The organism is Salibacterium aidingense DSM 18341 (assembly GCF_000429685.1).
In the GTDB taxonomy this organism is placed as follows: domain Bacteria; phylum Bacillota; class Bacilli; order Bacillales; family Marinococcaceae; genus Salibacterium; species Salibacterium aidingense.
The window spans coordinates 229,170-334,297 of sequence record NZ_AUCI01000003.1 but is presented as its reverse complement, the minus strand read 5'-3'; the positions used below and the strand labels follow the sequence as shown (position 1 = coordinate 334,297).

General features: G+C 44.8%; 106 protein-coding genes, 17 tRNA genes, 1 rRNA gene, 1 other RNA gene and 1 other annotated feature (1 of these 126 only partly in view). Of the genes, 98 read left to right on the top strand and 27 right to left on the bottom strand.

The genetic code is table 11. The features are described from left to right. Positions 1–234: 234 nt before the first annotated feature. The 17 genes from rrf (at position 235) to G475_RS0105890 (ending at position 2,174) form a co-directional block, all read left to right on the top strand. A 5S ribosomal RNA gene (rrf, locus tag G475_RS0105970) occupies positions 235–351 on the top strand. 68 nt (positions 352–419) lie between these two features. Beyond that, positions 420–494: transfer RNA gene (locus G475_RS0105965), tRNA-Asn, on the top strand. 6 nt (positions 495–500) lie between these two features. Next, positions 501–594: transfer RNA gene (locus G475_RS0105960), tRNA-Ser, on the top strand. Between the two features lie 21 nt (positions 595–615). Next, a tRNA-Glu gene (locus tag G475_RS0105955) sits at positions 616–690 on the top strand. A gap of 7 nt (positions 691–697) precedes the next feature. Then, a tRNA-Val gene (locus tag G475_RS0105950) sits at positions 698–773 on the top strand. A 14-nt stretch (positions 774–787) separates the two neighbouring features. Continuing rightward, positions 788–864: transfer RNA gene (locus G475_RS0105945), tRNA-Met, on the top strand. A 208-nt stretch (positions 865–1,072) separates the two neighbouring features. Then, positions 1,073–1,148 (top strand) — tRNA-Asp (locus G475_RS0105940). 80 nt (positions 1,149–1,228) lie between these two features. Further along, positions 1,229–1,304: transfer RNA gene (locus G475_RS0105935), tRNA-Phe, on the top strand. An 8-nt stretch (positions 1,305–1,312) separates the two neighbouring features. After that, a tRNA-Thr gene (locus tag G475_RS0105930) sits at positions 1,313–1,388 on the top strand. A gap of 30 nt (positions 1,389–1,418) precedes the next feature. Then, positions 1,419–1,504: transfer RNA gene (locus G475_RS0105925), tRNA-Tyr, on the top strand. A gap of 9 nt (positions 1,505–1,513) precedes the next feature. Then, positions 1,514–1,587 (top strand) — tRNA-Trp (locus G475_RS0105920). Positions 1,588–1,606: 19 nt separating this feature from the next. Next, positions 1,607–1,682 (top strand) — tRNA-His (locus G475_RS0105915). Positions 1,683–1,692: 10 nt separating this feature from the next. Further along, positions 1,693–1,767: transfer RNA gene (locus G475_RS0105910), tRNA-Gln, on the top strand. Positions 1,768–1,770: 3 nt separating this feature from the next. Then, a tRNA-Gly gene (locus tag G475_RS0105905) sits at positions 1,771–1,845 on the top strand. Between the two features lie 40 nt (positions 1,846–1,885). Continuing rightward, a tRNA-Cys gene (locus G475_RS0105900) sits at positions 1,886–1,960 on the top strand. A 17-nt stretch (positions 1,961–1,977) separates the two neighbouring features. Beyond that, a tRNA-Leu gene (locus G475_RS0105895) sits at positions 1,978–2,067 on the top strand. Positions 2,068–2,091: 24 nt separating this feature from the next. After that, positions 2,092–2,174: transfer RNA gene (locus G475_RS0105890), tRNA-Leu, on the top strand. Positions 2,175–2,270: 96 nt separating this feature from the next. Here the strand turns inward: G475_RS0105890 and G475_RS0105885 are convergent. Beyond that, positions 2,271–2,960, bottom strand: a complete 690-nt coding sequence (locus G475_RS0105885) for a B3/B4 domain-containing protein (protein WP_026700491.1) — start codon at positions 2,958–2,960, stop codon at positions 2,271–2,273. An 85-nt stretch (positions 2,961–3,045) separates the two neighbouring features. Here G475_RS0105885 and queG point away from each other — a divergent pair, with 85 nt between their 5' ends. The 6 genes from queG (at position 3,046) to G475_RS0105850 (ending at position 7,542) form a co-directional block, all read left to right on the top strand. Further along, a complete protein-coding gene (gene queG / locus G475_RS0105880) occupies positions 3,046–4,182 on the top strand; it encodes a tRNA epoxyqueuosine(34) reductase QueG (protein ID WP_026700490.1) in 1,137 nt (378 codons plus the stop codon). A 12-nt stretch (positions 4,183–4,194) separates the two neighbouring features. Continuing rightward, positions 4,195–4,728 (top strand): methylated-DNA--[protein]-cysteine S-methyltransferase, encoded by a 534-nt coding sequence (locus tag G475_RS0105875; protein WP_026700489.1) that lies wholly within the window; start codon positions 4,195–4,197, stop codon positions 4,726–4,728. Between the two features lie 114 nt (positions 4,729–4,842). After that, the gene (locus G475_RS0105870; protein WP_233275729.1) at positions 4,843–5,736 is read left to right on the top strand and encodes an amidase domain-containing protein; all 894 of its coding nucleotides are present in this window, start codon (positions 4,843–4,845) and stop codon (positions 5,734–5,736) included. Between the two features lie 67 nt (positions 5,737–5,803). After that, on the top strand, positions 5,804–6,277 hold the full coding sequence (gene trmL, locus G475_RS0105865; protein ID WP_026700487.1) for a tRNA (uridine(34)/cytosine(34)/5-carboxymethylaminomethyluridine(34)-2'-O)-methyltransferase TrmL: 474 nt from the start codon (positions 5,804–5,806) through the stop codon (positions 6,275–6,277). A 319-nt stretch (positions 6,278–6,596) separates the two neighbouring features. Continuing rightward, positions 6,597–6,902, top strand: a complete 306-nt coding sequence (locus tag G475_RS0105855) for an antibiotic biosynthesis monooxygenase family protein (protein ID WP_026700486.1) — start codon at positions 6,597–6,599, stop codon at positions 6,900–6,902. A gap of 82 nt (positions 6,903–6,984) precedes the next feature. After that, on the top strand, positions 6,985–7,542 hold the full coding sequence (locus G475_RS0105850; RefSeq protein WP_026700485.1) for a DUF5366 family protein: 558 nt from the start codon (positions 6,985–6,987) through the stop codon (positions 7,540–7,542). Positions 7,543–7,554: 12 nt separating this feature from the next. On the opposite strand, the gene G475_RS24360 is transcribed toward G475_RS0105850, so the two are convergent. Then, complete coding sequence (locus tag G475_RS24360; protein ID WP_035710310.1) at positions 7,555–9,438, bottom strand: transglycosylase domain-containing protein; 1,884 nt, start codon at positions 9,436–9,438, stop codon at positions 7,555–7,557. A gap of 223 nt (positions 9,439–9,661) precedes the next feature. Between G475_RS24360 and G475_RS0105835 the strand changes: the two genes are divergently transcribed. From G475_RS0105835 to G475_RS0105820, 4 genes are all read left to right on the top strand, one after another. Then, positions 9,662–11,557: a PrkA family serine protein kinase gene (locus G475_RS0105835; RefSeq protein WP_026700484.1), complete on the top strand. Its 1,896-nt coding sequence runs from the start codon at positions 9,662–9,664 to the stop codon at positions 11,555–11,557. Between the two features lie 123 nt (positions 11,558–11,680). Continuing rightward, positions 11,681–12,232 (top strand): signal peptidase I, encoded by a 552-nt coding sequence (gene lepB, locus G475_RS0105830; protein WP_026700483.1) that lies wholly within the window; start codon positions 11,681–11,683, stop codon positions 12,230–12,232. A gap of 386 nt (positions 12,233–12,618) precedes the next feature. After that, a complete protein-coding gene (yhbH, locus tag G475_RS0105825; RefSeq protein ID WP_026700482.1) occupies positions 12,619–13,785 on the top strand; it encodes a sporulation protein YhbH in 1,167 nt (388 codons plus the stop codon). 69 nt (positions 13,786–13,854) lie between these two features. Next, entirely contained in the window at positions 13,855–14,178 is a 324-nt protein-coding gene (locus G475_RS0105820) for a YbjQ family protein (protein WP_026700481.1), read from the top strand. Between the two features lie 135 nt (positions 14,179–14,313). On the opposite strand, the gene G475_RS0105815 is transcribed toward G475_RS0105820, so the two are convergent. Together G475_RS0105815 and msrA are read right to left on the bottom strand one after the other, a co-directional pair. Continuing rightward, positions 14,314–14,390, bottom strand: a tRNA-Pro gene (locus G475_RS0105815). A gap of 96 nt (positions 14,391–14,486) precedes the next feature. Next, the gene (gene msrA / locus G475_RS0105805) at positions 14,487–15,002 is read right to left on the bottom strand and encodes a peptide-methionine (S)-S-oxide reductase MsrA (RefSeq protein WP_026700480.1); all 516 of its coding nucleotides are present in this window, start codon (positions 15,000–15,002) and stop codon (positions 14,487–14,489) included. Positions 15,003–15,177: 175 nt separating this feature from the next. Here msrA and G475_RS0105800 point away from each other — a divergent pair, with 175 nt between their 5' ends. From G475_RS0105800 to G475_RS0105790, 3 genes are all read left to right on the top strand, one after another. After that, positions 15,178–15,717 (top strand): glycerol-3-phosphate responsive antiterminator, encoded by a 540-nt coding sequence (locus G475_RS0105800; protein ID WP_026700479.1) that lies wholly within the window; start codon positions 15,178–15,180, stop codon positions 15,715–15,717. Between the two features lie 104 nt (positions 15,718–15,821). Next, positions 15,822–17,558 carry a phospho-sugar mutase gene (locus tag G475_RS0105795; protein ID WP_026700478.1) on the top strand — a complete coding sequence of 579 codons (1,737 nt, stop codon included), beginning with the start codon at positions 15,822–15,824 and terminating at the stop codon, positions 17,556–17,558. Between the two features lie 101 nt (positions 17,559–17,659). After that, positions 17,660–18,487, top strand: coding sequence for an arylamine N-acetyltransferase (locus G475_RS0105790; RefSeq protein ID WP_026700477.1), 828 nt, complete (start codon positions 17,660–17,662; stop codon positions 18,485–18,487). A 77-nt stretch (positions 18,488–18,564) separates the two neighbouring features. Here G475_RS0105790 and G475_RS0105785 read toward each other — a convergent pair whose 3' ends face one another. Next, on the bottom strand, positions 18,565–18,837 hold the full coding sequence (locus G475_RS0105785; RefSeq protein WP_026700476.1) for an acylphosphatase: 273 nt from the start codon (positions 18,835–18,837) through the stop codon (positions 18,565–18,567). Positions 18,838–18,905: 68 nt separating this feature from the next. Next, complete coding sequence (locus G475_RS0105780) at positions 18,906–19,136, bottom strand: hypothetical protein (RefSeq protein WP_026700475.1); 231 nt, start codon at positions 19,134–19,136, stop codon at positions 18,906–18,908. Positions 19,137–19,291: 155 nt separating this feature from the next. On the opposite strand from G475_RS0105780, the gene G475_RS0105775 reads away from it, so the two are divergent. Next, the gene (locus G475_RS0105775) at positions 19,292–20,695 is read left to right on the top strand and encodes a SpoVR family protein (protein ID WP_026700474.1); all 1,404 of its coding nucleotides are present in this window, start codon (positions 19,292–19,294) and stop codon (positions 20,693–20,695) included. Between the two features lie 102 nt (positions 20,696–20,797). Here G475_RS0105775 and G475_RS0105770 read toward each other — a convergent pair whose 3' ends face one another. Then, on the bottom strand, positions 20,798–22,033 hold the full coding sequence (locus tag G475_RS0105770) for an aminopeptidase (protein ID WP_026700473.1): 1,236 nt from the start codon (positions 22,031–22,033) through the stop codon (positions 20,798–20,800). Positions 22,034–22,203: 170 nt separating this feature from the next. Then, positions 22,204–22,761 carry a LemA family protein gene (locus G475_RS24355; protein ID WP_035710306.1) on the bottom strand — a complete coding sequence of 186 codons (558 nt, stop codon included), beginning with the start codon at positions 22,759–22,761 and terminating at the stop codon, positions 22,204–22,206. A gap of 300 nt (positions 22,762–23,061) precedes the next feature. Between G475_RS24355 and G475_RS0105760 the strand changes: the two genes are divergently transcribed. Both G475_RS0105760 and G475_RS0105755 read left to right on the top strand, forming a co-directional pair. Continuing rightward, entirely contained in the window at positions 23,062–25,008 is a 1,947-nt protein-coding gene (locus tag G475_RS0105760; RefSeq protein ID WP_026700472.1) for an AMP-binding protein, read from the top strand. Positions 25,009–25,094: 86 nt separating this feature from the next. Further along, complete coding sequence (locus G475_RS0105755; RefSeq protein ID WP_026700471.1) at positions 25,095–25,304, top strand: alpha/beta-type small acid-soluble spore protein; 210 nt, start codon at positions 25,095–25,097, stop codon at positions 25,302–25,304. Positions 25,305–25,416: 112 nt separating this feature from the next. On the opposite strand, the gene G475_RS27525 is transcribed toward G475_RS0105755, so the two are convergent. Then, positions 25,417–25,572 carry a hypothetical protein gene (locus G475_RS27525; protein ID WP_169728508.1) on the bottom strand — a complete coding sequence of 52 codons (156 nt, stop codon included), beginning with the start codon at positions 25,570–25,572 and terminating at the stop codon, positions 25,417–25,419. Between the two features lie 76 nt (positions 25,573–25,648). Further along, on the bottom strand, positions 25,649–25,876 hold the full coding sequence (locus G475_RS0105745) for a DUF5342 family protein (RefSeq protein WP_026700470.1): 228 nt from the start codon (positions 25,874–25,876) through the stop codon (positions 25,649–25,651). A gap of 110 nt (positions 25,877–25,986) precedes the next feature. Between G475_RS0105745 and G475_RS0105740 the strand changes: the two genes are divergently transcribed. From G475_RS0105740 to G475_RS0105730, 3 genes are all read left to right on the top strand, one after another. Then, on the top strand, positions 25,987–27,120 hold the full coding sequence (locus G475_RS0105740; protein ID WP_026700469.1) for a DUF445 domain-containing protein: 1,134 nt from the start codon (positions 25,987–25,989) through the stop codon (positions 27,118–27,120). Between the two features lie 83 nt (positions 27,121–27,203). Next, positions 27,204–27,569: a YlbF family regulator gene (locus G475_RS0105735; protein WP_026700468.1), complete on the top strand. Its 366-nt coding sequence runs from the start codon at positions 27,204–27,206 to the stop codon at positions 27,567–27,569. 173 nt (positions 27,570–27,742) lie between these two features. After that, on the top strand, positions 27,743–28,582 hold the full coding sequence (locus G475_RS0105730; protein ID WP_026700467.1) for an HAD-IIB family hydrolase: 840 nt from the start codon (positions 27,743–27,745) through the stop codon (positions 28,580–28,582). Positions 28,583–29,155: 573 nt separating this feature from the next. Here the strand turns inward: G475_RS0105730 and G475_RS0105725 are convergent. Beyond that, complete coding sequence (locus tag G475_RS0105725) at positions 29,156–29,335, bottom strand: YhzD family protein (RefSeq protein ID WP_026700466.1); 180 nt, start codon at positions 29,333–29,335, stop codon at positions 29,156–29,158. Between the two features lie 133 nt (positions 29,336–29,468). Between G475_RS0105725 and G475_RS0105720 the strand changes: the two genes are divergently transcribed. The 10 genes from G475_RS0105720 to G475_RS24350 all read left to right on the top strand — a co-directional run bounded on the left by G475_RS0105720 (position 29,469) and on the right by G475_RS24350 (position 40,154). After that, complete coding sequence (locus tag G475_RS0105720; RefSeq protein ID WP_026700465.1) at positions 29,469–30,104, top strand: lytic transglycosylase domain-containing protein; 636 nt, start codon at positions 29,469–29,471, stop codon at positions 30,102–30,104. 25 nt (positions 30,105–30,129) lie between these two features. Then, on the top strand, positions 30,130–30,402 hold the full coding sequence (locus G475_RS0105715; RefSeq protein WP_026700464.1) for a hypothetical protein: 273 nt from the start codon (positions 30,130–30,132) through the stop codon (positions 30,400–30,402). Positions 30,403–30,438: 36 nt separating this feature from the next. Further along, entirely contained in the window at positions 30,439–31,191 is a 753-nt protein-coding gene (gene yidC, locus G475_RS0105710) for a membrane protein insertase YidC (RefSeq protein ID WP_051302214.1), read from the top strand. Between the two features lie 67 nt (positions 31,192–31,258). Then, positions 31,259–31,810: a polyadenylate binding domain-containing protein gene (locus G475_RS0105705; RefSeq protein ID WP_026700462.1), complete on the top strand. Its 552-nt coding sequence runs from the start codon at positions 31,259–31,261 to the stop codon at positions 31,808–31,810. Positions 31,811–31,926: 116 nt separating this feature from the next. After that, the gene (locus tag G475_RS0105700) at positions 31,927–33,162 is read left to right on the top strand and encodes a metallophosphoesterase family protein (protein ID WP_156911631.1); all 1,236 of its coding nucleotides are present in this window, start codon (positions 31,927–31,929) and stop codon (positions 33,160–33,162) included. Next, on the top strand, positions 33,152–36,016 hold the full coding sequence (locus G475_RS0105695) for an ATP-binding protein (protein WP_026700460.1): 2,865 nt from the start codon (positions 33,152–33,154) through the stop codon (positions 36,014–36,016). The genes G475_RS0105700 and G475_RS0105695 overlap by 11 nt, the downstream gene beginning before the upstream one ends. Before the next feature lie 135 nt (positions 36,017–36,151). Beyond that, positions 36,152–36,835, top strand: coding sequence for a response regulator transcription factor (locus G475_RS0105690; protein ID WP_026700459.1), 684 nt, complete (start codon positions 36,152–36,154; stop codon positions 36,833–36,835). Then, positions 36,832–38,175, top strand: a complete 1,344-nt coding sequence (locus G475_RS0105685) for a sensor histidine kinase (protein ID WP_026700458.1) — start codon at positions 36,832–36,834, stop codon at positions 38,173–38,175. Before G475_RS0105690 ends, G475_RS0105685 begins: the two co-directional genes overlap by 4 nt. Positions 38,176–38,235: 60 nt before the next feature. Beyond that, positions 38,236–38,502, top strand: a complete 267-nt coding sequence (locus G475_RS0105680) for a sporulation YhaL family protein (protein ID WP_233275728.1) — start codon at positions 38,236–38,238, stop codon at positions 38,500–38,502. 674 nt (positions 38,503–39,176) lie between these two features. Next, a complete protein-coding gene (locus G475_RS24350) occupies positions 39,177–40,154 on the top strand; it encodes a S8 family peptidase (protein ID WP_051302213.1) in 978 nt (325 codons plus the stop codon). A 112-nt stretch (positions 40,155–40,266) separates the two neighbouring features. Here G475_RS24350 and G475_RS0105670 read toward each other — a convergent pair whose 3' ends face one another. Further along, complete coding sequence (locus G475_RS0105670) at positions 40,267–41,148, bottom strand: foldase protein PrsA (RefSeq protein WP_026700456.1); 882 nt, start codon at positions 41,146–41,148, stop codon at positions 40,267–40,269. A 156-nt stretch (positions 41,149–41,304) separates the two neighbouring features. On the opposite strand from G475_RS0105670, the gene G475_RS24345 reads away from it, so the two are divergent. Beyond that, positions 41,305–41,388, top strand: coding sequence for a YjcZ family sporulation protein (locus tag G475_RS24345; protein ID WP_035710302.1), 84 nt, complete (start codon positions 41,305–41,307; stop codon positions 41,386–41,388). Positions 41,389–41,415: 27 nt separating this feature from the next. Beyond that, a complete protein-coding gene (locus tag G475_RS24340; RefSeq protein ID WP_035710301.1) occupies positions 41,416–41,502 on the top strand; it encodes a YjcZ family sporulation protein in 87 nt (28 codons plus the stop codon). Positions 41,503–41,793: 291 nt separating this feature from the next. Here the strand turns inward: G475_RS24340 and G475_RS0105655 are convergent, their stop codons facing one another. After that, positions 41,794–41,976: a hypothetical protein gene (locus G475_RS0105655; protein ID WP_380711264.1), complete on the bottom strand. Its 183-nt coding sequence runs from the start codon at positions 41,974–41,976 to the stop codon at positions 41,794–41,796. A 129-nt stretch (positions 41,977–42,105) separates the two neighbouring features. Between G475_RS0105655 and G475_RS0105650 the strand changes: the two genes are divergently transcribed. Further along, positions 42,106–42,678, top strand: a complete 573-nt coding sequence (locus G475_RS0105650; RefSeq protein WP_026700454.1) for a YpmS family protein — start codon at positions 42,106–42,108, stop codon at positions 42,676–42,678. A gap of 12 nt (positions 42,679–42,690) precedes the next feature. Here the strand turns inward: G475_RS0105650 and G475_RS0105645 are convergent, their stop codons facing one another. From G475_RS0105645 to G475_RS0105620, 5 genes are all read right to left on the bottom strand, one after another. Next, entirely contained in the window at positions 42,691–43,239 is a 549-nt protein-coding gene (locus G475_RS0105645) for a DUF3267 domain-containing protein (protein ID WP_026700453.1), read from the bottom strand. Between the two features lie 229 nt (positions 43,240–43,468). After that, the gene (locus G475_RS0105635) at positions 43,469–44,041 is read right to left on the bottom strand and encodes an HTH-type transcriptional regulator Hpr (RefSeq protein ID WP_026700452.1); all 573 of its coding nucleotides are present in this window, start codon (positions 44,039–44,041) and stop codon (positions 43,469–43,471) included. 83 nt (positions 44,042–44,124) lie between these two features. Continuing rightward, on the bottom strand, positions 44,125–44,481 hold the full coding sequence (locus tag G475_RS0105630) for a YtxH domain-containing protein (RefSeq protein ID WP_026700451.1): 357 nt from the start codon (positions 44,479–44,481) through the stop codon (positions 44,125–44,127). A gap of 181 nt (positions 44,482–44,662) precedes the next feature. Continuing rightward, complete coding sequence (gene serC / locus G475_RS0105625) at positions 44,663–45,748, bottom strand: 3-phosphoserine/phosphohydroxythreonine transaminase (RefSeq protein WP_026700450.1); 1,086 nt, start codon at positions 45,746–45,748, stop codon at positions 44,663–44,665. An 81-nt stretch (positions 45,749–45,829) separates the two neighbouring features. After that, positions 45,830–46,258, bottom strand: a complete 429-nt coding sequence (locus G475_RS0105620) for an HIT family protein (RefSeq protein ID WP_026700449.1) — start codon at positions 46,256–46,258, stop codon at positions 45,830–45,832. Positions 46,259–46,403: 145 nt separating this feature from the next. Between G475_RS0105620 and G475_RS24335 the strand changes: the two genes are divergently transcribed. Genes G475_RS24335 through G475_RS0105600 form a run of 4 tightly spaced genes read left to right on the top strand, consistent with a single transcriptional unit; the run spans position 46,404 to position 50,439 of the window. Further along, the gene (locus tag G475_RS24335) at positions 46,404–47,711 is read left to right on the top strand and encodes an AMP-binding protein (protein WP_051302211.1); all 1,308 of its coding nucleotides are present in this window, start codon (positions 46,404–46,406) and stop codon (positions 47,709–47,711) included. A gap of 12 nt (positions 47,712–47,723) precedes the next feature. Continuing rightward, positions 47,724–48,464 (top strand): ABC transporter ATP-binding protein, encoded by a 741-nt coding sequence (locus G475_RS0105610; RefSeq protein ID WP_026700448.1) that lies wholly within the window; start codon positions 47,724–47,726, stop codon positions 48,462–48,464. After that, positions 48,465–49,685, top strand: a complete 1,221-nt coding sequence (locus tag G475_RS0105605) for an ABC transporter permease (RefSeq protein ID WP_026700447.1) — start codon at positions 48,465–48,467, stop codon at positions 49,683–49,685. A 10-nt stretch (positions 49,686–49,695) separates the two neighbouring features. Further along, positions 49,696–50,439, top strand: a complete 744-nt coding sequence (locus tag G475_RS0105600) for an EcsC family protein (RefSeq protein WP_026700446.1) — start codon at positions 49,696–49,698, stop codon at positions 50,437–50,439. A 77-nt stretch (positions 50,440–50,516) separates the two neighbouring features. Here the strand turns inward: G475_RS0105600 and G475_RS0105595 are convergent, their stop codons facing one another. Further along, positions 50,517–51,689, bottom strand: coding sequence for an amidohydrolase (locus G475_RS0105595; RefSeq protein WP_026700445.1), 1,173 nt, complete (start codon positions 51,687–51,689; stop codon positions 50,517–50,519). A gap of 31 nt (positions 51,690–51,720) precedes the next feature. Continuing rightward, positions 51,721–52,437 (bottom strand): cytochrome c biogenesis CcdA family protein, encoded by a 717-nt coding sequence (locus G475_RS0105590; RefSeq protein ID WP_026700444.1) that lies wholly within the window; start codon positions 52,435–52,437, stop codon positions 51,721–51,723. Positions 52,438–52,649: 212 nt separating this feature from the next. Here G475_RS0105590 and liaF point away from each other — a divergent pair, with 212 nt between their 5' ends. The 7 genes from liaF (at position 52,650) to hemY (ending at position 61,199) form a co-directional block, all read left to right on the top strand. Continuing rightward, positions 52,650–53,522 (top strand): cell wall-active antibiotics response protein LiaF, encoded by an 873-nt coding sequence (gene liaF / locus G475_RS26285; protein WP_051302209.1) that lies wholly within the window; start codon positions 52,650–52,652, stop codon positions 53,520–53,522. After that, the gene (locus G475_RS0105575) at positions 53,522–54,583 is read left to right on the top strand and encodes a HAMP domain-containing sensor histidine kinase (RefSeq protein WP_084414010.1); all 1,062 of its coding nucleotides are present in this window, start codon (positions 53,522–53,524) and stop codon (positions 54,581–54,583) included. The genes liaF and G475_RS0105575 overlap by 1 nt, the downstream gene beginning before the upstream one ends. Continuing rightward, positions 54,576–55,205, top strand: a complete 630-nt coding sequence (locus tag G475_RS0105570; protein ID WP_026700442.1) for a response regulator — start codon at positions 54,576–54,578, stop codon at positions 55,203–55,205. The genes G475_RS0105575 and G475_RS0105570 overlap by 8 nt, the downstream gene beginning before the upstream one ends. A gap of 141 nt (positions 55,206–55,346) precedes the next feature. Beyond that, complete coding sequence (locus G475_RS0105565) at positions 55,347–57,503, top strand: transglycosylase domain-containing protein (protein ID WP_026700441.1); 2,157 nt, start codon at positions 55,347–55,349, stop codon at positions 57,501–57,503. A gap of 311 nt (positions 57,504–57,814) precedes the next feature. After that, positions 57,815–58,849, top strand: a complete 1,035-nt coding sequence (gene hemE / locus G475_RS0105560; RefSeq protein WP_026700440.1) for a uroporphyrinogen decarboxylase — start codon at positions 57,815–57,817, stop codon at positions 58,847–58,849. Positions 58,850–58,864: 15 nt separating this feature from the next. Next, entirely contained in the window at positions 58,865–59,803 is a 939-nt protein-coding gene (gene hemH, locus G475_RS0105555) for a ferrochelatase (RefSeq protein ID WP_026700439.1), read from the top strand. A gap of 10 nt (positions 59,804–59,813) precedes the next feature. Continuing rightward, positions 59,814–61,199, top strand: coding sequence for a protoporphyrinogen oxidase (gene hemY / locus G475_RS0105550; protein WP_026700438.1), 1,386 nt, complete (start codon positions 59,814–59,816; stop codon positions 61,197–61,199). A gap of 48 nt (positions 61,200–61,247) precedes the next feature. Here hemY and G475_RS0105545 read toward each other — a convergent pair whose 3' ends face one another. Beyond that, positions 61,248–61,511 carry a hypothetical protein gene (locus G475_RS0105545; RefSeq protein ID WP_026700437.1) on the bottom strand — a complete coding sequence of 88 codons (264 nt, stop codon included), beginning with the start codon at positions 61,509–61,511 and terminating at the stop codon, positions 61,248–61,250. Between the two features lie 179 nt (positions 61,512–61,690). Here G475_RS0105545 and G475_RS24325 point away from each other — a divergent pair, with 179 nt between their 5' ends. From G475_RS24325 to pheA, 4 genes are all read left to right on the top strand, one after another. Then, complete coding sequence (locus G475_RS24325) at positions 61,691–62,218, top strand: Spo0B C-terminal domain-containing protein (protein WP_051302206.1); 528 nt, start codon at positions 61,691–61,693, stop codon at positions 62,216–62,218. 13 nt (positions 62,219–62,231) lie between these two features. After that, positions 62,232–63,512: a GTPase ObgE gene (gene obgE / locus G475_RS0105535; RefSeq protein WP_026700436.1), complete on the top strand. Its 1,281-nt coding sequence runs from the start codon at positions 62,232–62,234 to the stop codon at positions 63,510–63,512. An 89-nt stretch (positions 63,513–63,601) separates the two neighbouring features. Beyond that, on the top strand, positions 63,602–64,054 hold the full coding sequence (locus tag G475_RS0105530) for an ACT domain-containing protein (RefSeq protein WP_026700435.1): 453 nt from the start codon (positions 63,602–63,604) through the stop codon (positions 64,052–64,054). A 34-nt stretch (positions 64,055–64,088) separates the two neighbouring features. Next, on the top strand, positions 64,089–64,976 hold the full coding sequence (pheA, locus tag G475_RS0105525) for a prephenate dehydratase (RefSeq protein WP_026700434.1): 888 nt from the start codon (positions 64,089–64,091) through the stop codon (positions 64,974–64,976). A gap of 49 nt (positions 64,977–65,025) precedes the next feature. Here the strand turns inward: pheA and G475_RS0105520 are convergent, their stop codons facing one another. Then, entirely contained in the window at positions 65,026–65,568 is a 543-nt protein-coding gene (locus G475_RS0105520; protein WP_026700433.1) for a transcription repressor NadR, read from the bottom strand. A 210-nt stretch (positions 65,569–65,778) separates the two neighbouring features. Between G475_RS0105520 and safA the strand changes: the two genes are divergently transcribed. The 10 genes from safA (at position 65,779) to yajC (ending at position 73,294) form a co-directional block, all read left to right on the top strand. Then, positions 65,779–66,726: a SafA/ExsA family spore coat assembly protein gene (safA, locus tag G475_RS26280; RefSeq protein WP_026700432.1), complete on the top strand. Its 948-nt coding sequence runs from the start codon at positions 65,779–65,781 to the stop codon at positions 66,724–66,726. 86 nt (positions 66,727–66,812) lie between these two features. Continuing rightward, positions 66,813–67,568 (top strand): YhcN/YlaJ family sporulation lipoprotein, encoded by a 756-nt coding sequence (locus tag G475_RS0105510; protein WP_026700431.1) that lies wholly within the window; start codon positions 66,813–66,815, stop codon positions 67,566–67,568. Between the two features lie 130 nt (positions 67,569–67,698). Beyond that, positions 67,699–68,451 (top strand): YebC/PmpR family DNA-binding transcriptional regulator, encoded by a 753-nt coding sequence (locus G475_RS0105500; RefSeq protein ID WP_026700430.1) that lies wholly within the window; start codon positions 67,699–67,701, stop codon positions 68,449–68,451. Positions 68,452–68,508: 57 nt separating this feature from the next. Further along, the gene (locus G475_RS0105495) at positions 68,509–68,811 is read left to right on the top strand and encodes a BofC N-terminal domain-containing protein (RefSeq protein WP_026700429.1); all 303 of its coding nucleotides are present in this window, start codon (positions 68,509–68,511) and stop codon (positions 68,809–68,811) included. 78 nt (positions 68,812–68,889) lie between these two features. After that, positions 68,890–69,495, top strand: a complete 606-nt coding sequence (gene ruvA / locus G475_RS0105490; protein ID WP_026700428.1) for a Holliday junction branch migration protein RuvA — start codon at positions 68,890–68,892, stop codon at positions 69,493–69,495. Between the two features lie 24 nt (positions 69,496–69,519). Further along, positions 69,520–70,524 (top strand): Holliday junction branch migration DNA helicase RuvB, encoded by a 1,005-nt coding sequence (ruvB, locus tag G475_RS0105485; RefSeq protein ID WP_026700427.1) that lies wholly within the window; start codon positions 69,520–69,522, stop codon positions 70,522–70,524. Then, entirely contained in the window at positions 70,517–70,735 is a 219-nt protein-coding gene (locus G475_RS0105480) for a DUF2905 domain-containing protein (protein ID WP_026700426.1), read from the top strand. Before ruvB ends, G475_RS0105480 begins: the two co-directional genes overlap by 8 nt. A gap of 66 nt (positions 70,736–70,801) precedes the next feature. Next, positions 70,802–71,851, top strand: a complete 1,050-nt coding sequence (gene queA, locus G475_RS0105475; protein WP_026700425.1) for a tRNA preQ1(34) S-adenosylmethionine ribosyltransferase-isomerase QueA — start codon at positions 70,802–70,804, stop codon at positions 71,849–71,851. Beyond that, positions 71,839–72,978 carry a tRNA guanosine(34) transglycosylase Tgt gene (gene tgt / locus G475_RS0105470; RefSeq protein ID WP_026700424.1) on the top strand — a complete coding sequence of 380 codons (1,140 nt, stop codon included), beginning with the start codon at positions 71,839–71,841 and terminating at the stop codon, positions 72,976–72,978. The genes queA and tgt overlap by 13 nt, the downstream gene beginning before the upstream one ends. Before the next feature lie 61 nt (positions 72,979–73,039). Further along, a complete protein-coding gene (gene yajC / locus G475_RS0105465; RefSeq protein ID WP_026700423.1) occupies positions 73,040–73,294 on the top strand; it encodes a preprotein translocase subunit YajC in 255 nt (84 codons plus the stop codon). Positions 73,295–73,725: 431 nt separating this feature from the next. Here the strand turns inward: yajC and G475_RS0105460 are convergent, their stop codons facing one another. After that, a complete protein-coding gene (locus tag G475_RS0105460) occupies positions 73,726–74,100 on the bottom strand; it encodes a TIGR04086 family membrane protein (protein WP_026700422.1) in 375 nt (124 codons plus the stop codon). A gap of 197 nt (positions 74,101–74,297) precedes the next feature. Here G475_RS0105460 and G475_RS0105455 point away from each other — a divergent pair, with 197 nt between their 5' ends. Then, positions 74,298–75,593: an ArsB/NhaD family transporter gene (locus tag G475_RS0105455; protein ID WP_026700421.1), complete on the top strand. Its 1,296-nt coding sequence runs from the start codon at positions 74,298–74,300 to the stop codon at positions 75,591–75,593. A 66-nt stretch (positions 75,594–75,659) separates the two neighbouring features. Continuing rightward, positions 75,660–76,310 carry a DUF421 domain-containing protein gene (locus tag G475_RS0105450; protein ID WP_026700420.1) on the top strand — a complete coding sequence of 217 codons (651 nt, stop codon included), beginning with the start codon at positions 75,660–75,662 and terminating at the stop codon, positions 76,308–76,310. On the opposite strand, the gene spoVB is transcribed toward G475_RS0105450, so the two are convergent. Next, a complete protein-coding gene (gene spoVB, locus G475_RS0105445; protein WP_026700419.1) occupies positions 76,307–77,848 on the bottom strand; it encodes a stage V sporulation protein B in 1,542 nt (513 codons plus the stop codon). The genes G475_RS0105450 and spoVB overlap by 4 nt on opposite strands. A 170-nt stretch (positions 77,849–78,018) precedes the next feature. On the opposite strand from spoVB, the gene G475_RS24315 reads away from it, so the two are divergent. The 11 genes from G475_RS24315 to aspS all read left to right on the top strand — a co-directional run bounded on the left by G475_RS24315 (position 78,019) and on the right by aspS (position 91,522). Next, positions 78,019–78,348 (top strand): post-transcriptional regulator, encoded by a 330-nt coding sequence (locus G475_RS24315; protein WP_051302205.1) that lies wholly within the window; start codon positions 78,019–78,021, stop codon positions 78,346–78,348. A 241-nt stretch (positions 78,349–78,589) separates the two neighbouring features. After that, entirely contained in the window at positions 78,590–79,891 is a 1,302-nt protein-coding gene (gene secD, locus G475_RS27520) for a protein translocase subunit SecD (protein WP_084414004.1), read from the top strand. Next, a complete protein-coding gene (secF, locus tag G475_RS27515) occupies positions 79,881–80,831 on the top strand; it encodes a protein translocase subunit SecF (RefSeq protein WP_084414003.1) in 951 nt (316 codons plus the stop codon). The genes secD and secF overlap by 11 nt, the downstream gene beginning before the upstream one ends. Before the next feature lie 123 nt (positions 80,832–80,954). Further along, positions 80,955–81,872 carry a cation diffusion facilitator family transporter gene (locus tag G475_RS0105430; RefSeq protein ID WP_026700418.1) on the top strand — a complete coding sequence of 306 codons (918 nt, stop codon included), beginning with the start codon at positions 80,955–80,957 and terminating at the stop codon, positions 81,870–81,872. Further along, entirely contained in the window at positions 81,869–82,201 is a 333-nt protein-coding gene (locus tag G475_RS24305; protein ID WP_051302203.1) for a LapA family protein, read from the top strand. Before G475_RS0105430 ends, G475_RS24305 begins: the two co-directional genes overlap by 4 nt. Positions 82,202–82,278: 77 nt before the next feature. After that, positions 82,279–84,654, top strand: coding sequence for a single-stranded-DNA-specific exonuclease RecJ (recJ, locus tag G475_RS24300; RefSeq protein WP_035710298.1), 2,376 nt, complete (start codon positions 82,279–82,281; stop codon positions 84,652–84,654). Then, positions 84,644–85,159 carry an adenine phosphoribosyltransferase gene (locus G475_RS0105415; RefSeq protein ID WP_026700417.1) on the top strand — a complete coding sequence of 172 codons (516 nt, stop codon included), beginning with the start codon at positions 84,644–84,646 and terminating at the stop codon, positions 85,157–85,159. Before recJ ends, G475_RS0105415 begins: the two co-directional genes overlap by 11 nt. Before the next feature lie 169 nt (positions 85,160–85,328). After that, a complete protein-coding gene (locus G475_RS0105410) occupies positions 85,329–87,509 on the top strand; it encodes a RelA/SpoT family protein (RefSeq protein WP_026700416.1) in 2,181 nt (726 codons plus the stop codon). A gap of 24 nt (positions 87,510–87,533) precedes the next feature. After that, positions 87,534–87,983, top strand: a complete 450-nt coding sequence (dtd, locus tag G475_RS0105405) for a D-aminoacyl-tRNA deacylase (RefSeq protein WP_026700415.1) — start codon at positions 87,534–87,536, stop codon at positions 87,981–87,983. Positions 87,984–88,046: 63 nt separating this feature from the next. Then, positions 88,047–88,277: a binding site (T-box leader), on the top strand. Positions 88,278–88,466: 189 nt separating this feature from the next. Further along, positions 88,467–89,750 (top strand): histidine--tRNA ligase, encoded by a 1,284-nt coding sequence (gene hisS, locus G475_RS0105395; protein WP_026700414.1) that lies wholly within the window; start codon positions 88,467–88,469, stop codon positions 89,748–89,750. Beyond that, the gene (aspS, locus tag G475_RS0105390) at positions 89,747–91,522 is read left to right on the top strand and encodes an aspartate--tRNA ligase (protein ID WP_026700413.1); all 1,776 of its coding nucleotides are present in this window, start codon (positions 89,747–89,749) and stop codon (positions 91,520–91,522) included. The genes hisS and aspS overlap by 4 nt, the downstream gene beginning before the upstream one ends. Positions 91,523–91,541: 19 nt before the next feature. Here aspS and G475_RS0105385 read toward each other — a convergent pair whose 3' ends face one another. Continuing rightward, complete coding sequence (locus G475_RS0105385) at positions 91,542–91,847, bottom strand: hypothetical protein (protein WP_156911630.1); 306 nt, start codon at positions 91,845–91,847, stop codon at positions 91,542–91,544. 186 nt (positions 91,848–92,033) lie between these two features. Between G475_RS0105385 and ssrS the strand changes: the two genes are divergently transcribed. Next, a non-coding RNA gene (ssrS, locus tag G475_RS26685) (6S RNA) lies at positions 92,034–92,215 on the top strand. Between the two features lie 153 nt (positions 92,216–92,368). Here ssrS and G475_RS0105380 read toward each other — a convergent pair. Continuing rightward, on the bottom strand, positions 92,369–92,956 hold the full coding sequence (locus G475_RS0105380) for an RsfA family transcriptional regulator (RefSeq protein ID WP_026700411.1): 588 nt from the start codon (positions 92,954–92,956) through the stop codon (positions 92,369–92,371). A 179-nt stretch (positions 92,957–93,135) separates the two neighbouring features. Here G475_RS0105380 and G475_RS0105375 point away from each other — a divergent pair, with 179 nt between their 5' ends. Continuing rightward, positions 93,136–95,295, top strand: coding sequence for an ATP-binding protein (locus G475_RS0105375; RefSeq protein WP_035710294.1), 2,160 nt, complete (start codon positions 93,136–93,138; stop codon positions 95,293–95,295). A gap of 31 nt (positions 95,296–95,326) precedes the next feature. Here the strand turns inward: G475_RS0105375 and G475_RS0105370 are convergent, their stop codons facing one another. Beyond that, positions 95,327–96,607 carry a replication-associated recombination protein A gene (locus G475_RS0105370; protein ID WP_026700409.1) on the bottom strand — a complete coding sequence of 427 codons (1,281 nt, stop codon included), beginning with the start codon at positions 96,605–96,607 and terminating at the stop codon, positions 95,327–95,329. A 403-nt stretch (positions 96,608–97,010) separates the two neighbouring features. On the opposite strand from G475_RS0105370, the gene G475_RS0105365 reads away from it, so the two are divergent. From G475_RS0105365 to murQ, 9 genes are all read left to right on the top strand, one after another. Next, positions 97,011–97,712, top strand: coding sequence for a YczE/YyaS/YitT family protein (locus G475_RS0105365; protein ID WP_026700408.1), 702 nt, complete (start codon positions 97,011–97,013; stop codon positions 97,710–97,712). Beyond that, on the top strand, positions 97,645–98,064 hold the full coding sequence (cymR, locus tag G475_RS0105360) for a cysteine metabolism transcriptional regulator CymR (protein ID WP_026700407.1): 420 nt from the start codon (positions 97,645–97,647) through the stop codon (positions 98,062–98,064). The genes G475_RS0105365 and cymR overlap by 68 nt, the downstream gene beginning before the upstream one ends. A gap of 26 nt (positions 98,065–98,090) precedes the next feature. Beyond that, complete coding sequence (locus G475_RS0105355) at positions 98,091–99,239, top strand: cysteine desulfurase family protein (RefSeq protein WP_026700406.1); 1,149 nt, start codon at positions 98,091–98,093, stop codon at positions 99,237–99,239. Positions 99,240–99,267: 28 nt separating this feature from the next. Beyond that, positions 99,268–100,389, top strand: coding sequence for a tRNA 2-thiouridine(34) synthase MnmA (gene mnmA, locus G475_RS0105350; RefSeq protein WP_035710289.1), 1,122 nt, complete (start codon positions 99,268–99,270; stop codon positions 100,387–100,389). Between the two features lie 46 nt (positions 100,390–100,435). Further along, complete coding sequence (locus tag G475_RS0105345) at positions 100,436–101,095, top strand: tetratricopeptide repeat protein (protein ID WP_026700404.1); 660 nt, start codon at positions 100,436–100,438, stop codon at positions 101,093–101,095. Between the two features lie 16 nt (positions 101,096–101,111). Continuing rightward, complete coding sequence (gene recD2 / locus G475_RS24295; protein ID WP_035710286.1) at positions 101,112–103,400, top strand: SF1B family DNA helicase RecD2; 2,289 nt, start codon at positions 101,112–101,114, stop codon at positions 103,398–103,400. A 95-nt stretch (positions 103,401–103,495) separates the two neighbouring features. Continuing rightward, positions 103,496–103,684, top strand: a complete 189-nt coding sequence (locus tag G475_RS0105335) for a hypothetical protein (RefSeq protein ID WP_026700403.1) — start codon at positions 103,496–103,498, stop codon at positions 103,682–103,684. A gap of 295 nt (positions 103,685–103,979) precedes the next feature. Then, a complete protein-coding gene (locus G475_RS26275) occupies positions 103,980–104,939 on the top strand; it encodes an N-acetylglucosamine kinase (protein WP_051302200.1) in 960 nt (319 codons plus the stop codon). An 11-nt stretch (positions 104,940–104,950) separates the two neighbouring features. After that, positions 104,951–105,128: the 5' portion of an N-acetylmuramic acid 6-phosphate etherase gene (gene murQ / locus G475_RS0105325; RefSeq protein WP_026700402.1), read on the top strand. Its footprint extends 734 nt past the window's final position; the window shows 178 of its 912 coding nt (coding positions 1–178); it begins with the start codon at positions 104,951–104,953; its stop codon lies off the right edge, out of view.

Genomic DNA, 105,128 nt, shown 5'->3' with positions numbered 1-105,128 from the left:
GGATAGGTCTGAGGTGGAAGCGTGGCAACACGTGGAGCTGACAGATACTAATCGGTCGAGGGCTTATCCAAACACCAAGGTGGTCTATGGCTGGATGCTTCGTTATGCAGTTTTGAGGGAATACCATTCCCGCTCTTTCAAGCAGCAGGATCGATGATCTTGCGATAAAAGGATCTTCTGTTCAAATCGCGAACGTCCTGTTCGCAACACAGAAGCCAGCCCGTCCAGGGCAAGTCTGGTGGTGATGGCGGAGAGGTTCCACCCGTTCCCATGCCGAACACGGAAGTTAAGCTCTCCAGCGCCGATGATAATGAAGGGGCAACCCTTTGTGAAAGTAGGACACTGCCAGGCTGGACATTTCATGTCTAACATGTTAAATTACCACAGTGTGATACTTACTCCGTACATTTTATTCATATTCCACAGTAGCTCAGTGGTAGAGCTATCGGCTGTTAACCGATCGGTCGCAGGTTCGAATCCTGCCTGTGGAGCCATGTTTTGGAGAGCTGTCCGAGTTGGCCGAAGGAGCACGATTGGAAATCGTGTAGGCGGTGTTGAGCCGTCTCGAGGGTTCGAATCCCTCGCTCTCCGCCATAATATTTACATAGTAAGAAAGGCCCGTTGGTCAAGTGGTTAAGACACCGCCCTTTCACGGCGGTAACACGGGTTCGAATCCCGTACGGGTCACCATACATACGGAGGATTAGCTCAGCCGGGAGAGCACCTGCCTTACAAGCAGGGGGTCGGCAGTTCGATCCTGTCATCCTCCACCATGAATATATCACACCGCGGGGTGGAGCAGTCTGGTAGCTCGTCGGGCTCATAACCCGGAGGCCGAAGGTTCGAATCCTTCCCCCGCAACCAATTATAATAAACATAAATTTCGGTAAAACAACAAAAAAGGGAGAACCTCCCGAAAATATTCCGCGCCTTTTTGGAAGAAGAAACAAGAAGGTTAAGGAAGCAAGAAGGTCAAGGAAACAAACGAGGAAGGAATGGAGCGTACATCAGTACGTGACATGACCGACCGAGAGCAGTTGACGAAGAGATTCGCAGCTTATTCTTTTCAAAAGGGCCTGTGGTGTAGCGGTTAACATGCCTGCCTGTCACGCAGGAGATCGCGGGTTCGATTCCCGTCAGGCCCGCCATTTTTATTTCCTTAAAGATATGTTATGATAACGACAATGTGATTCCAGGATCGATAAAAGAAATTTTTGATTATTAAAATGGCTCGATAGCTCAGTCGGTAGAGCAGTGGACTGAAAATCCTCGTGTCGGCGGTTCGATTCCGTCTCGAGCCACCATTTTTAGTGCCGGTCTAGCTCAATTGGCAGAGCAACTGACTTGTAATCAGTAGGTTGGGGGTTCAATTCCTCTGGCCGGCACCATTTTCAAAAATATAATGTGTTATATATTATGGAGGGGTAGCGAAGTTGGCCAAACGCGGCAGACTGTAAATCTGCTCCCTCTGGGTTCGGCGGTTCGAATCCGTCCCCCTCCACCATTGTGATACAGGGGTATAGTTCAAAGGCAGAACAGCGGTCTCCAAAACCGCCAATGTGGGTTCGATTCCTACTACCCCTGCCATTTTTGTCTTTGAAAAATGGCGATTGTGGCGAAGTGGTTAACGCACCGGATTGTGGCTCCGGCATTCGTGGGTTCGATCCCCATCAATCGCCCCATATGAATCGTTGGGCTATAGCCAAGCGGTAAGGCATCGGATTTTGATTCCGTGATGCGCTGGTTCGAATCCAGCTAGCCCAGCCACAAGCGGAAGTAGTTCAGTGGTAGAACACCACCTTGCCAAGGTGGGGGTCGCGGGTTCGAATCCCGTCTTCCGCTCCAGTTATCACTTTTCGTGCATGTGTTTCATAGGATAGCACATGGCGGCATAGCCAAGTGGTAAGGCACGGGTCTGCAAAACCCTTATCCCCCGGTTCGAATCCGGGTGCCGCCTCCACACATATATTTACCCTTGCCGGGGTGGTGGAATTGGCAGACACACAGGACTTAAAATCCTGCGGTTGGTAGACAACCGTGCCGGTTCAAGTCCGGCCCTCGGCACCACCAATATCTTGGTCCTTTTTGGATGGCGGTGTGGCGGAACTGGCAGACGCGCGCGACTCAAAATCGCGTTCTACGGAGTGTGGGTTCGAGTCCCACCACCGCTACCAAGATTACATAGCAGGGAGTACCAACCTTTCATGGAAATGAAGGGTTTTTTTATTGAAAAAAGCAGCCGCTGTGGAAGCACGGCTACCCGGAGCCCTTTAGATAATCACTTCTGGCTGTTTCCCATGCAGTAAGTAAAGAGAACTATCTCCGCTGTGCAGCTGCGTAAACATGTCTGCCGCTGCCTGAAGGAGCTGCTCCGTGTCTCGAAGAGGCAGAGACGGCTGTATATAAAATATTTGAAGAGCCTCCGTGGTGCCGGGGTCCGTTTTTGTACGTACCGAATCCACAATCGGGCTTCCGAATGCTCCCTTTTTATCAATAGATGTTAATTTGCCATTCATCTGATTGTTACGCCCGTTCAGCCCTTCAAACTGCTCCTCTTCTGTCCCCTGCGTTATTTTGATATAATCGTGTAAGGCATGCAAATTATAAATGCCAATCGGAATTTCATATTGAAGCGAGAAGAAATTATTTAAATCGGCGGCTGAATGAATAAATGGGAGATCGTATCCCTTGCTGATCCTTCGGAATAAGGCTTCGTGTGAAGGGGGATATCGTGCCGGATCCATGCCAAATGTTTTAAACGTTTGCCGCCATTCCGATACTCCAGGATAATCCAGAATGGTGCTTTCAGTTAGGTCATTTCGAATGGTTTCTTGAAAAAACTCGAGCCGCCCTTTCAGCATTTTTGGAGACTCGTCGATCACAATGTTTTGATATACCGCTATCCCCACTTTAAAATCAGAAATGGTATGTAATACTTGATTATCCAGGGATAAGATCACTACGTCTCACCTCATTTTTGAGTTGTTAGGGGCAGTGTACCATATCCCGTTTCCGGAATGGAAACTTTTAGAAAGGAGGGGTGTCATGACAGAGGCAGAGCTGAAAGAAAAGATTATTGCATACAGTAAGGAAATCGGCATCGATAAAATCGGCTTTGCTTCCACTGATCCTTTTCTTACATTAAAGGACCGCCTGATTCAACAGCAGCGCCTGCACTATCATTCGGGGTTTGAAGAACCGGATATAGAGAAGCGAGTAACACCCAAACGTCTCCTTCCTGAGGCTAAAACCATTATTGCGATTGCGCTGGCTTATCCTTCCCATATGCAGGACGAGCCAAAAAGTAAAAAAGGAGACAGGCGCGGTATGTTCTGCCGGGCTTCCTGGGGAGCAGACTATCACCATGTTCTGCGTGACCGTCTTCGCAAACTGGAAGCCTATATCGCAGAACTGGCTCCCGAAGCAAGGTGTCAATCGATGGTGGATACAGGGGAATTGTCAGACAGGGCGGTGGCCGAACGTGCCGGCATCGGCTGGAGCGGGAAGAACTGTGCGATTATTACACCTGAATTTGGTTCGTATGTGTATCTTGGGGAGATGATTACAACTCTTTCCCTGGAGCCTGATCAGGAAATTACAGATCAGTGCGGTACCTGCAACAAATGCGTCGATGCCTGCCCAACTGGTGCCCTCGTACAGGGGGGGCAGCTTGATTCAAATAAGTGTATCGCTTACCTTACTTTGACGAAAGGCTCCCTGCCGGAACGATTCCGTAAAAAAATCGGCAACCGTCTTTACGGCTGTGATACCTGTCAGACCGTCTGCCCTGAAAATAAAGGGATGGATCATCATCAGCATGAAGAGTTTGAACCGGATCCCGAAGTAGTAAAACCCCGGCTCCTTCCTCTTCTTACGTTGAGCAATAGAGAATTCAAAGAGAGATTCGGACGGATGGCAGGATCATGGCGGGGCAAAAAGCCGATTCAGCGTAATGCTGTGCTGGCGCTTGGGACTTACAAAGCCAAAGAGGGCGTGGAAACCTTGGATCATTTACTTAGGAAGGATCCCAGACCAGTCATCCGCGGTTCCGCTGCCTGGTCTTTAGGGCAGATCGCAACAGAAGAGGCCGTGGATGCGTTGCGGACAGCTGAAAAATCGGAGAAATCGGAAGAGGTTATGGAAGAAGTAAACCGTGCGTTGTACGATATAGCTGTAAAATAAGGAGAAGATCTTATGTCCCATCGTACCCCTTTGCAGTACCTGGAAATGGACAGTCCCCTTGGTCCGATCACAGGGGTGTCCACCCGGACAGGCTTATGTGCGCTTCATTATGGACAGGCTGAAAAAGTAAAGAAGCGATTAATTCCCTGGCTGAAACGGTATCATCTCCCAGACCAATTGGAGTATGACACGACGGATAGACATGGAACGATGCGCCAATTGAGAGAATACTTTTCTGGAAAGAGAAGGGAGTTTGATATTCCCCTTGATTTATACGGGACGCCATTTCAGCTGGCGGTGTGGCATGCGCTTGCCGTCATTCCCTATGGCGAAACGAGATCCTATAAAGAGATCGCTGAAGATATCCAAGCCCCCAAAGCCGTCCGGGCTGTAGGCTCCGCTAATAATAAAAATCCTGTATCCCTTATCATTCCGTGCCACCGTGTTATCGGCAGCGGCGGAAAGATGGTAGGTTACGGGGGAGGCCTTGATAAAAAAGAATATTTATTAAAAATGGAAGGGGCTCTTCCGGGTCTTTCTTCCTGACTATATGGCATCTGCTCCGGCTGATGCCATTATTTTGTATGGAGGGGAATGAGGAGGACTTGTATATAATAAGATACTATAACGAAAGAGTAGAGGCTGGGAGGGGGAAACGGGATGATTAGAAAATGGATGGAACCATTTCAAGACCATATGCAACACTGGGTCAACTTTCAGTTAAACAATACGAAGAAAAAACCAGAAAAAACGATTCCGCAGGAAACGGAAATGCTGCGGCGATTTAAGCAGTCTATTGAACGCAGGCAGGCAGAGGTCCTCAAGATTAAAATCATTTTTCAGCCATACCGTATCCACCGTTATGGAAGACAGGAGAACATATCCTATCAACTGCAGCTGGCAAGAGTTCTAAAAGTCAAAAACGCTTATCATATAGAAGAACAGGTGCTGTACCGGATGATGAAAACGCATGATGGTCATCTCATTATAGATAAGGCACTGCCGGAATCACCCCAGCCGGCACACCATATTTTTCAGCCGCTGGAGCAGGGCGGCCGTTCTTTTGCATATGATCGCAGGGAGGCTGTTCAATATGCCGAAACGTGGTGGAATGACTACAATCCGCAATACGAGACCTTCACCGATAATTGTACGAATTTTATCTCCCAGTGCCTGCGCGCTGGAAATGCGCCAATGCGGGGACAACCAGACCGGAGTCAGGGATGGTGGTACCAAAACCAAAATTGGAGTTACAGCTGGGCGGTCGCTCATTCTTTCCGCTGGTATTTAAGCAGTTCTACTGCCGGCCTGACAGCAAAAGAAGTGGAGGAAGCCACAGATTTGGCGCTTGGTGATGTAATCTGTTATGACTTTAACGGTGATGACAGATGGCAGCATAGTACGATTGTAACCAGTTTTGACGGAAATGGAGAACCTCTGGTTAACGCGCAGACCACAAACAGCCGGGCCCGTTATTGGACGTATGAAGATTCAACGGCCTGGACTCCTAATATTCGGTACAAATTTTTTCGGATCGGCCAGGACGTGAAATAAGGCCGGGGGAGAGAATATGTGGTATAATCGTATTTGTTTTACATTGAGTAATAGAGGTGCACGCAGAATGAGCAATCATATAGTATTATACCAACCCGAAATTCCAGCAAATACAGGGAATATAGCAAGAACATGCGCCGGTACAGGCACTTACCTGCATCTTATCCGCCCGCTTGGATTTTCAACGGAGGATAAGATGTTGAAAAGAGCGGGGTGTGATTATTGGCCCAGCGTAAATATCCGCTACTATGATTCTTTAAGAGAACTATTTCAGGAATGGGAAAACGGGGAATTTTACTTTATTGAAACGGTTGGCTCCGGCAGGTACAGTGATTTTTCTTTTCATGATCCGGCTAAGGATTATTTTTTTGTGTTTGGCAGCGAAACAACAGGCCTGCCGGAAGAACTTGTGTCCCAACATAAAGAGGCCTGTCTCCGCGTTCCCCAAAATAATCAGGTCCGTTCTTTCAACTTAGCCAATACAGCTGCGATCATTGTTTTTGAGGCCCTGCGCCAGCAGAACTATCCGGGTTTAGATTAAAAAAAGCCCGGTTCTTTTAACAACCAGGCTCTAGATCCAAGGATTAGTATTTATGGGGCTTGTCTTCAAATCCTGCGGAGAGGACAGAAACCATAAAGGCAATACAAATGCCGATAAGCAGCACCAGCTTCATGTATGTAAACCTCCTTCGATTTACTTTTCTCTTCCTATTATACCTGATGAGTAGACTTCTGTGAACGTTAAATCTTAGAGTCTTACGTTTTTGGTAAAGATTAGCATTCATTGATATAATGGACAAGAGCCAGTACAGGCTATGGTTCCCCAAGGGTGAACCAATAATACAGGGAGGAATGTTTCCATGTATGTAGTAATGAATGAACTGCATGTTCCGGACGAAGCTAAGGAGACGATGCAGGAGCGGTTTGCTAAAAGTGTGGATAATATGAAAAATGTAGCAGGCTGTGTGGATTTTATGTTTCTGGAAGAGAATGAGGCCAACGGAAATCAGGTTGTATTTACAAAATGGGAATCCAAACAGCACTATGAAGATTGGCTGCACAGTGAAGCCTTTCAAAAGGCACACCAAAACCGTGATGGGTCAGAGAAAAAAAGTTCAGCGTCCAGCAGTGAGTTGAAAGCTTACCATGTAATTCATCATTTTTAATGAAACAGGAAAGAAGAGAGGACTCCTTTGTAAATTTTAGTCTCTCTCTTCTATATCCTTCTTATGGAGACAGTGGTATACCATGAAAAATACATATTTAACGAGTCATTTTCCTTTATTCTCTATTTTGTTGTTCGGGCTGTCTTTTGCCCTGTATGCTGAACGTTTGATCACAGCATGGCTGGCAGAAATCGGCCTTTATACAGGGATGCTTGAGTTTTTTAGTGAAACGGGAATTCGTGTAACCCTGACATTTTTTTTACTTCTTTTTTTCTTTATGATTTTTTCTGCTCTCAAGTTAATCGCTGGGACGATGATAGAACTGTCCCTGCTTTTTTTCTCCAAAGATAAGGAAGGCGAAGAACTGAGAAAAATCCGCAGCGGCACCTGGATCTATTTTATTGCCAGTCTTCTTTCCCTTTTATTTATTTTTTATCCGGCTGGAATTGCAGTCACCTTTTTAGCGGCCACGACGGTGTATTTCATTTATTTTGTTTACCGCGTTTCCGACTCTTTATCCGGGGCGGGGATGTTCGGCCTGATTTTTTTTCATATCAGCTTTTGGTGTGTTTCGGCTGCTGCGGTTGGTTATGCGGGACTGCGGTTATATAACAGTTTCATAAAGAGCCTGCCCCTGTAGGAGATGTACTCTCTAATAAGACTCGTCCTCGTTTTCTGCCTTCAGCCGGAGGGCGATCTGTTTCCAGAGCTGGAGGTGGGGGCTGGGGCCCAGTCCCTGAAGGGAGGCGGGCTGATCTTTACCAAGCCATACGCCTGCCGTATACCGCTGGTTGTATCCGACGAACCAAAGATCCCGGTAGCTGTTTGTAGTCCCTGTTTTTCCCCTCCATTCCTCTGATTCAATAGCAGCGGCGCGCCCTGTTCCTTCCGTCATTACCCTCCGCATCATGTGTCTTAATTTTTGATTCGTTTCTTCTTCCCATAGCTGCCGGCTTTTACTGCTCCACGCATAAAGCACATGTCCGTTTCCATCTGTCACTTTTCGAATGGCCCGGGAAGGAGTATAGGATCCCTGGTTGGAAAACACGGTATACCCCCTTGTGAGTTCCAGAGGGGAAACCCCTTGGGAGAGCCCGCCTAAGGCCGCCGCTAATTGATGATCCGAAGACTGCAGTTTTGATAATCCGATTTTTTCCAGATAAGAAAACGAGACCTCGATACCGGTTTGTTCAAATAATCGCAGAGCTGCTGTATTATAGGATTGGGCAAACGCTGTTTCAAGGCTGACATATCCGTGGAATCCGCCGCCCGCATTCTTAGGACAATAGGTGTTGTGGCAGTATGGGTCGGAGCTGACCTGAGTTTTTCTGCCCGTCCTGGTTGTATCTAAATAAGGACCGAATACAAGCAGCGGTTTGATGGCGGAGCCGGGTTGACGAAACGCTTGAAACGCCCGATTAAAATCGTATTTACGATAATTCCGTCCTCCGCTCATGGCGGCAATACGGTGGGTCGCGTGATCGATTACGACCGCGGCGCCCTGCACGTCTGTTCCTTTTAATTCCTGATTCATGGTGGAGGTGACGTGTTCCTGAAGGACGGGGTCTAACGAAGTTTCAATATGTATACCCGATTCCAGAACGTCTTGTACTCTTTGGTTCAGCGCTTCTTTCAGCTCCTCTTTTTCCCCACCTTCTGCTTTATTAATACGGCTTTGATATCCTTCCTTGGAAGCAATTAACTGTTTCAGCTCCTCTTCCACATACACACTGTAATCAGGGTAAGCCTCCTTTTTCTCTCTGTAGGAAAGCGAAATCGGCTGCTGTTTGGCTTCTTTTTTCTCTTTCTCTGAAATGGCGCCGGTTTCTTTCATTTTTTCTAGAATCCATTCCTGCCGCAGTTTTGTATTTTCTTTTTTGGTTAAAGGGTTATAATGCTCCGGGTTAGCTGGGATGGCAGCAAGAAACGCAATGTCAGCCAGACTCAGTTCCCTGCTTGATTTACCGAAATAACGCCGGCTGGCCGTTTCAAATCCATAAATGCCATTTTGAAAGTAAATGGAATTGATATAAAACTCCAGAATGTCTTCCTTGGAGTATTCTTTTTCCATTTGATAAGAATAGAGGACTTCGCTTAATTTACGGTTGTACGATTGTTCGTGCGACAAGTATAGATTCCGGACAACTTGCTGGGTAATCGTACTGGCACCTTCTTCAATAGTTCCGGTCTTTGTATTTACTGCTAGAGCACGGCCGACTGCAGCTATATCTACTCCTTCATGCTCAAAAAAATGCTGATCTTCTGTGGACAAAAAAGCCTGTTTCACATAATGGGGAATATCCTCAAACGGGATATAGCGCCGGTCTGTTTCTGCAGAGAGTTCTGTGATAAGCCCGCCGTTTTTATCATACATATAACTGTTTCTTGGGATGGATACTTCGTCTATTGCTGCTTCCTCTTCCAGCATGGCTTCTAAGGATTTTGCTTCCTTCTCTTCCTCCAGAAGTCCAAGCAGAAAGAAAGAAAACACAACCATAAAACCGGCGATAAACAGATAGCCCATTGCTGTTCTCATGATGTTCCCTCTTTCTTGTTATTACTTTTACATCCAGGAGATAAAAACCCCCTATCATGGAAGTTACCCTGTATGATTCCTTTCCTTGTTTATATCGGCAAAAGACGGCGGTTATGTTCCGCTTTTTTCCGCATAGAAATAAAGTAATAAGCGGACAAAACCAAAAAGCAGATAGTTCTGCTTTCTTTACACTTTATCATGGATGAAAGGGGAGGCTCGAACGTTGGAGATTATAAATAAAATTCGCGAGCACCGGGAAAATGAAAAACAGTTGGAATGGAGAGGGACATTTAAAGAATATTTAGAATTGGTGAAAGAATATCCTCATATCGCCCAGACCTCTCATTCCCGTGTATACAATATGATTAAAGATGCCGGAGTCGTCGAAAGAGATAATCAAAAAATGTATAAGTTTTTCGGGGATGATATTTTTGGTCTTGAAGAATCACTGGAAAAGCTGGTAGAAGAATATTTTCATTCGGCCGCCCGCAGACTTGATGTGAAAAAGAGAATATTAATGCTGATGGGCCCTGTCAGCGGCGGGAAATCCACCATTGTAACCATGCTGAAAAGGGGGCTGGAACAGTATACAAGAACGGATGCAGGGGCGGTGTATGCCATTGAAGGCTGTCCGATGCATGAAGATCCTCTGCATTTGATACCCCCGCATCTGCGTGAAGATTTTTATGAGGAATATGGAATATCGGTGGAAGGGCATTTATCCCCTTTAAACATGATGCGCCTGGAAAAAGAATACAACGGCAATATAGAAGATGTGATGGTGGAGCGGATCTTTTTTTCAGAGGATAAACGTATCGGTGTGGGAACCTTCAGCCCTTCTGATCCCAAGTCACAGGATATTGCCGATCTGACAGGCAGCATCGACTTTTCTACCATTGCTGAATATGGTTCGGAATCAGACCCGCGGGCCTACCGGTTTGATGGAGAATTGAACAAAGCGAATCGGGGAATTATGGAGTTTCAGGAGATGCTGAAATGCGATGAGAAATTTCTCTGGCACCTGCTTTCGTTAAGTGAAGAAGGGAATTTTAAAGCTGGACGTTTCGCCCTGATTTCAGCCGATGAGCTGATTGTGGCGCATACCAACGAAGCGGAATATAAAGCATTTATCAATAATAAAAAGAATGAAGCCCTGCATTCCAGAATCATTGTTATGAATATTCCATACAATTTGAAGGTGACGGAGGAAGAGAGAATATATGAGAAGATGATAGACAAAAGTGACATGGCAAATGTTCATATTGCCCCGCACGCCCTTCGGACGGCTGCAATTTTTTCCATATTAACGCGGCTGAAAGAACCAAAAAATCAAAGTGTGGACCTAGTGAAAAAGATGAAACTGTATGACGGGGAAGAATTGGAAGGTTTTAAAGAGCAGGATGTTGAAGAACTGAAAAAAGAATATCAGGACGAAGGGATGGATGGCATCGATCCTCGATATGTTATTAACCGGATTTCCTCCGCCATTATCCGAAAAGACGTGCAGTCCATCAATGCGCTGGATGTGCTCCGATCCTTAAAGGACGGCCTGGATCAACATGCCTCCATTTCCGATGAAGATAAAGAAAGGTACTTAGATTTTATTGCAGCGGCACGCAAAGAGTATGACGAAGCGGCTAAAAAAGAAGTGCAGAAAGCCTTTGTTTACTCTTACGAGGAATCGGCGAAAACCTTAATGGACAATTATCTGGATAATGTAGAAGCTTATTGTAATAAAAATAAAATAAAAGATCCTCTGACCGGGGAAGAAATGAGTCCTGACGAGAAATTAATGCGATCGATTGAGGAACAGATCGGCATTTCAGAAAACGCCAAAAGGGCGTTTCGTGAAGAAATCCTGATCCGTATTTCCGCGTATGCGAGAAAAGGGAAAAAATTCGATTACAACTCTCATGAGCGGCTGAGAGAAGCAATTCAGCAAAAACTATTTGCCGACCTGAAAGATGTCGTTAAAATTACAACCTCCACCAAAACACCAGATGAATCTCAGCTGAAGAAAATCAATGAGGTCATCGCAAGACTGATTGATGAACACGGTTATAACTCCGTGTCTGCCAATGAGTTACTCCGTTATGTCGGCAGTCTGTTAAACCGCTGAATCATGACCGACTCCCTGTGTTCCGGGCTGGGACACAGGGTTTTTACATAACTCCGCCATTTCATTAATTGCTGATGCTGTTGAAGCATGGTACATTATAATAGATAGGATGGTGGAGTACGAATGAATAATCTAGCCAGAGAAATATGGGATTGGGTAAAAACATTTGCTGTTGTTATTATTATCGTTTTAATCGTACGAACTTTTTTCTTTGCCAATTACATGGTTCATGGCGAATCAATGATGCCTACGATTGAAAATGGAGAAAGACTGATTATTAATAAAATAGGCTATGAATTTTCAGAACCGGACCGCTTTGATCTCATTGTATTTCATGCTAATAAGGAAAGTGATTATATCAAGCGGGTTATCGGCCTCCCGGGCGATCACATAAGATACGAAGATGATACCCTTTATGTGAACGGGCAGGCCCAGGAAGAAGAATACCTGACTCCTTACAAGAAGCAAACCGAAGCCGAAGATTTCACATCTGATTTCACACTGGAAGATGTGACGGGAGAAGAAACGGTGCCGGAAGGAAAAATATTTGTGCTGGGGGACAATCGGCAGAATAGTATGGACAGCAGGCAGCTTGGGTTTATTAACCTCGAGGAAGTTGTCGGCAAAGCCAACATCCGATACTGGCCGGTGGATGAATTCACCGTCATGAGATAATAGGAACAGGGGCTGTCTCCAAAGGCAGCCTTTTTCTATTATTAGAAAGTAAAGAAGAAGCTGTTACACTGCCCGCTGGGAAGAAGAGACAGCGTACAGATAGATCTTCTATTCTTCTATGTAAAACCCTGCTGCTCCTTTACGCAGCAGGTAATCCCGCCACCGGAAGTCCTTTTGCTCTGGAGTATTTTTACCTGCAGCGGAGGCTTTAAAAAGCATACCTTTGATTACAGGAGATAAACAGGGAGACTTGCCTGGGAAGGCGCAGCCATTCCCTGATGTGCTTGTATTTTAGTCAGAATAATTTTGCAAATATCCTGTCTTTCCCGCATAGGATATTATATCCACCCTTTTATGGGGCAATCAGGGAAAGGGGGCCCTATATAATGTCAGGAAAAGAAAACCGCAATTTTGTCATCTCAAAGGAAAATTGGTCCCTTCACCGCAAAGGTTATCAAGACCAACGGCGTCACCAGGAAAAAGTGCAGGAAGCTATCAGGAAAAACCTTCCTGATTTAATTACAGAGGAAGATATTGTCATGTCTAACGGCCGGGATGTCGTACGTATCCCTATACGTTCTGTGGATGAATATAAAATCCGCTATAATAATGAAAATAATAAATATGCCGGACAGGGGGACGGCAGCAGTCAGGAAGGGGATGTCATCGCCCGGGAACCCGGAGGCGGGGATAAAAAAGCAGGAAAGGGGTCAAAACCCGGCGATAAAGCAGGAGATGATTATTATGAAGCAGAGGTTTCCATTGCCGAGCTGGAAAAATTGTTATTCAATGAAATGGAACTGCCCAATCTGCAGGAGAAAGAACAAGACGATCTCATTGTGGAAGACATTGAATTCAATGATATCCGAAAAAAAGGCTTAATGGGCAATATTGATAAACGAAAAACGATTCTTTCTGCGATTAAGCGAAATGCCCTGGAAGGAAAACCAAAGATCAATCCAATCTATAATGAAGATCTCCGTTTTAAAACGTGGAATGAAAAAGTCCAGCCTGAATCCAAAGCCGTAATTCTGGCAATGATGGACACTTCAGGCAGCATGGGACGATGGGAAAAATTCATGGCGAGAAGTTTCTTCTTCTGGATGGTTCGTTTTCTACGGACAAAATACGAAACTGTGGAGATTGAATTTATCGCCCATCACACAGAAGCGAAAATCGTCAGTGAAGAGAATTTCTTCTCGAAAGGAGAAAGCGGCGGTACGATTTGTTCCTCTGCTTATGAGAAGGCTCTGCATACCATTGAGGAGCACTATCCCCCGGCTCTGTATAATATTTACCCCTTTCATTTTTCAGATGGAGACAATTTAACCTCCGATAATCCAAAATGTCTGCGTTTGATTAACGAATTAATGGAATTATCCAGTATGGTCGGGTATGCGGAGGTAAATCAATACCAGCGGCATTCCACGTTGCTGCAGTCTTACCGCAAGATAGAGGATGAACGATTTCGTTATTATATTTTAAAAAACAATGCCGATGTGTTTGAAGCATTAAAATGGTTCTTTTCCAAAAAGGAACCGGAATATGCCTGAGTGTTGAAACCAAACCGGCCCTTCGTTCGTCTATAATAACAGACCTGCAAACTATACGGAGGGATGGCTGTGATTATTGTATCGATGGAACAGATTCCGGGATATGAAATAACAGAAGCGCTTGGGATTGTAAAAGGAAACACGGTGCGGGCAAAGCACCTGGGAAAGGATTTTATCGGCGGATTCCGTTCGATGGTCGGCGGTAAAATGAAGGAATATGAAGAAATGTTTCTAGAGGCGCGCCATGACGCCGAAAAAGAAATGATAGAAAAGGCGGAAGAATGGGGGGCAGAGGCTATCGTCGGTGTCCGCTATTCTTCTTCCTCCATCATGAACGGCACCTCCGAAGTGATGGTGTTCGGCACTGCAGTCAAGATCAGGAAACGCGGATAACACTGAAAAAAGGATGAGATCGTCATCCTTTTTTCGTTTTAAAAGCGTAAATCAAGTTTGATAACAATGAAGCAAGCCCAAAATCCAATAAAAAAGAGCCCCTTTATTGAAAGGCGCCCGAATATGATTACGTTTTGGTCGGGATGACAGGATTTGAACCTGCGACTCCAGACACCCCATGCCTGTGCTCTACCAAGCTGAGCTACATCCCGTTTTTCTCAGACAAGAATTATTTTATTACAAATATCCTTTTATTTCAATCCTTTATTCAGGTGTTTTTCATGAACATGGAAAACACCTGAAAACAATTAACGCCAGTATTTATTAATAAACTCGTCCCGTCCGGATTCTCTGCGGTCTTCCAGATAAGCTTTTTTCTGCTTTTTATAAAAATCCTGATGGTACGTTTCGGCTGGATAAAAGTCGGAAGCTGGAAGGATCTCAGTAACAATCGGCCTTTTGAAACGTCCGCTGTCGGCGATTTCCTGTCTGGTTTTTTCGGCAAGCTGTTTTTGTTCGTCATTATGGTAAAAGATAGCTGTTCTATACTGAGGCCCCCGGTCATGAAACTGCCCGCCGTTATCGGTAGGATCGATCTGCGGCCAATATAACGACAGCAGTTTTTCATACGGAAATACATCTGCATCAAACTCTATCTGAACCGCTTCCCGATGCCCGGTTTCTCCAGATTTTACTTCTTCGTAAGACGGATTTACCGTATGCCCTCCGGTGTAGCCTGAAATAATGCTGATGATTCCGTCCATTTCATCAAATGGTTTTACCATACACCAGAAACAGCCTCCGGCAAAGGCAGCCTTCTGAATATTTTGCTCTGCTTCCATACAACGCCCTCCTTCAAAAAAGAATACGTAGGAATTATAGCAGAGCATATTAGGAAGAACCAAACAAATAAGCCAAAAATCATATTTAAAGTGGAAAAGTCATGTTATTTTTTTTAAGATAGAAACAGATACAGTTCGTGATAGAAAGGATACCTTTATGTTTCAGGAAGAGAAAATTATACCAGCGGCAAGATCAGAAAAGGAATTTGAAAACATCGTAGAAGGGAATCATACTTACCTTATACTGCTTAATTCCAGGCTCACGCAGTTGAAGAGCATGAAACAGATGGCCTACAGGGCTGGAAAAAAACTGATTATCCATGCGGATTTGATACAGGGGCTCGGCCATGATGAATCAGCGGCCCAGTTTCTCTGCCAGCAGATACGTCCGCATGGTTTGATATCGACACGGAAGCAGGTTTTAATTACGGCAAGAAAACATGGGCTGTTGACGGTACAGCGCTTATTTCTTATTGACTCCAGTGCGCTGGAAACAAGTTATAAAATCATGGAAGAGGTGAAACCGGATGTGATAGAGGTTCTTCCCGGCCGGGTTCCTGACATTATCAGGGAAATAGCAGAAAAAACGCAGATTCCGCTTATCGCCGGAGGATTTATAAGAAATGAACAGGAGGCGGCGGAAGCCATGGAGGCGGGGGCAGTCGCTATTACCACGACCCGGAAGGAACTATGGTGAGGGGTTTTTAATCAGCAGGGGAAGGGTATAGCCATAATTAGGCAGAAGGGTAGGCAGAAAGCAGGAAGTGCAGGTAATTTTGGATAGGAAAGGAACCGATAGAAATGCATTGGAGAGAGCATTGGAATCGTTGGAAAGAAGCAGTAGGACTCGATAAACAGTTAAAGGAACAGCTTGCTTCAATAGAGGGGGATGAGGCTGTTCTCGAAGACAGTTTTTATAAATATTTGGAGTTTGGTACAGGCGGCATGCGCGGAGAAATAGGCCCGGGGACCAACCGCATGAACCGCTACACAATCCGCAGAGCTGCGGAAGGACTGGCCCGCTACATAGAGGATCATGGGAGCGAAGCAAAAGAAAAGGGCGTAGTAATTGCGTTCGACTCCCGACACTATTCTTACGATTTTGCCATGGAGGCAGCCCTGACACTGGGGGCCCATCACATTCAGTCGTACATTTTTCAGGAACTCCGTCCCACCCCTGAATTGTCCTATGCTGTTCGTTACTTGCAGGCGTTTGCGGGGATTATGATTACCGCAAGCCATAACCCTCCCGAGTATAATGGGTTTAAAGTTTATGGAGAGGATGGGGGACAGGTTCCCCCGGAACCGGCAAAAGAGCTGATCGAAAAAGTAGAATCCGTCAAAGATGAACTGGCGGTAGAGACAGCAGATGAAAATGAGTTAAAGGCCTCCCGGCTGCTGAAGGTAATTGGGGAAGAGATTGACCATGCCTACAATAATGAACTGCAGACCATTATGATGAACCCTGAACTGGTGCAGGAAAAAGGAGAGAACCTGTCGATTGTGTTCACCCCGCTTCATGGGACAGCTAACATCCCCGTGACCCGCCTTTTGGAAACAAGTGGCTTTCCTAATGTGCATCTTGTCCAGGAACAGGCTATGCCGGATCCTGAATTTTCCACGGTAAACAGTCCGAATCCAGAAGAAAAAGCTGCCTTTGATGCAGCAATAGAAGAAGGGAAACAGCATGGGGCGGATATCCTTATTGCTACAGATCCGGATGCAGACCGAATCGGCATCGCAGCACTTGATCCCAACGGGAAGTATGAACTGCTGACCGGAAATCAGACCGGGGCATTAATGCTTGAATATCTCCTGTCTCAGCGTTGGGAGCAGAAGACACTTCCGGAAAATGGAATTGTGATGAAAACGATCGTCACGTCAGAATTAGGACGGGCTGTTGCCGAGCATTACGGGCAGACGATCCTGGACACGCTGACTGGTTTTAAATTTATCGGCGAAAAAATTAAACAGTTTGAGCAGAATGGTTCCTATCAATTTCAGTTTGGGTATGAAGAATCCTACGGTTATTTGATCAGTGAGTTTGTCCGTGACAAAGATGCGGTCCAGGCTGCCTTGACCGCAGCGGAAATGGCTCTTTGGTATAAAATGCAGGGAAAAACGCTTCACGATGGATTGGGCGATATTTTCGAAAAATACGGCTGTTATAAGGAAACACTGGACTCTCTTACGTTGAAGGGAATCGAAGGGGTTAGGAAAATCGAGACCCTTCTGAAAGAATTCCGGGAGTCCCCGCCGGAAATGTTAAACGAACAAGAGGTGGCTGTTATAGAAGATTATCAGACACAAGAACGCGCGTATGTGCAGGAGAGCAGAAAAGAAAAAATAGAACTGCCGGTGTCCAATGTATTAAAATATATCGCGGCAGATGGGTCCTGGTGCTGCATTCGTCCTTCCGGCACGGAGCCGAAAATCAAATTTTATTTCGGGGTCAAGGAAAACACCGAAGAGAAAGCAGAAGAAAAACTGCAGCAGCTAAAAAGAGAAGTAATGGAGAAAGCCCACCAATATTCATAAAATCTTAACTCCGGAAATCAAGACATTCCGGAGTTTTTTCTAAAGTTGTTTGTTAAAATGAAAAGTACGATACCGTGTTACAACCATTAAAGGAGCACACCATGTCAACTGCCTGGCTCAATACCTATTTACAAACATTAAACATAAATAACGAACGGCCGTCCAGAAAATACTTAAAAAAGATTATCCGGGCCCATGTCCGTACATTTCCTTTTGAAAATATCAGCAAGTTGTTGATGGCAGAGAAGCAGGGAGATTCTATCCCCACGGTAGAACAGTTCCTGGAATCGCATCACAAGCATCAGACGGGCGGCACCTGTTTTGCTCTCAATTCCAGTTTATATCAGCTGCTTTGTGCTCTCGGGTTTGAAGGCTACCTGATCCGGCCCGGCGAGGAGCACATGGCTGTGGTGATAAAGGATCCGGAATCCGACCACAACTTATTGTATGTAGATGTTGGGACCACGGCTCCATTGTTCGATCCCATTCCGTTCCACGGAAGGAAGCATTCGATTCCGCCTTTTGCCGGAGAACGGCTGTTGTTCCTGCCTGGAGCGGAAACGGGAACCTATACGTATATCCGTACCAGAGGCGGACATATCACGGATAAAAAATGGACTTTTTCTGTCTTTGATAAAATGACTATGGAAGACTTTGAACCATGGGTGGCCTCGACATTTCAACAGGATGCGTTATTTATGAACATGCTGCGCTGCCAGCTTTGGGAACCGGGGAACCGGCGCGGTCTTTCCCTCGTGAACCGAAAATTTAATATCCGGCATGCCAACGGTGCTGTTTTGACCAGACATCTTACGGATAAAAAGGCGCTTCATCAAGTATTAATGGAAGAGTTCCGAATGCCGGAGCTTCCCGCTATGGATGCCGTGCATATCTTAGAAAATAAAGGGATAGATATTTTTCAGGATTGAAAACTGCTATTCCAATCGAAGCTAATCTTTCTTCGTATCCTGCCAAAAAAAGACGGCTTCTCCCGCCGCCTTTTTTGCTAATAATGGACAGTGAAGGAACCGCCGTGTTCCACCTCCTCCGCAGGCGAAATATCGACATTGGAAACGGAAGCAAAACGGTGGCCTTCCTTTATTGTTTCTATAAAGGCTGACATTTCCTCCTCGCTCCCTTCTGCTTTTATCTCCACCGTACCATCCGTTTTATTCCGGACCCATCCTTTGACACCGGTCTTTTGAGCTTCTGTGGTGGTGAACTGGCGAAAGCCCACTCCCTGTACTCTTCCATGGACAATCATATGTCGTTTTACCATCATCCCGCCTCCTTGTATGAAAAATCCTTTTATGTCGAACAGAAGACAAGCGGTGCGTTCTGTCCCTTCTATACCTTTTTAAAGTAAACGCCAAACCAGGGATCGGCTTCTACATTCTCCGCCGTTTCCGAGATAACATGGGCTTCCCCCTCTTCGTCGGTGGAAAGCCAGGAGCCGTATTGATCCTGAAAAGCAGGGTAAAAATTGTTGGCTTTAAAGAGAATCTGAGGTGGATCGATTTCTACAAAATCTGCTCCAAGTTTTTTTACTACATCTTTTTTACACTGAACAAGTTCCACTGGATATCACCTGATTTCATTAGTGCTGACCTATCTATTATTATTTTACCTTGTCCTTGCTCTATCCTTCAATAAAGAGAAAAGTTCCGTTCGGGATTCATGCTTTTTTTTTGCTTTCATATAGTAGGGGTAAGAAGGTGGAAGGAGGGGAAACCGTGAATAAGGCGGAAGAAAAAGAACTGCAGTATTCAATTGAAAAAATCACGGAAGTCGCCCAACATTTTGGCCTTGATTTTTATCCGATGAGGTATGAAGTTTGTCCGGCGGATATTATATACACGTTCGGCGCTTACGGGATGCCCACCCGATACTCGCACTGGAGCTTTGGAAAACAGTTTCACAAAATGAAATTACATTATGATCTGGGCTTAAGTAAAATTTATGAACTGGTTATTAACTCCGACCCGTGCTACGCTTTTTTATTAGACAGTAATTCTTTGGTTCAAAATAAGTTGATTGTTGCCCATGTGCTCGCCCATAGTGACTTTTTTAAAAATAACATTCGTTTTGCCAATACAAGAAAAGACATGGTGGAAAGCATGGCAGCGGCTGCGGAGCGTATTTCGTATTATGAACGGATTTATGGAAAACAGGAAGTCGAATCGTTTTTGGACGCCGTCCTTTCTATTCAGGAACACATTGACCCCAGTTTAATCCGGCGGGAAGCTGAAGGGGAGGAAGAAGAGGAAGCCGATGGGGCATCAATACCGGAAGGCCCCTACGCCGACTTGTGGAATATTGGAGAGAAGAAACCGGAACCGCCCCCGAAAAAGAAGAATACATTTCCTAAACATCAGGAAAAAGACCTTCTGCTGTTTATCGAGGAACACAGCAGAGAGCTGGAAGACTGGCAGCGCGATGTTTTGACGATGATGAGAGAGGAGATGCTGTATTTCTGGCCGCAGCTTGAAACAAAAATCATGAATGAAGGATGGGCGTCCTTTTGGCACGCCCGGATATTAAGGGAACTGGACTTGTCAGCGGAGGAAAGTATTGAGTTTGCAAAGCTGAATGCGAGTGTCATCCAACCTTCCAAAACGACCATTAATCCCTATCATCTTGGGTTAAAGCTATTTGAAAGCATTGAAGCGCGTTATAACAACCCGGACGAAAAATTGAGACAATTCGGGGTAGTCCCCGGCAGCGGCCGGGAAAAAGTTTTTGAAGTCCGGGAGCTCGAATCGGATACATCGTTCATACGGAACTACGTAACAAAAGAACTTGTCCAGCAGGAAGATATGTATGTGTTCCAAAAGCAGGGCAGGGACTATACCATCGTGGATAAGGAATGGAACAGTGTGAAAGATCAGCTTATCCGTTCCAGGGTGAATGGTGGCTTTCCATATCTTGTCGTGACAGATGGAGACTATGAGAAAAAAGGCGAGTTATATATTACTCACCGGTATGAGGAGGAAGAACTGGATGTTGCGTACCTGGAAAAAACACTTCCTTATATATACCAGCTCTGGGGAAGGACCGTATATGTAGAAACTGTCCTGGAAGAAAAACCAGCCCTTTTTTATTACAATGGCAGAAAAGTATACAGAAAATCACTCTAAATGGGATATCTGGAGGCCCGGAGGGTATCTCACTAGAATAAAATAAAACGGAGCTTGAGCAGACGGATCGGCCCAAGCTCCGTTTTTCTTAGTACTAATCGCTTATTTCAGCGCCCATTCTCCCTTGCGCATGATTGGTTCCGATGTACCGTCCGGTAAAATGCCGTCAATGTCCATGTCCCCGCTGCCGACCATAAAATCGACATGGGTAATGCTGGAATTGAGGCCGTGTTCTTCTTTTTCTTCTTTTGTCATATCGGGCCCGTTTTCTATACAAAAAGCATAAGCACTGCCTATTGCTAAATGACTGGAAGCATTTTCATCAAACAAAGTGTTGTAAAATAGGTCGCCGGACTGGGAAATCGGAGAGCTGTGGGGAACAAGGGCAACTTCTCCCAAATAATGAGATCCTTCATCGGTTTCAATTAACGTTTTTAACGTTTCTTCCCCTTCTTCCGCTTCGTAGTCCGTAATTTTTCCATCCTTGAAATGAATCGTAAACCCATCAATGACATTTCCACTGTAATTGAGCGGTTTTGTATTCGTTACATGACCATTCACCCCGGTTTTATGCGGCACGGTAAATACTTCTTCTGTTGGCATATTCGCGATGAAATGAACACCGTTTTTGTTTGGGCTTCCGCCTCCAACCCATACGTGCTTCTCCGGTAGCGTAATCGACAAATCTGTTCCCGGTGCTTTGTACTGCAGTTCACTGTATCGTTTATCATTTAAAAAGGAGGCTTTTTCCCGCAGCATTTTATCATGTTCGTCCCATGCTGCCACTGGATCTTCTACATCGGCCCGAACCGCTTTAAAAATGGCGTCCCATAATTTACTTTCCGCCTCCCGGGGGTTCTCGTCCGGATATACTTTTTTGGCCCAGCCGGGGGAAGGAGTGGCGATGACAAGCCAGCTCACCATATCCGATTGAATATAAGAACGGAAGGTATCCATCGCTTCTCCAGCCGCTTTGTTGGCATCTGCAATCTTTTGGGAATCGACACCTTTTAAAAGGTCCGGATCTGTCGATTTCACGGTAATAAACGCAGCCCCGTTTTCTGCAAGCTCTTCCCGGCCTTTGGCCACCCAGCTCGGAAATTCCTGAAAGGCCTCCTGCGGTGCTTTATCATACTTGATCCGTGTTAATGTTTCATCAACCCAGTCTACATGAACGTTTTTTGCGCCGGCGTCATATGCTTTCCTGGCCAACGTCCGAACGAATTCTGCAGAAGTGATGGGGGCGGAAATAAATAAAGTCTGCCCCTTTTGAATATTTACTCCCTTTTTAACAGCCAGATCTGCATAATTATTGAATTTTTTTTCAAAACTGTCCATTATCATTCTCCTTGCCTTAATGTAATAACTGTCATCTTCTGTGAAACATTGTAACATATCTCCATTAGAAAGTCGGAAGAAAAGCAGTCGTGCCGGGAAAATCTGTGACTTATTATATACGAATGCACGAAAAAAAATCACCTTTCTTCCTTAGAAAAGGTGATTCTCCATTATGAAGACAATTTGATATCTTTATTGGTATAGGACGGGAGATTCAATTGCTCCCTTTCTTTAAAGTTGTGGACATTCGCAACAAAATTGGCCGGTATAGAATGAATTTTCGTGTTATACTTTTGGACCGTATTATTATAAATGGTAACAGACCTTTGGATTTTTTGATCCGCATCCTGAATATTTTTTTCCAAATACAAAAACTCTTCATCCTGCTGAAGTTCTGGATTATCTTCCTTTAAAGCAAATAATGTGTCCAGCGCTTTGCTTAACGAATCATTCGCCTTCAGCTGCTCTACTCGTGTTGTATCAGGCGAAGTGAGCTGGCTTCTCAATTCCACTACCCTTTCCAACGTCTGCTGTTCGTGCTTGGCATACTGCTGCACGGTATCAATTAACGGCGGGATTAAATCCATGCGCCGCTGCAATTGGACATCAATCTGAGCCCAGGCTTCTTCCACCCAGCTTAAAAATTTAATCAGTGCGTTATAGCCGACGATCCAGCAGACTAACGCAACAATAATAGCAATTCCAAGAATAAAGCTGAATATGGACATGGGCCGCCCTCCTTTGTCGGTAGTTTACCCAGTTTAAACGTGTATGTAACTGGTCCAGTATATAATATATTCTTCCTGTTAGTATACCATGCTTGGATTATATAAGTAAGCCGGACCGGTTTCTTTTTCCAACTTTGTCCTGCGTCCGAAACACTCTGCTTATACAGGATGCCTTATCATACCTCGAGATATTTCTGCATAGTTACTACAATTGACGGTTTACTCATACCCTTATTATAATGTTTACAAATCATAAGAAATCGCTTTCATTATATTATTTTAAAAGAGAGGGGCAGGAATATGGAAGAACCGGTATGGTTTCCTGACCGAGCTTTTATTCAAAAAACCAGGCTGTATCAGTGGATGAAAGAATTAGGTTTTGAAGATTACGATTCCTTTTGGCATCAAAGTATAGAAGATATCTCCTGGTTCTGGAGCGAAGCTGAAAAGAAACTTAGTATAGAATGGTTTCATCCTTATAAGCAAACGGTGGATATAACAAATGGAAAGGCTTGGCCCGAGTGGTATAGAGGGGGATTAATCAATACCGCCCACAATGCTGTTCATAAGTGGGCCTTACAGGAGAAAAATAAAGACAAAACAGCTTTACTGTGGGAGGGCGAGGATGGAAGCTGTCGAAGATTTTCTTTTTCCGAGCTGCGCCGGGAAGTAGATCAGGCGGCAGATGGATTAAAAAACAGCGGTATTTCTAAAGGAGATGTGATAACACTTTACATGCCGATGATCCCGGAAACTGTTATTGCTATGATGGCGGCCGCAAAAATTGGAGCTGTATTTTCGCCCGTATTTTCTGGCTACCGGGCGGAAGCGGTGGCGGCGAGACTAAAGGCATCTCAATCTAAAATGATTATTACAGCTGATGGTTATACAAGACGGGGCAAACAAGTGAACATGAAAGAAGAAGCGGATCAAGCCGCCAAAAAATCGAGCTCCACCACTTCTCTTATTATGGTTGAACATTTGCAGAGCCAGGTGAATTGGAACAGTCAAACAGATAAAACATGGAAGGAACTGACCGCTCCTTCTTTTCCTTCGGCTGATATGGAGGAAATGAAGAGCTCTGATCCGCTGATGTTAATCTACACGTCCGGTACGACAGGAAAACCAAAAGGAACGGTGCATACCCATTCCGGCTTTCCAGTAAAAGCAGCATTTGATGCCGGGATAGGGATGGATGTAAAAAACGAAGATCTTCTATTTTGGCAGACAGATATGGGATGGATGATGGGACCCTTTTTGGTTTATGGTGCGCTGTTAAATGGTGCCGCCCTTTTTATGTATGAAGGAACGCCTGATTATCCCGATCCTTCCCGTATATGGAAGATGATCGAAAAGAATAACATTACCCACGCAGGGATATCCCCAACGTTAATATGCGCTCTAATGAAATATGGAAATGAATATGTACCAGCCCGTCCCTTTTCTTCGCTTCGGATCATCGCATCGACGGGGGAACCATGGAATCCAGAACCTTGGAAATGGCTGTATGAAAGCGTAGGAAAGAAACAAGTACCGATTTTTAACTATTCTGGCGGTACAGAGATTTCCGGCGGCATTTTAGGCAATGTTCTTGTGAAACCAATCGGCCCTGCCACGTTTAATGCGGCTCTGCCGGGGATGGCGGCCAGGGTTTTTAATGAACAGGGGACTTCCGTAACAGACGAAGTGGGAGAACTGGTGATTACACAGCCCTGGGTTGGGATGACCAAAGGGTTTTGGAAAGAACCGAAACGATATGAAGAAACATTTTGGAACAGATGGGAGGACTGCTGGGTCCATGGAGACTGGGCCATCAAGGATAAACATGGATTTTGGAAAATAACCGGACGCTCGGATGATATTTTAAATATTGCCGGAAAAAGGATAGGACCGGCTGAATTTGAATCAGTTCTGGTGGCGCATCCTGAAGTGCAGGAAGCGGGCGTGATCGGAGTGCCGGACAGCTTGAAAGGAGAAGAGGCTGTTTGTTTTGTCGTATTATATCCGGAAAGAGACGGTAGAGTCGAGCTGAAAAAAAAATTGATACAATGGTGCGCTGACAAAATAGGAAAATCCTTTAGGCCGGCTTTTGTGCATTTTGTTTCTGCGCTTCCGAAAACGAGAAACGCTAAAGTAATGCGCCGGGCAATAAAAGCAGCCTATCTGCACAAAGAGGCCGGTGACTTATCTTCCTTAGAAAATCCAACATCCATAGAAGAAATTAAAACGCTCAGGACGGGAGATTAAGTGGATTACCTAAATTTACTATTTTTTAAAAAGCATAGTGTAAGAAATTCGATACAAACTATAGATACAACGAGGAGGTGAGACACATGGCCAACAATAACAGCTCTAATCAATTGGTAGTGCCAGGCGTACAACAAGCCCTGGATCAAATGAAATTTGAAATTGCACAGGAATTCGGGGTTCAGCTTAGTGCTGACGCTACTTCCCGTTCTAATGGTTCTGTTGGAGGGGAAATCACAAAGCGTCTTGTCCAAATGGCTGAACAGCAAATGGGCGGCCAAGGTCCGCAACAGTAATTTAATATGATGGCTGGAGGGGCTGTCTAAAGGTGACGCGCTGCGTCACCCGGACAGCCCCCTTATTGTGTTACCCCAAAAAAAAGCCTGGCGGAATACCAGGCCGCAAATATTATTGACGATGGGGAGGTTTCTCTTTCTTTAGTTTTCTTGCATTTTCTATTTGAGGAGTATCATAAACCTGACGCACGGTACCGCCTGCCAGCCCTTCATTAATCATGCGGTCTTCGTCCATTTCATAATTCTCGGTGTGTTCTTGATTTTTCATCATGCTCCCTCCCGGTTTTATGTTACCCTGTCCGTGTTTTGAACATGAGAGGCAGTTCATGGGAGATCAGGGACATTTACGAACGGGGATGATGGTCTTCAAGAACATGGTATAGAATAAGATCATGAATCTGATTTTCCAGCACGGCTTTATCAGATTTTTCCGGGCCGGTCCCGAGCCAGTCTATCGTTCCATCATTGTAATACCTGCCTCTAAAATACTTCCCTTGATAATAAAAGGAAAATCCCCATTCTTTTTTCCACCAATCGTTTCTTCTCGGCTCCCACTGAAAATGAGTTATCAATGTATCCGCCTCCTTTTCAGGTTTCCTGCATTGCTTGCTCTTGCTGAAACAACTTGATAAGGTAATAATGGTCGTAGGAGAATGAGTTGTCAATATAAAGGAGAATAAAAATGGGAGCTCTGATGTTAATAGCGGTAATGATAGGAATTGGAGCAATTATTGGTGGAGTCACCAATTCACTGGCTATAAAAATGCTGTTTCGCCCGTATAAGGCCGTCTATATTGGCAAATGGCGGCTGCCTTTTACACCTGGGCTCATCCCGAAACGACGGGGGGAGTTGGCCGAGCAGATGGGAAAGATGGTCGTTAACCATTTACTTACACCGGAACGCATTCTTGAAAAAATCCGGGAAAACGGATTCCGTGATAAAATGACGAGCTGGATGGCGGAGGAGATCACTTCGCTTCTGCAAAGTAATTCCAGTGTGATGGAGCTGGCAGGTCATATCAGTGATCAGCCGTTAGATCTGGACGAGCAGATGAAAACATGGATAAAAAAGAAAGCAGACGGGTTTTTAGATGAATATCACGATATTCCATTACAGCATGTACTGCCTTCCCGCCTTATTCAAAAAGGAGATGAGATGGTTCCTGTTCTGGCTGAGAAAATAACGGAAAAAGGAGCCGAATTTTTTAGAGGAACGGAAGGACAGCGCCAGCTGCACCTGCTTTTGGAAAAATTTCTGCAGGGAAAAGGGTCTATGCTGAATTTTTTAGGCTCCATGTTTGGAAACGATAAAATCATCGAAAAACTTCAGCCTGAAATTGTCCGGTTTTTCGAGGATCCTGCTTCGCAAACCTTTTTAAAAAATGTGCTGGTAGACGAATGGGAAAAAATAAAGAAAACACCAACAGGTTTTTATCGTTCTTCCCTGCCAACGGAGACATTGGCAGAGGAAGCGGCGGCATTTCTGAAAAGGGAAGTCGGCATATACCGTAATCTGCAGGCTCCACTGGCAGATTGGGCGCCTTTTTTTGAAAATACCCTGAAGGACCGCTGGGTTCCCGGCATGGTGAAAATAGGACAGTCCGTTTTAATCGACAGACTTCCCTATATATTTGAGCAGTTCAAACTGGATGACATTGTTCGCGGCCAGGTGGACACTTTTTCTGTGGACAGACTGGAAGCCCTCGTTCTTACGATATCCCGCCGGGAGTTTAAAATGATTACGTATCTGGGAGCGTTTCTAGGAGGAATCATTGGTTTACTTCAAGGGATCCTTGTCCTTCTTTTTTCTATTTAAAGAAAAGAATCAACAAGAATGGATGATTTATGACTTTCATTCATGTTATGCTCGGTGAAGATTGTAAAAAGGAGGACTATGTAATGTCCAGTGTATATGACAAAGCACGCGATTTGTCTCAGGAATTAAGAGACAGCGACGAATTTCAAAACTTGAAGAACCTTCACGAAGAAGTAGAGAATGATGAAGTTGCCAAACGAATGCTTGATAACTTCCGTTCCCTGCAGCTGGAGCTGCAGCAGAAGCAAATGCAGGGGGAACAACCTTCGGAAGAAGAAATTAACCAGGCTCAAAAGCAGTTTGAAATGGTTCAGCAGCATGAAGTGATTTCAAAGCTGATGGAAGTAGAACAGCAGATGAGCACGATCATACAGGATCTAAATAAAATTATTACAGAGCCATTAGAGGATCTATATGGTTCTCCGGAAGATCAGTACGACCAGCAGTAACAGCGTAGATAAGAAACCGGCGGGAGAGCAGAACTCCGCCGGTTTTTTCGGTTATAAGTTTTTACTGAGTTCCTAAATCCACACGATCCCTCTCCTGTTATGTGTGTTCTAAAGGCGGCCAGGCCCGCATAGGATAAAGGTAGATCAGGCCAGGTGCCAAGGAGGGACATAACGTGGGATATCGACTGCTTGCAATGAGTATTGACGGAGTGCTTTTGAAATCAAACGACAGGATGAGCCGGGAAACGAAAGAGGCAATTGATTTCGTCCGCAATAAAGGGGTATACTCCGTTCTTGTAACGAATCGGAGCTTCTCTGCAGCTAAAAAAGTTGCCAAGCATTTAAAAATGGAGCATGAAATGATTTGTCATGGCGGGGCCCTGTTGGCCGGTTTATCAGGAGCTTCGATTTTAGAAGCAAGAATGCCGGCTGAATTAGTATATGATGCTGCCGCATGTATGGAAAACTACCCCTGCCGGATTCAGCTGGAAAGTCAGGATTATGAATGGGAGAACAAACAACCGCCAACTAATAACATGCTCGGCAAAATACAGTTCAGCCTTGGCGAAGGTCTGTTTCAGCCAAAAACATATACGAACCAGATTTCTTCTGCGGTTGCTGAAAAACAGCTGACCGCGCTGCGGCTGTTCGGGGAGTTTGAAGAAACAAAGGACGCAGAGGACTGCCGATTGGAATTAATAAACGAAATACCTGGAATTATAATTGAGCAGCAGCAGAACCATTTAACGATAAAGAAAGAGGAAGCCACGAAAGAACATGCGTTGACCTGGCTGATGTCTGAGCTTGGTATACAACGAGAAGAACTCATATATATAGGATCTGGTACTGCTGATGCTCCGGCACTTGATTTGGCAGAGATCGGGGTTGCTATGGGACAGTCTCCGGAAGAAGTAAAACAGCATGCAGATTGGATAACCAGATCCAATGATCAAAACGGGCTGGCCTATATGGTAAAGGAAGTCTTTCGTAAACAAATGAGAGTGGAGATATAAAAAAGGCGGGGCTGTATCAAAAGGTACAGCTCCTTTCCTGTGATAAAGAAAATGTAACCGAAGCAAGCAGCAGCCGAAGCTCCCATCAAACGGTGTTTGGGCCCGCAGGAAGCGGGTCAGATCGGCGCCCGCCAGGACGTGCCGGATCTTCCCCCAATGATGCAGCTGAGGCCCTGCCCGCGGCAAGCGTCCACCTGCAGCGGATGCCTCAGCATGTAACGCACTTTTGATACAACTCAGAGGAAGGTGTGGTGATCTGATCCCGTGCTATGGATCTAATGACGGGGATTAAAAGTTTTTACTAAAGCGGTTGGACATTTATTCCGTTATTTCTTCGATTTTTCCCCTTTTGAAGAGGGAATGGGACATTTGTTCCGTTATTTCCCTGTTTTAGCATAAAAGAAGCGTCTGGGAGCCTTGATAGCGGAATAAATGTCCAAAAAAAGCATCCCAAGGTCCTTTTTTTGTCATTTAACGGAACAGATGTCCGCAAGGTGCTCCATCAAAACGAATAGGCTCAATGACTTAATAAAAAGCGAAGACCGTTCCGCAGCCTGTGGGTTCCCCAAGTTCTTATCGATGAAATAAAAGTAACTCTCCGTTTTTTGTCAGACGATGGGTACATCGGGAGCAGTTTTCTTCTTCCAGGCGTTGTCTGCCATACTGCACTGCTTTTTTTTCTTCCCCGCTTTCAAACATTTCGTTAAGCAGAAGGTTTCCATCTTCTGCATACGCGGTTAAATAAAACTGCATCGCTCTCCCTCCCTTACCATTATTTTAAGATGAAACAAAAACCTGGGCAAGGCCGTATATATTGTTTGTTCACCTATTTGTCGCTGGATGAATTCAGGCGGATTGTTTATGATGAAATAGGGGAGGTGGGAGTTTGGCAAAAAAGCAAGAGAAAAAGCCAATTCCGTCAGCTGTGGTTATGGTTATTATTAGTGCGGTCGCAGCTGCACTTCTATGGAAAGGCCTGCCCGATCAACCCGATTCTTCGCAGGAACAAAGCAGCTCCCCGTTTGATGACAAGGAAATTCCTGAGAACTATATCCCTATTTATAAAGAAGCAGAACAAGCCTACGGCGTTTCCTGGGAAGTCCTTGCAGCGGTGCATCGTGTGGAAACCATATTTTCCACGATGGACGAGCTTGAAAGCCCCGCAGGAGCTATCGGTCATACCCAATTCATGCCCTGCTCGTTTGTTGGATGGAGCTATGACGGCTGTGGCGGAAAAGGAGATGCGAACATATCCGAAGAGGATTTGACAGATACGGATGTGATCGAAGCCAATGGCGGATATGGAGTGGACGCCGATGGGAGCGGGGAAGCCGATCCATATAATATAGAGGACGCTGTTTTTTCAACAGCAAACTATCTGGCTGCTAATGGCGGAGCGGATGGAGAATTAAGGAAGGCCTTACACCAATATAATCAGGCCGATTGGTATGTGGAAGAGGTACTTTCCTATGCGGAAAAGTATGAGAAACATCATAACGCTGTAAAAACAACAGCAGAATAAAAAATCGGGAAAAGGAGGGTACGATATGCTGGAAATACTGTTTGATATCAATATTCTGGAGATGGTTCTGCTCGTCTCTGTCTTTTATATCGCAGGCTGGTCTGTGCTGGACGGCGGCATAACACCATGGTCGTCCAATCAGATGATCCATTCTCATTATATTATAGACCAACGCCGGCAAAGGGATCATGTTCCTGTTCTGTCTTTATTTTTATTTATCTTTATCTGCAGAAAAATTCCAGCATTAAAAGATCACCTCGATGATGACGAGTATTATTCTTTCATTCTTCTGCTCTAAAACAAACAAATATAAAGAGAGAGGAAGGAAGAAACATTGCTTCAAAAAAGAACAGTATTCATTATCATTGTGGCGTTATCTACTCTCCTTTCGGGATGCGGTATGAATCGTGACCCGATTACATCGGAAAGTGAAGGCATATGGAATCACTTTTTTGTCTACCCGTTTTCCTGGGTATTAACCAACCTGGCAGATTTGTTTCAGGGAAGTTATGGCATGGCTATTATTTTTATGACCTTTGTCATTCGTTTATGCTTGCTTCCGCTGTTTATGAAACAGCAGAAAAGTACGGTGGCGATGCGTGAATTACAGCCTGAAATGGAAAAGCTTAAGGAGAAATATGATACCAAGAATCAGCAGCAGGCCCAAAAGTTCCAGCAGGAAATGATGCAGCTGTATTCGAAAAATGGAGTAAACCCGGCTGCGGGATGCCTGCCTGTCCTTATACAAATGCCGATTCTAATGGCATTTTATTTTGCAATTGTCCGTACTGAGGAAATTGCCAACCACAGTTTTTTATGGCTTGATCTGGGACAGCCGGATCCTTTATTCATTTTACCGGTCGCTGCAGGAGCTGCTATGTTTTTACAGACAAAAATTACGATGAAGGATACTCCGCAGCAAATGAAAGTAATGATGTATTTAATGCCGGTCATGATCATTGCGGCAGGGGCGGCTCTTCCTTCTGCCCTTTCGTTATACTGGTTTACCGGAGGTATCTTTATGATCTTTCAATCCATGTATTTTTCCAAGTACCGTGCCCGCACGGAAACGGCTTCCGATCAATAGATTATTTACTGCACATGAGCCCGCCTGCCTGAATATGATATCCATGTAAAAGGAGGCGGATGGTTAAATGAATCCTATGCAGATGCACCAAATGTGTAAACAAAATATAGGGCGTTACGTAAGGGTGCAGACGAATAATAATGAACAAGTGGAAGGTTATATTGAAAATGTAGACGACAATAACGTGTATATGATGATCCCGGAAAACCATGATAATAACATGATGCAGGGTATGCAGGGCGGCCCGATGAACAATGTGCAGGGCATGCATCCACCCAACAACGTGCAGGGCATGCAGCATCCACCCAACAACGTGCAGGGCATGCAGTATCCACCCAACAATGTGCAGGGCATGCAGTATCCACCCAACAATGTGCAGGGCATGCAGTATCCACCTAACAATGTGCAGGGCATGCAAAGCCCGACAATGGATCAAACGATGCCTAAAGGGAAGCAGTGCGGCTGTCACTCGGGTCCGATGAACCGTCAGTTTTTCGGAGGCTACGGGGGATACGGCGGCTATGGAGGCTACGGCGGTTACGGCTATGGGCCGCGTCCAAGGTTCCGCCGTCTAATTCTACCGTTAACTGCTCTAGTCGCCCTTTCCACCTTATTTTAAAATATCGAGCCTGTGTGTGTACGCAGGCTCTTTTTTTAATTCGAAATATACGAGCGTATGTTCACGTTTTTCATGCTATAATAGAAGAAATAATAGCAGGAAAGGCAGTTTTGTTTATGGATCTGCGATTTATTCACGCAGCTGATCTTCATTTGGGTTCTCCCATTCCGGCCGGATCCGGAGCGGCCCCTTTCGTAAAAGAACAATTGGAAAACAGTATTTACCGGGCTGTAGAAAATATGATACATGATGCTGCATCATTTCAGGTTGACTTTCTCCTTATTGCCGGGGACTTATTCGATCAGGAAAACCGAAGCTTAAAACAGCAGCTCTTCTTAAAAAAGCAGTTTGAAACACTTCATAAGTACAGTATTCCGGTATATCTAATTTATGGAAATCACGATCCGGTTCATAGAAAATTCGCGCCGGTGGAATGGCCCGATAATGTACATATATTCCATACGACTCCGGAAGTTAAAGTTTTTACTAAAAATAACAAGGAAGCTGCGTACCTCTACGGCTGCAGTTACGAAGAGCGCGAACTTCGAAATGTTGCCAGAGAGTTTAAAAAAAAGGACGGCAGCGTATATCACATAGGGCTTCTTCATGGTCAGGAAAAACAAGGCCGGGACCACCCTTATGCGCCTTTTGAGAGAAGAGAACTGGAAGAGAAACAATTTGATTACTGGGCATTGGGACATATTCACGCCAGACAATACATTTCGGATCGTATATCCTATCCGGGAAATATACAAGGAAGGCACCGAAAGGAAACGGGGGAGAAAGGGTATTCCCTGGTCGAAATCAAGGGGGGAGAGCTGCAGGTGACATTTCGGGCGGCAGCGGATGTCCTATTTTACACCTTGGAACTGCCGATTGAAGATTGTTTAACATTTAACAATCTTACCAACGCTCTGTTACAACAGATATCCATATTACAGTCCCAGACTTCGGGAGGCCTGATGCTGGATGTAACGCTGACCGGTAAAGGCGATTTAAGCGACTTTCTCCATGATGACAGCGAAAAAGAGATGTGGAAAGAAACCGTAAATGAGATGGGAGCCGCAGAACGCCCTTTTTTCTATGTTTACCGTATGGAAAACCATACGGTCTCCGAAGAACTTCCAAATCATGCAGAGGAAGAACATTTTCTCAGCGATATGCTGAAAGCTGCAGAAAAGCTGAAACACGAGCCTGGAAAAGTGGAAAAAGAATGGCAGGATTTGTATCATCATCCTTCAGCCGGAAAGTATCTTTCGTCCGTAACGGAAGAAAATGCGGATTCTATGATACAGGAAGCAGAACGGATGCTTTGGCAGATGTGGGGAAAGGAGAAAGCCAATGAAGATTGAAGGTCTTCACATGTACGGGTTTGGAAAATTTTATGATAAAACAATATCGTTGGGTTCCCCCTTTCATGTGATTCGTGGTGAAAATGAAGCGGGCAAATCAACCATTCGTTCTTTTATCCAGATGGTTCTCTTTGGTTTCCCGACTAAAAAAGAAAAAGCCCTTCGCTATGAACCAAAACAAGGGGGGCGTCATGGCGGAAATGTGAGTGTGCAGCTGGAAAATGGAACAAGAGCAGTCATAGAAAGGACGGCAGGGAAAAAAGCAGCGGGAGAAGTGACAGTATATACAGAGAATGGGGAACGATACGGAGAGGAGTGGCTTCACGCAGTTCTTGGCAATATAGATCGTGGTATGTTTAAAGGCATTTTCTGTTTTGGGCTGGAAGGTCTAAGTGAAATTCAACGATTAAAAGGAGAAGAATTAAACCAATATATTTATGAGGCGGGAATGACCGGTACGAAATATGCAGCGCAGATTGAAAAAAAGCTGAATGGACAAATGGAGGTTTTGTATAAGGCAAAAGGGCAGAAGCCTGCTATTAATAAAAAGCTGAAGGAACTGCAGCAGCAGCGAATTCATCTGAGAGAGTGGGAGGCCCAATTTGAAAGGTATGACCGCCTCATACAGGAAATGCAGGAAACGGCCGGGAACCTGGAAGAAGTGAAAAAGAAGAAACAGAACCTTTACATAGATAAAGAATACCAGCAAAGAAAACAAACGATGGAACGCTTCTACCAGGAAAAAGAGAATATTGAGCACCGTCTGCAGGCATTGGCCCCGTATGAAGATATTTCATTGGAGTGGGAACAGGAATTTAAAGACTGGGATGAAAAATATAAAGAAGCCAAACAGCAGGAGGAAGAAAGGGAGATTACGTTAAAGCAGATGGAGAATAAGCATAAAGGGGCTGCGAATACGTGGTTTTTATTGAGTAATAAAGACAGGTTTTATTCCCTGAAGGAAAAACTTCCGTTGTATAAAAAATATCTGGAAGACTACGAGAGTCTTCGTTTTCAATTAGCTCAAAAAAAGCACAGTCTCAAGGAAAAACAGGAACGTTTGGGGGAAAGTTATGAAAAAGAGCTTTCGCTCTGCGTGACGTCGCTCGCTGCGGAAGAAGAGCTGTATCAATTAACGGCAAAAGCAAAGAGAATGCAGGAAAGAATCCGCCTTCTTGAGGAGCAGTGCCAGCAGCAGAGAGATAAAGTCTCCCACCTCCAGAATGAGCTGGAGCGTATGATGGAAAAACAACGAGCAGAAGAAAAACGAATACAAAAGGAAGAATCGGAAAGCGAAAGGAATAAAAATCAACGAAAGTCTTGGAACCAACCTGTTTTTATGCTGCAATTATCTGCGATCATATTTATGACGCTTGGTATCTGGGAAAGCACAACCGGTCACTGGCTGATAGGATTGATTATGTTCGGAGCTGGTGTTTCTGCTGGCATTCTGTGGTACCTGCAAAATCAGCAGAAAAAGCGTTATACGGGGAACATGGGTGCATCAAACTCCCGTAGCACGGCTGACCTGGACACTCTTCAGCGTCTAGATGCTTCCATTCGTGAAGTAGAATGGCAGCTGGAAAGAGAAACAAATATGTATGAATCATTAGAAAGAAAAGAAGAGCAAGAATCAGAAAATTGGAAAATGCTGCTTTCTGATTTTGAACAATGGGCAGAGACCTGCCATTTCCCTTCGATTCCTTCCCTTCTCACGGCAGAGACATTTTTTGCGTCTGTGAAGGAATGGAAAGAACTGCAAAATAACATCCTTCATTTGAAAAAGGAGAAGGAAGCAGCAGCCATGGGTGCACATACGATCAAGCAGGAGACAAAACAGCTCGGCGGACAGCTGGGAGTGACAGGGGAGGACCCTGCTGCTGTTATCCCTATGCTGGGGGAAATGATGGAAAAAGAAGAAAAACAGAACTCGGAGTGGAACCAGGAAGCTGAAATCTGGATCGCGGCAAGAGACCAAAAAACGTATTTTACGAAAATCAAAGAACAGGCTGAAGAGATAATAGCTCAATTATTAAAAAAGACAGAGACGGATACTGCTATATCGTTCTACCGTGCTATAGCTCAAAAGAAAGAATACATCGAGTGGGGAAAAAAATATGAATGGCTCATGAATCAGCTTCAGTCTCACTTATATCCAGGCGAAAGCATTAATGCCTGGATGGAGGAAGTGAGAAAAGAAGGCCCATCCCCGTCGCAGGAAATGGCAAAAATAGAAGAAGCACTGCATCAGGCTGTATCCGAAGAAGAGGACCTTCAGAACAAACTGGCTGAATTAAAACAGGAACAGAGGCATATAGAAGAAGGCGGCACCTATGAACAAGACCTGCAGCAATACGAAGAAATGAAACAGGATTTACAGCAGGACGCCCATAGGTGGATGGTGCTTAAAGCGGCGTCTGCTATTCTAAGGGAAGCGAAATCTGTATATGAGAAAGAAAGACAGCCCGATGTCATACAGACAGCTTCCCGCCATTTCTCTTATATTACACAGGGTCATTATTCACGGTTATTTGCGCCGCTGGGAAAAGAAACATTCATTGTAGAAGACCAGTTTGGAATATGGTTTTCGCCGGAAGAGTTAAGCCGTGGGACGGCGGAACAGCTGTATTTATCTTTAAGACTGGCCCTGGCGGATAATTACAGCCATAGTGAGCCTTTTCCGTTCATTCTGGATGATCCGTTTGTCAATTTTGATGCAGAGAGACAGAACCTGGCGTTTGATTTAGTAGAACGGGCCAGTGCAAATCGGCAGATCTTATACTTCACCTGCGGCAATCTTCCAAAGGCAGTGGTACACAGCAGTACTTTCAGTGAACTGGAAGCGGAAATGTAGAAAGAAGTGTGGAACTTTCGGAAGAACCCTGCTACGATGGTGGGGAATGATATAGGTCCCTTGAATCGGGGGCCTTCCAACTGATCGTAAATATGGGAGTGCCATGAAATTCAGATTCAGAAAGGATCCGAAACGATGAATACTTATAAAGTTTACCTGGTGGAAGACGAAGCAAATTTATCAGAAGTGTTAAAAGCATATATGGAAAAAGAGGGATGGGAGGTTACAGTATTTGATAATGGAGGGGACGCATTAGAAGCCGTCAAAGCGCCACCGCATTTATGGGTGCTCGATATTATGCTTCCCGGTACGGACGGTTATCAAATTTTAAAAGGGATCCGGGAGGAAGAAGGCGATGTACCGGTCATATTCATCTCTGCCAGAGATCAGGACCTCGACCGGGTTCTTGGTCTCGAAATGGGCAGTGATGATTATCTGGCGAAACCTTTTCTGCCCCAGGAACTGCTTATACGTGCGAAAAAACTGCTTTCAAGAGTTTATGGGGAACAAGCCCAGGAGCAAAAGAAAGTGGAGTTGAATGATTATCACATTGATCCCGAAGCACGAATTGTGACAGATCAACAAAATGAAGGCAGCCATGTGGAGCTTACAACTAAGGAGATGGACTTGATTCTGCTTCTGACCGAAGATATTGGGAAAGCCCTTTCCCGTGAAGCAATCATTGAAAATGTCTGGGGTGAAAACTATTTCGGTTCCGAAAGGGCTGTTGACGATGTTGTACGTCGTGTCCGTAAAAAAATGCCCCGTATACATCTGGAAACGCTGTATGGTTTCGGATACCGTATTTTATCGTCATGATGAAGGTTAATTTAACGCAGCGAATATGGTTTTCATTCATAGCACTGGTGGTCCTTGTTGGTTTAACTATTATCATCATTTATCCTATTTCCATAAAAGGAACCCTGACAGATGAGACCTACCGAATTATAGAACAGGAGCAGGCACGTATGGCCAACCCGTTCAGTGAACATTTTTCCCTGCCGCAATCGGAAATGGATTTCATTGAAAGGCGGGAAGCAGAGCGCTCCGTCGGGCACGTATTTTTATTGGACGGGGAGCAGCGGGGCGAACCTGTCCCTCCGGATAATGTATTAAAAGAAATGGTCACCAATGCCGGGAATCAGGAAAGGGAAAGGGAGCGGTACGAGCTTACCTACAATGAAGCTACCCTGTTTTATGTAATTACCCGGATTGAATCGGATGGGGAGGAAGCATATCAAATATCATTTATGTGGGATACGTATCGCGATCTCATGGTAAACCGGTTATGGGAAAGACTGATTTATCTGCTGCTGATTACCAGCGTGCTGAGTCTTCTTCCGGCGATCTGGCTCAAGCGTTACCTCCGGCATCCATTCCGGGTGCTGGGAGACCATTTTGAACAAATTGCCAAGCGAAATTGGAAAGAGCCTTTCCGCTGGGAAGGGGACGAAGATTTTCAAAAGCTTTCCGACCAATTTGAAAAAATGCGTCAAAATCTGATTCGCTATGACCGTTCTCAAAAAACATTTATTCAGCATGCCTCCCACGAGCTGAAAACGCCTATTATGGTGGTTAAAACGTATGCGCAATCTGTCAAAGACGGTATCCTTCCAAAGGATGACCTGGAACAGACGATGAATGTGATTATTGATGAAACGGATCGTATGGATAAACGAGTGAAAGACATGCTTTACTTCACGAAGCTGGATACAATGCAGAAGGATACCATTAATCTGGAAGAGATCATGTTTGGTTCGCTCGCTTTTCAAATTGAAGAACGCTTCCGTATGCAGCGGGAGGATATCACCTTTGTTATTCAGGGAGCAGATGTGAAGCTGAAAGCAGACCCTGAACATCTCCAGGTGCTGCTTGAAAATCTGGTGGAAAATGCAATGAGATATGCCATTGATACCGTGTGGATGATGGCGGAACCTACTGCGGAAAATGAAGTCCTGATCCGAGTGAAAAATAATGGCGATCCAATTAGTGAAGAGGATCTGCCGTCCTTGTTTGCTCCATTCCGTAAAGGCAATAAAGGTCAGTTTGGGCTGGGACTGGCCATTGTAAAACGGATTGCAGAGCTTCACCATGGTGATGCTCAGATTGTCAATCTGGAAGACGGGGTGGAATTTCAGATTACGCTGCCTAAATCATGACATATTCACTAAAAGGATGCATAAGCATAGAAATAAAACAGGACAAGATAGGAGGTCCCTATGGATAACCGACCAAAGAAGGTATTAATTAGTCTCATTGTTTTGTTTTTTGTGCTTGTCATGCTGCAGCGTTTTTTTGAAGCGGGAGCCCCGCAGGTACCTTCCTGGGTTTTATTAAGCGGTATGGGTATTGTATTCAGCGGGTATATGTGGTGGAAAACGAGCCGGGTAGAAAAAGAAGAAGACGAACGATGGATTGAGCAGGAGGGAAGAGTGTTTATCAGGAGAATGGAAGAAGAACGCGAAAAAAAGCGCGCTTCCTCCTAAACTAAACAAAAATTATTTTCTCTTGAAAAACGAGGCCGAGACAGAAGGATAGGAGCTGGCCGAAAACCCGAACAAAATAATGACGATGGGATCGCTGCACCCGGTCACTGGGCTTTCCATAGGGACGGCTACAGCTCCCTTGGTAAAGAAGATCGCATTACCAAGGGAATCTTCCGTTCGTCTTCGTCCCATAGGAGTCTCCGTGGCCGGCCTCGGCTGAATAGAGAGGGAGGTTGGGCCAAACGAAAGAAAATTGGTAAAACGGACATCTTAGGGTTTATATAACAAGAACGTCCATTCAGCGGAGTCAAAATAGGTCGACTCCTGCGGGAAAAGCACGAGTCTCGAGACCCCGCAGGAAGAGATTTTTTCCCGAGGGCCCGCAGGATGCGGGTCAGATCGGCGTCGGCACAGGATGTGCCGTCCTTAGCCGATCCTCCTTTATTCGAGCCGTGCCCGCGGAAAGCGACCTATTTTGACGCAGCGATAGAACAATACGCAAAAATCCGAACGATTTATGGAAAAAATTGTTCGGGTTTTTTGTTCCTTGATAATGTTTTGTTCCGGCCTTGTTTGTTTGTGGATTGCCCAGAATCAAGAACAAAGACGGAGTGTAAAAAAAGGAAAATAATAGTAGAATTGAAATTGTAATATTCAGAAAAGGAGGGGCTTTTGTGAATAAACAGGTTCGATTAATTCCTTATCGTGTGGAAGAGGTCCTGCATGAATCGGAAGAAAAAACGCCGCTGGGTATTGAAATGGTACAAGCTCCGGAGCTTTGGAACGAAGGGTATAAAGGGAAAGGAAACATTGTGGCCGTGATAGACACCGGCTGCCAGACAGACCACCCTGATTTAAAAGACAGAATTATCGGAGGAAAAAATTTTACGGATGACTACAATAGTGATAGGGAAAATTTCACAGACAACCAGGGGCATGGAACTCATGTGGCAGGGACGATTGGTGCCGCATTGGACGATGCAGGTGTCGTTGGCGTGGCTCCGGAAGTGAAGCTGCTCATTTTAAAGGCTCTATCCGGTGAGGGCTATGGTTCCTACCAGGGAATTATCGAGTCCATACATTATGCGGTAGACTGGCGGGGGGATAACGGAGAAAGGGTTCGGGTCATTTCTATGTCTCTCGGAGGACCTAATGACATTCCTGAAATGCATGATGCTATCAAACGGGCAGTGGAACACAACATTTTAGTAGTTTGTGCTGCCGGTAATGAAGGAGATGAAGATGAAGATACCGAAGAAATTGCTTACCCGGGCTATTACAAGGAAGTCATGCAGGTAGGAGCTGTTGATTTTGATCGTAACCTGGCCGAATTTACAAATTTTAACGATGAAATTGATTTGGTGGCTCCCGGTGTTAATATCCTCTCCACGTATCCGGATAATAAATTTGCCCGATTGTCAGGCACCTCGATGGCTGCTCCGCATATTTCCGGTGCCGCAGCTTTAATTATTAATCAATGTGAAGATGATTTTGACAGGGAATTAACGGAATCACAAATTTATTCCCAAGTTATTAAAAGAACGGAGCCTCTTGGCAACAGCCGGAGTATGGAAGGAAACGGCCTGCTTGTTCTTACCAACTATACGTCAAGCGCTGAAGATAGGAAAAGACGTCTGGAAAAAACTCGGTAGAAAAATAGTCTCTGTGGAATAAACCAAAATAGGCCGGGGGACTGCTTCTCGTTCCAATCTCCCGGCTGCAGCACAAAACTTTGAAAAAACGAATCTATACGTGTTCCGCCTTTTACGTCTGAATCCAGTCTTCATAAGAGGATTCTTCGATATTGATATTAGCTTTGTCCATAAGCTCCTGGATGACTTCGTTTTCAGGCGTGGCCTGTTCTTCCTTCAGTACATCTTCAATATCACTTTCCAGTGCTTCGTAAGACGTCTTGGTATCCAGCACTTCTATGATATGAAAACCAAACTCCGTTTCCACCGGTTCACTAATTTCTCCGGGGCTCATCTGAAAAGCCGCTTCGTCGAATGCTTCAACCATCTGGCCGCGGTTGAAATAGCCAAGGTCTCCTCCTTCAGAAGCAGTGCCGTCTGTTGAATATTCTTCGGCTAATGTTTCAAATTCTTCGCCACTCTCGAGCTTTTCCTTTACCTCGACAGCTGTTTCTTCCTTTTCCACAAGGATGTGTCTTGCAGACACGGCTTCCAGGTCTTCTTTATTATCTTCATAATACGTTTGTTTATCCTTATCGGTAATTTCAATATCTTTTTCGGAAATTTCACGTAACACTAGCTGAGGTTTTAACACGTCATTTTTAAAATCCTCAATGGAATCGACAGGCAGCTGAAATTGAGTCTGAAGCATCGTGAGCAGCTGTTCATCATCTTCCACTCCGTAATTTTGTTTGAATGATTGAAATTCTTCCTCAACCTGGTCGGAATCTATATTTAACTGATCGGCTTGATCATTAAAAATGGTTTTCTGTACCATTTCATTCAGAATTTGTTCCCCATACCGGTCTTTTAAGGCTGCCACAAATTCCGCTTCGGTAATAGACGTTTCGTTCACATTAACAATAGTCGATTCATTTCCAGTTTCCTCCCCGCTGCAGGCGGATATTACCAGTAAACCAGTTACCCATCCCGCTGTCAGAAGCAATTTTTTCATTTTACTCCAACCCCTTAATTATAAATCAATCCATGGAAAGACAAACTATATAATACCATAAAATTCTTGAAAAAGAAAAAATCTAGGCAAAAAGCCTAAACACTCAAATGAAGATGAACATAACATATCGCAGTAAGGCTGTTAGGAGGTGGAGAAATGTCTAAAGGCTACTACGGAGGCTTCGCCTTAATTGTGGTACTTTTCATTCTGCTTGTAATTGTAGGTGCTTCCTGGTACTAAGATCATTATAGAAAAGGAGGATAATAAATGGGATACGAATATGGATCTAAATTTGCGCTGATTGTTGTGCTGTTTATCTTGCTTGTCATCGTAGGCGCAGCTTGGGCATATTAATACAAAAAGCTTTCCCGGATACTGATCCGGGAAAGCTTTTTTACTCTGCAGGAGTCCCGCCTGCCCTGGTCTCCTCTCGATGGACGTTTTCATATACATAGAAAATTTGAAATGTGACCTTTTAAGGTGCCTTACGTTCAACGCACACATTTGAATCAACAAACGGAGGGGAAGCACGCAGTTTCTTAATCTTCGTTTTCTGCAGAGAAACTAATACAGAAAGACACAGGAGGATCTGTAGACCTGCAGTGCTCCTGTGGCTTCCTATCACATGTTCAATTTAAAAAATGCTTAAATAAACCATAACTCTACAAAAGTGGACGTGAGTAGAATGGTAAGCAGAATATTAATGGTTCTGAAAATTTTCGGCTGCCGTTCTGCCGGTATCTCCTTTTGGACACAGAGGGCATTAGTCATAGAGTTTATCACGAATAAATAGGTTAGCGAAAATAATCCGAATAATGCGATCAGCATCTTTTTACCCCCAATACCTTGTATCTATTATACCTTAACAAAAGATTTTAAAAAAAGATAGTTTTTTTCTAGTACAATATAAGAGAAAATGTGATAGGGAACGAGGTTAACAGGAAAGAAGGTGGAAAGATGCAGAATCGTACAGGGAACATATGGAAATGGTTGTTTTTTATTTTATTGGGAACCGTACTGCTTGGGGTATCGCTTATGTTTTTTCTTGTAAGTACATCAGGCGGGTCCGGAGAGGGAGGCTCCCCTTCTTATCCCGACAACGGAGAATTTCATGAATATTTTACCGTTCAATTAACCGGTAATCAATTAAATCAACTGCTGCAGGAAGAAATGAAATCGGAGCAGGTCACGGTTCAGTTTGAAGGGGAGACTGCCCGGATGACGGCAGGGATTGATTTTCTAGGTCGCACCATTGAAGCGGAGATGGAATTTGAAACAGAAATCGGGGAAAATGGCAGTCTGGTACTGTCCCAACATAATGTTTCGGTCGGCCGGTTTTCTCTTCCCGGAGCCAAAGCGTTAGCACTGCTGGAATCACAGGCAGAGCTCCCCGATGTGGTAGAAGTACATCCAAACGACCAGCAGGTATGGATTAAACTGGATCAAATGAGCATAGGAAACGACTACTCCATCAGAGCCGAAACCTTTGCCCCCAGCAGGGATGAGATAGTGCTCCAAGTTGGGAAATAATAAAAGCAGCCGTTACACCGGCTGCTTTAATAAAATATCCATTCCATTTTTATTTTGTTCTATAAAGCAGTGACGGGGAGCGCCGAGCAATTGTTTTACATATATAAAATCGTACACAGCCAGGCCGGTATTAAAGGAGAACACCAGTACAAAATAGTGCATAAAGGATGGGAATACCAGCGCACCGGCGAGGGCGCTCAAATTAATAACTAAACCCGGAAACATCATCGACGCTATATAGAAATTCCGGGCGACCGGCTTCGTAAATTTAAGCAAAAGCAGTGGAGCCTTTCTTTTTCTTCTCTCGGTTACGTTCCATTTCATCCGAACCCCCACAAACCGCAATGGAATAGCGTGAAGAAGAGAGTGAAATGGAAATAACAACAGCAAGAACAGAATCGTATTTAAAAAGCTTAACTCGGCATACACCACATTATGATGATAAAGGCTGAAACCAAGGTAGCTTACAATAAATGTTAAAATCATAATACTAAGGGAGAACAACAGCATTCTTGATGCATTGTATTCTTTCTTTACGTTAATGGATTTCCAGCAATTCACGGGAGATCCCCCCTCTCTTCATCCTACTAGAATAATGTACGGCGTGAGCCGGAAAAAATCAATAGGCCAGCCAAAATAAATGAAAAGAAAAAGTATTTCGACAATTACCCCCGCGGCAGGCATGAAAAATGTCCAGGTATGTCATTCAAAAAAACGCACATTAGCCGCTTTGGCCAGAGTTTCTGAACAAAAAAACGGAGCCGGGACAATGTCTGCGGCTCCGTTATTCTTAATGTGACGTTTTTGCCTGTTTTACAGGTGTTAACGTACCACTTTCTTCTGTGAATTCCTCATCAAACGTATGGATCGATTTTTCGAAGATCTCCATGAAATCTTCCCCATAAATATGTCTCACAATAGTTATTAGCTCTGTGAATTCAGGAAACTTGCCGTATAATTCTTTTATCGGCAGCGCTCCGTTATACACACTGTACGTGTCAGGATTATATGCTTCCAATGTCTCCAATAAAAGATGGTCTCCGTCTTCGGTCAGTTCTATATAAGTATTACGTTTATCGTCCGTATTTTTGGAAAAATGCAGCAGTCCTCTTTCTTCCAATTTCTTTGAAAAGTTAAAAGCAGTGGAGACGTGCATGACTCCAAATTTTGCAATATCGGAAATGGATGCGCCTTCCAGGTGAAAAGCAATCCACAAAATTTGATGTTCATTAATATTCAGATTATATGGTTTAATCCATTGCTGCCAATCCTTTTCTATTGACTTCCACAAAGCTTTGGTTAATTGGGCAAACTTGTGGCTGAACAGAATGGATTGTTTTGTAGAAAGAGAAGAATGATCCAATCTTCCCCCTCCTCTCCAAGTATTATTGTAATAAAAAGTTTAAAACATCAATTTTTGTTATTTATGGTGAAAATATTGAGGGATTATTCAGACTCTTTACGAATTCGTTCATTTAGTTCCGTGATGGAATCGGAAATTTCTTTTATCTGCTGTTGAATACTTTCCACTTCGGGTTCAACTTCTTCTTTATAACGACTGTATGTTTTTTTCATTTCCTGTGTTAATCCATCTACAGCTTCAAGCCCTTCCGTTGCGGCATAACGCCAGTCTTGTGCAGCGGATCTTCCTTTTCTTGTCAGTCTGTTATTTAACGTTTTCCAGTCATATGTTTTGACGTAATTCCTGGTTTCATCTCCTGAAGCCGGAGCTGATAACAGGGCGGAAACTCCTCCTGCCACTATTCCTGTTATAAGACCTGAAATTAATGATTTCGAATCCATCGTACCACCTATCCTTTCTCTCCTTTTTTCTCTTTTTATAAAAATATTATTCTTTGATAACAGTATAGAGAAAAAAACGCTGAAAGAAAAGAACAAACTTTCTTTCCAGACGAAAAAAAACCGCCTGACAGAATAAACTTCTGCAGACGGTATCTTTCCTTAAATCTTGATGAAATGGGGTTTACCCATGATTTTTCTGAAACTGTTCCATAAATGTCTGTAAAGCTTCGCACGATTCAAGGGATACTGCATTGTAAAGGGAGGCCCGGCATCCCCCTACGGAACGGTGTCCATTTAATCCTGTAAACCCGGCATTCTGCGCTTCCTGCAGGAATTTTTTGTTTAACTCCTCCTCCGGCAGGTTAAACGTTACGTTCATCGCAGAACGGCTCTCTTTTTCAGCATGTCCCGTGTAGAAGCCGTTGCTGTTGTCTATAGTATGATAAAGCAGTTCTGCTTTTTCTTCATTCCTCTTCTTCATGCCTTCTGCTCCGCCGTGCCGTTTTATCCATTTCAGGACATTGTTCAGCATATAGACGGCAAAAGTAGGCGGAGTATTATACAGTGAATTTTTATCCGCATGTGTATCGTAGCGGAGAACCGTAGGAACGGTATCCGGTGTCTGTTTCAGCATCTCTTTTTTTATAATAATGACGGTAACCCCTGAAGGCCCAAGGTTTTTCTGAGCTCCGGCATAGAGCAGAGAAAAGTCTTCCACCGGGATAGGTCTGCTTAATATGTCACTGGACATATCGGCAATCAATGGAGCCGCTCCGGTTTGTGGGAATTTGTGCCATTGTGTGCCGAATATTGTATTATTGGAGGTGATATGGACGTAAGCATCGTTTTTATCGATGTCAATGTCTTTAACGTCCGGAATATAAGTATAATTGCTCTCCCCGGAGGAAGCCCCGGTTTTTGTCCGTCCGAGCAGTTTTGCTTCCTTTAATGCCTTTTCAGACCATGACCCCGTTAACACGTAATTGGCCGTTTGATTTTCAGGAAGGAAATTCATCGGGATCATCGGAAACTGCAGACTTGCTCCGCCCTGCAGCAGAAGCACCTCATAGTCTTCCGGAACATTCAGCAGTTCTTTTATACCTGCGATCGCTTCATTGTGCACCGCTTCGTAATCTGCACTGCGGTGGCTTAATTCCATGACGGACATGCCGGTAGCATTAAAATCCACCAATTCCTCTCGTGCATGCTCCAGTACTTCTTCCGGCAGGGCCGCCGGACCTGCATTAAAATTATGCGCTCTAGGCAACTCTCTCCACTCCTTTAGACTTCTCAACTATCGTTTGATGAAACTATCCTAACAGAATTTACAACCGCGGGGCTATGCTTTTTATAAATGTTTATTGATGTTTTTTGCAATAAGCTGCAGATCTTCCGATGTGTACTGAGCGCTGTTATCTTCAAATGAGGGCTGAAATCCGTCATTTGTTCCGTACCTTGGAATAAAATGAAGGTGATAATGAAAAACGGACTGGGAAGCTGCTTTTCCGTTATTGTTAATAAGGTTCATCCCTTCAGGTTCAAACTCCGTTTTAATAGCATTTGCGATCCGGGGTGCCATCTTAAACAAATAGGCAGCGGTATCTTCCTCGAGTTCATAGATATTTTCCTGGTGGTCTTTGGGGATTAACAGGGTATGGCCTTTTGTTGCCTGTCCGAGGTCGGCGAAGGCGAGGCATCTATCGTCTTCATAGACTACCGCAGCGGGGATGTCACCGGAAACAATCTTACAAAAAATACAATTACTGTCGTGCGTCATTTACACCGCTCCTTTTTTCAAATTTACGTATAACTATATTCTATCAGCCCGGTATCTGGAGGGCAAAAACCAAACGCGGGTTCTTACAATATACATGATACAATGCTATAATTTGCATAGCATGCATGCCGAAGGAGGAATCAAAATGTTTGTCCCCCTTATTTTAACAGATTTTCTGGATCGGGCGGCTTCATTATATGGAAATAAAACAGCTGTGATAGACGGGCAGAAAGAAGTTACGTATGAAGAGCTGAACAAACGGGTGAATCAGCTGTCCCATGCGTTAACTTCCCTTCATATCAAGAAGGGGGACAAAGTGGCGTATCTTACTCGTAATTCACTTGAATTGGTGGAAGGATATTACGGTGTGTTTCAGGTGGGGGGCATTATTACTCCGCTGGATACCGAACTGTCCCCGGAGGAGTACAAATTTATTTTAAATCATAGTGGAAGCAGAGTCCTATTTGTGGAAGAGTCCCTGTATACTTCGATTTGTCCCGTACTGAACGAATTGGAGACGGTAGAAACCGTGATCGTGCTTGGGACGTTTTCGCATACGGAGGAATATTATAGTTATAATACATGGAAAGATCAGTTTCCGACCTCGGAGTTTAACCGCATTGAACTGGAAGAACAGGACATCGCAACCCTTCAGTATACAAGAGGAACCACAGGACAGCCAAAAGGGGTGCTTCTTACCCACCGGAGCAATTATCTGCATGCCTTGTCCGCTATGCATCATCTGCGGGTGGAGGATAAGGACCGACTGCTGCACGTTCTTCCGATGCATCATGTGAACGGGTGGGGGGCCCCCTTTATTTACACTGCAAACGGCGCAACGCAGGTGATGCAGAAAGAAACAGCCCCGCGCCTCCTTGCAGAAAATATTCAGGACTTTGATATTACAGTGGTACATATGACACCCCCGGTTCTCGAACAACTCCTGGATTTTTTTTGGGAGGAGGAAGGAAGGGTTCCGATGAGGGAAAATGTCAGGCTTATCATTGCAGGAGCGGTTCCGCCCCGTGAGTTTGTATCTGCGGTGGAAAATGAGCTGGGCTGGGAATTTCTTCAGGTATATGGGATGACAGAAACATCTCCGCTTGTGACAGTATCAGAGGTGCGTACTCAACATCATCATTTTTCCCCGGAGAGAAAGCAGGATATTAAAGCTAAAATCGGGTACTCCATGATAGGATCGAATGTTAAAGTAACGGGGGAGGACGGGGAACTGGTCCCATACGACGGGGTGACGCCCGGTGAAATTGTCGTTCGTTCAAATAATGCGATGGAAGGATATTTGAAAAATCCGGAGGAGACGTCCAATATGATCAAAAACGGCTGGCTTCACACGGGAGACAGGGCCGTGGTGGATCCAAACGGGTACATTCAAATTGTCGAACGCAAAAGGTGGAGAAAAAATAGAACATCCAGCGCAGATACAGCGCAGTAAGGAGTATGGAATATGACAGAACTTCTTGAAGTGAATCATGTCAGCGGCGGTTATAATGTTCATAAGCCGGTACTGCACGATTTAAGGTTCAACGTACATAAAGGGGAAATGGTAGGGCTGATCGGGTTGAACGGAGCCGGGAAAAGTACGACCATTAAGCATATTCTTGGCTTAATGGAACCGACAGCAGGAGATATTCGTATAAACGGAGACCGCTGTAAAGAAAGCCCTGAAGCATACCGGCGGACGTTTACTTATATTCCGGAAACTCCTATTTTATATGAAGAACTGACCCTGTGGGAGCATTTAAAACTGACAGCAGCTGCATACGGAGTAGATGACAAGACCTTTGAACAACGGGCCGCTCCGCTTCTGACGGAATACCGTATGGAAAAAATGAAGGACTGGTTTCCGAGCCATTTCTCGAAAGGAATGCGGCAAAAGGTTATGATTATGTGCGCTTTTCTCGTACAGCCCGATTTGTATGTGGTGGATGAACCTTTTGTCGGGCTGGACCCGGTTGCCATAAAATCGCTGCTCGAGATGATGGTGGAAAAAAAGGAAGAAGGAGCCGGCATCATCATGTCTACTCATATTTTGGCAACGGCAGAGCGTTACTGCGATCGCTTTATACTGCTTCATGAAGGCCGGATCAAATATCAGGGGACATTACAAGAACTGAGGGAGCAAGCCGGAATGCCGGGAGCAGATTTAGATGATTTATACATAGAAGTAACTAAAGGAGAAGTCTGAATGGATATAGCATCTCTATGGGGAGACCGTGTAAAAGCTTTTTGGAACGAAGCGATCCGATATTTGCGGCTGCTCGGAAACAGCGGGTTTATGTTCAGTTTGTACGCTCTGTTTCTGGTCGGCGGCTCCTTTTATCCTTCTTTTATCGATTGGCTCCCGGAAGCGGTACCGGTTTCTTTTTTATTCGCTGTTTTATTTACGTACCTGTTAACGAGATGTCCGCTCCGTACCTTTTTAAAGGAAGGGGATCTGGTCTTTCTTCTGCCGCTTGAGAACCAATTGAAAGGGTATTTTCACAAATCCGTGATGTATTCTTTCATCATGCAATCTTTCAGCATGACAATCGTATACTTATTGTTAGGTCCGCTTTTTAAAAACAGGGTGGCGGACGACGGCCTTTATTTATATGTCGTTCTCTTGTTTTTGCTGCTTATCAATTTGTGGAATTATGTTTCTATCTGGGCCGAAGCAAGAATACAGGAAGACGCTGGCCGGCAGAAACATGCGGCTGCCAGGGCGGTCCTGAATTTTGCTGCCGCATATTTGCTGTTTCAGCATGCCGCGCTGTGGTTTCCGCTGGCTGTACTCCTTCTTATGCTGTTTGTCTATTTATTCTACTATTATCCGCTCTTACGCCGGCATTTATTAAAATGGGAAGTACTGCTGAAGCTGGAGGAAAAACGGCTTTCTGTATTTTATCGGTTTGTCCAGTCCTTTACAGACGTTCCTAACATAAAGGGAGGGATCAAACGACGGAAATGGCTGACTGTTCTAACGGATCGATGGCTTTGGAGAAACACTTCGGTATACAGGGTTTTATTTGGTAAAGGATTTATCCGTTACGGGGAATACTTGGGGATGTATGTCCGGCTGCTTTTAGCCGGAGGGCTTGTCATGTATGCCTTCCCTAATGACTGGTTCCGCGTTGCAGCAGCCCTGTTGTTCCTTTATATGACCAGCGTCCAGCTGCGGACGCTTTGGCATCATCTTGATACAGCGATGTGGCCGGATCTGTATCCTGTCTCCCTGCAGCAAAAGCAGACCTCTTTTCAGGAGATGGTGAAAATCCTGCTGCTGTTTCAAACCGTCTTATTAACAATCGTGTACAGTCTGGTCGCAAGCTCGCTCATGCCAGGCCTTATCGTTTTAGGAACCGGGGGACTTTTCTGCTGGTTTTATCCGGTCCTGAAAAAAGATAAAGAAATGATTCAAGCAAGGTAGGAGGAAGGATATGAACGACTATGAGAGGAAAGCCCTGGAAGAAACGGAAGTGTGGCTGAGGCAGCTGAAAAAACCCGCCAGTATGACACAGCATCTGACAAAGAATGTTCAGACCAAAATGAACCGTTTTGTTCCCCAGAAGTTTCATGATGCCGTGGGGAAGGCTGTCAAACAAATGACGGAAGGGGTGTTGAATGGATCTGATTATCTGCCGAATGGAAAGCACGAACAGGCCGAAATGCTTCAGGAAGCAGATGACAGACTGGATGAATTGATACCGGTATTTCAAAAAGGGGCGGCAGCGGAAGGAGCCGGAACAGGAGCCGGCGGTTTTCTGCTGGGAGCTGCTGACTTCCCGCTTTTGCTCGGTTTTAAAATGAGGTTTTTATTTTCTGCTGCCACCATTTATGGTATCGATGTCAGTGATTTCCGTAACCGGCTGTATATGCTTCATGTGTTTCAGGCTGCTTTTTCCAGTGCTGAAAAACGGGAAGAAACGGCCTATCGGCTCGAGGAGTGGCAGGAATATGTCAAAGATAAACCGAGGAAAATTTCGGTAGCGCAGGAGTTGGACTGGAGCTCGTTTCAGCAGGAATACCGAGATCACATTGATTTAGTGAAATTAATGCAGCTGGTTCCTGGTTTTGGTGCTGTGGTAGGAGCTGCGGCGAATTATCATCTGCTTGGCCACCTTGGCGAGGCGGCAAAGCAGGGGTATCGTTGGAAATGGCTGATGGAGAATAACGACATGTAAAAAACAGTCTCACGCATCGATGAAGAAGGGGACCATCCTGGACCGGTCATTTGTTCAGCTGATCCCCCGTCCTCTGATTAGTTTTTGAAATCAAGCGCAGCTTTCCCCATAATTTTGGCAGCAAGCAGCATAGCTCGTTCGTCTATATCAAATTTCGGGTGATGGTGAGGATAGGCTTCTTCCCATTCTGGATGCCGGGCTCCGGTGAAAAAGTAAGAGCCTTTCACATGGTGGAGATAGTACGCAAAATCCTCACCGGTCATCTGCGGTTTCATATATTCTGTTTCTGAAATGCCGGGGACCTGGGCTGCACAGTCTGCCAGATACTGTGCTTCTTCTGCATGATTTACCACGGCCGGATACCCCCTGTAATAACGGAAGTCAGCACTGGCAGAAGCCCCGTCACAAACAGCCTTGGTCATCCGTTCCAGTTCTTTTTCAATTGTATCACGGACGTGGTCATTGAACGTCCGTACAGTACCTACGAGTCTGGCCTGGTCGGCAATGACGTTAAAAGCATTGGCGGCTTCGAATGAGCCGACTGAAACGACAGCAGACTCCTGTGGATCGATACGGCGGCTGACAAGCTGCTGGATATTGGTTACCAGCTGGGAGCCGATAACAATAGCGTCTTTTGTTAAATGGGGTGTCGCTCCGTGGCCGCCTTTGCCGATAATGTCTATTTCAAATCGGTCGGCTGCTGCCATCATGGCGCCGTCTTTATATTGCATGACGCCGTAGGGGACGGTGGCCCAAAGATGAGTACCAAAAATTACATCGACATCTTCAAGACACCCATCCTCAATCATCGCAGCTGCCCCACCTGGAGCAAGTTCTTCTGCATGCTGATGAATAAAGACTATCGTACCGGAGAGCTCGTCTTTTATGTGATTTAGAGCTTTGGCCAGAATCAGCATCGTCGCGGTATGACCATCATGGCCGCAGGCGTGCATGATACCATTCCGTTTGGATTGGAACGGCAGCCCTGTTTCCTCCTGAATCGGCAGAGCGTCAAAATCAGCTCGCAGGCCGACTACAGGACCGGGCTTTCCTCCCACCAGCCTGGCGGTTACTCCTCGTTTTCCCACTTCTGTTGTTACCTCATGCCCTAATTTTTTGTGATACTCGGCAATATAGGCTGGTGTTTCCTCCTCTTCAAAGGATAGTTCTGGATATTGATGAAGGTACCGGCGGATATTGACCATTTCTTCGTAAGAATCCTCCAGAAAACGAAATAATAAGTTTTCCATGTTCTTTCCCTCCCTGTCTTCATAACGAACATTAAATGCCAAAAGGAACGAACCTTGATAAATAGGCGGATAACATTTGAAAATAACCCGTGAAGAGCATAATGCCAAGAGCAATCATTATGACGCCGCTGATTTGTTGGATGCGGGGGAGCCATTTATTAAGCCGTTTTAATTTATTTAGTGATTTCGAATAAAGCAGGCCTACCAGTAAAAACGGAACCCCAAGCCCCATCGAATAAATAAAAAGCATAAACATGCCGGTGTACATAGTGTCTGCCGTGCTGGCCAAGGCTAAAATAGACCCAAGGACCAGTCCAATGCAGGGGGACCATCCGGCAGCAAAAAGAAGGCCGAACAGGACCGAACCGGCAAAACTGGTCGATTTTTTTGGAGGGCGGTGGACTTTTTTATCTGTCATTAACGCTTTGATCGAAATGAGACCGGTCATCTGCAGGCCGAACAGAACAATAATGATGCCTCCCAGTTGTTCAATTAAAGCATTTCTGCTATCGAATAAGGAGCCGAGAGCAGTGGAAGAAGCCCCGATAAGCAGGAAAACAATCGTGAATCCGAGAATAAACCCAAGACTTCTCGATAAAATGATCCGCCGTTCCACCTGAATCTGCCCATCCGCAACAGTAGTGCCTGTAAGCTGGGCGAGATAGGCAGGAACGAGCGGGAAGATGCAGGGGGTCAAAAAAGAGGCAACACCTGCCCCGAAAGCGAGCCAAATACTGATGTCATTCAAGGGTATCCCTCCACTTCAGAGAAAAATCATTGATTCTATTATCATACAGTATAAGTTTGACGAAGCATTGAACACAGCGGGTACGACTTCCGACGGAGAAAAAATTAAACCAAGGCTGGTCGCATCTTTTCCGTTTTCATATTACACTAAAAGGACAAAGAGATAAATTGTCAGTGCTGCATCAGATAAAGATTCGATCGAGGGGATAAATAATGCTGAGAAATTCCGGAAACTTAATATTAGGATTTATCATCGTGGTGATTGGACTCCATTTATTGTTTAATCAGTTTGATACCAGTTTTCATGTTAATCTGGCAGCATATATTTGGCCGTTAATCGCATTTTCTATATCATATCATTTTTATAATAAAGGACGGAAATGGCTGGCTTTATTGTTTCTGGCTTTTGCCGTTATATCCCTGGGGAATCATCTCTTTCATGTTGATTTGACGGGAGTCTTCATTGCTCTGGTTCTTCTTTATTTTGGATTTAAATTAATGAAAGGCAATTCTAAAGAAATTGATATTGATAAGGATCTGCCCCCAAAAGAAGAAAAAGAAAACAGATCATCGGTGGACCAGACGCCGGATTTGCAGCAGGAACAGGGAGATACGCAGGAAGAGACCCCTCATGTCACAGAGGCGGTTCCGGCCCGCAGAAGCAATCGGAAAAGCAGACAAAATACGGACGAGCGCAGTTCAGAACCTATTGTTACTCCATCCCATAAAAATGTATTTATCGGTGATTTTAAGCTGATGAAGCGCAGGTTTGCCCTTCAGGATATGAATGTAAAATATGGGATGGGCGATATCGCCATAGATTTTTCCAAAGCCATCATCGATGAAGGGGAGACCGTGATTGTGCTGCAGGGGGGCATTGGCGATGTAGATCTGTACATCCCTTACGACTTGAATGTATCGATTCAGGCCAGTGCAGCTCTTGGAGATATTAACATCCTCGAGCACCGGGAAGAGGGTCTAAATAAAGAAGCTATTGTACAGACCGATTATTACAAAGAAGCGCCGCGGAAAGTTAAAATTCTAATTTCTGTTATTTTGGGAGATATTGATGTGAGGTATGTGTGATGAAAAGGATGGTTAATATTCAATGGGATTATATCCGCCATGCCTTTGGAGCCTCCTTGTTGACGGTATTTCTGCTGATCGCGCTTCTGCTTTCTAGTATAGAAGATATGCGGTTGTTAATGTCTTTTAGAAGCTGGTTTAATATCCCGATATTTGTCTTGTGGATGGTACTTTCGCTTGGTCTGGCTATTTTAATCGGCCTGCGCGGCGGAAAAAGACAAAAAAACCGGCTGAATCAATTGATGGAAAGCACGATGGCCCTGGAACGAGGGGATTTTTCTAAAAAAATACGGCTTCAGGGGGAAGATGAACTGGGTGTTATGAGCAATCACCTGCATGCGGTGGCTGATCGTCTGGAAGAACAGGCATCGTCTATGCAGAAATTGTCGGCGGAACGAGCAGAGTATCAAACCTCCATTAAACGGGCAGCCGCCGCCGATGAACGTCAAAGGCTTGCCAGAGAACTTCATGACGCTGTCAGCCAGCAGTTGTTTGCAATTTCCATGACGACAGCCGCATTGCAGAAAACGATTGAAACGGATGCAGAGCAATCGATGAAACAGGCAGCTTTGGTAGAAAAAATGGCAGGCAGCGCTCAAGGGGAAATGCGTGCGCTGCTTATGCACCTTCGTCCGGTCAGCCTGGAAGGAAAGGGTCTGAAACAAGGACTGCAGGCCTTGCTGGAAGAATTGCAGGAGAAAACCAAGCTCCAGCTTTATTGGGATATTCAAAATATTGAAGATACCGGCAAAGGCATAGAAGATCATTTATTCCGAATTGCCCAGGAGGCGTTGTCCAATGTGCTCCGGCATGCCCAGGCCTCTTATGTTGATGTTCAACTAAAATCGTTTAACGGTCATCTACGGATGAAAATTATTGACGACGGCATCGGGTTTCATTTAGAAAATAACCAGAAGCATTCCTCCTATGGATTGTCCATGATGAAAGAAAGGGTGAACGAACTGGGCGGTGTAATTCATATTTTGTCGTATCCCGGCAAAGGAACCCAGGTGGAAGTTTCTGTGTCCGTGTCGAATGAGGAGGAGAATAAGGTTGATTAAAGTCGTATTAATCGATGATCATGAGATGGTCCGGATGGGGGTCTCTGCTTATCTGTCGACAGAAGATGATATCCAGGTTGCCGGGGAAGCGGAAGACGGGGAAACAGGCTTGCAGCTTGTTCAACAACATCAGCCGGATGTGGTGCTGATGGATTTAATTATGGAAAAGATGGATGGCATTGAAGCGACGAAGCAGATTATGTCAGAACTTCCAGATACGAAAGTGATCGTACTGACAAGTTTTTATGATGATGAACAGGTATACCCTGCTATTGAAGCAGGAGCTTTCAGTTATCTATTAAAAACGGCAAAAGCAGAAATGATAGCAGAAGCCATCCGGGCTGCGATGAAAGGCGAGTCCAAGGTGGAAGCGGAAGTAACAAGAAAGATGATGCAGCGGATGAGACAGCCTGAATCCAGTTTGCACGACACCTTGACCGAAAGAGAGCGGGATGTTGTATCCTTGATAGGAGAAGGAAAAACAAATCAGGAAATTGCAGATGAACTTTATATTGGAATTAAGACGGTAAAAACGCATGTCAGTCATATCTTATCAAAATTAGCTGTAGATGACCGGACCCAGATTGCTGTGTATGCACACAGACATGGGCTGGCAGATTAATTTTTTATCATAAATATGGAAAAAAAACGCAGAATAACAAAAGCTATGAAATATAATGTCGAACGGCTCTTTTTTATTTATAATAGTACCGTAAGGTTCATGCAACGGATAAATCAGTGCAGCATGAAGGAGTAGCAAATCATGAGAAAGAAATGGATAATCTGGGGACTTCTAATAATAACCTTTTTACTGGTGAGTGCCGGGATTTATCTGTCTTCTGTCGTTATTGGTGCAGCAGCGATAGATGAAAAGCAGTTAGTGATGAATGAAACCTCTACGATTTATGATGAAAATGGGGAGAAATTGGCAGAACTCCATAAAGAAGACCGGGATATGATTAACATAGAGGATTTACCTGAACATGTGAAGCAGGCCTTTATTTCCATAGAAGATATGCGTTTTTATGAACATCAAGGAATTGATCCACGTGCGATAGTTAGAGCCCTCTACCGGGATATTATGGCTGGCGCCAAAGTGGAAGGCGGAAGCACTATTACTCAGCAGCTGGCTAAAAATGCATTTTTATCCAGCGATAAAACGCTTCTTCGTAAAACAAAAGAAGTGTTGATTGCCATGGGACTGGAAAGAAAATTCAGCAAGGAAAAAATCCTCGAATACTATATGAACCAAGTATATTTTGGACATGGATCTTACGGAATTCAGTCGGCGGCCCAGCTGTATTTTAATAAAAATGCGGCAGCATTGTCTGCTGATGAGGCCGCGTTATTAGCAGGTATTCCGAAAGCACCTTCCAATTATTCACCGGTGGATGATGCCGAACAGGCAAAACAACGCAGAAACACGGTCCTTGCTCTGATGGAGCAGCAGGGATACCTTGGAGCAGAAGAAACGATTTCCTATCAGGGAAAAACGCTCCCGGATTCTCTCCATGAATCTAAAGAGAACCCGGCCTTTTTTACGTATATTGATATGATGTTGAACGAAGCAGAAGAGAAATATCAATTATCGGCGCAGGAAATCTATAGAGGCGGTTATGACATTGTCGTTCCGATGAATAAGGAAATGCAGCAGGCTTCCTATGATCTGTTTCAAGACTCCTCCTATTTTCCCTCGGAAGCGGATGGAACAGAAGGGGCGTTCTTTATGATGGACCATCATGACGGCGGTGTTGCGGCAGTCCAGGGAGGACGTGGATATGTCCGGCAGGGATTGAACCGGGTGACGGCCAAACGCCAGCCCGGCTCTGTAATGAAACCGCTGGCTGTCTACGCTCCGGCTCTTGCATCAGGAGACTATCAGCCCTATTCGTTATTAAAAGATGAAGAGACAAGCTATGACGGGTATACCCCGAAAAATCACAGCGGGGAGTATCAGGGAGAAATCACCATGGTGGATGCCGTAGCAGCGTCTACCAATGCAGCAGCAGTCTGGCTGTATGATCAGCTGGACAAAAGCACCACCTCCGAGTGGATGGAATCCGTTGGTCTTGATATAAAAGATAACGGTCTTGCTGTAGCCCTTGGAGGACTTTCTGAAGGACTTTCCCCGTATGAAATTGCATCTTCTTATACGGCGTTTGCCAATAATGGAAAAAAAACCGAACCTTATTTTATTTCCAGCATTACAGATCGTGATGGCAGCGTTATAGCTGAAGCCGAAACAACGGACAAAAGGGTGATGAGTGAACAGAATGCCTGGTATATGACACGCCTTCTTGAAAATGTAGTGGAGGAAGGGACAGGAACAGAGGGATCAACGACCTATCCTTTAGCCGGAAAGACAGGAACAACCTCCTTTTTAGAAGTAGAAGGGGCGGCCCGGGATGCGTGGTTTGCCGGGTTTACTCCGCAGTGGACAGGCGCGTTGTGGATGGGGTATGACAAAACGACCGAAGAGCAGTATTTAGAAGCGGGAAGTTCTTACCCCACCCGGTTATTCAAAGATATTCTCAATCAGGTCCCGGCAGACAGTGACGTCCAGACCGCATTTCAGCAGCCGGATAATGTTCAGGACCTGGAATCTCCGATTGAAATGGGAGAAGTGAACGATTTAACCGCGTCCCTCAGTTTACGCGGAGGCGGGCTGTTTAATGTGAACCTGGAATGGACTCCCTCTTCCGATGAACGGGTGACGTATAAAATATACGAGGTCTCAGACGGATCGGGAGAAGAAATTGAAGAAGTAAAAGGCACGGGAGAATACACCATCGAAGGGGTTAACATTTTTAATATGCAGGAATACATGATCGTTCCTTACAACCCTCAAACAAAAGAAGAAGGAGAAGCTTCCAACGTAGCGGAAGTTTCCGTCGGGTCGCTGTTTGGCAGCGGATCATAAAGAAGAAACGGGAGTTGCCGGGAAATTCGTCACTCCCGTTTTTTTATGAACAACAAAACGACAAAACCCGCCGTCCTTGTCGGGGTAAAAGCAGGTTTCGGTAAAAGCAGATGACGATGAAGGAGCGATCTTGGGTTTTGTCTCAGACTCTTTTCTTTCCGGTTAATATCTTTCTATTTTTTGAACAATACTGGTGAGTACTGTACATGACATTTCCCATCGAGTATGGTAAAAAGGGTATGGAATAATACAAGAATAGGCAATAAAAGCGTGAGGATTGTCCCGGCTGCTGGATAAAAGGAGTGTTTGGCATGGAAGAGACGCAAAAAAATGATAACTTTTTAAGAGCTGCTTATAAAGAAGGGGTGGATCATGTACCAGTCTGGTATATGAGACAGGCAGGACGATCCCAGCCGGAGTACCGCAGGTTAAAAGAGAAATATTCTTTGTTTGAAATCACACGTGATCCGGAATTGTGCGCCTATGTGACGAAACTGCCGGTAGACCAATACAATACGGATGCCGCTATTTTGTATAAGGATATTATGACACCCCTGCCGTCTTTGGGGGTGGAACTAGACATTAAGCCGGGGGTCGGTCCGGTCATTCACAATCCCATTAAACGCAAGGAGGACGTGGACAAGCTGGGCGTCCTCGAACCGGAACAGGAAATTCCATTTGTTCTAGACACGATCCGGCTGTTGAGAGAACAGCTTCATGTTCCTTTGATCAGCTTTAGCGGGGCGCCTTTCACGTTAGCCAGTTATATGATTGAAGGCGGGCCTTCGAAAAATTACTACAATACAAAAGCATTTATGCATTCTCAGCCCCAGGCGTGGCACGCACTTATGGAGAACCTGGGTGATATGACCATCCGCTATGTAAAAGCACAAATAAAGGCAGGGGCAGAAGCAGTCCAGATATTCGACTCATGGGTCGGAGCTTTAAATGCAGCCGATTACCGCAGCTATGTTAAACCGATTATGATGAAAATTTTTGATGCCCTGCGCACAGAAGAAGTGCCGGTTATTATGTTCGGGGTCGGCGCAGCTCATCTCATGAAAGAGTGGAACGATCTTCCTCTGCAGGTTCTGGGCCTGGACTGGAGGATCTCTGTGGCGGAAGCAAGAGAACTTGGAATAAACAAAGCGCTGCAGGGAAATCTGGATCCGGCTCTACTGCTTGCCCCGTGGGATGTAATTAAAGAGAATGTGAAACCCATACTAGAACAGGGAATGCAGGAAAAAGGATATATTTTTAATTTAGGTCATGGTGTATTTCCTGATGTGAACCCGGATACGTTAAAACGATTAACAGCTTTTGTACATGAATATACACAGAGTTAGCAGGGGGAATGACAAATGTCAAAGAAAATCGGGCTGCTGGTCATGGCGTATGGAACACCGAGAAGCCTCGATGAAGTCGAACCTTATTATACCCATATCCGGCATGGCCGAAAGCCGTCGGAAGAAGCGCTGCAGGATTTAATTTCACGGTATGAAGCAATCGGAGGAGTCTCCCCGCTTGCTAAAATCACCAATGAACAAGGCCAAAGCCTGCAGGAGCGTTTGAATGAACGAAGCGGAGAAGCTGTCTTTCAATGGTATTTAGGCCTGAAGCATATTGATCCGTTTATTGAGGATGCGGTCGCTCAAATGAAAGAGGATGGCATTGAAGAAGCGTACAGTATTGTACTGGCTCCTCATTTTTCTACCTTTAGTATTAAATCCTATAATGGACGGGCGAAGGAAGAATCGGAACGAATGAACGGCCCTGAGCTTCATTGCGTCGAAAGCTGGTATGACGAGCCCAAATTTATTGAGTATTGGGTAGATCAGGTCAAACGGACTATGGAACAAACTCAAGCCGGCGAAAAAGCATGTGTAATTTTTTCTGCCCATAGTCTCCCGGAGAAAATTATACAGGCGGGCGATCCTTACCCGGAACAACTGGAAGAAACGGCCAGGCTGATAGCGGAAGGCGCCGGCATTACGGATTATGCCATTGGATGGCAAAGTGAAGGAAATACCCCGGATCCATGGCTGGGACCTGATGTTCAGGATTTAACAAAGGATCTGTACCAGAAATACGGCTATACGGCCTTCGTCTATTGTCCTGTCGGGTTTGTCGCGGATCATCTCGAAGTCCTGTTTGATAATGATGTGGAGTGTAAAGAGGCCTGCGCGGAAGTAGGTGCTTCTTATTATCGGCCGGAAATGCCGAATGCAAAGCCTGAATTTATAGATGCGCTGGCGGATACCATCCTCAGAGAGATGAAGGTAAGGGATGAAAGTAAGTGAGGAATAGATCATGAAGACAGCAATCATTGGAGGCGGAATAACGGGGTTGTCAGCTGCTTACTATTTACAGAAGGAAATCATGGCGAATCAGTTGGATATGGAGTACCATTTATTTGAAAAAGAACCGCAGTTAGGCGGAAAAATTCAAACGGATTATTACAATGGATTTGTGATTGAAAAAGGGCCGGACTCTTTTCTTGCAAGAAAAGAGAGTGCTTCCAGGCTGGCGAAAGAAGTAGGAATGGAGCATGAATTGATTGCCAACAATACCGGGCAGGCATACATTTTAAAAGATCAACATCTTCACCCTATTCCAGAAGGAGCAGTGATGGGGATCCCAACGAAACTGGGGCCTTTTTTAACGACAGGATTATTCTCTATCACTGGAAAACTCAGGGCTGCAGCCGACCTTTTACTGCCTAGATCTAAAGCGGGAGCAGATCAGGGGCTGGGAATATTCTTCCGCAGACGTCTCGGAAGTGAAGTCGTAGATCACCTTATTGATCCATTATTATCGGGAATATATGCTGGTAATATTGACCGGCTGAGTCTGCAGGCCACGTTTCCTCAGTTTTTTGAAGTGGAGCAGCGGTACCGCAGCCTTATTCTGGGAATGAGAGCGGCGCGCCCTTCTGTCCGGCCTGGACAGGGACAGAAAAAAGGAGGTTTTCTAACTTTTACAAAGGGCCTGCAGTCTTTTGTAGACGGGATTGAAAATCATTTGGATGAGGATGCGGTTCATAAAAATAAATCCCTGAAAAAAATCAGCAGAGAGCAGGATCAATATCGGCTGGAATTCGCTGATGGGCAAACGCAATGGTTTGATAAGGTGATTATGACGAGTCCCCATCATGTAACCGCTGCTTTATTGGAAGACGACCCGGAGGTGCAGGAACAGCTTTCCTCGATTTCAGCCACCTCTGTGGCCACAGTCGCTATGGCATTTGATGAAAGTCAGATATCCAACGATATGGATGGGACGGGTTTTGTCGTTTCCAAAAAGAGTGGTTATACTATCACAGCCTGCACATGGACCCATCGAAAATGGACCCACGCTGCTCCGGAAGGCAAGGCCCTGCTTCGTTGTTATGTCGGAAAGCCCGGCGGGGAAGACATAGTGGATAAATCGGATGACGTCATTATAAAAGCGGTATTAGAGGATTTGAATCAGATAATGAGGATCGAAGGAAGGCCGGAATATCATCAGATTACACGCTGGCATCACGCGATGCCCCAGTATGAAGTCGAGCACTACAAAAAAATGGAAATGATAAATAACCATTTAAAGAAAGAGTTTCCCGGCGTCTATACAGCCGGTGCGGCATTTGAGGGGATCGGACTTCCGGATTGTGTAGCCCAGGGGGAACAGGTCGTGCAGCAATTGATTAACGAATAATATCGAAAAAAGAACCGGCTCTTCGAACCGGTTCTTTTTAATGGCATTTTACTGGTTTTGCTGGCTTTGTTGAACCTGCTGAAGGTCCTGTTGGGCTTGCTGAAGGTCTTGTTGAGCTTGTTGAAATTGCTGCTGATTCTGCATGGTTCCCTGCTGTTGAGCCTGCTGCAGCTGCTGCTGGGCCTGCTGCAGCTGTTGTTGAGACTGTTGAAGCTTTTGAGGGTCATTTCCCGCATTCTGCATATTCTGCTGGGCCTGCTGGATAGCCTGCTGGGCCTGCTGGAGCTGTTGATTTTGGTTTTGTTGAGTCATGAGAAAACCTCCATTAACATGGTATAGTGTAACGGTAATTATCTTTTCCGATTTGGTATAAATTATGTATATCGGCTTCAGAAACGAAAGCGTGGTATTTGACGGGTATTCCCTTCGTATCACGTTATGATACAATATGTTTTATCCTCAACCATCAAATGAGGAGGAGTGTAAAGACATTGGAAGAACAGAGAGAATTGGACATACTCCGTCATTCCAGACACGATTGGATGAATGTGGTTCAAATAATAAAAGGAAACCTTTCCTTAAATCGTTTGGATAGAGTAGAAGAAATTTTAGACGAAACCATTAGAAAAGCGGAACATGAAAGCAGGCTTATTCATTTAAACATTCCTCGTACTGCCTTATTAATATTAACGTTTAATTGGGAATCGCACTGGCTGTATCTTGATATAGAAGTGACAGACCAGCAGGATTGTTCCTTGTATGAAAACACCTGGTATGAAATTATTTCCACCTTTACTCGGGAATTGGACCGGGCTGTCAAACCCGGGGCGGAAAATTATCTTCTTATTACTATACACCCGGGGGAAGACCCCTATCTGGAATTTGATTTTCAGGGAGAGTTCCGCCCTGCTGAAGGCTTAAAACACTGGTTATCGGTTTATTCTGATTCTGACAGCTGCAGTCTGCAGGATATAGTGTGGAATGAAAAAGAACTGTTGTTTGTGGTTCTTACTAAATGAATGAGGTGAAAAGATGTTTGTAGATAATGTAAATATTTTTGTTAAAGCGGGGGACGGTGGAGACGGAATGGTTGCCTTCCGCCGTGAGCCCTTTGTTCCTGACGGCGGCCCGGCCGGTGGTGATGGGGGAAAAGGAGGAGATGTGGTCCTGGAAGTGGATGAAGGTCTCCGCACCCTGATGGATTTTAGGTACCAGAAACATTTTAAAGCGAAGGCCGGTGAAAATGGGAGACCAAAGAATCAACATGGGAAGAATGCAGAAGATCTGGTGGTTCAAGTACCGCCGGGAACCACGATTATTGATGCAGACACAGAAGAGTTGATTGCTGACTTAACGGTTCACAAAGAACGGATGGTTGTTGCCCGGGGGGGACGGGGAGGAAAAGGAAATACACGGTTTAAATCTCCTTCCAATCCGGCTCCGGAAATAAAGGAGAACGGAGAACCTGCTGCCGAACGGAACTTAAAACTGGAGCTGAAGCTGCTTGCCGATGTAGGGCTGGTTGGCTTTCCAAGTGTGGGTAAATCCACTTTATTGTCGGTTGTTTCTGCAGCACAGCCTAAGATAGGAGATTACCATTTTACAACCATCAACCCAAATCTGGGGGTAGTCGGTGTAGAAGACGGCCGCAGTTTTGTTATGGCAGATCTTCCCGGATTAATTGAAGGAGCCCATGAAGGTGTGGGACTCGGCCAGCAGTTTCTACGGCATATCGAAAGGACGAGAGTTATTGTTCATGTCGTGGATATGTCCGGGTTTGAAGGACGCGACCCTTATGACGATTACAATACAATAAATGAAGAACTGCGGCAGTATAATTTGAGATTATTGGAACGTCCACAGGTGGTTCTCGCGAATAAAATGGATATGCCGGAAGCAGAGGAACAGCTTCATGATTTTAAACAGAACATGCCCGAAGATGTCATGATTTATCCTATTTCTGCTATAAGTAAACAAGGATTAACAGAAATGCTGCGGGACGTAGCAGATTTAGTGGATCAAACTCCTGAATTTCCATTGTACGAAAAAGAAGAGGAGCAGAGGGTGGTGTACCGATATCAAAAGCAGGAAGAACCATTTACAATCAGCCGCGATGACGATGGAGTGTTTGTTATTTCGGGAGAAGAAATAGAAAAGATCTTTAAAATGACCGATCTAACCCGGGAGGACTCAATTAACCGGTTTTCCCGCAAAATGAGGCACATGGGAATTGACGATGCCCTCCGCGAAAGAGGGGCACAGGATGGGGATACGGTACGGCTTATGGATTTTGAATTTGAATTCATGGAATAAATCGGGGAAATCGTTGTAAAAAATTTTTGGCAGCTTTATAATTGTTACGTAGTGCAAAAAGCTGGTTCTTACCATCTGGTGGTGAATGGATGACGGATCAAATCGATAATTTTTATCTTGTCAGGCAGGATATGCTGACCGAAGCGATGCAGAAAACCCTGGAAGCCAAAGCGCTGCTGGAAAGCGGGAAAACCCAGAAAGTGGCAGAAGCTGTACAAACGGTAGACTTAAGCCGAAGCGCTTTTTATAAATATAAAGACGCCATTTTCCCGTTTCATACCGTCATTAAAGAGAAAATCATAACGTTGTCAATTCAGTTGACCGATAAATCTGGTTCATTATCCAATTTATTACAGGAAGTGGCAGGAGCAGAATCCAATGTATTAACAATCAATCAGACCATCCCGTTGCAGGGACGTGCGAATGTCACTCTTACGATCGATACATCGGCCCTGCAGTTGGAAATTGGAGCGTTTGTGCAGCGGCTTCAAGCGATGGATGCTGTCGAGCATGTTGAAATTGTGGGATCGGGTTCTCTCTGAATAAGGAAATGTCGATAAAGGAGTGGAGAGTGGAATGTCAAAGAAAGTTGCCTATCTGGGACCGGAAGGAACGTTTACAGAAGTGGCGGCCAAAGCCGTACTCCCGGACAGCGAACGTCATCCATACACGACGATCCCGGCCTGTATGGAAGCTGCTGCAGAGGGAAGCGTAGATATTGCTGTTGTTCCTTTGGAAAATGCGATTGAAGGCTCTGTGAATATGACACTGGACTACTTAATTCACAAGCATGAACTTCCCATCATTGCAGAAATCACAGTCCCCATTGAACAACATTTACTTGTTCACCCGGAGAATGAAAACGATTGGGATGCTATTACTGATATTTATTCTCACCCGCAGGCTATCGCCCAGTGTCACGAATTTATTCAAAGAGAATTTCCTCAGGCGGAAATACATTATACCAATTCGACCAGTTCTGCTGCCAAAGAACTGGCGGAAAATCCGGAATGCAAGGCTGCTGCCATTGCGAACCTTTTAGCGGCGGAGACCTACGAACTTACTCCGGTCAGGGAAAATATTCATGATTACGATAACAATCATACACGTTTTGTGCTGTTGTCGCATACGGAACGTACTCCGCAAGTGGAGGAAAACCAAAAAAATAAAACAACGATGGTCATTACTCTTCCTTCTGATTTCTCCGGAGCGCTTCACCAAGTGTTATCCGCATTTTCATGGCGGAAATTAAATTTGACAAAAATAGAATCAAGACCGATGAAAACAGGGATTGGAAACTATTTCTTCGTCATTGATGTTGAAAAAGAAATGGATGACGTCCTCCTGCCGGGAGTTATTGCCGAAGTGGAAGCACTCGGCTGTGGTGTCCGCATCCTTGGGAGTTATCCCTGTCTGCTCCCCACAGAAATAGGGAAAATGATAAAAAAACCTGTACCCAAATAGGGTCAGGTTTTTTTAAAAGCTTCCCATCTGAAGTGAGAGGCGTCGATTCTTATGTTAACAGAAATTGTTTTTCAAGCAGGGCACGTTCCACATCTTCGATAACGCGGGAAGAAGGGGCTTCAATCGTATGCAGGTGAGTGCCGTCGGTCAGCTCTGATAATAACGGGGCACTGGTTTCCTGCAGACTTTGAATAAAACGTCTAATATCACTGCGGTTGGAAAGCATAAGGGACGCGGTAATATCTCCATAAAAAGGATGCTCAATCGAGACATCAATAACACGGGCTCCTTGATCCACGATACTATTCAGCTCTTCTTCTGTAACAGCTAAATCGGAAGAGTGGAAACAGGCGATTTGTTTCCGGACCATTTTCTGATCAGGTTCGGGTATCATAATATAACCTTGTGATGTGGCAAGAATGGGGTGGTTTTTTGCCTTTAGCAGAGAGATATCCTGAACGATCACCTGCCGGCTGACCTTCGTCCTGGAAGCAAGCTCCTTTCCTGTTAAGGGTTTGTCCGCTTCCAGGAGCCATTCTAATAAAAGATCTCTTCTTTTCCCGCCTGGAAGCTTTTCTGATTTATTTTCCATGCCAGGTTCCTCCATTATCTGTACTGTCCTTCATTTTACAGCATTACCATTTGAATGAACAGGCACTTGCAGGGAAGAAACAGCACTCCGATTCATGCATATATGGGAATTTGTTTGCATATGCTTGCCATAGACGTTGGAACGGATGAAAGGGGAGGAACTTACTCTCCTGTATCCCGGGTTCGAACATAATATGGAGGAGGAAAAACCATGCATATTCATATCGTGCAAAAAGGGGATACTTTATGGAAGCTCGCGCAGCAATATAATGTTCCATTTGAAGAAGTAAAAAAAGCGAATACCCATCTGGCTGATCCTGATAAAATTATGCCTGGCATGAAAATTAAAATTCCAGCGAAAAGTGTTCAAGTGAAAAAAGAACAGCCAAAGGCCAACCAGCCGAAAGAAATGCCGCAGCAAAAAGAAAAGCCGAAAGAAATGCCGCAGCAAAAAGAAAAAACAATGCCCCAGCAGAAGGAGAAACCAAAAGAACAAAGTGCGGAAAAACCAAAGCAGCCGAATGTGCCGCCGATGTATCATCCAACACCGCTGCCGCCAAATCCACCGGCTCCCAGTCACACCGAAGAGAATAATTATAATATGAACGTTAACTTTTATAAACCAACGGTACAGAAAGAACCGCAAAAGAAACCGCAGATGCAGCCCGCGTCGAAACCGGCCTCGGAAGGACCAAAAAAACCAGAAGATGTGATGCCGTCTCAAACTCCGCCTCCAAAAGAAAAAAAACAGGAAACAGGAGTTTCCGGGTATATGCAGGAAGCGCCATCTATGCCTTATATGATGAACGGACCTTGTCAATATATACCTGTAGTACCGGTTATGCCGCATTGTCCACCCTATGGAGCCCAGCCTTATTCACCCCAGCCGATGATGCCTGCACCGCCTCCATCTCCCTGTGGACCAATGATGCCGGAAATGCCGGGTCCATCCATGAATATGGGATGGGAGCCGCCGCAAAATAATCAAATGCCGCCGGGATTTTCTCCTTCTTATTATGGCATGGAAAATAATGAGAAAGCTGGAGGAAATACAAATAATGAGGCGGAACCTACAAACAACAATTATTTTTCCCCGGCTGTGAAGAGCAGCGGTCCCTATTCACCCTGGATGAATACGTTCCCTCGGAATGAGGAATGAAGCATAGCATTTGGCTCTGTTACCTCTAAATAACAGTGTAAAATAACCTCCTTGAACCAAACTAAAAGGTGAAAGGAGGTTTTTCAATGAAAAAAACAGCATTAACGCTGACTGCTTGTGCTATTATTGCCGGCGGCTTTACTGGCTGCGGTAATGCCGGGGATAACGAAGGAGCTGCTCCAACCAGATATAACACTAACAATAATTATGATCAGACTGGTTACAATGAGGATGCCAACCGCCGCGGTGAAGGTCCAATGACGGATATGATGACGGATGATGACCGCAGACAGGGCGGAGGTACAATGAGAGGACAGCGTCCTGACAACGATGGATACCGGGGTCAGATTGGAGATCGTCCCGGCATGGTCGGGGAACGCGGCATGCTGAATGCCCGTAACGTAAATGATGGGAACACAGCAAATGATGCCGGCATGAACAATGGAAATGGCGCTAACAATGGCGCTAACAATGGCACTAACAATGGCACCAACAATGGAAACGCTCAGCAGGCGCAGGAAATTGAAGACCAGGTAGAAGACATGGAAGGTGTAGACGACAGTCGTGCCATTGTCCGCGGGCAAGACGTTCTCATTGGGATTGACACACCTGAGAACGAAGAAAAGGCCCAGGAATTATCAGATAAAATCAAATCAAAAGTTGAATCGAAGTTAGAAGATAAAAACGTCCACGTCACGTTTGATGAAGAACAATTCGGCAACATTCAGCAGATTGGCGACGATATTGAAAACGGTGCTGGTCTTGATGAAGCAGGCGATACCATCAATGGTATGATTGAAGACATCAGCAATGCTGCTCAGCGTCCGTTTGAAGACAGCTGACATCGGAAAGAAAAAAGCGTTCCACACTGATAAAGCGGTGGGACGCTTTTTCTTTGGATTCCTCTTTCCTTCAATGTTTCCGTTAAATATGCTATATTTTATAATTGGAAAGAAAGAGGAGGAATGAACAATGGCAGGACATTCCAAATGGCATAATATTAAACGTCGGAAAGAAAGTCAGGATGCTAAACGGGCGAAGGTTTTCACAAAATTATCGAAAGAAATTTTCGCCGCTGTAAGAGAAGGGGGAGATGACCCCCATACCAATTTACGGCTTCGTATGGCGGTTACAAAAGCAAAAGCTGAAAATATCCCTTCGGATAATATAGAGCGCACCATAAAAAAGGCTTCAGGGGAAGCAGGAGCTGTGAATTATGACGAAATAACGTATGAAGGCTATGGACCCGGCGGAGCGGCTGTTCTCGTTCAAGCATTAACAGAGAATAAAAATCGAACAGCAGCGGATGTAAGACATGCGTTTTCCAAACATGGAGGGAACCTTGGAGAGAACGGGTGTGTCTCCTTCATGTTTAACCGCAAGGGCCAGCTCATAATAGAACGTACCGAAGATATCGAGGAAGAGGAATTAACATTGGAAGCGATTGAAGCAGGAGCAGAAGATTTTGATTCCGATGAAAGCTGGTTTTATATTCAAACGGAACCGGATGACTTTGAAGAGGTAAAGAAGACGCTTGAAGAGCTCGGTTATTCCTTCGCCAAGGCGGAAATTATTTTATTTCCAGATACCAATACAGCTTTGAATGATGATCATGCAGAAAAAATGATGAAGCTGATCGATGCCCTCGAAGATAACGACGACGTACAAAGCGTGTATCATAACTTTGAAGTGGAAGAAGACCAGTTATCCCGTTTATCTTGCTGAAACGAATAAACAACCTTTTTTATGGAAAAGCTGTCCGTAAAAAAGGGGGAATTTCTTATGAGGGGCAGAACAAGAAGGATGGTGCTTTATGCCGCTTTTTTCCTGGTTTTTCTTTTCCTGGCAGGAGCCGCTTCTCCGGACGATATTCAGAAAAATCCATCGCCGCCGGATATGGAGCCTGGAAGGCCGGCACAATATGAAGTTATATTAGAAAAAGAAAATCCAAATGGCGTGGTGGTAACCGAGAAAAAAATTGAAACGGTATGGGCAGCGGAGGATTTCTGGATCAAATATAAAGATTGGGATATTATCGAGCAGAATCAAAAGCAGATCATTTTGAGGAAACCATACGAAGAATAAGAACAAGGTTTCTATTCTGTGTTAATTTTGCTATGATAAAAAGAAAGCATGTTCGGTTTGCAGGGAGAGGGAGAAGATTTGATTGAATTTCTGAAAGGAACCATTGTTCATACAGAACGGGAGACGCTGACCCTTGAGGTTGGAGATGTCGGCTACCTTATTTATTGCGCGAATCCGTTTGTTTTTGAGAGGGAAGAAAGCGGAGTAACCATTTATACGTATCAATATGTGAAAGAAGACGTTCTTCGACTGTACGGTTTTCCGACCAGAAAGGAAAGAAGCTTGTTTGAGCAGCTTCTGCAGGTTTCGGGTATTGGACCGAAAGGAGCACTTGCCATTCTGGCAGCAGGGGCCCCTCATCAGGTTGTTAGTGCGATTGAAGAAGAAAATGAGAAATTTTTAGTGAAGTTCCCCGGTGTAGGCAAGAAAACAGCCCGGCAAATGATTCTTGATTTAAAAGGAAAGTTTACCGATGTCCTGGAAGGAGCATCGGAAGCAGAGGCAGCAGTACTCCATGCAGCGTTCGAACCTACGGAAAATGAAGCGTTGGAAGAAGCATTGGAAGCACTTAAAGCGCTCGGTTATGGGGAACATGAAATTTCAAAAGTGAAACCGCAATTGAATCAAGAGAAATTGACGGCAGATGAGTACGTGAGGAAAGCTTTGCAGTGGATGTTGTCTTAAAACTAAGGCAGGGGGTGTCTAAAAATGGAAGAGCGCGTGGTGTCACAGGCAGCATATGGAGAAGATGACCATGCCGAAAGTAGTATCAGGCCCCTGGATTTTGATCAATATATCGGCCAGGAAAAAGTGAAAAAGAACCTGGAGGTATTTATCGAAGCAGCTAAAATGCGGGAGGAAAGTTTAGATCATGTGCTTCTGTATGGGCCTCCGGGGCTTGGGAAGACAACGCTTGCGATGATTATCGCCAATGAAATGGGTGTTAATATCCGAACGACATCCGGGCCTGCTATTGAGCGTCCCGGTGACTTAGCCGCCGTTTTAACCGCTCTGGAGCCGGGGGACGTATTGTTTATTGATGAAATCCACCGCCTCCCAAGATCTGTAGAAGAAGTACTTTATCCAGCGATGGAAGATTTCTGCATTGATATTATTATTGGCAAAGAATCTACTGCCAGATCCGTCCGGCTTGATCTTCCTCCATTCACCCTCATCGGAGCCACTACCAGAGCGGGGATGCTCTCTTCCCCATTACGGGATCGATTTGGAGTACATTCCAGACTGGAATACTATAAGGAAGAAGAACTTTCTAAAATAGTAGCCCGGAGCGGGGAGTTAATGGGAGTGGTTATGGAGGAAAAGGCGGCTATGGAAATGGCGAGACGATCTCGTGGCACACCTAGAGTGGCCAACCGGCTTCTCCGCAGGGTGAGGGATTTTGCCCAGGTAGAGGGAAGCGGTGAAATCTCCATCGAATTGGCTGATTCCGCTCTTGAAAATCTTCAAGTGGACCGTCTCGGCCTTGATGAAATTGACCATAAACTACTGCGAAGTATTATCGAAAAATTCCGCGGAGGCCCCGTAGGAGTGGAAGCGGTGGCTGCGACCATCGGAGAAGAAGCGAACACGCTGGAGGACGTATACGAGCCCTATTTAATGCAGATTGGATTTTTAGTTCGGACGCCGCGGGGACGCCGCGTAACGCCGCTTGTATATGAGCATTTACATATGGAGGTGCCGGATAATGAGTGATATTCCAAAACTGTTAATTGGTCTTGGTATCGCTCTCGTTTTATTTGGGTTGATCTGGCAGGTTGGCGGCCGCTTTATTTCGCTCGGAAAGCTTCCAGGAGATATTATTATAAAGAAAGAAAACACGACATTTTATTTTCCGATCGTTACCTCGATAGTCATTAGTGTTGTGCTTTCTATTTTATTTTATATTTTCGGTCGTTTTCGTTAAAATGAGGATCGAAATTTTATAGGAGTAATGATTCCACTGATGATTAAAGTGAGGTTGAAAAGAAATATGAATGTCGACGATTTTAATTTTTCGCTTCCAGATGAACTGATTGCCCAGACTCCTCTGAAGCAGAGAGATGCTTCCCGTTTAATGGTTCTGGACCCGGAAGTTGAGAAGATTCACCATGAGTCTTTCCGTTCGATTCTGGACTACCTCGAGAGTGGGGACTGTCTGGTGCTTAATGACACCCGTGTGCTCCCGGCCAGACTGTATGGGGAAAAAGAAACGGGCGGACAAGTGGAAGTTCTGCTTTTAAAGCAGGAAGAAACCGATACCTGGGAAACCCTTATCAAGCCGGCTAAAAGAGTGACACTGGGGACGGTAATATACTTTGGCGGGAATAAACTGCAGGCGGAATGCACGGAACTCTTGGAACACGGCGGCCGCATGCTCCGTTTTACCTACAAGGGTGTGTTTTTAGAAATTTTGGAAGAACTGGGAGAAATGCCGCTGCCTCCTTATATTAAAGAAAAGCTTTCCGACCAGGAACGGTACCAGACGGTTTATGCCAAGCAAGAAGGCTCCGCGGCGGCCCCGACCGCAGGGCTGCATTTCACGGAAGAGCTTTTATCCGAAGCGAAAACCAAAGGGGTGCATGTGACGACGATTACTCTCCATGTAGGTTTAGGAACATTTCGGCCCGTCCATGTGGAAAACGTGGAAGATCATCATATGCATGCTGAATTTTATCAAATAAGCGAAGGAACAGCGTTGCTGCTGAATGAAACAAGAGAGAAGGGGAACAAAATTGTAGCAGTGGGCACCACTTCTGCCCGTACATTGGAAACGGCAGCAGGCAGGGATAATTATTTTAGCAAAGAATCCGGCTGGACCGATATTTTTATATATCCAGGATATCCCTTTCGCGGGATAGATGCGTTGCTTACGAATTTCCATCTCCCCAAATCGACTCTTGTTATGCTGGTAAGTGCGATGGCCGGAAGAGAATTTTTATTATCCGCGTATGAAGAAGCGGTACATCAGCGTTATCGTTTTTTCAGTTTTGGAGATGCGATGTTGATTATGAAGGGAAGTCACCGCAAATGGCAGCAATAACGTATGAACTAAAAAAAACCTGTAAACAAAGTGGAGCAAGACTTGGTACGATTCACACCCCTCACGGATCCATTGACACCCCGATTTTTATGCCGGTTGGGACCCTGGCGACTGTAAAAACGTTAAGCCCTGAAGAATTGGAAAATATGAACGCTCAGATTATTTTAAGCAATACGTATCATTTATGGTTGAGGCCGGGGGAAGACATTGTGAAAGAAGCGGGCGGCCTGCATTCTTTTATGAACTGGAACAAACCGATTCTGACGGATTCCGGCGGGTATCAAGTGTTCAGTTTGAGTGACTTCCGGAATATTAAAGAGGAAGGAGTGCATTTCCGCAATCATATCAGCGGGGAAAAACTGTTCCTTTCCCCGGAAAAAGCGGTGGGAATTCAGAATGCACTTGGTCCGGACATCATGATGGCATTGGATGAGTGTCCGCCTTATCCCGCAGAAGAATCCTATATGAAAGCTTCTGTAGAAAGAACCTCGAGGTGGGCCGAAAGGTGTTTGAAAGCTCATCAGAACTTGGAAAATCAGGGTTTGTTTGGGATAGTACAGGGCGGGGAATATGAACATTTGCGTAAACATTCCGCAAATGATTTGATTTCCCTTGATTTTCCGGGTTATGCTATAGGCGGTCTGTCTGTAGGAGAACCGAAAGATGTGATGAACAGGGTGCTGGAATTTACAACTCCTTTGCTGCCGACGCATAAGCCAAGGTATCTAATGGGGGTCGGCTCTGCGGACTCTCTTATTGATGGAGCGATCCGGGGAGTGGATATGTTTGACTGCGTGCTGCCGACTCGTATCGCGAGAAATGGTGCATGTATGACCAGCCGCGGCCGGCTTGTCGTTCGAAATGCTTCGTATGCCCGTGATTTCGGCCCTATTGATAATGAGTGTGACTGCCACGTGTGCCGGAACTACTCACGCGCTTACATTAGACATTTGGTAAAATCAAATGAAACATTCGGTTTTCGACTGACTTCTTACCATAATCTTTATTTCCTGTTAAAATTAATGCAGCAGGTAAGAGAGGCTATCTTGGAAGACAGGCTGCTGGATTTCAGGGAAGCGTTTTTTGAACAATACGGTTTTAACCGGCCGGATGCGAAAAACTTTTAGCTTTTCGTATAGTTTCTGTGTTAGCCTGTTTGTAAGGGAAAGTTAGGAAAGGGGGGGAAATATGGAAGCGATTATAATGCTGGTTTTGATGTTTGCGATTTTCTATTTTCTGTTAATTAGACCGCAGCAGAAACGTCAGAAGCAGGTAAAAGAAATGCATTCCAACCTGCAAAAGGGAGATAGAATCGTCACAATCGGCGGTATACACGGTACGATAGACGCCCTGGATGAAGATAAAATCATTGTAGCGGTGGAAAATGATCACAAGTTAACCTTTGATCGTAACTCTGTACGCGACGTTGTGAATGAAGACTAACAGGTCTTACATAAGCGTTTTTAACCGCCACCCGGAATAAGAAATTCTGGGACAAAACCATCACAAGACAAAATGTTTCCGAACGATTCATAGAAGAATCGTTCGGAATTTTTTGTGCATCGGACGGACGCCTGTGACCCTCTACTGGTTTCGAGCTTGGTGTAAAGGCAGATTCCGTGTTTGCTGCAAGTCGGATGCCTCTCTTTCACTTGAACGGAGGACATTTATACCGCTAAATCTATCATTTTTGACATTTTGGAGGCGGGTTCGGACATTTATTCCGTTATTTCCCCTTTTCAGCGGTAAAAAAGTACTCCAGGGCCCGAATAGAGGAACGTACGTCCGAAAAATTGCTTCAGGCCGCTCATTCTGCCATATAACGGAACAGATGTCCGGGCTATTCAGGATCCTGTGAAAGCACGAATCTTACGTTAATGAGAGGAAGTATTGACTCCGATTATTCCTCCGAGAGCTGAACAGGCTGCAAATACGGCGAAGTATACCGCCTGCATCCCTGTAATGCTGCTGTCATAACCAAGGTATTCAAACAGGGAAAAAACGAGCAGAACTCCAGCTGCAGTGATCAGCCCGGTAACCAGACCTTTTTCCTTCGAACGTATCCCTGCTGCCAGACCTCCAATTCCAAAACTAACCATAGTAATCAACAGGAGAAGCCATTGCAGAGAATCCTCCGAGACTGCCGTGAATCGCAATAACGTGGAGACAATAAGAGTACAGCCCAGCATAATGCCAATAATAACGATCATTCCGATGCCTGCTCCATACAACTGTCCAGTCCGCTCCATATCTATTCTCCTCTCTTTTAGTTCATTTCCTTTATTTAAGTTATATGGACAACGAATAAAAATAGAAGAAAAATTTATAAAAATCTTTAGCGACTGCCGCGCCTGCGAAAGGAGCCTCTGTTTCTTTCATTTTCATGTTCAACTTGGCGGAGCTTTCACATAAACTTGTACAAACCGTGAAAAAGGTGGTCGCTCTTGTGGAAGACGTAATACTTGCGCTAACTATTTTTATTATCAGTTACGGTCTGCTTATTGCAGAAAAGGGAGACAGGGTACTGGTTGCTTGTTTGGGCGGCTTTTTCATGGTGGCGGCCGGGGTGCTTAACCTGGAGCTGGTTTTTTTTCGATATATGGACTGGCACACAATAATTTTACTTTTATCCATGATGATCATTGTCTCGATCAGCAGTCAAAGCGGCATGTTTGAATATGCTGCTGTTAAAACAGCTCAAATGGTAAGAGGCAAGCCGGTGCCGCTTCTGTTTTTGCTGTCTATTTTAACCGCCGTAGGATCTGCTTTTTTGAACAATGTAACGACGGTGCTGTTAATTACCCCTATGGTGTTTACGCTAACGAGAATGCTGCAGCTTCCACCGCTGCCTTTTTTAATGGCTGTCATTGTCACATCCAACATTGGCGGGACGGCAACGTTAATTGGGGATCCGCCGAATTTAATGATCGGCCAGGCGGCTTCTGATATAACGTTTAATGATTTCTTGATCCATCTTGGCCCTCCGGCTGCTTTTATCTTTATCCTTATTATCACCGGACTAGCCTTTTATTATAGACACGAGTGGAAAGCAGACAATAGGACAGATGTAAAGAAGCAGTTGTTTTCGATTAATGCAGCAGACTTTATTACGAATAAGACGTTATTACAAAAATCAGGAACCGTTCTCCTTCTTACCATCACTGCCTTTATGCTGCAGCCTTTATTAAAAATGGAACTGACAGCCATTGCTATGGCCGGTGCTCTGCTATTATTATTCTTAACCCAAAACCAGGCCGATCCGGAAAAAGTATTTCAACGAATAGAATGGACGACTGTCTTCTTTTTCGCCGGTCTATTTATGCTGGTTGGCGGGCTGGAAGAAACAGGACTGCTGGAAGAACTGGCAAGAGGGTTAATGTTTATGACAGAAGGGCAGATCACCAAAACCTCTTTGGCTATGCTTTGGATTTCCGGAATCGTATCCGGATTTGTTGATAATATTCCATTTGTAGCTGCCATGATACCGGTCATTTTAGAACTGGAAGGGTATGGGATTGGAGATTTGAGACCCATTTGGTGGGCGCTCGCACTGGGAGCCTGCCTCGGCGGGAACGCCACTCTCATTGGAGCGACGGCCAACGTTATTGTCGCGGGCCTCGCTGGAAAAGAAGGACATGGTTTCAGCTATCTAGAATTTATTAAAATCGGGTTTCCTGTCGCCTTGATATCGCTGATTGTCTCTACTGTCTATATTTATTTCCGCTATCTTATGTTTTATTGATATACATGGAAAAAGGAGGAGCGGGCTATACTATCAAAGAGGCAGGCAGAGAAGAAGGTGAATATCTTGGAGGAGTTATGGACCATTATATATCGAACCATTATCGTTTATTTTTTTCTCCTGGTTGTATTGCGGATGATGGGTAAAAGAGAAATCGGCCAGCTTTCCGTCCTGGATTTCGTTATATCCATAATGATTGCGGAACTGGCGGTGGTGTCCATTGAAGATATTCATGTCTCCTACACCAAAGCATTTACCCCGATCATTGTACTTTCTTTATTACAAATCGTCCTGGCGGTGTGGTCGCTGAAAAGTGACCGGATGCGTCACATATTGGACGGAAAGCCCACATTTTTAATCAAGGACGGAAAAATTGATGAAAAAGCGATGAAACAGCAGCGCTATAATTTTGATGATTTACTGATGCAGATCCGCCAGAAAGATATCAAGGATGTGTCCGATGTGGAATTTGCTATATTAGAACCTTCTGGAGAGCTTTCTGTATTTGAAAAAAAAGAGGAAGCGGAAGAAGTTCCTTATCCGCTTCCTTTTATCATTGACGGCCATATCCAATGGGACAAATTAAAAATGGCCGGGAAAGATGAACTCTGGCTCCGAAGAGAACTGCATAAAACGGGGATTGACCATGTAAGAATGGTCTCCTATTGTGCTCTGCGGGAGGATGGAGTCCTGTATATCGACGAAAAAAGTGATTAAACATCTGGTATGATTTTTTTCCAATAACTCCATTTTAGAATGCCCGTCCCCCATAATAAAAGAACAAAGGCGGTACCGGACAGGCCGGCTGCTCCAATGACCTGAACAAATAGTGGGTGATGATTCATCCATTGCTGGATGACGGCGTCCGCACCGTAAACAGATAATGCTGCCGCAGCGAGAATCCAAGCCGTCACTTTTCCTTCTAATATAAAACCGGCCGCTTTCGTTACCACATGGAGATGAAGCAGGGTTACCAGCACCATGTTCACTGCTATGGCGAGAGCAGCTCCTTTTATTCCGAGTTCCGGCTGAGAAGCTAAAAAGAAGAGCAAAGCTATTTTTATGATTGCCCCTGTCAGGGTATTCATCATAGCGGAACGGGCGAGGTTTAACCCTTGCAGAATAGCTTGAAGCGGTCCCTGCAAATACATAAACAGACTAAAAGGTGCTAAAATCTGCAGAAGATAAGCGCTCTTGGGAGAATTGTAGATAACGGTCATGACGGCTTCAGCAAATACGAATAAGAACAGCGCGGAAAACCCGCCGGCGATCATGGACGTGCGCAGCGTCTGCCGAAGTCTTTTTTGAATAATGTCAAAACGGTTTGCTGCTGCTGCCTCACTGACAGCCGGAACAAGGGTGACAGAAAGCGAATACGTAATAAAAGAAGGAAGAAACAGTAATGGTATAACAAATCCGCTCAATTCCCCATACTGCGAAGTGGCTGCCACGGTACTGATCCCGGCAATGGCAAGGCTGTGAGTGATTACGATTGGTTCTAAAAACAGGGTGATTGATCCGATCATCCGGCCTCCTGTCGCAGGCAGGGCAATGGCCATTAGTTCATGAAGGGTGGATCTTCCATCCTGCAGCGCTTTGAAAAAATTTTTTCTGATCCGTAAAGGCTTGTTATATTTAAACCTCCACAGCATATAGCCCAGAGAGGCCCCCTCCCCGGCGACAACAGAAAGCATGGCACCAGCAGCTGCAAATTCCAGTCCGTAAGGAAGTAAGGCATTCGTACAAACCGCCACCAGGGAAATGCGTACGACTTGTTCAATTACCTGCGAGACAGCGGTTGGTTTCATATTCTGCCTGCCTTGGAAATATCCCCTCAGCACCGCTGAAACAGCTACAATTGGAATAACGGGAGTAATGGCCAACAGCGAATAAACTGCCCGTTCGTCTGTGACTAAATAGGCGGCAAATATGGGGGCGCTCACGAGTAAAAGAATGGTAAAAAAAATACTTAACAATCCTGTGACAGTTAGGGAAACGGCGAGAATCCGTTTCATTTTGTGTACATTATCTGACATTTGGGCTTCTGCGACTAACTTCGAAATCGCCACAGGCAGCCCTAATTGTGTTAAAGTAATAATCAACAGGAGTGTAGGAAATGCCATATTGTACAGCCCAACACCTTCTGCTCCTAGTATGTTGGCTGTAATTATACGATTGATGAAGCCGAGAATACGGGTGGTTAACCCGGCTGCGATAAGAATGAGGGTTCCTTTGATAAATGTTTGTGATTGCATAAGGGTCCCGCCTTATTTGTTTGATGAGAAAGTATAATTTTTGGGCGTTTTCGAAATCCAGCTCCAGCGGCTTTTCTTAATTCTTATGGAACAGTTGAAACTATTTCCATGTATATGCAAGGAAGAAGGACGAGCATGACTACTTTATCGAAACAGGAGGGATGATTAACATGAATATCTCACCTTTTGAGATGTGGAGAGAGGATGTAGAACCGGTTCTGCAGAGCAAGGCAGAGGAGTTTCAAATGTTTGGCTACACCAGTGCCGATCAGGAAAGAGTATGGAACTGTACGATGGAAAAGTTAAAAAAAAGAGAAGAATCCCACCGTATCCATGTATTGGTAAACAGCATCCTGACTCTTTCCTTAAGTGATTTTATGAACCAAATTACCGTAGCCTCTTATAAAGAAAGCGCTAAATATTATTCAACAGAAGCTAATTTAGATGACCTTCTGGGAGAAATTGAGACCCATACTTCAACAAAGCGTCATTTGACATGAATTTAAGTGCATCAGTATAATTAACCTGTTGCTGGAAACTGCTTTGTAATGTACATATGAAAATGGGACAGGCTGTCTTTGTATGATGGTCTTGTCCCTGTTTGCTTGCACGGTCGGAAGGCATAAAGGGAGAGAGAAAATCAGAGCAAGTGCACTGCGGCTTGCCCTTCGCCTGGAAAGGCTCTGCAATCGCTGGGTTTTCAAATACGGAAACGGCCGGCGGAAGGAGGAAGGAACGTCAATGGTAAAGAAATGGAGAATTGTTACTTTTTTTGTGATCGTACTGGCATTGGCCGGAGTGATTTCGCAGACGGTCATGAATACCGCGAAGGGGATCAATCTTGGTCTCGATTTGCAGGGCGGTTTTGAAATATTATATGAAGTATCTCCGGCCGAAGAGGGAGAAGAGTTAACCGATGAGACGATGCAGGCTACGGTAAGTGCCTTAAACCAGAGAGTCAACGTCCTCGGGGTCTCAGAGCCGAACATATCGATTGAAGGGGAGAACCGGATCCGTGTCCAGCTCGCCGGAGTGGAAGATCAACAAACGGCAAGGGACCTTTTGGCAACCGAAGCCGATTTAAGTTTCCGCGATGTCGATGATAAGGAACGCCTTTCCGGGGATGCCCTTGAGGAAAACGGCGCGAGTGTTGGATTCACACGAGCCAATGAACCAATCGTTACGTTGTCACTGAAAGACCCCAATGAATTTGGGGAAGTGACGGAAAATATTATTAGTGAATATAATCAGCCGAACAACCGGTTAGTTATTTGGCTTGATTATGAAGAAGGGGATTCCTTTTCCGAGGAAGTGCAAAAAGAGGATCCGAAATACTTATCCGCTCCTATGGTAAATCAGCCCCTTTATGAACGGGACATCCAGATTGAGGGTGACTTTGAAATACAGGAAGCTGAATTTCTCGCAGAAGTTCTGAATTCCGGATCACTGCCTGTAGAAATGGAAGAAATCTATTCCAATGCGGTTGGTGCTTCTTTGGGAGAAGAAGCCATGGATAATACGATATTTGCCGGGTTTATCGGTATTGCTATGATATTAGCTTATATGATGGTTTATTACCGCTTTATGGGTGTTATCGCTGCTGTCACGCTGAGCGCTTATATCTATATTGTTCTGTTAATCTTTAACTGGATGGAGGGAGTTCTCACCCTGCCGGGAATTGCGGCCTTGATTCTTGGGGTCGGGATGGCGGTCGATGCCAATATCATAACGTATGAACGGGTGAAAGAAGAAATACGATCGGGAAAAACGATATTATCTGCATTTAAAGCGGGAAGCAGACGGTCCCTGTCCACCATCCTGGATGCCAATATCACCACTATTCTGGCAGCAGGGGTCCTCTTTTATTACGGGACCAGCTCTGTCCAGGGTTTTGCTGTAATGCTGATAGTCAGTATACTAACAAGCTTTTTAACCGCGGTTTACGGATCCCGTCTTCTGCTTGGCCTGTGGGTAAGCAGTAGAATATTTAATAAGAAACCACGTGTGTTTGGAGTAAAGGAGAAGGAAATCCATGAATCTTAATCATTCAAAGCGCTTCATTCCGTTCGTTAAACACAGAAATAAGTTTTTCATTTTCTCGGCCGTGTTTACTTTAGTTGGTATCATTCTGCTTTTCACAGTAGGGTTAAATCTTGGTATTGATTTTCAAAGTGGTTCGAAAGTAGAGGTCCTGGCGGAGGACACACTTACAGAAGACCAGGTCGCAGAAGATTTTTCCCAGGCAGGAAGTGGATATGAACCGGATGAAATAACCCTGGCTGGAGACAATAATGAAATGGCCTATGCAAGTTTTGTGGGAACTCTTTCCCAGGAAGAGATTGCTGAAATCCAAACGTATTTCAATGAAAATTACGGCCAGGAGCCAAGTGTGAGTACTGTATCTCCGCAGGTCGGGCAGGAGCTGGCCCAAAATGCTCTCATTTCGGTGCTGATTGCTTCTGTTGGTATCATACTGTATGTAACCATTCGATTCGAATTTTGGTATGGAGCAGCTTCGATTGTCGCCTTATTACATGATGCGTTTTTTATTATCGTTGTATTTTCCATCGTGCAATTTGAAGTAAATGTTCCATTTATTGCAGCGGTATTAACGATTGTCGGTTATTCGATTAATGATACGATCGTGACGTTTGACCGGATCCGGGAAAATATGAGTTACGAGGAAGAAATTACGTCGTTTGACGATCTGGCCCGGGTGGTGGACCTTAGTCTGAATCAGACACTGGTTCGTTCCATTAATACAGTCTTAACCGTTGTTTTTGCAGCGGCGGCTATCTTTTTCCTCGGAGGCGAAGCCATTCGCTCCTTTTCCTTTGCCTTGTTAATTGGACTGGTAGCCGGTACGTACTCTTCCTTGTTCCTGGCTTCGCAATTGTGGCTCTCCTGGAAATGGAAAAGTATTCAGCGCGGATGGAATAAACCAAAAGAAGAGGATCCGGAAGATCTGGAGCCCGAAGTATAGGTCATGGTATATACTGCCACGGGGACAGAGACGGTGGTTGAGTGGGTTTCTCGACCACCGTTTTTCTTATTGGTATAATGCAGCTGTAGTGGCGGAATTGCTTGGAATTGGTGGTGGCTTTTTGTGAAAGAAGAAGATCAGCGTTATAAAATGGTACGGTTCGGAGCTATGGTGGGCATTGTAGGGAATATTTTTCTTGCCTTGTTTAAAGGAGCAGCCGGGCTGCTTGCAGACAGCCGGGCTCTTGTAGCCGACGCTGTTCATTCAGCTTCTGATGTGGTTGGTTCGATAGCTGTCTTAATAGGGGTAAGGGCAGCAAACCTTCCTCCCGACCGGGACCATCCTTATGGGCACGGAAAAGCAGAGACAGTAACCGCTATCATTGTGGCGGTCCTGTTATTTATCGTTGGTTTTGAAATTGGATTGAACGCTCTGCAGGATTTGGGAAATCCAATTACTGTACCTAAAACGGCGGCATTATACGCTATCTTCTTTTCCCTTTTGGTCAAAGAAGGAATGTTTCGATATAAACATTTTCTGGGTAATAAATACAATAGTGATGCTTTGATCACGGATGCCTGGCATCACCGCTCGGACGTTTTTTCTTCGGCCGCGGCCCTTATCGGTGTGGCAGCTTCCGTAGCAGGTGCTCACTGGGAGATTGCATGGCTGCTTTACGGGGATTTGGCAGCCGGTTTATTTGTCTCTATTCTAATTATGAAAATGGCGTGGACGTTGGGGAAATCCTCTATTCACAATGCGCTTGACCATGTCCTGCATGCTGAAGACACAACCAGCATGCGGGACGAAGTAAAAAAGATAGAGGGTGTGCTTCAGATTGACGAATTTTTAGCAAGAGAGCACGGGCACTATGTGATCATAGACATTAAAATTGCGGTGGACCCATATATAACGGTGAGCGAGGGCCATCAAATCGGAAAAAATGTTAAGGACCTGCTGTTGGAAGAGTCAAAAGTAAAAGATGTATTTGTCCACATTAATCCGTATGAAAAAGAGAATGAAAAAGGAGGAACTTTATGAAAGGACAAACGGCCTTAATATGCGGGTTGATTGCTGCTCTTATTATTGCGGTTTTTGCCGTTATTAATGTAGATGGGGTGGAAGTAAATTACTTATTTGGTACAGCGGAGTGGCCTCTTATATTAGTTATTCTCGGTTCTGTAGTAATGGGCGCTGTGATCACAGGATCTTTAGGAATCATTAAGGTATATCGGCTGCAGCAGGAGCTGAAGCATCTGAAAAAATCCGCAGCTGCAGAAAACAGTGCAGAAAAGCAAACAACTTCGCGGTCCTCTACAGAGAAAAAGAGCGGGGAGCGCCGGCAAACCGGTTCTCATTCAACGAAATAACAGTATTTCATTAAGGAACAACAATTGTAACCCCTGATTCGCTTTAGTATAATGAGTGAGTCAGGGGTGTTTGTTATATGTTAAGACCTAATACACGCTGGAAGTACGATGATACTCCAGTCACTGGAAGAGAAGAAATGAAAAAGGAATTGAACCTGTCCCCCCTTACCGCCGAACTGATGTGGAAGAGAGGGTTTAGAACAGCGGAGGAAGCTGAAACGTTTTTAAATACAAATTCCGGGATTCTTCATGATCCGTATGAAATGGACGGAATGACCAAAGCTGTTCATAGAATACAAGAAGCCGTTGGAAATAAAGAAAAGATACTGATATTTGGGGATTATGATGCCGATGGGGTAGCAAGCACGATGATCATGATTCATCTTATGAAAGAATTACAGGCTGATTTTGGATGGTACATACCAAACCGCTTCACGGAAGGATACGGGCCGAACATTCCCGCGCTGGAGCGGGCGAAAGAAGAAGGAGCCTCCCTTGTTGTAACAGTCGATACCGGGATTGCCGCTGTACCGGAGGTGAAAGCGGCAAACGAGATGGGTATGGATATTATCATAACGGATCATCATGAACCGCCGCCTGAACTGCCGGAAGCACACAGCATTATTAATCCTAAAAAACCCGGCTGTCCGTACCCGTTTAAAGAATTGGCAGGAGCAGGCGTTGCGTTTAAAACGGCGCAGGCCCTTCTCGGTTATTTTCCCGAGCATTTGCTTGATATTCTTACGATTGGAACGATTAGTGATTTAGTTCCGCTGCTTGATGAGAACCGAACGCTGGCAGCCCGGGGCCTGGAAGCTCTGGCTGTATCCAGGAAGCCCGGCATTCAAGCGCTCAAACGTATTTGCGGAATAGAAGACAGCGCGATGGAAGAGGATCATGTGGGATTTGCGCTCGGTCCTCGTATCAATGCGGCGGGCCGGATGGAATCGGCGGATCCGGCGGTGCATCTGCTTGCGGCGTCGGATGAGGAGGAAGCACAGGAATGGGCTGAAATTATCGATGGATTAAATAAAGAACGTCAGAAGGTCGTAAATCAAATGACAAAAGAGGCCGTAGAAGAAGTAGAAAAGGAATATCCGCCCGGGGAAAACAAAGTGCTCCTTGTCGGAAGAAAAGGATGGAGCCCCGGTGTTATCGGTATTGTGGCATCAAGGTTAACAGACCGGTTTTACAGGCCTGCCATTGTATTGGGCATTGACGAAGAAACGGGAGAAGCCAAAGGTTCGGCAAGAAGTATTGAAGGTTTTGATATGTTTCAGGAACTTTCCAAAAACAAAGACCTTCTTCCTCATTTCGGTGGACATACCATGGCAGCAGGTCTGACCATGGCGGAAAAAGATATCAGTGAATTAAGAAACCGTCTTGAAAATCAAGCGGCCGACGTATTGAGCGAAGAAGATTTTATACCAACGACAACCATCGATGTACAAGCTCCCCTGGAAGAAATCACTGTGTCTGCCCTGGAAGAATTAAGAAAAATGGCTCCCTTCGGCGTTGGCAATCCTAAGCCAATATTTATGGTGAAAAATGTAGCGCTTGCCTCCAAACGGAAAATTGGCAGTGAAAAGAACCATTTAAAAATTGAGATGGAGGAGAACGGGACTAGACTCGACGGGGTAGGTTTTCATCTTGGGGGCCTTGAGGAAAATATTACCGAGCATGCCAGAGTGAGTGTAGTTGGAGAATTATCCATCAATGAATGGAACGGGTTTCGAAAACCACAGTTATTTTTGAAAGACATGGCCGTTTCCTCCTGGCAGCTATTTGATAAGAGACAGCAAAAGGGAATGGATCGTATTATCCATCATCTTGAAGATGACGATACCATCGTCGTTACTTTTCAGGAAGAGAGCTATAAAAAACTAGGTTCGTTGTTTGAAAGAAAACACGTTCTTTTAGCCGCAGATGCAGGGGAAGTCACCTATCACGCTGCGAATCTTATTCTGGCTGATATGCCATCCTCCATCGAGGAGTTAACCGGACTTTTATCCGCCATAGAAGGGGTAGAAAGAGTATATGCGTTCTTTGAAGATCATGACACCCTTTACTTTCAGTCGACACCAGCACGAGAGGAGTTCAAATGGTATTACGCCTTTTTGAAAAAAAGAAAAACATTTAACGTTCATAAAGATGGGGAAGAATTAGCACGGAAAAAAGGATGGAAGTTCTCTACGGTTTCCTTGATGACAGAAGTGTTTTTTGAACTTGATTTTGTTACAATGGAAAACGGTATAATTACTGTAAACGATGCTCCTGTAAAAAAGGACCTGACCAACTCGTTTACGTATCAAAAACATGTCAGTAAAAAGCAGACGGAACAGGAATTATTATATTCTACATACAGTCGGCTTAAAGAGATACTGGATCCATTTATATCAGCGGAGGCCGGTGATAATAAAGAAATGAAGGAGAAGGTAGGCCATGGATTTTAAAGATTATATTACAATTATTGAAGATTATCCCAAGGAAGGTATTCGTTTCAAGGATATTACAACCTTAATGCAAAATGGACCGGTCTATAAAAGCGCGATAGATGAAATGACAGCTTTTGCTTCCAGCCGGGACATTGACGTTGTTGTCGGACCGGAAGCAAGAGGGTTTGTCGTAGGCTGTCCTATTGCTTATTCTCTTGAAAAGGCTTTTGTACCGGTGAGAAAAAAAGGAAAGCTTCCGCGTGAAACAGTAGATGCTGATTATGGCCTCGAATATGGAGAGGCAAGTCTTTCTATCCACAAAGATGCGATTCTTCCCGGCCAGAATGTACTAATTACGGATGACCTGCTTGCGACCGGCGGCACGGTCAATGCAACGGTGAAACTGGTTGAAGAACTGGGCGGCCGGGTGGCCGGTATGGCTTTCATGATTGAACTGCTGTATTTAAACGGCAGAGAAAGCCTGAGTGAGTACGATATCTACTCCCTCGTTACATTTGAATAGAAGGGTTAAAGGTGCTCTATTTTTGGAGCACTTTTTACTATCTGTTATCAAGCCAGACGGGGAAAACATTCGGTTTGTTTCGACATATTTCTTTATCCTTTACAGAATTATAAAATTTAAAGATAATATAAAGTAATAATGATTTTAGAAAGGCTTGCAGGGTGATTTCATGACCATCGATGAAGTGTTGGAAAAATCCAGAGAATTTTTATCGGAGGATGACGTTTCCTTTTTGGAACGTGCTTATAAATACGCAGAAGAGGCCCATAAAGATCAGTATCGAAAATCTGGAGAACCTTATATACTGCACCCCATCCAGGTTGTCGGCATTCTGGTGGAACTGCAGATGGACCCGGATACGTTAGCTGGAGCTTTTCTACACGACGTCGTGGAAGATACGGAAGTAACAGTGGAAGATATCGAAGAGGCCTTTAATGATGAGGTGGCGATGCTTGTGGACGGCGTCACCAAATTGAAAAAAATTAAATATAAATCAAAGGAAGAACAGCAGGCGGAAAACCATCGTAAAATGGTAGTAGCTATGGCGAAGGATATCCGCGTGATTTTAATTAAATTGGCGGACCGCCTTCATAATATGCGTACGTTAAAGCATCTTCCCCCGGACAAGCAGCGCAGAATTTCCAATGAAACCCTTGAAATCTTCGCTCCGCTCGCTCACAGGCTGGGGATATCTACCATCAAATGGGAACTGGAAGATACTGCCCTGCGTTATTTAGACCCGCAGCAGTATTACCGTATTGTGAATTTAATGAAACAAAAGCGGGCCGAGCGGGAACAGTACATTGATGAAGTCATTAGTGAAATAAAGGACAACATGAAGGATATAAACATCGAAGCTGATGAATTATACGGACGGCCCAAGCACATTTACAGCATTTACCGAAAAATGGTGAAGCAGAAGAAACAATTTAATGAAATTTATGATCTGCTGGCAGTCCGCATCATCGTAAAAAGCATTAAGGATTGTTATGCGGTCCTTGGTATCATTCATACGTGCTGGAAGCCGATGCCTGGGCGATTCAAAGACTATATTGCCATGCCTAAGGCTAATATGTACCAGTCGCTTCATACAACGGTGATAGGCCCTAAGGGAGAGCCGCTGGAAGTGCAGATTCGATCCGAGGATATGCACCGGATTGCAGAGTTTGGAGTTGCTGCCCATTGGGCATATAAAGAAGGCAAATCTGCGGCAGGTAAATCACTGGAAGATAAATTGACGTGGTTCCGCGAGATTATAGAATGGCAGAACGAAACCGCAGACGCACAGGATTTCATGGAATCTCTGAAAATGGATCTATTTTCTGATATGGTATTCGTCTTCACCCCTAAAGGCGATGTCATTGAACTCCCCCGGGGCTCGGTTCCTATCGACTTTGCCTATCGTATTCATACGGAAATCGGGAACCGGACCATCGGCGCAAAAGTAAACGGTAAGATGGTGCCTCTTGATTACCAGCTTAATACAGGCGATATTGTGGAAATGCTGACGTCAAAGCATTCGTACGGTCCCAGTAAGGACTGGCTGAAATTAACCCAGAGTTCTCATGCCAAAAATAAAATAAAACAGTTCTATAAAAAAGAACGCCGTGAAGAAAACGTCTTAAAGGGGAAGGAAATGGTGGAAAAAGAATTAAAAAGCCAAGGCTTTGACCCTAAAGACGTTTTAACCGATGAGAATAAAAAGGAAACTGCTGATAAGTTCAGCTTCAGCGGCGAAGAAGATATGTTTGCTGCAGTCGGATATAATGGAGTGAGCCCCAAGCAGATTGTTACCCGTCTCACTGATAAAGTTAGACAGCAGCAGGAACAAGAAGAAGAACAAAAGCCGGTCGCAGAAGCAGTTAAGGACGTTACCACACAGACGGAAACAAAGAAAACAGGCACGGGGGTAAACGTAAAAGGCGTAGACAATATGCTCATCCGCCTCTCCAAATGCTGTAACCCTGTTCCGGGCGATGACATTGTTGGTTTTATCACCAAAGGACGCGGTGTATCCGTTCACCGCAAGGATTGTCCCAATGTAAAAAATATAGAAGAAGAATCCCGGCTGCTCTCGGTAGAGTGGGAAGCGGCCAACTATCAGCGGAAAAATTACAGTGTGGATATTGAGATTACCGGCTATGACCGCCGAGGATTGTTAAATGAAGTGCTGCATGCAGTAACGGAAACCAAAACCAATATCACGGCTGTGAACGGCCGGTCTGATAAAAACAAAGTAGCTGTCATTGATGTAACCATATCTATCACTAACATTGATCACCTTCACCGTGTAGTGGAAAAGGTGAAAAAGCTCCCGGATATTTATTCGGTGCGGCGTATGATTCATTAACTAAGGAAAGGGCACGAAAACAAAATGAGAGTTGTCATTCAGCGGAGTGAAAACGGAAGATGTGAGGTAGAAGGAGAAACGGTCGGATCCATTGACATAGGTATTGTCGCCCTTGTTGGCTTCACCCATACGGATGAGGAAGAGGACCTGCTTTGGATGGCTGAAAAGCTTCTGCATTTAAGGATTTTTGAGGATGAGGAAAACAAAATGAATCGTTCTGTCCTGGATCACGGAGGAAAGGTGCTGTCTATTCCTCAATTCACGTTATATGGGGACAGCAGAAAAGGAAGACGCCCGAATTTCATGCAGGCTGCCAAACCAGAGCAGGCGGAAGCCCTGTATCACCGATTTAATGAATTGCTAAGGCAAAAGGGAGCGGCAGTGGAAACAGGAGCATTTGGAGCAGTGATGCAAATTTCCCTTACTAACGATGGTCCCGTCACATTTATTCTCGATTCACCCGATAAACAATAAACAGGTTGACAATCCATGTCGAGATTCGTATGATAGTTATCAGTTATGGAAAACGCTGATAAAGAAGAGCTGAAGACAGAGAAAGTAAACAGGGACAAGCATTTTCAGAGAGGAACTGCTGCAGCTGAGATCAGTTCCAATTGCACCTTGTTGAAAGACACTCTTGAGGCGCTGCTTCGAAAGCCGGACAGCTGGTAGGGGCGGACGTATCCAGGCGTTAACTGGATGAAGTGGAAGCATACAGGGTATGTTTCAATTAGGGTGGTACCACGGGCACAACAACTCGTCCCTCGTATATACGGGAGGCGGGTTTTTTATTTAGGTTGAGGTCCAGTCGTACGAATTCAGCCCGTACAGGAACTTTTCGGCAAGGAGTAGAAAGCGTCCGCCCGCAGTGTATGCGGTAAACAGCAATCCTATAGAAATGTTTTTTTCCAAAGGGTGCTTTTCCAATCAAAAAAGAAGTGGAAGGGAGTTTGATGAATGGATATTCGTATACCGAGGGGAACACAGGACATCCTGCCCGGCACGTCAGAAAAATGGCAGTACGTTGAATCAATATGGCATGATATCTGCCGCCGGTTCAATTATGCTGAAATTCGTACCCCTATTTTTGAACAGACTGAATTATTTCAGCGCGGCGTTGGGGATACCACGGATATTGTACAGAAAGAAATGTATACCTTTAAGGATCGTTCCGGGCGGAGCCTGACGTTAAGGCCGGAAGGGACAGCGGCTGTGGTCCGCTCTTTTGTGGAAAACAAACGGTTTGGGCTTCCAAATCAGCCGGATAAATTGTATTATACAGGTCCTATGTTCCGTTACGAACGGCCGCAGTCGGGAAGAATGCGCCAGTTTGTACAGTTTGGGGTGGAAGTGATAGGAAGTGCCGATCCTTCTATTGATGCGGAAGTGATCTCTCTGGCGATGGAATTTTACAAGGAAACAGGGTTAAAAGGTTTAAAACTTGTTCTAAACAGTCTGGGTGATCAGGAAAGCCGCAAAGCGCACCGCGAGGCATTAATCCGCCATTTCAAACCACATATCGATGAATTTTGTGAAGACTGTCAGAGCCGTCTTGAAAAGAACCCGCTGCGTATTCTCGATTGCAAAGAGGATAAGGACCACCCTCTTATGAAAACTGCACCCTCCATCCTGGAATATTTGAATGAAGAATCAAGGCAGTATTTCCAAACGGTGCAGGAATTATTGGATAAAATGGGGATAGACTATGAAGTTGACCCTGGGCTGGTACGGGGGCTTGACTATTATAACAATACCGCCTTTGAAATTATGATTGAAGGAGAAGGCTTTGGTGCCATCTCGACCTTGACCGGCGGGGGGCGCTATAACGGACTGGTGGAAGAAATAGGAGGTCCGGAAGCGCCTGGTATCGGGTTTGCTCTTAGTGTGGAACGGCTGTTAATGGCCCTTGAAACGCAGGGGGTGGAGATTCCAGTGAATCAAGGGCTGGACTGTTACCTGGTTACACAGGGAGAAGAGCCTGATAAAGAAGGCACGGCCCTGTTAACGGAACTTCGGAGAGCCGGGATTTCAGCCGATAAAGATTATATGAATAAGAAAATGAAAGGGCAGTTTAAAGCAGCGGACCGCCTGCAGGCTTCCTTTACCGCAGTGCTGGGAGAAGAAGAATGGCAGGCCGGCAGAATTAATGTAAAAAACATGAACAGCGGAGAACAGCAGGAAATGGATATAACGGAACTGACCACTTATTTGTCAGCACAATTGAAGGAGGAAAAAGAATGATCGGTCGAACACACTACTGCACAGAAATTTCTGAATCCACGATTGGATCAAAAGTTGAATTAAAGGGGTGGGCCCAGACAAGACGTGATTTAGGTCAGGTTATCTTTGTCGATTTGCGGGACCGCAGCGGAATTGTGCAGATTGTCGCGAATCCGGAAATTTCGGAAACCGCCCTGAAAACAATGGATAAAGTCAGAAGTGAATATGTTCTGGATGTGAAAGGAACAGTAGTGAAAAGGGATGAAGAGACTTATAATGAAAAAATTCCCACCGGTACGGTGGAAGTGCAGGTAGAAGAAGTAACTATCCTTAATGAATCAAAGCCGCTGCCTTTTCAGATAGAAGATGAAACAGATGTCTCGGAAGATGTGCGCTTAAGGCACCGCTATCTGGATCTGCGGCGTCCGGAAATGAGAGAAACGTTCAAAATGCGTCACCGTACAGCTAAACTCATTCGGGATTACTTAGACGAGCAGGATTTTCTGGAAATGGAGACGCCGATGCTTACGAAAAGCACACCGGAAGGGGCACGCGATTATCTGGTTCCCAGTCGTGTTCATCACGGGGAGTTTTATGCTCTTCCTCAATCCCCGCAGCTATTTAAGCAGTTGTTAATGGTGTCCGGTTTCGAAAAATATTATCAGATTGTACGCTGTTTTCGGGACGAGGATTTGAGAGCAGACCGTCAGCCGGAATTCACCCAGATAGATATTGAAGCCTCGTTTATGAATACAGAAGATTTTCTGCCAATGATCGAAAAAATGATGCAGCGGGTGATGAAAGAAATTCACGGCATCGATCTTCAGGCTCCGTTTCAACGGCTTACCTACGATGAAGCAATGCACCGCTTTGGTTCCGATAAACCGGATACCCGCTTTGGCATGGAATTGGTAGAACTGTCTCATATTGTGAAAGACAGCGGCTTTAAAGTGTTTGCCGATGCGGTGAAAAACGGCGGAATTGTAAAGGGGCTCAATGTTAAGGGAGTGGCTGACTCCATGTCCCGTAAGGAAATTGATGATCTTGCTGAATTTGTTGCCATTTATGGGGCGAAAGGACTGGCCTGGCTCAAAGTAGAAGAGAATCAGTTAAAGGGCCCGATTGCCAAGTTCTTTAACGAAGAAGAAACGACGCAGCTTCGAAAAGCACTGGGTGCGGAAGCAGGCGATCTGCTTTTCTTTGGAGCAGATAAAAAAGAAATCGTATTTGATGCGATGGGGGCTCTGCGCCTCAAATTTGGAAAAGAGCTGGACTTAATAGATCATAGTGCCTATCATTTCTTGTGGGTAACGGAATTTCCATTGATGGAATATGATCCAGAAACCGGAAAGTATACAGCAATGCATCATCCGTTTACAAGTCCGATGATAGAAGACATGGACAAACTGGAAGATCACCCAGAAGAAGTCCGTGCCCAAGCGTACGACCTGGTCTTGAATGGTTATGAATTAGGAGGCGGCTCGCAGCGTATCTATGATAGTGATCTTCAGGAAACGATGTTCCGCGTACTGGGCTTCAGCAAGGAAGAAGCCCGAAATCAGTTTGGATTTCTTCTTGATGCATTTGATTACGGCACCCCTCCCCATGGCGGTATAGCCCTTGGGTTCGACCGTCTCGTCATGATCCTTGCAGGCCGGAATAATCTCCGTGATACCATTGCATTTCCAAAAACAGCGAGTGCAAGCTGCCTGTTGACAGGAGCTCCGGGGGATGTAAGTGAGAGCCAGCTGGAGGAGCTTAATCTTCAAGTGGTTTCAAACGAAGAAGAGTAAAGAGAAACAATCATGGGTACTAAATATGATCTGTACGCTGAAAGGAAGTAATGAAGCCGGACGGATCTGTCTTTATCTGAAATGTGCGTACCCCTGCGGTAGTATGAATATATAAAAAGCCGATCTGGCCTGGAGTCCAGCGGTAGGAGATATCAAATACTTCCCGAAGAGAGTAATGATGAAAGCTTGTCTTCAGGGAGTCTTCATATAAATAAAGCCAATCGCTGTACTCCTTCTGCTTTTTTTCAAGCCATTCGATGGTCTGTTCTACGTGAATGATTTCCTGTCTGTCCAGCCAGTCTGTTTCCGTGTGTCTATTGCTCATGAGAAAGCTGACGTTCCTTTCTTTTATGTAAATAGTGGTTAAATCATTCATTACCCGAAATTGTCGCAGGTGAAACATCATAAAAAATAGTTACTTTATCTTATTTTTTATCGAAACGCGCGGAAGGGGTTCGTACATTCTTGACCGGTGAATCTATGCATGCTATGATGTAATCAACCAATTTGAAGAGTCCTGAGGTGTACGTGGGACACTAATCGTTTTGAGCCAACAGTTTTACATTGGGAGCCTGCAGTTTCAATCGGAATGACAAGCCTCTAAACGTGGACGTTTGAACGATTGAACAGGGCACCCACCTGCCGAGAGCAGGCTTCAAAACTAAGTCAGTTTGACGGCACATCGGGACTCTTCTATTTATGTTGATAAGATGCATCCCCAGGGGACACGGATCCCCTGGGGATTTTTGCACGGGTAAAGAAACAGGCAGTTTAAAAATTTGCGTATCACATATAGGATTATCTTCTTTCTTGTCGAAAAATGTGAGATAATGAAAAATGCGGCGCTCAGCCGTTTGCGATTTTTTCCAGATTGCCGTTTTTGTCCATGCGGAAAAAATTGGGAACGGGAGATGATTCTTCTGTCATTGCGAGTTCTCTTGCCCGATTCATCATATGGACAATCAGATCATAATCTTGTTTTACCGTTTCATATTCCTGATTAATTCTATCAATCTCTTCACGCAGCTGAGCGTTACGAGTTTGCAGCTCTGCTGCTTCTGCCTCTGCCTTTTCGGCATCCGAGGCATGTTGAAAAGAGTCCAGTTTTTTTTCCATATCCTTCAGAGCGGAGATGATAGAGTTTATATTGGACAAGGAACGAGGTGCCGATGGGTTGATTTTTGTAGCGGCTTGATGAGCAGAAGCCCTCATTTTTTGTTTTCGTTCTCGTTTTGCCTGTTTCACTTCCTCATTATAATCGAGCCGGACTATAGCATTCCAGCGGAAACCGCACGCTGCTGAAGTTCTGTCCAATGCATCGCCGACCTCGTCAAAAGCCTTCAACTGTGTGCTCCCTTCGCGGATATGCTTTAGAATAGTTTCTGCCAAATATTTGTCGTCTTTATCAGACCAGGCATCCTGTCTAATATTCATAGATAATCTCTCCTTCAGTGCCTATAAGTAGATTGACAGGTTCTAGTGTAGACAGAACAGATAGGAATTATACATACTTGGAAACAGAATGTAAGGGGAAGCATCAGAGAAGGAAACTGTAAGAAAAAGGGGAATTTCAGATAAACGGAGTATTACGCGTATGAATGTAGGTGAATAGTATGAGAACCCTCCGATCGAAACTTTTATTAATTTTTTTAGGCATAACATGCATCCCGTTGATCGCGGCTGGAATTATATCTTACCAGACACAGAAAAATGATTTAACGAATCGGATCGAGCAGACCCTTTTTATTTTCTCTGATAATTTATCCCTCGCGATTGAAGATATTATCCGTGAAAGACTGACAGATTTAGAACAGTTATCTCAAAATCCAGTATTAATGAATGAAGAGGCAGAAGAAGAAGAAATCCAGCGGGAATTTATGAAGTTTGTAAATAATCATGATTTATATTATGGACTGATTTTTGTAAACACCGAAGGCATGGTAACGGTTGATACGGATGGAACAGTGGTTGGAAATAATGTAGCCGGACGGGAATGGTTTCAGGAAGCCAGCCAGGGAGGACTGTTCTTATCTGAAATATTTCTTTCTCCAGTCGTGGACAGTCCTATTCTTGCCATGGCTGCAGCTGTAGAAAATGAAGAAGGGGAAGTAATAGGCGTTATTTCCCCTTCGTTTGACCTAGAACATTTATGGTCTTTTTTGTGGGAGAGAATAGATCAATATTCGCAGCAGCAGCAAAATGTAAATGTAGCCGGGGATACATTCTTATTGAATCAGGAAGGTGATTATATTGCCCACCCCAATCATGATTATGTGCTGGAAGAGAACTTTTTAGAAGAAACAAATACAGAAATGGAGTCGATGGAAAACATCGGAACCCAGCCGGGGCTGATACATAACGAAGATAAAGAAACCGTAAATGCCATTGCTCCTGTAGGACATATGGAGGGATTCAGCAATGACTGGTATGTCGGGATCTCTGTGCCGGAGGATGAAATGTATGCGCCGCTGCGCAATTTGTTAACCAAATATTTGCTTTTATTCAGTGTTGTATTATTGATAACCATCACTGCCGTTTTTAAACTTTCCCGTTATATTGTGCAGCCGGTGGAGAAATTGGTGTCAGCCACTGGAGATTTCGCTGTCGGTAAAAAAGTCCTCCCGCTTCAGTCCAATGCTTATGAAGAGATAAATAAACTAACCCGTACCTTTAATGACATGACAGAGAGACTGGAAGAACGGGAAAAAGCGCATCGTAAATCAACATTAATTCTGGAAACCACCGATAATGGCGTGATCTCTATTAATCGCAGGGATCAAAGCATTACCACGTTTAACCGAACATGTGAAAAATTGTTTCAATTTGATAAAGATAATGTACTTGGGCGTTCCTTACATGACTTAATGGAAGCTAATCCGGATTTTAAAGCTTTTATTCAACATGTCCACTTACACCGCAGTAATGAACAAAGCTCCCAGATTTATGAATTTGACTGTACGATCCAGGGAAGCACCCATTCGTTTTTCCTAAGTATCACGCCGCTGCCTACCCTTGAAGATGAGGAGAAAATTGAAGATATATTGTTAGTATTCAAGGAAGTAACCGAAAAGCGGGAAATGGAAAAAGAATTACTGCGTAGTGAGAAGTTGAAAGTGATCGGTAAATTATCAGCCGGCTTTGCCCATGAAATAAGAAACCCGCTAACTACCATACAAGGGTTCATGCAGCTGTTTAAGGAATCTTCCAATGATGACGATATCAACGGTTATCATTACCAGATTATTATGAGCGAAATTGAACGGGTGAATAGTATCGTGGAGGATCTTCTTACGATAGCAAAGCCGGAAAAGGATAATGAAAAACAGTATGTGCAGTTTAATGATGTCATTCAGGAGACCATCTACTTATTTAAAGCACAGGCCGGGAAAAAAGGTATTGCAGTAGAAACAGTATTAGAACCAAACCTCCCTGAAATATATACGGAAGAGAAAAAATTAAAACAAGTTATGATGAATCTTATAAAAAATGCAATGGAAGCCATCGAAGGGGAAGGCAGGATCAGTGTTGAGACAAAATGGCTGTCTGGAAAAACCAATGACGGGATATCGGTGAAAGTAAAGGATAATGGAAAGGGAATGGAAGAGGAAACACTTGAAAAACTGGGAACCCCTTTTTACACTACGAAATCGGATGGGACCGGCCTCGGATTGATGACATGTTTCCAAATCGTTGAAGAAGCCGGCGGACGGATTCATGTTGACAGTGAAAAAGGAAAAGGTTCGGAATTTGAGATATGGATGCCGGTATCTTAAGAAGTAAGGATAAAGACAGGCGGGACCGCTTTTATGGCCGCCTGTCTTTATTCATTTTATAATAAACATCAGAAAGCGTCCGTTCAAATTTGCTCGTATCTTTCGGAACGTAGTACTGGTCTTCTTTGAGAGCATCCGGAAGGTATTGCTGGGGAACCCAGCCTCTCGGATCATTATGGGGATATTGATATGTGTTTCCACGGCCAAGCTGGGCGGCCCCTTTATAGTGGGCGTCTTTAAGATGAAGCGGAATCTCCGGGGTCCCTTTTTCAAGCATAGCCTGGCGCGCTGTATCAAACGCCATATAAGCGCTGTTGGATTTTGGGGAAAGGCATAATTCGACAACGACGTCAGCCAGCGGAATTCTGGCTTCCGGAAATCCAAGGCGCTCTGCTGCTTCTACTGCGGCAAGAGCTCTTGGACCGGCCTGTGGACTGGCAAGTCCAACATCTTCATACGCGGTGACTACGAGGCGTCTGCCGATACTAACCAGATCTCCTGCTTCCACCAAACGTGCTAAATAATGGAGCGCAGCATCAACATCGCTCCCTCTGATAGATTTTTGAAAAGCAGATAAAACGTCATAGTGGGCATCCCCGTTTTTATCATGCTGAAAGCTTTTCTTCTGAATACACTCTTCTGCTATCGGGAGGTCAATAACGATAGTGCCGTCCTCCTTTTCAGGTGTGGAAAGGACTGCTAATTCAAGCGCTCCGAGAGCAGTTCTTAAATCCCCTCCTCCGGCTTCGGCAAGATGTCTGGCGGCGTCGTGCTCCAGATGGACGCGATAGGAACCCAGTCCTCTTTCTGTGTTCTCCAAGGCCTGAAATAAGACCTGAACGACATGTTCTATCGATAGACGATGAAGCTCAAAAATCTGACAGCGGCTGCGTATGGCTGGATTAATCGCGTGATAAGGGTTCGCTGTGGTTGCTCCGATTAAAATAATAAGCCCTTTTTCCAGATGAGGGAGCAGAAAATCCTGTTTTGTTTTGTCGAGCCGGTGGACCTCGTCCATGATAACGATAAGCTGGTTCGAAATTTTCGCTTCCTCTACTGCGATTTCCATATCTTTTTTATTATGTTCGACCGCATTCATCATTTTAAAAGATGTATCGGTGCTTCCGGCTATGGCGGAAGCAATCGAGGTTTTCCCGGTGCCGGGCGGCCCATACAAAATCATGGAAGTTAATTTTCTTGTCTGGATCATCCGGTGCAGTAATTTCCCTTCACTGAGCAAATGCTCCTGGCCGATAACTTCGTCGATTGTCCTGGGCCGGAGCCTGTAAGCTAGAGGCTGCTGTTTGTTCATATTAATGAGCTCCTTTTCCAGGAAGATAAGAAATATAAATTTCGCGCGTATTCGAGATCCAGCTCCAGCGCCCAGCCGCTCGGAGGCCATAGGAGGCGGATCAGTCTAATGTTGTCAGAAGTCATGACGCTCTTAGTCAAACATTCTTTATAACGAGCAGCAGGCTGCCCTGCGCGCCCGGTCCAGAACCTGTCGCGGCTGCCCAGGGCGCTTGCACTTTTCTTTGTAAGAACATCAGTTCTAATATAACATAAATTGGTCAGAATAAACAGATAAGATTCAAGCTTATCAGCTTTCATGCAAATATTACCGGATTCATGCTATAATGGCAAAGAATTAATAAACTTTACAACGCTAGCTGGATGCTGATTAATGCTACACAGGGATAGAGAGCAGGGTTAACATGGAGAGAAGTTTTGGCAGAAAAGAACACCTTGTAAAAAGGTGGCTTATTTTTATGGCAGGCATTATTATTATGTCATTCGGCATTGCATTAATGATTACAGCTGAATTGGGAAGCGCGCCCTGGGATGTTCTTCATATAGGTCTGCAAAAGCAGTTTGGCTTGACAATAGGATCGTGGAGTATAATTGCAGGCATTGTAATCATTGGAACAACAGCGGTTCTGCAGCGGGAACTTCCGCAGGCTGGCGGGATTCTTAACATGTTTCTTGTTGGAGTGTTTATTGATATATTTTTATTATTGTTATCCACCCCTGAGATGTTCCTTATGAAATTATTGATGCTGCTTTGCGGAATTGTAGTGATAGGATACGGCATCGGTACCTATATTGCCCCTGAATGCGGAGCAGGGCCGCGTGACAGTTTAATGCTGGCTCTTCAGGAAAAAACGGGTTGGAAAGTTTCCAGGGTAAGAGGCATAATGGAAATTGGTGTATTACTCATTGGATGGATGCTCGGGGGTCCTGTTTTTATCGGGACGATCCTTTTTTGTTTAGGTATTGGGCAGGTAGTGGGATTTGCCCTGCCCCAATGCAAAAAAATTGTTTACCGACTGGTAGGAAGAGGTGGAAAACATGAAAATATCAACCAAAGGACGTTACGGCCTGACCATTATGATGGCACTCGCAAAGAAATACGGTGAAGGGCCGGTATCTTTAAAATCAATAGCAAAAGATCATCAGTTATCTGAACATTATCTGGAACAACTGATTGCTCCTCTCCGAAATGCAATGCTGGTTAAGAGTGTACGCGGTGCCCACGGCGGCTATATGCTGACAAAGGAAGCATCGGATATTACAGCGGGGGATATTATCCGTGTACTTGAAGGACCGATTAGTCCTGTAGAAGTGTTGGATGACGAAGAACCGGCAAAGCGCGACTTATGGATAAAAATAAGAGACGCTGTAAAAGATGTACTGGACAGCACAACATTAGAGGATCTCTCTTCGTACAAAGGAGACGATGATCATGAATACTATATGTTTTATATCTAATAAAGAAACGGCGGGATGGTGAAAATATGCGCAGTGTATATGTGGATCATGCCGCGACGACACCAGTAGCGCCTGTTGCGGCTGAAGCGGTGATGAAGGTGCTTCAAACGAATTTCGGCAACCCTTCCAGTATTCACTCCCATGGCAGAGAGGCACGCAAGGAACTGGATCGTGCCAGAAGAACGCTCGCGTCTACCATTGGAGCTGAAGCAGAAGAGCTGGTTTTAACTAGCAGTGGCACAGAAGCAGATAACCTTGCGATCACCGGTTATGTGAAAGCTCACAAAAATAAAGGCACCCACATTATTACGACTGCTGTCGAACATCATGCAGTGCTTCATACGTGTGAAAAATTGGAAAAAGAAGGTTTTCAGGTCACTTATCTGCCTGTAGACCAACAAGGACGGGTTACAGCAGAGCAGGTGAAAGAAGTTGTCACGGATGACACTATTCTTATTACAATCATGCATGGAAACAATGAAGTTGGGACATTGCAGCCTATTAAGGAGATTGCAGAAACAGCGGCCTTGGACGGGATCGCTTTTCATACAGATGCGGTCCAATCCTACGGTCTGGAAGACATTGATATCACTGCTGTGCCTGTCACGATGCTGACTGCTTCCTCCCACAAAATTAACGGACCTAAGGGTGCAGCCTTTTTGTATGTCAAGAAAGGCACAAGCCTCATTCCGAGCCTGACAGGCGGGGAACAGGAAAGAAAACGACGAGCAGGTACGGAAAACGTTCCTGCGGCTGCAGGTTTTTCTGCCGCAGCAGAATCCGCCATGGCACAGAAAAGCAGCCGGTATGAGCATTATCAGGCCTTAAGGGAGCATTTTGTAACTTGTTTGCAGAATGAAGGGGTATCATTTAAAATAAATGGACCGGGAGATGGGAAACTCCCGCATATTGTGAATATATTCTTTCCGGGGATTCAGGTTGAATCATTTCTTGTTCAATTGGATTTGGCCGGCATATCAGCCTCGAGTGGTTCTGCCTGTACAGCTGGATCGGTCGAGCCCTCCCATGTTCTGGAAGCCATGTATCCCGGACAGGAACGAGCAAATGCTTCGGTGCGATTCAGTTTCGGCCGGGAAAATACCCTGGAAGAGATGGAATATATGGCCGGTGAAATAAAAAAGATAATAGATAGAATGTCGGCAGCGGTATTGTAAAGACGCATAAGAACGGAGGTGAATGAAAATGACAAACAGCAGCAAAACTCCGGCAGACACCCGTGTTGTCGTTGGTATGTCCGGAGGAGTGGATTCTTCTGTAACGGCAGCAATTCTGAAAGATAAAGGCTATGACGTCATTGGTATTTTTATGAAAAACTGGGATGATACCGATGAGAACGGTGTATGTACAGCAACAGAAGATTATGATGATGTGATCAGCGTGTGCAATCAACTTGATATCCCATACTATGCTGTTAATTTTGAACAAAAATACTGGGATTATGTGTTCACGTATTTTCTGGATGAATACCAAGCCGGCCGTACCCCAAATCCGGATATAGTCTGTAATAAGGAAATCAAATTCAAAGCATTTCTTCAGCATGCGTTAACACTGGGTGCCGATTATCTTGCGACAGGGCATTACGCACGCGTCCGCACGGAAAACGACGGGACGGTTTCGATGCTGAGGGGAAAAGATCAAAATAAAGACCAAACGTATTTTTTAAATCAGCTGGATCAACATCAGCTTCAGAAGGTGATGTTTCCACTTGGAGACCTGACAAAGCAGGAAGTCAGGGATATAGCAAGGGAAAAACAGCTGAGCACAGCAAATAAAAAAGACAGTACTGGTATCTGCTTTATCGGAGAACGTAATTTCAAGGAATTTCTGCAGTCTTATCTGCCGGCCCAGCCCGGAGATATGGTAACAGAAGATGGGGCGGTCAAAGGAACGCACGAAGGACTGATGTATTACACCTTGGGGCAGCGCCAGGGTCTGGGAATAGGCGGAGCCGGCGACCCCTGGTTTGTTCTTGATAAAAACCTTGACGCCAATCAATTAATTGTCGGGCAGGGATACCACCATACCGGTTTGTATTCTGAAGCCCTGCATGCGTCAGGCTTTAACTGGATTGACGGAGAGGGAAGAAGGAAACCTTTTACCTGTACGGCAAAGTTCCGTTACCGTCAGACTGATCAGGAAGTAACGGTCTATCCAGAGGGGAATGGAGAAGCATTTGTTGAGTTTCATGAGCCACAGCGTGCGATCACACCAGGGCAGGCCGTCGTTTTGTACGACGGGGAAGTCTGCCTTGGCGGTGCGACGATCGAAAAAGCTGTAAAAACGGGGGAAAGCGTGGGGTCTTAACCGCGTTTTCCCTCTTTCTATTATTGGGAAGAAAAGGGGTATAAAAATGGATGAAAATGAAAAAGCAATCGAAGCTATCGCGAAGGGAGAGTTTGAAGAAGCGCTGGAATTATTAAATAAAGCGATAGAAAAAAATCCGGACGATGCCACAGCGTACATTAATTTTGGTAATATCCTTGCCGAAGTGGGAGAGTCGGAAAGAGCGCTTTCTTTTTACCAGCGGTCCTTAAATATCGATCCAAACGCAGCTGCAGCTTTATATGGTGCAGGAAATGTATCCTATAATGCAGAAGAATACGCAGAAGCGTTAAAGTTGTATCAGCAGGCCCATAAAGCTGGTCTCGACGACGGAAGCCTTCATTATATGATGGGACTGGCGTATTATCAGACGGAAAAAACGGCCCATGCCCTTGCCTGTTTTCAGCGTGCTCTTGAATGGGACGAATCGGATACCGAAGCCAGATTTTATTATGGCATGTGCCTGGCCCGGACCGAACAGCTTGATGAAGCAGTAACTCAATTTCAACAAGTGGTGGAAGAGGATGACAAACATGCCGATGCTTATTATAATTTAGGAGTAGCCAGTCTGATGAAGGACAGCGTCCGTGAAGCCATTACCTATTTTGAGAAGGCGGTGGAAGCGCAGCCGGATCATATGCTGGCTCTGAATGGAAAAGAGCAGGCGGAGAAAATGCTGGAAGAATAATCCGGAGGGTTGAGTCATGGCAGGCGTTTCTTATACGAACGAACCCAATTCAGACTCCTATATCAGCGGTACCGTGCTACATATTATTTTCCGGAATGAAGATAACGGATATACGGTCCTGCTTATGAAAGTCAAAGAAGCTTCCGAGGACTGTAAGGAAAAGAAAGTAACAGCCGTTGGTCATTTTCCGATGATAGAAACAGAAGAGCGGTATCGGTTTGAAGGACAGTTTAAGGAACATCCCCGTTTTGGTAGACAGTATCATGTCCAATCGTTTAAAAAAGAGCTTCCCACCGAAAAAGATGCGTTGATTCTGTATTTATCCAGTGATCGGTTTCCGGGCATCGGGGAAAAAACAGCTGAAAAAATGGTAGACCTTTTTGGGCAGGATGTTATTTCGGTCATTCTGGATGATAAGGAAAAGCTGAAACAGATAAAGGGCCTGAACGAAAAAACCCGGCAGAATATTTACGAAGCCATGCTTGAAAATCAGGGCATGGAACGGGCGATGACGATGCTGACCCAATATGGATTTGGGATGGATCTGGCGGTTAAGATCTACCATGCTTATAGAGAAAAAACATTTGAAGTGATCCAGGACACCCCTTATCAGCTGGTTTGGGATATAGATGGGATCGGATTCTACAAAGCAGACAAGCTGGGCCGCAATATGGGTATAAAACAGGATGACCCGGAACGCTTAAAAGCAGGTATGCTTTATATTTTGTTTGAAAAGACTATGCAGGACGGACATGTATATATTCCGGCTGCCCTGCTGCTAGAAGAATCAAAACAACTATTAAGCGATCAGGGGTTTCAAATTACAGAGGAATTACTGAATGAAGCATTGCTTCATTTAATAGAAGAAGACAAAATGATAGAAGAAGAAGAACAGCGTGTTTACATGCCCTCCCTGTATTTTGCCGAAAAAGGATTTGTAACAAAAGTTAAAAAGATGGCAGCTGCTGGTTTAGCAGAAGTCCATTATTCCGAGGAGGAATTTTTAAAAGCCCTTGGTGAAACGGAGGAAAAATTCGAAATTGAATATGCGGAACAGCAGAAGGAAGCGATACGCGGGGCATTGGAATCCCCTCTGATGATCATGACCGGCGGTCCGGGTACAGGAAAAACCACGGTCATCCGGGCGATTGTAGAAATGTTTTCAAAACTGCATGATTTTTCGCTGGATCCCAGCCGGTATAAGAAAGAGGAACCCTTCCCCGTTCTTTTGGCCGCTCCTACAGGAAGAGCAGCCAAACGGGTGAAAGAATCAACTGGACTGGCTGCTTATACGATTCACAAACTATTAGGGTACAGCGGGGAAGGGGAAGAAGAAGCATTTGAAAAAGACGAAGAGGAACCATTGGAAGGAAAACTTCTAATTGTCGATGAAGTGTCGATGGTGGATATGTGGCTGGCCAATCAGTTATTCCGCTCTATCCCGGAAGGAATGCAGGTTATTTTAGTTGGAGATGAGGATCAGCTTCCATCCGTTGGTCCAGGACAGGTCCTCAGTGATTTAATGGAATCTGCTGTCGTTCCGGTCACAGCGCTTTCTGTGGTGTACCGGCAGGCAGAGGGATCCTCGATTATCCAGCTTGCCCACTCCATAAAACAGGGAAGCCTTCCGCAGGACCTTAGGGCGGCGTATTCCGACCGGCGCTTTTTCCCGTGCGGCAGACAGCATGCAGCCGATCTAATTGAACAGGTATGTGCCGGAGCTGTGAAAAAAGGATACAGCCCGATGGATATTCAAGTGCTTGCTCCCATGTACAAAGGACCGGCCGGTGTTCACGAATTAAATAAAAGACTACAGCAGCTGTTTAATCCCCCTGAACATAAAGCAAGAAAGGTAACCTTCGGGGAGGCGGTTTATTCTAAGGGGGATGTTATTCTCCAACTGGTCAATAATCCGGAAGACCAGGTATTTAATGGAGACAGAGGCACAGTGGAAGCGATTTTTGAAGCGAAAGAAACCGAAGACAGGCAGATGCAGATTGTATTGTCCTTTGATGGAAAAGAAGTGACCTATACCCGTCAGGATTTAAACCAAATTATGCTGGCTTACTGTTCCTCCATTCATAAAGCCCAGGGCAGCGAATTTCCGATTGTTGTAACCCCCGTACTGATGTCCTACCGGCGGATGCTGAAACGAAACCTGCTGTATACCGCTGTCACCCGGGCAAGAGATTATTTGATTATAACAGGCGAGGAACAGGCTCTGCAATTTGCAGTAGATAACGAAAGCAAAGATGAACGGTATACGATGCTGAAAGAGAAATTAACGGAAAAGGACCACGAATAAACCAACTATTATTTCCTTTATGTATATTTTTGCAGTTATTGGGTTAACATGGATACTGACAATGAAAAATTATTTTAAAGGAACGGTATGCCTGCATGTACTGCCCATATTGCAAATCAAAAACAACCGGAAAACTTGGAACAGACCATTATTACTGCTGGGACTGTTTTGTCGAATGGACCGTGGAAGATGGCGAATACACCCTCTACCAGGTAGAAGAAGACGGCACCCTCTGCTGTCTGGACGATCTATTCGGAAAACAGTGGTATTTAGAAGAAGGGTAAAAGCACTTTTGTATCAAGACGCAAAAGTGCTTTTTTTAGTATCAGAATTTGTATGTTTGGGTGCCCCTTTTGGATTTTGAGGTATATGAATCGTATCAGACTAATATTTTAAGACGCATCTTTGCTGGAAATGAAGAATGTTTATATTTTAATTGTTATTTTAAAGATTTTTAATGGACTGTGATAGCAAATCAACATATATTATTAAAATTTTAAAACAAAAATTTTAAAATATATTGACATTTTATTTCAATATCGTACAATGTAACTAACATAACGAGATGGAGGAATCCTGGTGGGTATTATTGCAGGCATTGACGGAGGCGGAACAAAGACCGTCTGCCGTCTGAAAGATGTAGAAAATGATAACATTCCTTTCACAGAATGTTCCTCCGGACCAAGCAATCCACAGGCTGTAGGAGTAACGGCTTCGTTGAGCACAATAACGGCGCTGCTTGATAAAACCCTGTTATTAAACGGTACGGCCTGGAATGAAGTTTCTGTTATCAGCGCCGGCATTGCCGGACTGAGTACAAGAGAAGAAAAAAAACATTACCAAAGCCGGCTCACAAAAGCTGTTTTGAATTCTTACTGTTCAGAATATTTGAATATACACATCGAAAATGATGCCATGATCGCGCTGCGAACGGATATTCCTCCTGAAGAATCCGGGATATTACTCGCTTCGGGAACCGGCTCCATTGCTTATGGAATAGACACTGTGCAAAAGGAATGGCGCAGCGGAGGATGGGGATATCTTATCGGAGATGAAGGAAGCGGCTACTGGATTGGAAGAGAAGCTCTTGCCGCTGCCACCGCCGCTCATGATAAAAGAGGCGGGGCGACAGAATTATTACAGGCCGTTCTGGAAGCGTGGGAATTATCAGAACCGGCTGAATTGTCAAAATTCGTATATCAATCCCACGATACGAGAATGACAATAGCTGGTTTGGCGAAGCTTGTGGCTACAAAGGCAGAAGAAGGAGATGTTTTTTCCAGGAAAATATTAGAAGAAGCAGGAGAACATTTAGTTAACCTTCTCTTCAGTGTATATCATCAAAGCAGCCAATTTCAGACCCCGATTCCTACAGTATTTCATGGGTCCGTACTGGAGCATATTTCTCTCGTCAGAAGGACAGTGGAAAAGGAACTGCCGGCCAATATGTTTCAGGTTCGTTTTGGAAAAGACACTGCCCCGCCTGTCGAAGGAGCTTTGAATATTGCCAGAAGCCTGGCTTTAAAGACGAAGGAGTAGAAAGGATAAGCATGATGAATACAGAAATATCTCAATTGATAACCGAACAAAGAAATCCGAACACCATGGAATTAGACAACGTTTCCACGCTTGATGCTCTGAAAATAATCAATGAAGAGGACAAAAAAGTTGCCCGGGCGGTGGAAAAAGAACTACCTAAAATAGCCGAAGCGGTAGATATCATTTTTG

Bases quoted from the DNA above. Each gene is read 5' to 3' on its own strand.
- queA (WP_026700425.1), top strand. From the start codon at position 70,802: ATGAATGTCGACGATTTTAATTTTTCGCTTCCAGATGAACTGATTGCC.
- G475_RS0105620 (WP_026700449.1), bottom strand. From the start codon at position 46,258: ATGACGCACGACAGTAATTGTATTTTTTGTAAGATTGTTTCCGGTGAC.
- G475_RS0105760 (WP_026700472.1), top strand. From the start codon at position 23,062: ATGGAAGAACCGGTATGGTTTCCTGACCGAGCTTTTATTCAAAAAACC.
- G475_RS27525 (WP_169728508.1), bottom strand. From the start codon at position 25,572: ATGAAAAATCAAGAACACACCGAGAATTATGAAATGGACGAAGACCGC.
- G475_RS0105600 (WP_026700446.1), top strand. From the start codon at position 49,696: ATGAACGACTATGAGAGGAAAGCCCTGGAAGAAACGGAAGTGTGGCTG.
- G475_RS0105530 (WP_026700435.1), top strand. From the start codon at position 63,602: ATGACGGATCAAATCGATAATTTTTATCTTGTCAGGCAGGATATGCTG.
- G475_RS0105545 (WP_026700437.1), bottom strand. From the start codon at position 61,511: ATGACTCAACAAAACCAAAATCAACAGCTCCAGCAGGCCCAGCAGGCT.
- pheA (WP_026700434.1), top strand. From the start codon at position 64,089: ATGTCAAAGAAAGTTGCCTATCTGGGACCGGAAGGAACGTTTACAGAA.
- yajC (WP_026700423.1), top strand. From the start codon at position 73,040: ATGGAAGCGATTATAATGCTGGTTTTGATGTTTGCGATTTTCTATTTT.
- G475_RS0105500 (WP_026700430.1), top strand. From the start codon at position 67,699: ATGGCAGGACATTCCAAATGGCATAATATTAAACGTCGGAAAGAAAGT.
- G475_RS0105460 (WP_026700422.1), bottom strand. From the start codon at position 74,100: ATGGAGCGGACTGGACAGTTGTATGGAGCAGGCATCGGAATGATCGTT.
- G475_RS0105850 (WP_026700485.1), top strand. From the start codon at position 6,985: ATGAAAAATACATATTTAACGAGTCATTTTCCTTTATTCTCTATTTTG.
- G475_RS0105370 (WP_026700409.1), bottom strand. From the start codon at position 96,607: ATGAACAAACAGCAGCCTCTAGCTTACAGGCTCCGGCCCAGGACAATC.
- spoVB (WP_026700419.1), bottom strand. From the start codon at position 77,848: ATGCAATCACAAACATTTATCAAAGGAACCCTCATTCTTATCGCAGCC.
- G475_RS0105610 (WP_026700448.1), top strand. From the start codon at position 47,724: ATGACAGAACTTCTTGAAGTGAATCATGTCAGCGGCGGTTATAATGTT.
- G475_RS0105565 (WP_026700441.1), top strand. From the start codon at position 55,347: ATGAGAAAGAAATGGATAATCTGGGGACTTCTAATAATAACCTTTTTA.
- G475_RS0105770 (WP_026700473.1), bottom strand. From the start codon at position 22,033: ATGGACAGTTTTGAAAAAAAATTCAATAATTATGCAGATCTGGCTGTT.
- G475_RS24355 (WP_035710306.1), bottom strand. From the start codon at position 22,761: ATGTCCATATTCAGCTTTATTCTTGGAATTGCTATTATTGTTGCGTTA.
- G475_RS0105875 (WP_026700489.1), top strand. From the start codon at position 4,195: ATGTCCCATCGTACCCCTTTGCAGTACCTGGAAATGGACAGTCCCCTT.
- hisS (WP_026700414.1), top strand. From the start codon at position 88,467: ATGGATATTCGTATACCGAGGGGAACACAGGACATCCTGCCCGGCACG.
- G475_RS0105595 (WP_026700445.1), bottom strand. From the start codon at position 51,689: ATGGAAAACTTATTATTTCGTTTTCTGGAGGATTCTTACGAAGAAATG.
- G475_RS0105705 (WP_026700462.1), top strand. From the start codon at position 31,259: ATGAATCCTATGCAGATGCACCAAATGTGTAAACAAAATATAGGGCGT.
- ruvB (WP_026700427.1), top strand. From the start codon at position 69,520: ATGGAAGAGCGCGTGGTGTCACAGGCAGCATATGGAGAAGATGACCAT.
- mnmA (WP_035710289.1), top strand. From the start codon at position 99,268: ATGACAAACAGCAGCAAAACTCCGGCAGACACCCGTGTTGTCGTTGGT.
- dtd (WP_026700415.1), top strand. From the start codon at position 87,534: ATGAGAGTTGTCATTCAGCGGAGTGAAAACGGAAGATGTGAGGTAGAA.
- G475_RS0105630 (WP_026700451.1), bottom strand. From the start codon at position 44,481: ATGGATTCGAAATCATTAATTTCAGGTCTTATAACAGGAATAGTGGCA.
- G475_RS0105415 (WP_026700417.1), top strand. From the start codon at position 84,644: ATGGATTTTAAAGATTATATTACAATTATTGAAGATTATCCCAAGGAA.
- G475_RS0105365 (WP_026700408.1), top strand. From the start codon at position 97,011: ATGGAGAGAAGTTTTGGCAGAAAAGAACACCTTGTAAAAAGGTGGCTT.
- G475_RS0105575 (WP_084414010.1), top strand. From the start codon at position 53,522: ATGAAAAGGATGGTTAATATTCAATGGGATTATATCCGCCATGCCTTT.
- G475_RS0105345 (WP_026700404.1), top strand. From the start codon at position 100,436: ATGGATGAAAATGAAAAAGCAATCGAAGCTATCGCGAAGGGAGAGTTT.
- G475_RS0105480 (WP_026700426.1), top strand. From the start codon at position 70,517: ATGAGTGATATTCCAAAACTGTTAATTGGTCTTGGTATCGCTCTCGTT.
- G475_RS0105380 (WP_026700411.1), bottom strand. From the start codon at position 92,956: ATGAATATTAGACAGGATGCCTGGTCTGATAAAGACGACAAATATTTG.
- G475_RS0105725 (WP_026700466.1), bottom strand. From the start codon at position 29,335: ATGCAGTTTTATTTAACCGCGTATGCAGAAGATGGAAACCTTCTGCTT.
- queG (WP_026700490.1), top strand. From the start codon at position 3,046: ATGACAGAGGCAGAGCTGAAAGAAAAGATTATTGCATACAGTAAGGAA.
- G475_RS0105695 (WP_026700460.1), top strand. From the start codon at position 33,152: ATGAAGATTGAAGGTCTTCACATGTACGGGTTTGGAAAATTTTATGAT.
- G475_RS24315 (WP_051302205.1), top strand. From the start codon at position 78,019: ATGAATATCTCACCTTTTGAGATGTGGAGAGAGGATGTAGAACCGGTT.
- recJ (WP_035710298.1), top strand. From the start codon at position 82,279: ATGTTAAGACCTAATACACGCTGGAAGTACGATGATACTCCAGTCACT.
- G475_RS0105385 (WP_156911630.1), bottom strand. From the start codon at position 91,847: ATGAGCAATAGACACACGGAAACAGACTGGCTGGACAGACAGGAAATC.
- hemY (WP_026700438.1), top strand. From the start codon at position 59,814: ATGAAGACAGCAATCATTGGAGGCGGAATAACGGGGTTGTCAGCTGCT.
- G475_RS0105355 (WP_026700406.1), top strand. From the start codon at position 98,091: ATGCGCAGTGTATATGTGGATCATGCCGCGACGACACCAGTAGCGCCT.
- trmL (WP_026700487.1), top strand. From the start codon at position 5,804: ATGAGCAATCATATAGTATTATACCAACCCGAAATTCCAGCAAATACA.
- G475_RS0105755 (WP_026700471.1), top strand. From the start codon at position 25,095: ATGGCCAACAATAACAGCTCTAATCAATTGGTAGTGCCAGGCGTACAA.
- recD2 (WP_035710286.1), top strand. From the start codon at position 101,112: ATGGCAGGCGTTTCTTATACGAACGAACCCAATTCAGACTCCTATATC.
- G475_RS0105855 (WP_026700486.1), top strand. From the start codon at position 6,597: ATGTATGTAGTAATGAATGAACTGCATGTTCCGGACGAAGCTAAGGAG.
- cymR (WP_026700407.1), top strand. From the start codon at position 97,645: ATGAAAATATCAACCAAAGGACGTTACGGCCTGACCATTATGATGGCA.
- G475_RS0105715 (WP_026700464.1), top strand. From the start codon at position 30,130: ATGCTGGAAATACTGTTTGATATCAATATTCTGGAGATGGTTCTGCTC.
- obgE (WP_026700436.1), top strand. From the start codon at position 62,232: ATGTTTGTAGATAATGTAAATATTTTTGTTAAAGCGGGGGACGGTGGA.
- liaF (WP_051302209.1), top strand. From the start codon at position 52,650: ATGCTGAGAAATTCCGGAAACTTAATATTAGGATTTATCATCGTGGTG.
- G475_RS0105690 (WP_026700459.1), top strand. From the start codon at position 36,152: ATGAATACTTATAAAGTTTACCTGGTGGAAGACGAAGCAAATTTATCA.
- G475_RS0105335 (WP_026700403.1), top strand. From the start codon at position 103,496: ATGTACTGCCCATATTGCAAATCAAAAACAACCGGAAAACTTGGAACA.
- hemE (WP_026700440.1), top strand. From the start codon at position 57,815: ATGGAAGAGACGCAAAAAAATGATAACTTTTTAAGAGCTGCTTATAAA.
- safA (WP_026700432.1), top strand. From the start codon at position 65,779: ATGCATATTCATATCGTGCAAAAAGGGGATACTTTATGGAAGCTCGCG.
- yhbH (WP_026700482.1), top strand. From the start codon at position 12,619: ATGTCAGGAAAAGAAAACCGCAATTTTGTCATCTCAAAGGAAAATTGG.
- G475_RS0105495 (WP_026700429.1), top strand. From the start codon at position 68,509: ATGAGGGGCAGAACAAGAAGGATGGTGCTTTATGCCGCTTTTTTCCTG.
- G475_RS0105700 (WP_156911631.1), top strand. From the start codon at position 31,927: ATGGATCTGCGATTTATTCACGCAGCTGATCTTCATTTGGGTTCTCCC.
- secF (WP_084414003.1), top strand. From the start codon at position 79,881: ATGAATCTTAATCATTCAAAGCGCTTCATTCCGTTCGTTAAACACAGA.
- G475_RS0105785 (WP_026700476.1), bottom strand. From the start codon at position 18,837: ATGGTAAAACGACATATGATTGTCCATGGAAGAGTACAGGGAGTGGGC.
- G475_RS24305 (WP_051302203.1), top strand. From the start codon at position 81,869: ATGAAAGGACAAACGGCCTTAATATGCGGGTTGATTGCTGCTCTTATT.
- G475_RS0105655 (WP_380711264.1), bottom strand. From the start codon at position 41,976: ATGCTGATCGCATTATTCGGATTATTTTCGCTAACCTATTTATTCGTG.
- G475_RS0105800 (WP_026700479.1), top strand. From the start codon at position 15,178: ATGTTTCAGGAAGAGAAAATTATACCAGCGGCAAGATCAGAAAAGGAA.
- G475_RS0105680 (WP_233275728.1), top strand. From the start codon at position 38,236: ATGGATAACCGACCAAAGAAGGTATTAATTAGTCTCATTGTTTTGTTT.
- G475_RS24345 (WP_035710302.1), top strand. From the start codon at position 41,305: ATGTCTAAAGGCTACTACGGAGGCTTCGCCTTAATTGTGGTACTTTTC.
- G475_RS0105795 (WP_026700478.1), top strand. From the start codon at position 15,822: ATGCATTGGAGAGAGCATTGGAATCGTTGGAAAGAAGCAGTAGGACTC.
- secD (WP_084414004.1), top strand. From the start codon at position 78,590: ATGGTAAAGAAATGGAGAATTGTTACTTTTTTTGTGATCGTACTGGCA.
- G475_RS0105870 (WP_233275729.1), top strand. From the start codon at position 4,843: ATGATTAGAAAATGGATGGAACCATTTCAAGACCATATGCAACACTGG.
- G475_RS24335 (WP_051302211.1), top strand. From the start codon at position 46,404: ATGTTTGTCCCCCTTATTTTAACAGATTTTCTGGATCGGGCGGCTTCA.
- G475_RS0105605 (WP_026700447.1), top strand. From the start codon at position 48,465: ATGGATATAGCATCTCTATGGGGAGACCGTGTAAAAGCTTTTTGGAAC.
- G475_RS24360 (WP_035710310.1), bottom strand. From the start codon at position 9,438: ATGAGAACAGCAATGGGCTATCTGTTTATCGCCGGTTTTATGGTTGTG.
- G475_RS0105740 (WP_026700469.1), top strand. From the start codon at position 25,987: ATGGGAGCTCTGATGTTAATAGCGGTAATGATAGGAATTGGAGCAATT.
- G475_RS0105510 (WP_026700431.1), top strand. From the start codon at position 66,813: ATGAAAAAAACAGCATTAACGCTGACTGCTTGTGCTATTATTGCCGGC.
- G475_RS0105670 (WP_026700456.1), bottom strand. From the start codon at position 41,148: ATGAAAAAATTGCTTCTGACAGCGGGATGGGTAACTGGTTTACTGGTA.
- G475_RS0105410 (WP_026700416.1), top strand. From the start codon at position 85,329: ATGACCATCGATGAAGTGTTGGAAAAATCCAGAGAATTTTTATCGGAG.
- G475_RS0105375 (WP_035710294.1), top strand. From the start codon at position 93,136: ATGAGAACCCTCCGATCGAAACTTTTATTAATTTTTTTAGGCATAACA.
- G475_RS0105735 (WP_026700468.1), top strand. From the start codon at position 27,204: ATGTCCAGTGTATATGACAAAGCACGCGATTTGTCTCAGGAATTAAGA.
- G475_RS0105650 (WP_026700454.1), top strand. From the start codon at position 42,106: ATGCAGAATCGTACAGGGAACATATGGAAATGGTTGTTTTTTATTTTA.
- G475_RS24340 (WP_035710301.1), top strand. From the start codon at position 41,416: ATGGGATACGAATATGGATCTAAATTTGCGCTGATTGTTGTGCTGTTT.
- aspS (WP_026700413.1), top strand. From the start codon at position 89,747: ATGATCGGTCGAACACACTACTGCACAGAAATTTCTGAATCCACGATT.
- tgt (WP_026700424.1), top strand. From the start codon at position 71,839: ATGGCAGCAATAACGTATGAACTAAAAAAAACCTGTAAACAAAGTGGA.
- G475_RS0105520 (WP_026700433.1), bottom strand. From the start codon at position 65,568: ATGGAAAATAAATCAGAAAAGCTTCCAGGCGGGAAAAGAAGAGATCTT.
- hemH (WP_026700439.1), top strand. From the start codon at position 58,865: ATGTCAAAGAAAATCGGGCTGCTGGTCATGGCGTATGGAACACCGAGA.
- G475_RS0105790 (WP_026700477.1), top strand. From the start codon at position 17,660: ATGTCAACTGCCTGGCTCAATACCTATTTACAAACATTAAACATAAAT.
- G475_RS0105685 (WP_026700458.1), top strand. From the start codon at position 36,832: ATGATGAAGGTTAATTTAACGCAGCGAATATGGTTTTCATTCATAGCA.
- lepB (WP_026700483.1), top strand. From the start codon at position 11,681: ATGAATAATCTAGCCAGAGAAATATGGGATTGGGTAAAAACATTTGCT.